The sequence below is a fragment of the Streptomyces similanensis genome (assembly GCF_039543625.1).
GTDB lineage: Bacteria > Actinomycetota > Actinomycetes > Streptomycetales > Streptomycetaceae > Streptomyces > Streptomyces similanensis.
The window spans coordinates 1-110,550 of sequence record NZ_BAABKC010000079.1 but is presented as its reverse complement, the minus strand read 5'-3'; the positions used below and the strand labels follow the sequence as shown (position 1 = coordinate 110,550).

Here is a 110,550-nt window from a genome sequence, read left to right as displayed (position 1 = left end):
CGGCCGGGTCCATCACCACGAACGGGATGGACCGGCTGGTCAGCAGCGCCCGCTGGGACTCGTCGAGACCGGACAGCACCAGGACCACGCCGTGCGGGCGGCGGGCGGCGACCTGGTCGGCCCAGCTGCGGCCGGGGACGAGCCGGCCGGCGCTCTCGGAGAGCACCACGCTCAGGCCCGCGTCCCGCGCCACGTTCTCCACGCCCCGGATGACCTCCATCGCCCAAGCGCTCTCCAGCTCGTGGAAGACGACGTCGATCAGCGGCGATCGGGTCGCCTCGGCGCGGCGGCGCCGGTAGCCGTGGGCGCGCAGCAGCTCCTCGACCCGGCTGCGGGTTCCCGGAGCGACGTCGGCGCGCCCGTTGAGCACCTTCGAAACAGTCGGAGCCGACACCCCCGCCTCGCGGGCGATCTCAGCCAGGGTGGCGGTCCGCGTCGCCGCGGGCTTCGTCGGTTTCATGGGCGCGATCGTATCTCTGCGCGACCCCTTGACGAACCCCCGCGCCCGTCCTACGTTCCCGGAACATTCGATATGGCATCCGAAACATTCGATCCCCCCACGGCTCATTTCGCTTCCCGGGCGACGAGTCCGCCCGGGCCCACCCACCTGAGAGGTGCCGTCACATGGAGTCCTACAGCAGGCGCCGGTTCCTCGGCGCCGGCGCCGCCCTCGTCTCGGCCGCCGGGCTCGCCGCCTGCGGATCGGGCAGCGGTTCCGGCGGCCCGGGCGGCGGCGCCCTCACGGCGATGGTGTACGGCGACGACGCGGTGAAGATCCAGGTCACGTCGGTCGACCGGTTCAACGCCTCGGCCGCGGCGAAGAAGACCGGGGCCGAGGTCAGGCTCCAGAAGATCCCCGGCTCGGAGTACCCGGCCAAGCTGCGCACCGCGATGGGATCGCCCAACGCGCCCGACGTGTTCTTCAACTGGGGCGGCGGCTCGATCAAGGCGTACCGGGACGCGCACCAGCTGGTCGACCTCACCGACACCATCGCCTCCGACCCGGTCCTCAAGGGCGGCTTCCTGCCCTCGGTGCTCGCCGCGGGCGCGCTCGGCGGCCGGAACTACGGCATCCCGATGCGCGGCATGCAGCCGGTGGTCCTCTTCTACAACAAGACCCTCTTCGCCGAGCAGGGCCTCAGGCCGCCCGCCACCTGGGACCAGCTGCTCGACAACAACGCCAGGCTGAAGAAGGCCGGCATCACCCCGTTCGCGCTCGGCGGCTCCGACATCTGGCCCGAACTGATGTGGCTGGAGTACCTGGTCGACCGCATCGGCGGCCCCGAGGTCTTCGACCGGATCAAGAACGGCGACTCCGCGGGCTGGGGCGACCCGGCCGTGCTGAAGGCGGCCGAGACGGTCCGCCGGCTCATTGACGACGGCGCCTTCGGCAAGGGCTACAGCTCGGTGGCGTACACCAACGGCGGCGCGCCCGCGCTGTTCGCCAAGGGCAGGGCGGCGATGCACCTGATGGGCTCGTGGGAGTACTCCACGCAGCTCGGCAAGTTCCCGGACTTCGCCCGGAAGGACCTGGGCTGGTGCGCCTTCCCGGCCTACGACGGCGGCGCGGGCGACATCCGCAACGTGGTGGGCAATCCCACCAACTACTGGTCGGTGAACGCCCGTACGTCCCACAAGGACGCGGCGGTCGCCTTCCTGCGCGACTGCGCCTCCCCGGCGTACACCAAGGACCTGATCGCCAACGGCGACGTCCCGGCCACCGCCGGCGCGGCCACCCTGCTGGACGCCTCCCCCAACCCGGCCTTCGCCCGGTTCCAGTACCGGATGGTCCAGCAGGCCCCGGCGTTCACGCTGAGCTGGGACCAGGCGGTCGACCCGAGCGTCCAGACGCCGATGCTGACCGAGATCAACAAGCTGTTCGTGGGCAAGTCGTCGCCGGAGCGGTTCGTCTCGGCCCTCAAGGGGCTGAAGTGAGCCCGACGGTCACCGGCCGGACGACGGACGGCGACCGAACCGGCGTACAGCCCCAGGACGGCGGCCGGGCGACGGGCCGCGACCGGGCCGGCGTACGGACCGAGGGCGGCGGCCGGGCAGGGGCGCGGGCCGGGCGGCCGCACACCGCCTGGGCGCTGCCCGCCGTGCTGTTCTTCGCCTTCTTCGCCGTCGCCCCGATGGTGCTGGCCTTCTGCCTCTCCTTCACCGAGTGGAACGGCCTCGGCGACCCCCGCCCGGCCGGACTCGCCAACTGGCGCAAGCTCCTGGACGACCCGCGCCTGACCCAGTCCCTGACGGTGACCGTGCTGCTGACCGCCGTCAGCTGGGCCTTCCAGAGTGTCGTCGCGCTGCTGCTCGGCGTCTGGGCGGCCGGCCGCCAGCGCAACCGGGCGATCCTCTCGGCGGTCTTCTTCGTGCCGTTCCTGCTCTCCTCGACGGCGATCTCGCTGCTCTTCTACGCCCTGCTCGACCCGAACTTCGGCATCGTGCGCGGCGACACGCTCGGCACCACCTCCGGCGCCTTCCTGGCGATCGTCTTCGTCGGCGGCTGGCAGTTCATCCCGTTCCACACCCTGATCTACCAGGGCGGCGCCCGGCAGATCCCCGACGTCCTGTACCAGGCCGCCGCGATGGACGGGGCCGGCCGCTGGCGCCGGTTCCGCTCCATCACCCTGCCCCAGCTGCGCAACACGGCGACCACGTCCAGCGTGCTGATGATCGTCGGCTCGCTGACGTACTTCGAGACCGTCCTGATCCTCACCCAGGGCGGCCCCGGCACCGACACCGCGATCCTGCCGTACCTGATGTACGAGGCGGGCTTCAAGAACTACGACTTCGGCTACGCGAGCGCCGTCGCCTCGTTCCTCGTCGTGGCCGCCACCGCGCTCTCGCTCCTGCTGGTCCGGCTGACCGGCTTCGGCGCGATGCGCAGCACCAGGGAAGGGATGTGACCCGGTGTCACACGTCACGCCGCTCCGGCCGCGCCCGGTGAAGGACGCCGGCCCCGCTCCGGCCGCCGGCCCCGCGCGCCGCCGCCGGCACTGGACCCGGCGCCCCGACCCCCTGGCCGGCCTCGGCTCGGTGCTGTGGCTGGCCGTGGTCCTCGTCCCCCTCTACGCGATGATCACCACCTCGCTCACCCGCCAGGACGAGGCGCTCGGCGGCAACGCCCTCAAGCCGCCCGCCCACCCCACGCTGGACAACTACGCCACCGTCCTGCACAACGGCTTCGGCCACTTCCTGCTCAACACGGTGATCGTGGCGGCGGCGGTCGTGGGCATCGTCCTCGTCCTGTGCGTCCCGCTGTCCTACGTCGCCGTCCGCACCCGCGGCTTCTGGTCGGGCGCGGCCTTCCGGCTGTTCCTGCTGGGCGTGGCGATCCCCGCCCAGGCGGTGGTGATCCCGCTGTACCTGATGATCGCCAAGCTGCACCTCTACGACAGCCTGCTCGCCGTCGTCCTGCCCACCGCCGCCTTCGCGATGCCGGTGTCGGTGCTGATCCTCACCGGCACCCTGCGCGACGTCTCCGAGGAGCTGTACGAGGCGATGGCGCTGGACGGCGCCTCGCCCGCCCGCATGCTGTTCCAGCTGGCCGTCCCGATGGCCAAGGGCGGCATCGGCACGGTCGTCGTCTACGCCGCCCTCCAGGCGTGGAACGGCTTCCTCTTCCCGCTGATCTTCACCCAGTCCGACGGACCGCGCGTGCTGACCCTCGGCCTGTTCACCTACGTCAGCCAGTTCGGGGTGGACATCCCGGCCCTGCTCGCCTCGGTCGTCCTCTCCGGCATCCCGGTCTTCGCCGTCTACCTGGTGGCACGGCGCGCCCTCGTCGGCGGCCTGATGGGGGTGGGCGGCAAGTGAACCCGTCCCGCACCGACCCCCGCGACAGGAGTTCCATGACCCCCGCCGGTTCCATGCCCCCCGCCCCCTGGCAGGACCCCGACCGGCCCGCCGTCGCCCGCGTCGCCGACCTGCTGTCCCGGATGACCCTGGAGGAGAAGACCGCCCAGCTGTACGGGGTGTGGGTGGGCGCGTCGACGGACGGCGACGGCGTCGCCCCGCACCAGCAGCACATGAACACCGACCACGACTGGGACGAGCTGATCACCCGCGGCCTCGGCCAGCTCACCCGCTCCTTCGGCACCGCACCCGTCGATCCCGCGCTCGGCGCGCAGGCCCTGGCCCGCGCCCAGCGCCGGATCGCCGCGGCCGGCCGGTTCGGCATCCCGGCCGTCGCCCACGAGGAGTGCCTGGCCGGGTTCACCGCCTGGGGCGCGACCGCCTACCCGGTGCCGCTGGCCTGGGGCGCGTCCTTCGACCCGGCGCTGGTGGAGGCGATGGCCGCCCGCATCGGCCGCGACCTGCGCGCGGTGGGCGTGCACCAGGGCCTGGCGCCCGTCCTGGACGTGGTCCGCGATCCGCGCTGGGGCCGCGTCGAGGAGACCATCGGCGAGGACCCCTACCTGGTCGGCACCGTCGCCGCCGCCTACGTACGGGGCCTTCAGTCGGCCGGGATCGTCGCCACCCTCAAGCACTTCGCCGGGTACGCCTCCTCCGCCGGCGCCCGCAACCTGGCCCCGGTGCGGGCGGGCGCGCGCGAGTTCGCCGACGTCACGCTGGCGCCGTTCGAGATGGCGCTGCGCGAGGGCGGCGCGCGCTCGGTGATGGCCGCCTACAACGAGGTCGACGGCGTCCCGGCCGCCGCCGACCCGCAGCTGCTCACCGCACTCCTGCGCGAGCGGTGGGGGTTCACCGGCACGGTGGTCGCCGACTACTTCGGCGTCGACTTCCTCCACAGCCTGCACCGGGTCGCGGACGACCCCGCCGGGGCGGGCCGGCTGGCCCTCGCCGCCGGAGTCGACGTGGAGCTGCCGACCGTCAAGTGCTACGGCGACGACCTGGTGGCCGCCGTGCGCGCCGGGACGGTCCCGGAGTCCCTGGTGGACCGCGCGGCCCGCCGGGTGCTGCTCCAGAAGTGCGAACTCGGCCTGCTGGACGCCGACTGGGCGCCCGAACCGCCCGCCCACGGCTTCGACCTCGACCCGCCGGAGAACCGGGCCGTGGCCCGCCGGCTGGCCGAGGAGTCGGTGGTGCTGCTGACCGACCCGGACGGCGTCCTGCCGCTGGCCCCCGACCTCCGGATCGCGGTCGTCGGCCCCCGCGCCGCCGACCCGCTCGCCCTGCTCGGCTGCTACTCCTTCCCCGCCCACGTCGGCGCCCAGCACCCCGAAGCGCCCCTGGGCATCGAGATCCCCACCGTCCTGGACGCGCTGCGCGCCGAACTCCCGGACGCCAAGGTGACGTTCGCCGAGGGCTGCCGGGTGAGCGGGACGGACGTCTCCGGGTTCGCCGAGGCGGTGGCGCGCGCCGCCGAGGCCGATGTGGTGGTGGCGGTGCTCGGCGACCGCTCGGGCCTGTTCGGCCGGGGCACCTCGGGCGAGGGCTGCGACGTGGCGGACCTGACCCTGCCCGGCGTGCAGGGCGACCTGCTGGAGGCGCTGGCGGCGACCGGCGTCCCGGTGGTCCTGGTGCTGCTCACCGGCCGCCCCTACGCGCTCGGCCGCTGGGAGGGCCGCCTGGGCGCGGCGGTGCAGGCGTTCTTCCCGGGCGAGGAGGGCGGCCCGGCGGTGGCCGGGGTGCTCTCGGGCCGGGTGAACCCCTCCGGCCGGCTCCCGGTGAGCGTGCCGCGCGGCCCCGGCGGCCAGCCCTGGACCTATCTCCAGCCGCCGCTGGGCCTGGCCGGCGAGGTCAGCAGCCTGGACCCGACGCCGCTGTACCCGTTCGGGCACGGCCGCTCCTACACGCGGTTCGTCTGGGAGTCCTTCGCGGGCGACGAGGTCACCGCGATCGGCACGGACGGCTCCTACGCCCTCTCGCTCACCGTCCGCAACACCGGCGAGCGGGCGGGCGCGGAGGTCGTCCAGCTCTATCTGCACGACCCGGTGGCCTCGGTGACCCGCCCCGACATGCGCCTGATCGGCTACCAGCGGGTGGAGCTGGCGGCCGGCGAGTCGGCGCGGGTGACGTTCGGCTTCCACGCCGACCTGTCCTCGTTCACCGACCGCCCGGGCCGCCGGGTGGTCGAGCCGGGCGCGCTGGAACTGCGCCTGGCCGCCAGCGCGGCGGACGTCCGCCACACCGCCCGGCTGACCCTGACCGGCCCGCTGCGGGAGGTCGGGCACGACCGGCGGCTGCGCTGTACGACCGAGGTGTCGGCGGCCGGCTGAGCCGCCCCGTGATTCCGGGTCCCGGCCGGCCGTCCGCCGGGACCCGGACGCAAGTACGCGGGCTCGCGAGGCGGTGGTGCGGGGGGGCTCCGTACGACGAAAGAACCCGCCTCCGGAAGAACCGGAGGCGGGGTCTGATCGAGCGCCGGGCAGGCCTTGCACCTGCATTTCCCCGCAGGAAGCGGGGCGTCTTTCCTTGGACCACCAACGCACTGGCATTCGGGCTTCGTTGCTGTGTTGCCCGCTTGCTGTGTGATGATCATAGACCATGCGGAAGGCCCCGCGCCACTCAGCGCACGGGGTCCTCCGGCACCGCCTCGAACCGCCAGCGATGCACCGCCCGGGTCACCAAGTCGGCGGCCGGCTCCGGAAGTTCCGGCAGCTCGGCGTCGTAGGGCGCGTCCCACCAGGTGATGACGAGGACCCGGTCCTGCGGCGCGCGCAGCACCTCGCGTCGCGAGGGCCGTTCGGCGAGCCGCTGTCGCCGCACCCAGGCCAGCAACTCCTCGCCCCGGCCGGCGACCGCGCGGGCCTCCCACATCAACGCCACGCTCACGAGTACAGGTTCTCCTCGCCGACCGCGTGCACATGGTCGTGGCCGTGCGCGTGGGCGTGGGTCTGCGCGGTGCCCGGCACGTGCGGGTCGGTGACCGGCAGCGACGAGTCCGCCGACAGGTCCCAGTCGGAGGCCGCGCGGTTGCGCCTGACCATCTCCGCGCCCAGGGCGGCCACCATCGCGCCGTTGTCCGTGCACAGCTTGGGGCGCGGGACGCGCAGCCGGATGCCGGCCGCCTCGCAGCGCTCCTGGGCCAGCGCCCGCAGCCGGGAGTTGGCGGCCACGCCGCCGCCGATCATCAGGTGGTCCACGCCCGCGTCCTTGCAGGCCCGCACCGCTTTGCGGGTGAGCACGTCCACCACCGCCTCCTGGAAGGAGGCCGCCACGTCGCGCACCGGCACCTCCTCGCCGGCCGCCCGCTTCGCCTCGATCCAGCGGGCCACGGACGTCTTCAGGCCGGAGAAGGAGAAGTCGTAGGCGGCGTCGCGCGGGCCGGTCAGACCGCGCGGGAAGGCGATCGCCGCCGGGTCGCCCTCGCGGGCGTAGCGGTCGATGACCGGGCCGCCGGGGAAGCCCAGGTTCAGCACGCGGGCGATCTTGTCGAACGCCTCGCCGGCCGCGTCGTCGATCGTGGCGCCCAGGGGCCGCACGTCGGAGGTGATGTCGGTGGACAGCAGCAGCGAGGAGTGGCCGCCGGAGACCAGCAGCGCCATGGTCGGCTCGGGCAGCGGGCCGTGCTCCAGCTGGTCCACGCAGATGTGCGAGGCGAGGTGGTTGACGCCGTACAGCGGCTTGCCGAGCGCGTAGGCGAACGCCTTGGCCGCCGAGACGCCGACCAGCAGGGCGCCGGCCAGGCCGGGCCCCGCGGTGACCGCGATGCCGTCCAGGTCCCTGGCGCTGACCCCGGCCTCCTTGAGCGCGCGCTCGATGGTCGGCGCCATGGCCTCCAGGTGGGCGCGCGAGGCGACCTCGGGGACGACGCCGCCGAAGCGGGCGTGCTCGTCGACGCTGGAGGCGACCGCGTCGGCCAGCAGGGTGGTGCCGCGCACGACGCCGACGCCGGTCTCGTCGCAGGAGGTCTCGATGCCGAGGACGAGCGGCTCGTCGCGGAGGTCAGCCATGGATCTCGGTTCCTTGTACGGAGGTGGAGGGGTCGGTCAGGCGCATCACCAGGGCGTCCACGTTCCCCGGCTGGTAGTAGCCGCGCCGGAAGCCGATGGGGGCGAAGCCGAAGCGCTCGTAGAGGCGCTGGGCGCGGACGTTGTCCACCCGGCACTCCAGCATCACCTCGGCGCACTCGAAGGCGGTCGCGGCCCGCAGCAGCTCGGTCAGCAGCAGGGAGCCGAGGCCGGTGCCCCACTGGTCGCGGGCGACGGCGATGGTCTGGACGTCGCCCTGGTCGCCGGTGGCGACGAGACCGGCGTAGCCGACGATCCGGCCGTCCTGCTCGGCCACGACGTAGCGCCGGGTGGCCTCGGGGCCGCGGGAGTGCGCCAGCTCGGACCAGAACATCCCCCGCGACCAGGCGTCCTCGGGGAAGAGGCCCTTCTCCAGCTCCAGCACCGGGTCGATGTCCCACCAGCGCATCTCGCGCAGCGCGGGCGCCGGGGCCGCGGTGGTCGTCTCGCCGGTCACTTGGGGGTGACCACCTTGTAGTTCTTGGGCACCTGCGCGTCCGGCCGGCGCAGGTACAGCGGCCGGGGCGCGGGCAGTTCCTCGCCCGCGGCCAGCTTCTCGGCGGCGAGCGAGGCCAGCGCGGCGGCCGACACGTGCTCGGGCTCGTGCGCCTGCGGGAAGGTCTCCGGGTACAGCAGCGCGCCCGCGCCGACCGCGGGCAGGCCCCGGACCTGGCCGGCGATGTCGGCGGGCCGGTCGACGGCCGGGTCGGTGAGGCGGGTGCGGGAGTCGGCGTAGCGCGCCCAGTAGACCTCCTTGCGGCGGGCGTCGGTCGCCACGACGAAGGGGCCGGGCACGTCGGCGGCGTAGGCGAGGCCGTCGAGCGTGCACACGCCGTGCACGGGGACGCCGAGCGCGAGGCCGAAGGTGTCGGCGGTCATCAGCCCGACGCGCAGCCCGGTGTAGGGGCCGGGGCCGGTGCCGGCCACGATGCCCGTAACGGCGTCCAGCGTCAGGCCGGCCTCGGTGAGGACCCGGTCGACGGCCGGCAGCAGCAGCTCTCCGTGCCGGCGCGCGTCCACCTGACTGGCTGAGGCGATGACGGCCGTACCGTCGTGCAGGGCGACGGTGACGGCGGGGGTGGCGGTATCCAGAGCGAGCAAGAGCACGCAAACAGCCTACGGCTCCCGCGAGCCCCGCACGGCCGTCCGGGCCCCGCGCATTCCGGCTGCTACGGTCGCAAGCCGCACACCGACTGGCAGACCTATCCGAAGGCGGACGAACCGTGGCAAGGAGCAGCGCGGGTTGGGTGGCCGGGCTCACCGCGGCGGCGCTCGCCACGGTCGGCTTCCTCGCCTACCAGGCGCAGTCGTCCGTCCCGGAGGAACTGGTCGGCCGGCCCGGTCCGAGCGCGACGCCGGCGGCGAGCGCCGCCAAGGCGCCCCGCGACCGCCGGCACCCCACGGCGCTGCCCGCGCACTCCGGCGCCGGTGAGCGGGTGGTGTACTCGGTGGACGACGACCGGGTGTGGCTGGTGAGCGCGGGCGGCACGGTGGAGAACACCTTCAAGGTCACCCCGGGCAGCGTGGACCCGGCGCCGGGGACCTACGCGGTCACCTCACGGTCGAAGGCGGTCACCGGGACCGACGGCGTCCCCGTGGAGCACGTGGTGCGCTTCGCCGACGTGCAGGGCGTGGTCGTCGGGTTCAGCGCGGCGGTCGACCAGTCCACGCCCGACGAGGACACCGACGGCGCGGACCCCGGGGTGAAGACGGGCGGCGTGCGGGAGTCGCGGGCGGACGGCGAGGCGATGTGGATGTTCGCGACGATCGGCCAGAAGGTCGTCGTCATCCGATGACCGGACGGCCGTCGGCATCCGAGAGGGCGACGGGGCCACCGCGAGAGGGCGACAGGGCCACGCCATCCGAACGGGCTACGCCGCTTCGCGGTGCGTCTGCGCCGTACGGGCGGTGCGGGCGTCCCCACGGGCGGTGCGGGCGTCGCGGTGGGCGCCCGGGCGCGGCGTACGGGAGCGGGGGTCCGGGCCGGCGTCCGCGGGTTCCGGGGCCCGGGGCGGCCGGGAGACGGCCGCGGCGGCGGCGCAGGAGGCCAGCAGGTCGCTCATGCGCACACCGGAGGCCGGGTACGGCCGGGACGGGTTCTCCGGCGGCGGTTCGGCAGCCGACATGGACGCCTCCTGGAGGACGGGGGCGGGCGTGGTTAGGTAACCCTAACCACGAGCTGGATACCATGTGACCACGCCCGACAGGCCCCGCGCAAGGACCCGCCGGGCCCTCAGGCGCCCAGCACGGTCAGGTCCACCGCCGCCCACCGGCCGCCGATCCCGGTCACCGTCAGGTGCCGCACCTCGTCGGCGGTGTCGCCGACCGCCCGGTGGATGCGGACCTGGAGCCGTTCGTCGGTCAGCTCCTCGACCTTGCCCTCGCCCCACTCCACGACGACCACCGAGTCCGGCAGCGAGACGTCGAGGTCCAGGTCCTCCATCTCGTCGAGGCCGCCGCCGAGCCGGTAGGCGTCGACGTGGACGAGCGGCGGGCCGTCACCGAGCGAGGGGTGCACCCGGGCGATCACGAAGGTCGGCGAGGTGACCGCGCCGCGCACCCCGAGCCCCTCGCCGAGCCCGCGGGTCAGCGTGGTCTTGCCCGCGCCCAGCTCCCCGCTGAGCATCACCAGGTCGCCGGCGCGCAGCAGCTTGGCGAGCCGGTGGCCCAGTTCGCGCATCTGCTCGGGCGCGTTGACGGTGAGCTCGACGGAGTGGGGGTCAGCCGGGTTGTGCGGTGCCGCTGGTGCTTCCATAAGTGCCCACGGTAGTGCCTGCCGGGACCGCGCCCACCCGGGTGAGCAGGTCGGCGAGACGGTCCGTGACCACCTCCGGGTGCTCCAGCATCACCAGGTGGCCGGCGTCCGGGACCAGGACGAGTTCCGCCTCGGGCAGCAGGCCGGCGATGGCCTCGCTGTGCTCGCTCGGCGTGACCAGGTCCTGCACCCCGGCCAGGACCAGCACCGGCTGACCCGCGAAGAGGGCGAGCGCCGCGGTCTTGTCGTGGTCGGTGAAGGCCGGGTAGAACTCGGCGACCACGTCGATCGGCGTGGACTCGATCATCCGTTCGGCGAACCGGGCGACGGCCGGGTCTATGTCCCGGCCGGCGAACGAGTAGCGCTTGATGACCCCGGCGAACAGGTCGGCGGTGGCCCGCCGGCCCCGCTCCACCAGTTCGGCGCGCTGCCCGAGCGCCTTCAGCACGCCGGGCAGCACCCGGCGCACCGCGTTGACGCCGGCCACCGGCAGCCCGAAGTTGACCTCGCCGAGCCGGCCGGAGGAGGTGCCGACGAAGGCGGTGGCCACCACCCGCTCCCGGATCAGCTCCGGGTACTGGGCGGCCAGGGCCATCACGGTCATGCCGCCCATGGAGTGCCCGACCAGCACGATCGGCCCCTCGGGCGCGGCCGCGTCCAGCACCGCCTTCAGATCGCGGCCGAGCTGGTCGATGGTCAGCGGCTCGTCGTCCTTGAGCTGCGCCACGCCCCGCCCGGACCGGCCGTGGCTGCGCTGGTCCCAGTACACGGTCCGCACCACGCCGCGCAGCGCCGCGCGCTGGAAGTGCCAGGAGTCCTGGCCGAGGCAGTAGCCGTGGCTGAAGACCACGGTGACCGGGGCCGGGGCCCTGCGGCCGAAGAGCCTGCGGCGGCGCGGACCGAGGGCCGCTGCGCCGGTCGCGTCGTCCGTGGCGTCGGCGTCGGCGGCCTCGTCCACCTCGTAGTACAGCTCGGTGCCGTCGTCGGCGTACGCGGTGCCCGGGGCGCCGCGCAGGGTGCCGTACGGGCCCGCCGCGTCCAGGGCGAGCCGGGCCTTCTTGCGCATGCCCCGGCCCACGGTCATCCGCTCGACGGCCACGGTGGCCGCCGCGCCCGCGGCCACCACGCCGATCGCCGCCCCCGCGATACCGGTCGCCCGGCGCCAGCCGCCCGCCCCTGCGGCGGAGGCCACGGCCGCCGCCGCACTGCTCTCGCTCACGTACCGCTCCTCGTCGTGCCGTCGCTGTGACGTCCTGGTGTTCAAGGCCGCGGCGGCGTCCGGGACCCGGCCGCGCCGCACGGACCACCGCGCTACGCCGTACGGCGCTCCCGGCCTTCTTCCCCGTCTCCCCCGGTCTCCCCCTGTTCCGGGCGTTCCGCGTCGGCCGGGTCCTCCTCGTCCACGAAGACGCGGGGGACGCGGGCGCCGATGCGGGTGACGATCTCGTACGCGATGGTGCCCGCCGCCTGCGCCCAGTCCTCGGCGGTGGGCTCGCCCTCGTCGCCCGGCCCGAACAGCACGGCGCGCGAGCCCGCCTCGGGTTCGTCGCCGCCGAGGTCCACCACGAACTGGTCCATCGCGATCCGGCCCGCGACGGTGCGCCACTTGCCGCCGACCAGGACGGGCCCGGTGCCGGAGGCATGGCGCGGCACGCCGTCGGCGTAGCCGACCGGGACCAGGCCGAGGGTGGTCTCGCCCGGGGTGACGTAGTGGTGGCCGTAGCTGACGCCGTGGCCGCCGGGCACGTGCTTGACCAGGGCGAGCGAGGCGGACAGCGTCATCACGGGCCGCAGCCCGAAGTCGGCCGGGACGCCCAGCTCGGGGGCGGGCGAGATGCCGTAGAGGGCGATGCCGGTGCGCACCAGGTCGAAGTGGCTGTCGGGCACGGTGAGCGCGGCGGGCGAGTTGGCGATGTGCCGCACCTCGGGCCGCACGCCGTGCTCCTCGGCGTGCGCGAGCATCTCGCGGAACCGGTCGAGCTGCGCGGCGATGGAGGGGTGGCCCGGTTCGTCGGCGCAGGCGAAGTGCGACCACAGGCCGGTGATCCGGATCAGCCCGTCGGCCTGGGCGCGCAGCGCCTCGGCGACGAGTTCCGGCCAGTCGGCGGGCTGGCAGCCGTTGCGGCCGAGGCCGGTGTCGGCCTTCAGCTGCACCCGCGCGGGCCGCCCGGCGGCGCGCGCGGCCTCGCGCACCTCCGCCAGCGCCCACAGTCCGCTCACGGACACGTCCACGTCGGCCTCGATCGCCTCGCGCCACGGCCCGCCCGGCGTCCACAGCCAGCACAGGACGCGCACCTGCTCGGGCGCGAGCCCGGCGGCGCGCAGCGCCAGCGCCTCCTCGGGCGTGGCGGTGCCGAGCCAGGTGGCGCCGGCGGCGACGGCCGCGCGGGCGCACCGGACGGCGCCGTGTCCGTACGCGTCGGACTTGACGACGGCCATCAGGGCCGCGCCCGGCGTCCGTTCGCGCAGGGCCCGCACGTTGGCCCGCAGAGCGGCCAGATCGATCTCGGCGCGGGCGCGCAGCGGGGCCGTCCGCGGGTGTGCTGTCTCGTTCATCGCGCCCCCAGTGTCTCAGAGGGCGCGGGGGGCGTTATGGCGCGGCGGGCGTGTGGGGGGTGGTGCGGCACCACAACTCAGCGCTTCCTGGATGACTGTGCCGTGGACGGTTTTCACGTCCGGGCCCTTGAAGGGGGGATCGCGTCGGCCCCTCTCCCGTCGACCGTGCCCGTCCCGGCTCCAAGCACCATCTGATCGTCGACCGCCATGGCACCCCGCTCGTCGTCACGCACACCGGTGGCAACCGCCATGACGTCATCCAGTTCCTGCCACTGCTGGACGCCATCCCAGCGATTAGAGGTCTGCGAGGCCGTCCCCGCAGCAGCCCCCGGCGTCTGTATGCCGATCGGGGCGCGGGCGATGAGTTTGCTCTGACAGCGAGCGGTGTCCTGAATGACGACGGCACAAAGCGGCCTAGGTTTTTCCGTTGGCCAGGTGGTTCCGCATGACCATCTCCCAACGTTGGGAGGTGCTACCCCCGATGACTCTCCGCTGTCGGGGACTTTCTGCATTTCCGGGGCACCTTCGAAAGAAAGGCGGGTATTCGAGCCAGCTGACCCTGGTAGGTGGCCGTCTGGCCAGTGGTCCCAAGGGATTCACCGCTCCTTAGTTTCTCAGGCGACCACGGGCTCCGCGCGGCTCCACAGTTCCTCCGCGTGCTCGGCGAATCGGTCGAACATGCCGCCGTCACTCTGCCGACGCAAGTGCAGAAGCGGGGAATCGTGGCCGACCAGACGCGCGAGGTGTGGCGTTACAAGCGCCTCGCTGTCGAATCGGAAGACCGACAGGCTCACATGGTTGATGGCGTCCAACGGGGCCGAGAACCGCGCTTCCACTCCGTTCAGCGGGCCGAGGCGGTGAAGGTGTTCTAGCGTGATGTTGATGCGCGTTGAGACGGATAGTGCTACGTCTTCGATCTCCTCGCGCTGCCTGGTCACTTCACCGTTAGGGTCGCCGAGCAGGAACCGCACCCGACAACCCGATTCAGCCTTGCGCCGGATTGTTTCCGCGAACGCTGGAACCTGGGTCCAAAGAAAGTAGTTTGTGTACCCAGCGAGAAACAGGTCTTCGCCGGCAGACTCAACCAGTTCAGACCACACCGTCGACGGGCACGCAGAACGGTAGGGGTAGCTGTGCAGTAGCTCTCTGTCATTTCCAGTCTTGACGCGTTCCTGCAAAACTTTTGGCCAAAGCATGCCCTCGTCTACTCCCAGCGCTCGACAGGCGTCCGCTCGGTTCCTTGCGTGTGGTGTGAGTTCGGCGTCGCTCAACCATCGCTCCACTTGCTTAAGGGATACCCCTGCCCGGTATGCAAGCTGGCGCGGCGTTAGGTTGGCGTCATCCATGGCGGATCTAAGAGCAGCGTTCAAGTCAACCCACTAGCGCTGTCCTTTTGGGCCGTCTTCGACCCTAGCCGCTGACGTCCCAAGTGTCCTCGGTTCGGTCGGAGAAACGTCCCTATGGGTGGGCCACGATCGGCGCATGAAGGAGCCGAAGCGACGCCCAAGCGCGCCGGTCGAACTGCCAGCGAAAGCTGGCTCGTTGGGGATGCAGCGTGTTGAAGTGATCCATGGGGCAACGGAGTTGTCAGGCGCGCAGGACGAGTACGCCACGTACCCCCCGGATGACACCGAGTGCGCCACCTGCGGGCGCGCGTTCAAGCCCATGGAAGTGGCCCGGCGCTCGTCGGCAGCGCGGCAGTCCGGCCCGCCCGCTGTCACCTATCGCCATTTCGATGAGGACTGCGCGAGCGAGGTGCAGCCGTGACGGGCCGTCGAAAGCCCACGAACGGTCGCGTGAGCCTCTTACGCGACCCGGAGCTAGTCAGCCTCATAGAGGGGACTGACAGCCGCGCAGACGGCGACGAGGCCCCGTGGTGGGAGGCGTACGGCGGACAGCGCGACCCGGCGTCCGGGCTGATCGCGTTTCCCCCTGCCTCCCAACTCCCTCACTGCCCGTTCGAATGCGAGCTGTGCGACCGACACACGCGGCGCAGGGGGGCGTGATGGCCACCCGTAAGGATGTCGGCAAGCGGGTGACTGGTGGCTCACGAGTCGGCGTGCTCCAGGACGTTGACCGCAAGTGGCTGGACCCGGCGTCATCCCCTTTCGACCGGCGTACCTATCCGCTCGCGTTCGTCCGGCCGGATGCGGGCGGGGTCGAGTGGACGGCAGACCCCAAACAGCTCGTTCTCTCGTGACGTACGTACGCCGCTTTGGGCGGTCCGTGTTTGTCTTCACTGTCGCCCTGCTGGTAACGGCGATTCCCACGCTTGCCGCTACTGGCCACCTCTGAGACTTCCCGCCCGGTTGCAAAGGACGGACAGCGGCAACCGGGCGGGTTGGAAAAAGCACGCAACCTACAAGGAGGGTACAGACGTGAGTACCAGGACCAGCACGCTTCCCGTCGCTGAGATGGTGGCGGAGCGGGCACAGGAGATCCATTCGGCCATTCAGGCCGACAAGGAGTATCCCGCGTTCAAGGCGGCCAGCCTCAAGTACGACAGCGACTGGCAGTGCTTCACCGGCTCCGTCATCGTCGCGGAGTACGACCAGGAGAAGGACAAACACGGCCTGTTCGCGGAGGGGCTTAAGGCCCTGTGCCTCAAATCCGCTGTGTACGAGATGACCGGCGACGAGAGCGCGGCGGAAATTCCCATCGCCGTTCCCGTGGACGAGATGACGCACGCGATGATCGCGCAGCCGCAGCTACTCGCCCGCATCATGGCCCGCGTCGGCGTGGTGATCATCCACCAGACCGACCAGGAGCACACCGACTGGCGACCGGACGACTACACGCACAAGGCGTACCGCGCTGCGTGGGGCGAGCCGGACCGGCGTCTGTGGCTGGACGCGGACACCGTGGCCGCGCGGCTCAAGTGGCTGGACGAGAAGTACGCGGCTATGGGATTCCGCAAGCAGGGACAGGCGCATTCCTTCCGTTTCACGGCGGAAGATCTCGCCACCGTCGCCGCGTAGCTAGCTGAGTGCCTGCCGAAGAACCGTGAGCGGGTCCAGCGTGGGGAAGTCGCGCCGGATCAGTTCATGGGCCTGGGAGATCAGGTCATCGAGCAGGACGGGAGCGGCCCCGTACAGAACGTCATGAAGGTACGGGGCCACGTCGGAAGGGCCGGGCGGCAAATGCAACTCAACGGTCAGCGGGGCGTTCTCGCTCTTGTACGCGCCGACCGGTAGCCCGACCCTTTCCGGGTGGACGCATACCGGGGTGCCGTCTGGAGTGTACCGGAATCCGTCTGCCTTATTGAACGGACATTCCTTCGCCGGTCGTTGCCACACGTCGAATTCTCCGACGGGAAGTCGGCGGGAAGGGCAGACGCCGCAAGCAAGGTGGTGAACGTCATCGTTGATGAAAGGCTCAGCCATGAAGTGAGCCTAGCCCCGGCAGGGGGCCCATAGACGCCCTTTCCGGCCGCCCCCACCCTTGGCAGTTCGAGCGGCAGGAAGGGGCTTGCAGGACCCTCTACGGGGGCGCTGGGCGACTCCCGCAGAGGATGAGGGGGCGAAGCCCGGTGCGCACCGTGTGAGCCCCCGCCCGGCCCCGCCTGTGACGCTTCCCCCCGTGGCGCGCGGGCGGGGCCTTCCTGGAGTTGCGTTGGTTCACGCCCACCAGATCCCGAAGAACACGATCCCGTAGTTGAGGAGCCCTTCGAGGACGTGCCCGTCCGTAAGGGCGTGGTGGAGCGACACTGCGGCGATGCTGACGGCGACGACGAAGACGAGGTCGAAGAACAGTTCGAGGGTGGAGGCGGTGCGGCCTTCCTCGGCGGGGTCGCGCGGCCGCATCGGGACGAGCCGGAATCGGGATTCGATGGTCATGACGGGGACGCCTCCGTGTCCTGGTCACGAGAGGTACGCGACCAGCGATTGGGGTGCCCGGTCCCGGACGTTTGCCGTAGAGGGCGGCGACGACGGGGATGACTTGACCGTTCGCACCGGCAGACCGGACTGGTGATGGCGGGCAGAACAGGCCGTGCGGTCCGTGGCGTCACCCGCCACGGACCGCTGCACGCATCCGGGGCTTCACTCCCCGGGGACCACCTCTAGGGTGTTGCGGCGTACGGGCTCGGTCGACATCGTCACCGAGTACTCGCTGTCGTTGTACTTCTCCAGGTAGGAGGCGTCGACGGCCTGGTTGGTCTCCTCGTCGTCGGAGTCGACGGGCACGAAGCGCACCGGCTTGTCGACCCCGCCGGCCGAGATCCGGCCCCGGCCGGTCTTCAGGGCCGGCCCGTATCGCGTCTGCGGTCATGCTGCCCCGCGTGATCGGTGCGGGGCAGCGACGACTGCCCGGGTCAGAGCTTGTCGGCGAAGAAGGGGCCGAGCTTGCTGACGGCCTCGGCGACCTCCTTCTCGCCGTCGTAGAGCTCCATGTGGTTCGATCCCTCGACGACGTGGAAGGACTTGTCCTTGCTCGCGGCGCGCGCGAACAGGTCATCGCTCATCCACTTCGATCCGGCCTCGCTGCCCGCGACGACCAGCAGCGGCTGCGTGAGGAACGCCTCGGCCTTGTGGAAGGCGTCGTAGGTGATGATCTGGCTCAGGCTGCGCGCGGTCATGAAGCCCGGCGCGTTGGGGTGCTCGCAACGCGGCGTGTGGTAGTACTCCCACGCCTGGCGCAGCTCCTCGTTCGGCGCGTCTTCCTCGCGCATCGGCGCGAGCGGGAAGGGGTTGTCCTTGCCCTGGACATCGGTGGTGCGGGCTTCGGCGCCCATCGCGAGCAGGGGGGCGGCGTCGGCGTCGGCGACGTCGTTCGTCCAGCCGTTGCGGAACATCTGGCCGATGTTGACGAGGCTCACGGTGCCCACGGCCTTGATGCGGGGGTCGTTGATCGCGGCGTTCGCGGTGTAGCCGGCCCCGGCGCAGATGCCCATCGCGCCGATGCGGCCGCTGTCCACGTAGTCGAGCGTGGTCAGGTGGTCGACCACGGCACTGACGTCCTCGGTGCGGATGTGCGGGTTCTCCAGCTGTCGCGGCTCACCGGTGCTCGCGCCCTGGAACGAGGCGTCGTAGGCGACGGTCACGAAGCCGTGCTCGGCGAGCTTGCCCGCGTACAGGCCCGCTGCCTGCTCCTTCACGCCGCCGCCCGGGTGGGAGACGACGATCGCCGGGTAGGTCTTCGACGCGTCGAAGCCTTCCGGGAGGTTGATCACCGCGGCGAGGGTGGTGCCGTAGCCGTTGAGGGTCTTGATGCTGATGTTCTCGCTCATGACTTTCCTCGGGTTGATGTCCGAATGGGTGTTTCTGGGTGGGTCGGGCTCACAGGTGGGTGCCGAAGAATTCCGTCGCGGCTTCGACGGCCTGGCGCGTCGGGTCCGGCCGGTCGTAGAGGTCGTAGTGCGAGGTGTCCTGCACGACGAGGAGCCGCTTGTCCTTCGAGGCGGCGCGGCCGTAGATCTCCTGGCCGTCGCGGTAGGCGCCGAACCCGCCGGGCTTGTCGCCGATCACGACCAGCAGCGGCTGGGTGAGCAGCTGCTCGGCGCCGAAGAACGCGTCCCAGCCGATCGCCGCCGCGCGACGCGACAGCATCACGCTCGTGGCCCCGCCCGCGCTCTGTCCCCGGTCGGTCTTGTAGTAGTCCGTGGCCTCCAGCACGTCGATGTCTGTCAGTCCCGCCTCCCGTCCGGCCTCGACCGAGGCGGGCAGGAGATCGTCGACCCGCGGATCCGCGCCGCGGGCCTCGGCGGTGCGCTGCGCCGCCATCTGCTCCAGAGCGCCGATCGGGTCGTAGCCGCCGAATGACTCGCGACTGAGGCGCCCGAAGTTCACGCCGGTGACGCTGGTGACGGCCTTGATCCGGCGATCGGTCATGGTCGCGTTGATGACGTAGCCGCCACCCCCGCAGACCCCGATCCCGCCGATGCGGTCCGCATCGACGTACGGCAAGGTCACGAGGTGGTCGACCGCGACGCGGACGTCCTCCACACGCTGTGCGGGATCCTCGATCAGGCGCGGTTGCCCGCCGCTCTCACCCTGGTGGCTGGCGTCGAAGACCAGCACCACGTAGCCGGCTTCCGCCAGCGCCTTCGCGTACACGTTGCCGGCGGTCTGTTCCTTGCAGCTGCCGATCGGGTGAACGCTCACGATCGCCGGATAGGAGCCGTTCTCGTCGAAATCAGCAGGGAGGTGCAGGATTCCCGCCAGATCCCAGGCCATCCCCGGAGAACGGAAGCTCACACGCTCGGTCCGTTCAGTCATGATTCCTCCTGGATATCCCGCTCATCGTCGCCCCGGCCGCGGGCCGGCGCCCGTCGGCTCTTACGACATTCACTGTGGTTGCCCCCGATCGAGGGTGGAAGGCTGCGACAGAACCCCCCTCAGAGGGGGGTCCGGCAGAACCTGGCCCCTGGCCCCGATCGCCCATAGCGTGAGGTCATGGCACCGAAGGACGAGCGCGTACGGGACTTCCTGGCCACCCGCCGCGCGAAGATCACCCCCGACTTGGCCGGCATCCCGAAGGGCGGCGGAGCGCGCCGCGTCCCCGGCCTGCGCCGGGAGGAGGTCGCGATGCTCTCCGGCGTCTCGGTCGACTACTACACCCGGATCGAGAAAGGCGACCTGACAGGGGTCTCCGACGAAGTCCTCGACGCCCTTGCCCGTGCCCTGCAGCTGACCGAGGACGAGAGCGCCTACCTCTACGACCTCGCGCGCACCGCGCGCCGCCCCTCGCGGGCGAGGAGACAGCCGAAGGCCGCGGCGGTCGTGCCCCAGCAGGTACAGCTGCTCATCGACGCGATGAGCGCCACCCCCGTCATCGCCCTGAGCAAGAGGCTCGACGTCCTCGCGTCGAACGCTCTGGGCCGGGCCCTGTTCGACATGGCCTTCACCAGCCCCACTCGGCGCTCATCAGCCTCCCCGCCGAACCTGGCCTCCGTCGTCTTCCTCGACCCCGCCGCGGCCAAGTTCTACGACGATCTCGACGACGCGGCAGCCGCGTGCGTGCGCATCCTCCGTGCCCAGGCCGGCGCGACACCGCACGACAAGCAGCTGATACAGCTCGTCGGCGAGCTGTCCACGCGAAGCGACGACTTCAGATCCCGCTGGGCCGCTCACGATGTCGGCGTCCACCGCGCGGGCAGGAAGACCCTCCACCACCACCAGGTCGGAGAGCTCATCCTGGGCTTCGAGGAACTGACCCTCGACTCCTCTCCCTCCATCACCCTGTCCGCGTACATCGCCGAGCCCGCCTCGCCCACCGCCGAGCGCCTGCAACTGCTGGCCACCTGGACAGCGACGACCGCGGCGGCGCACCCGTGAAGCAGGCTGAGCTGCCCGCCGACGCGGGTCGTCTCGATGCCGCCGGTCTCACGCGGCACGGTCTCCAGCATGCCCGAGACCGTGAACCGTTCCTCGGCGCGGAACAGCTCAGTCAGCAGGACGGCGTCCAGGCGTGGCCAGACGCCGGCCCCGGTCCAACCCCGCAGCCGGCTCCAGGCCGTCACGCCGAAACAGCCCACCGTCTCCGCCGGGACGTCCCGTCAGGCGACACCGGCCAGTGCTGTTCGGTCAGGAACAAGCGACTGCCTCAGATACCGGCGGCACCGCTCGGGCAGCGGGCCTCCCGCTGCCACAGACCGACAAGCCGATAAGATCACGCACCGCGGACACCCTGGCGACCAATTCAGCCGTCGCCGGCAGATCATGCTGCGAGCGAGGCCGAGGAAGGCTTCGTGGATGTCATCGACGGGCCGCCGTTTCCCGACAGACTGGGCCTGCCCGTCGTACGCCTTGAAGTCGGCGGCCTCAGTCGTGTACGTCGCGCCAGGCCGACGGGATCGTCTCGGCGATGTCGTGGGCGGCGATCGGGGCGCCGTGGGCGGCGAGGCGGCCGGCCAGGCCGTGCAGGTAGGCGGCGACGCCGCCCGCGTCGCGCGGGGCCAGGCCGGCGGCGAGCAGGGAGCCGGCGAGGCCGGACAGGACGTCGCCGCTGCCGGCCGTGGCGAGCCAGGGCGTGCCGGTCGCGTTGACCCGCACCGGGCCGCCGCCGGGGTCGGCGACGAGGGTGGTCGAGCCCTTCAGCAGGACCGTCGCGCCATAGCGCGCGGCCAGTTCCCGTGCGGCGGACAGCCGGGCCGCCTCCACCTCCTCGCGGGCCACGCCGAGCAGGGCGGCGGCCTCACCGGCGTGCGGGGTCATCAGCGTCGGCGCGCTGCGGGCGCGTACGGCGTCGCGGGCGGCCAGCCGCAGGCCGTCCGCGTCGAGCAGCACGGGTACGTCCGTCGCCAGCACCTCGGCGACGGTACCGGCGTCGTCCCCGGCGCCCGGCCCCACCACCCAGGCCTGCACCCGGCCCGCCTCGTGCGGCCCCCGGTCGGACACCAGCGTCTCGGGGAACCGGGCGAGGACCGCCTCCCCGGCCGGGCCGACGTACCGTACGGCCCCCGCGCCGCCGCGCAGCGCGCCGGAGACGGCGAGCACGGCCGCGCCGGGGTAGCGGGCCGAGCCGGCCGCGATGCCGACGACGCCCCGGCGGTACTTGTCGCTCTCGGCGGCCGGCGCCGGCAGCAGCGCGGCCACGTCCGCGTGCTGCAACGCCTCCAGCTCGGGCTCGGCGGGCAGTTCGGGGCGCAGGCCGATGTCGACCAGGCGGACCGTGCCGGCGTGCTCGCGGGCCGGGTCGATCAGCAGGGCCGGCTTGTGGGCGCCGAAGGTGACGGTGAGGTCGGCGCGGACGGCGTCGCCGCGCACCTCCCCGCTGTCCGCCTCGACCCCGCTGGGCAGGTCCACGGCGACGACGGCGGCGCCGGAGCGCGCGGCGCGCTCGGCCAGCGGCGCGGCGCCGGCGCGCAGGCCGCCCGTGCCGCCGATCCCGACGATGCCGTCCACGACCAGGTCGGCCCGGTCGACGGCCTCTCCTGCGGCATCCGGGTGAACGACGACGCCGCCGGCCCGGCGCAGCGCGGCGAGGCCGCCGCAGTGGACGCGGTCGCCGGCGAGCGGGACCGCCGTGACGCCCGCGCCGCGCCGGGCGAGGCGGGCCCCGGCGTACAGGGCGTCGCCGCCGTTGTCCCCGCTGCCCACCAGCAGCACCACCCGGCGGCCGTAGACGCGCCCGAGCAGATCCGCGCAGGCGGCGGCGAGCCCGGCGGCGGCGCGCTGCATGAGGGCGCCGTCGGGGAGCCGCGCCATCAGCGCGCGCTCTGCTGTCCTGATCGTTTCAACGCTGTACGCGGTACGCATGCGGTCGAGTCTGCCCCGCATCCGCCGGATGCCGCGCGGGAACCCGGCAGGCCCCGCACCATTTATGGAAGGGGAGATTCCACTTCCAGGTGCGGACCCGCCCCGCCGGGGAACCCGGCAGCCGCGGAGGGCGGCGACGACGGGAGGAAACCGGGGAAGCGGGACGGGACGAGAGAAGGGACCCGCACGGACATGAAGGACGAACCGGTCGGGACGGACGAGGTGCGCCCGGCCGAGGCGTCGGGCGCCGTCGGCGCGGGCCCCGGCGGGCAAGACGGCCGCTGGCTCCAGGCACTGGAGCTGCTGCTGACCGAGCAGCGCTTCCGCATCGGCCAGTACGTGGCCGCGCACGCCGTCCCCGTCTGCCCGGTGGAGTCCGCGGAGGAGGAGCGGCGCCGCAGATCGCGCGCCCCCGCCGCGCCCCTGAAGATCCCCGAGCCCCCGGTCTGGCAGTTGCTGGACGCCCTGCCGCTCGCCGCGATGGTGATCCTCCCGGCCCTGGACGAGGCGGGGGGAATCGCCGACTTCTGCTACGTGGGCCACAACGTCACCGCGCGGCGGTACGCGGAGAGCCACTTCCCGCCCGGCGCCCTGCCGCCGCACACCGGGACCGTCCCGCTGTTCGAACGCTTCCCCAACCTGGCCGACACCCCCGTGCCCCGGATGCTCGCCGAGGCGCACCGCACCCGGCGGCCGCAGGGCCCCGAGTCCGCCGAGTGGTCGCTGTCCGGCCCGGACGGACGGGCGGTGCGGCTGAGCAGCGAGGTGCGCGTCGCGCCCTTCGGCGACCTGCTGCTGGTCACCTGGGAACGCGGGGAGAAGGCCCGCGCCCGGATGGCCGAGGCCGCGCAGAACCTGGCCCGGGTGTGCTGGGCCGAGTGGAACCTGGGCGACGGCACCGTGGAGGCCACCGGCCTGGACAAGGTCCTCGGGCTCGCCGCCTCGCAGCCCCTGCCGGACCTGCTCGAACTGGGCCGCATGCTGACCCCGGACAGCCGCGAACCGCTCTACCAGGCGGTGCACGACGTGGTGCTGCGCGAGCGGCGGGTCGTGGACCTGGAACTGCGCCTGGCCACCCCGCACCCGCGCGTCCTGCGGTTCATCGCCGAACCCGTGCGGCCCCAGCTCGGCCCGGTGTGGACGCTGCGCGCCGTGTGCCGGGACGTCACCTCCGACGTGCACAGCCGCACGCTGGCCGAACAGGCGATGCAGGAGGCGCGGGCGCAGCGGGAGCGGGCGGACGCGGTCGCCGACGTGGCCGAACGCCTGCGAGACGCCATCGTGCCCCGGTTCCCGGCCGAACTGGGCGGCCACGACGTGGAGGCGGCCGCCGTCTACCGCCCCGAGGGCCGCACCGCACGGGTGGGCGGCGACTGGTACAAGACCCGGATCCTGCCGACCGGCCAGGTGCTGATCGCGCTGGGCGACGCCCGCGGCCACGGTCTCGACGCGATCACCCTGATGGCGAAGCTGCGTTACGCGCTGGCCGGGCTGGCGTTCACCGGCGAGGCCGTGGAGGAGCTGACGGGCTGGCTGAACCTGGTCGCCTGCGACGACGGCGCGGAGTCCACGGCCACGGCGGTGGTCGCCCGCTACCACCCGGGCCGCGCGCTGCTGCGCTGGACCTGCGCGGGCCATCCGCTGCCGATCCTGATCCGCGACCGGACGGCCCGCCTGCTCGATCCGCCGCCGGGCGGGCCGGGCATGCCGCTGGGCGTCCTGCCGGACGAGACGTACACGGCGGCGGAGACCGCGCTGCGCCCCGGCGACGTGGTGCTGCTGTACTCGGACGGGCTGATCGAGCGCCGCGGCTCGGACCTGGACCGCGACGCGTCCCGCCTGGTGCGGGCCGCGCAGGACGGCGCCCGCGACGGCATCCCGCCGGGCGACGAGGCGCTGGACGCCTACGCCCGCCGTCTGGTCGACCGGCTCACCGACCACCGGATGCAGGACGACGCCACGGTGCTGGCGTTCCGCCTGGTGGGCGGCGAGCCGGCGGGCGGCTGACCCGGGCGGGGCCGCAGGGAGGCGCCGGGGGGCTCCGGCGGGTCAGCCCTCGGCGATGACGACGGCGGAGGCGACGCCCGCGTCGTGACTGAGCGAGAGGTGCCACGACCGCACCCCGAGTTCCGCGGCCCGCGCGGCGACGGACCCCTTCACCCGCAGCCGGGGCCGCCCGTTGTCCTCGACGTACACCTCGGCGTCGGTCCACAGCAGTCCGGGCGGCGCGCCGAGGGCCTTGGCGACGGCCTCCTTGGCGGCGAACCGCGCCGCCAGCGAGGCCATGCCCCGCCGCTCCCCGCTGGGCAGCAGCAGTTCCCGCTCCACGAACAGCCGACGGACCAGATTGGGCGTCCGCTCCAGCGACGCGGCGAACCGATCGATCTCGGCCACATCGATCCCGACCCCGATGATGCTCATGCCGAGCACCTTACGGCCCGTCACCCGCCCGCCGCCGGGCCGACCCGAGCCGACCCGCCCCTCTGCCCGGACTACTCGACCGTCACGGACTTGGCCAGGTTGCGGGGCTGGTCCACCTCGTTGCCGCGTGCCGTGGCCAGCTCGCAGGCGAACACCTGCAACGGCACCGTGGCCACCAGCGGCTGGAGCAGCGTGGGCGTCACCGGGATCCGGATCAGGTGGTCCGCGTACGCCTCCACCGCCTCGTCCCCCTCCTCCGCGATCACGATGGTCCGGGCGCCCCGGGCCCGGATCTCCTGGATGTTGGAGACGATCTTGTCGTGCAGCAGCGACCGCCCGCGCGGCGACGGCACCACCACCACGACCGGCAGGTCCTCCTCGATCAGCGCGATCGGCCCGTGCTTCAGCTCGCCCGCCGCGAACCCCTCGGCGTGCATGTAGGCGAGTTCCTTCAGCTTCAGCGCGCCCTCCAGCGCGACCGGATAGCCCACGTGCCGCCCCAGGAACAGCACCGTGTCCTTGCCGGCCAGCGACCGCGCCAGCGCGCGCACCGGCTCCATGGTCTCCAGCACCCGCTCCACCGCCCCGCCGATCCGCGACAGGTCGCGGATGACGGCCCGGATCTCGTCGCCCCACTTGGTGCCCCGCACCTGCCCCAGGTACAGCGCGACCAGATAGCAGGCCACCAGCTGGGTCAAAAACGCCTTGGTGGAGGCGACCGCCACCTCAGGACCGGCGTGCGTGTACAGCACCGCGTCCGACTCCCGGGGGATCGTCGAGCCGTTGGTGTTGCAGATGGCCAGCACCTTGGCGCCCTGCTCGCGGGCGTGCCGCAGCGCCATCAGCGTGTCCATGGTCTCGCCGGACTGGGAGATGGCGATGACCAGCGTCTGCGCGTCCAGGATCGGGTCCCGGTAGCGGAACTCGCTGGCGAGTTCGACCTCGCACGGGATGCGGGTCCAGTGCTCGATGGCGTACTTGGCGATCAGCCCCGAGTGGAAGGCCGTGCCGCAGGCGACGATGACGACCTTGTCCATCTCGCGCAACTCGGCCGCGGAGATGCGGACCTCGTCCAGCGTCAGGTTCCCGGCCGCGTCGATCCGGCCCAGCAGCGTGTCGGCGACCGCCTTGGGCTGCTCGGCGATCTCCTTCAGCATGAAGTAGTCGTAGCCGCCCTTCTCGGCGGCCTCCGCGTCCCAGTCGACGTTGTAGGGGCGGACCTCGGCCGGCTGCCCGTCGAACCCGGTGACCGTCACCCCGTCCCGGCGCAGCTCCACCACCTGGTCCTGGCCCAGTTCGATCGCGGAGCGGGTGTGGGCGATGAACGCGGCGACGTCCGAGGCGAGGAAGGCCTCGCCCTCGCCGACCCCCACCACCAGCGGGGAGTTGCGGCGCGCGCCCACGACCACGTCGGGCTCGTCGGCGTGCACCGCGACCAGCGTGAACGCGCCCTCCAGCCGGCGGCAGACCAGCCGCATCGCCTCGGCCAGATCGGCGCAGCCGGAGAACTCCTCGGCGAGCAGGTGGGCGACGACCTCGGTGTCGGTGTCGGAGGACAGCTCGTGCCCACGCTCGGCCAGCTCGGCGCGGAGCAGGGCGAAGTTCTCGATGATGCCGTTGTGGACGACGGCGACCCGGCCGGCGTTGTCCAGGTGCGGGTGGGCGTTGGCGTCGGTGGGGCCGCCGTGGGTGGCCCACCGGGTGTGCCCGATGCCGGTGGAGCCGGTCGGCAGCGGCCGGTCGACCAGTTCCTTCTCCAGGTTGACCAGCTTGCCGGCCCGTTTGGCCGCCGCCAGCCCGCCGTCGGCGAGGACGGCGACGCCGGCCGAGTCGTAGCCCCGGTATTCCAGCCGCTTCAGTCCGGCCATCACGACTTCGAGTGCCGACTGCGACCCCACGTATCCCACGATTCCGCACATGGCACCGCAGCCTACGGCCCGTCAGGCCGCGAAACCGGCCGCCGTGTGCCCGAAATCGGAAATTCCCACCGGGGTACGAACGCCCCGGCGGGAATTCCCGGCGACCGCCCCGGTCCGGACGGCCGCCGCGCGCCGAGCGACCGCGCTACGCCACGCGGCCGCCCCGCGCCGTCACTTCAGCTTGGCGAGCTGCGCGTCCACGATCTCGGTGGGGAAGGCCCAGTCCTTGCCGCTGGCGGCCGAGGCCATGTTCACGGCGGGGAAGTAGGCCAGGGTCGCGCCCTTGCGGACGACGACGCTCTTCGCCGGGAACTTGTCGCCCTCGGCGTCCACCGTCGAGGTCAGGGCCAGCGCCTCGTCGGCGCCCTGCGGGGCGGCGGTGACGGCGACCTTGGCGACCTTGGTCGTCTCGCCGTCCGCGGTGAAGGAGAAGCCGCCGGCGCAGTCCGCGGCCGCCTTCGTCAGATCCTTCATCGCCTGCTCGGCGCCGCCGTCCGCGTAGGAGGCCAGGGTGAGCACGACCTTCGCCCGGTCGAGGGCGGCGACCATGCTGTCCTCGGCGCTCGCGCCGGCCTCGGGCTTCTTCGCGTCGCCGGTCCAGGAGCGCTTCACGCTCGCCGCGGGCTTGCCGGCGTAGGAGCCGACCTGGAGCAGGCCGAGCGGCGCGCAGGCCGCCTTGTCCGTCTTGACCTTGTCCTGCGCGATGTCGTCCGTGGCGGGCAGCTTGGTGACGACCTTGCCGCTCTTGACGTCCGTCTGCGCCAGCGCGGCCTTCTCCAGCTCGGCGGCGGACAGCGGCTTCGTGGCGGCCGGCGCGGCGGAGGCGGACTTGTCCGCCTGGGCGGTCCTGCCGTCGGCGCCCTTGTCGCCCTCGTCGGAGGAACCGCCGCAGGCGGTGGCGAACAGGGCGAGGGCGGCGGCGGACGCGGCGAGCGCCGTCCGGCGCACCACGGGGGATCTCACGAGTGGAAGCTCTTTCTCTACCGGCCGCGGACGGCCTCCGCGGTGCTTTGCACGCACTTTACGTGCGGCCGCCCAAAAGATGATCATCATGTCACCACCCGGTACCCGACCGTGACACCCACGTGATCTTCACAGCCGACGCACAGTCCGTCCGCACGGCCCGCCCGCCCCGCGTGACGCACCCCACCTCCCGCCCCGTTCAAAGTCCGTTAACAATGGACTGTGATCTCACCGGTCCCCTCGACGCCCCGGAGCGCCCACCGGTCCAAGCCGGAGGCGACTCCCTACGTCGACCTCACCCGAGCCGAGTGGAGCGCGCTGCGCGACAAGACGCCGCTCCCGCTGACCGCCGAGGAGGTGGAACGGCTGCGCGGCCTGGGCGACGTCATCGACCTCGACGAGGTCCGCGACATCTACCTGCCGCTGTCCCGCCTGCTCAACCTCTACGTCGGCGCCACCGACGAACTGCGCGGCGCGCTGAACACCTTCCTCGGCGAACAGGGCTCCCAGTCGGGCACCCCGTTCGTGATAGGCGTCGCCGGGTCGGTCGCGGTGGGCAAGTCCACCGTCGCCCGGCTGCTCCAGGCGCTGCTGTCCCGCTGGCCCGAACACCCCCGGGTCGAACTGGTCACCACCGACGGGTTCCTGCTGCCCACCCGGGAACTGGAGACCCGCGGGCTGATGTCCCGCAAGGGCTTCCCGGAGTCGTACGACCGCCGGGCGCTGACCCGGTTCGTCGCCGACATCAAGGCCGGCAAGCGGGAGGTCACCGCCCCGGTCTACTCCCACCTGATCTACGACATCGTCCCCGGCGAGAAGCTCACCGTGCGCCGCCCGGACATCCTGATCGTGGAGGGGCTCAACGTCCTCCAGCCCGCCCTGCCCGGCACCGACGGCCGCACCCGGGTCGGCCTCGCCGACTACTTCGACTTCAGCGTGTACGTCGACGCGCGCACCGAGGACATCGAGCGCTGGTACCTGAACCGGTTCCGCAAGCTGCGCGACACCGCCTTCCAGGACCCGTCCTCCTACTTCCGCAAGTACACCCAGGTGTCCGAGGACGAGGCGCTCGACTACGCCCGCACCATGTGGCGGACCGTCAACAAGCCCAATCTGGTGGAGAACATCGCGCCCACCCGGGGCCGCGCCACGCTCGTGGTGCGCAAGGGCCCCGACCACAAGGTGCAGCGGCTCAGCCTGCGCAAGCTCTGACCGGACCGGCCGCGCGGGGGCGTCTACGCTGCCCCCCATGCTGCATCTGCGACTGATCACCCCCGCGGACCGGACCGACGACGTGGTCGCCGTGGTGCGCGAAACGGTCGGCACCGCCCATCTGGTGGTGCTGCCGGGCGCCGCCCGCGACCCGTCGGGGGACGTGGTCATGTGCGACATCGCCCGCGAGGCGGCCGACGAACTACTGGGCGAACTGCGGGCGTTGGGCATCGACCAGGCCGGTTCGATCGCCGTGGAGAGCATCGACCTGTCGCTGTCGAAGCGGGCCGAGGAGGCCGAGCGGGAGGCGCCGGGCGAGGCCGCGGACGCGGTGCTGTGGGAGGAGCTGACGGAGGCCACCCACGAGGAGTCGACGCTGTCGGTCACCTATCTGGCGTTCATCACACTGGCCACCATGATCGCCGCCTGCGGCGTGGTGCTCGACAACGCCGTGCTGATCGTCGGGGCGATGGCGGTGGGCCCGGAGTTCGGGCCGCTGGCCGGGATCAGCACGGCCCTGGTGCGCGGGGCGCCGCGGCTGGCCCTGCGCTCCCTGGTCGCCCTGCTGGCCGGCTTCGCGCTGGCGATGGCGGTGACCGTCGGCTTCAGCCTCGTCATGGACGCGCTCGGCCTGTTCAGCAAGGCCAAGCTGGAGGGAGCGCGGCCCAACACCAACTTCGTCTACGCCCCCGACGCGTTCTCCTTCGTGGTGGCGGTCCTCGCCGGCGCCGCCGGAACGCTCTCCCTGACCTCGGCCAAGTCGGGCGCCCTGGTCGGCGTCGCCATCTCCGTGACCACCGTCCCGGCCGCCGCCAACGCGGCCGTGGCGCTCGCCTACGGCGACACCGCGCAGACCCGGGGCTCCACCACGCAGCTGCTGCTGAACCTGTTCGGCATCGTCCTGGCCGGCGCCCTCACCCTGCTCGTCCAGAAACTCCTCTGGTCCAGACAGCGCGACCGCGCCCCGGCGGGCGTCCGCCGGGGCGCGTCGTGAGGGGCGGCCGGGACGGCCGGGGCCGGTCCGGCGGCGGCCGCTAGCCCAGCGCCGACTTCACCGCGTCGGCCAGCCGGCCGGCCACCGTGCGGGCCTGCTCGATGTCGGCGGCCTCGACCATGACACGGACCAGCGGCTCGGTGCCGGAGGGGCGCAGCAGCACCCGCCCGGTCTCCCCCAGCTCGCGCTCGGCCTCACTCACGGCGGCGGCCAGGTCGGCGGAGGTCTTCACCCGCGACTTGTCCACGTCCGGGACATTGACGAGGACCTGCGGCAGGCGCTCCATCACGGACGCCAGGTCCCGCAGCGTACGGCCGCTCTGGGCGATCCGGGCGGCCAGCAGCAGACCGGTCAGCGTGCCGTCGCCGGTGGTGGCGTGGTCGAGGATGATGACGTGCCCGGACTGCTCGCCGCCGAGGGCGTAGTCCTTCTCCTTCATCTCCTCCAGGACGTAGCGGTCGCCGACGGCGGTCTGCACGAGGTGGATGCCCTCGCGCTCCATGGCCAGCTTGAAGCCCAGGTTCGACATCACGGTCGCGACGACGGCGTCGGAGCGCAGCGCGGAACGCTCCCGCATCGCCAGCGCGAGCACGGCGAGGATCTGGTCGCCGTCGACCTCCTCGCCGGTGTGGTCCACGGCCAGACAGCGGTCGGCGTCGCCGTCGTGCGCGATGCCGAGGTGGGCGCCGTGCTCGACGACGGCGGCCTTCAGCTTGCCCAGGTGGGTGGAGCCGCAGCCGTCGTTGATGTTGAGGCCGTCCGGCTCGGCGCCGATGGTGACGATCTCCGCGCCGGCCCGCTGGAACGCCTCCGGGGAGACCCGCGCGGCGGCGCCGTGCGCCTCGTCCAGCACGATCCTCAGCCCGTCGAGACGGTTCGGCAGGGCGGCCAGGAGGTGGGCGACGTACTGGTCGAAGCCCTCGTCGTAGTCGCGTACGCGGCCGACGCCCGAGCCGGTGGGACGGTCCCAGGGAGCGCCGGTGCGGTGCTCCTCGTAGACCTTCTCGATCCGGTCCTCCAGGTCGTCGGCGAGCTTGTGGCCGCCGCGGGCGAAGAACTTGACGCCGTTGTCGGGCATCGCGTTGTGGCTGGCCGACAGCATCACACCGAGGTCGGCGCCGAGCGCGCCGGTCAGGTACGCCACCGCGGGCGTCGGCAGCACGCCGACGCGCAGCACGTCCACGCCCGCGCTCGCCAGGCCGGCGACCACGGCCGCCTCCAGGAACTCACCGGAGGCGCGCGGGTCGCGGCCGACGACCGCCTTCGGACGGTGCCCCTCGAAGGTGCCCGCCTCGGCCAGTACGTGCGCCGCGGCGACGGAGAGGCCGAGCGCCATCTCGGCGGTCAGGTCCGCGTTGGCGACACCGCGCACGCCGTCCGTGCCGAAGAGTCGTCCCACTTGTCCTCCTGAGAAAGCGTCAGTTCGTGAAGCCGTGCCGGTGTGTCCGGCATTCCGGCATCTCGGCGTCTCGGCGTCTCGGCGTCTCGGCGTCTCGGCATCCGATCACACCAGCGTTTGAGCACCTTGTGCCGTTATACGCCCAAGCCCTGTGATAAACGAACGCCCCGGTGGCACAGTGGCGTGCCGCCGGGGCGTTCGGAGTAGGCCTGTCCGCAGGCAGCCGCTGTTTAGCGCTTGCTGTACTGCGGAGCCTTGCGGGCCTTCTTCAGACCGGCCTTCTTGCGCTCGACCGCACGGTCGTCGCGCTTGAGGAAGCCGGCCTTCTTGAGCGCGCCGCGGTTGTTGTCGACGTCGGCCTCGTTCAGGGCGCGGGCGACACCGAGACGCAGGGCGCCGGCCTGACCGGAGACACCGCCACCGGAGATCCGGGCGATGACGTCGTAACGGCCTTCGAGCTCCAGCACCTTGAAGGGCTCGTTGACTTCCTGCTGGTGCACCTTGTTCGGGAAGTAGTCCTCGAGGGTGCGACCGTTGATCTTCCACTTGCCGGTGCCCGGGACGATCCGGACGCGGGCGATGGCGTTCTTCCGGCGGCCCAGGCCGGCGGCCGGCTGCGGCTCGCCGAAGCGGGAGGCCAGGGACTCCGAGGTGTACTCACCCTCGACGGGGACCTCGGACTCGGTGGTGTAGCTGTCGATGTCAAGCTCTTCGAGCGGCTGCTCGGCAGTGGTCTCGGCCACGATTCTCCTCAGATTCTCTTCAGGCTTAGGGGGTGGCCGGACTTACTGCGCGACCTGGGTGATCTCGAACGGCACCGGCTGCTGGGCGCCGTGCGGGTGCTGGTCACCCTTGTAGACCTTCAGCTTCGAGAGCATCTGACGGCCGAGGGAGTTCTTGGGCAGCATGCCCTTGACGGCCTTCTCGACGGCCTTCTCCGGGTTGTTCGCCAGGAGGTCGTCGTAGCGGACGGACCGCAGACCGCCCGGGTAGCCGGAGTGGCGGTACGCCATCTTCTGGGTCCGCTTGTTGCCGGAGAGGTGCACCTTGTCCGCGTTGATGATGATGACGAAGTCACCAGCGTCGACGTGCGGCGCGTAGATCGGCTTGTGCTTGCCCCGCAGAAGGGTGGCAGCGGTGGTCGCCAGACGGCCGAGGACGACGTCCTGGGCGTCGATGACGTGCCACTGGCGCGTGATGTCGCCGGGCTTGGGGCTGTACGTACGCACGGTTCGTAGCCTTCGCTTCTTCAGTGAATGGTCCTGACAAGGTCACCGAAGACGATCACGACAGCCGTGACCGCACAGCGGTGACGCAAACCGCGTGCTGGTCGCTGGTCATCGGCCCGGTGGACCGGTGTAAGGGCCGGGTCCGTGAGAAGAGCCAAGCCAATACACAACGAACATGCAGAGTACCTGCGCGGCCCTCCAGGGGTCAAAACGGGGTGGCCGGCGCGGTCCCCTGCGTGTTCCAGCCCCAGTGTACGGGGCACCGAGGCGCGAAGCCCCCACCCCATGCCCGCCGCATACCGGCCGCAATCGTGCGCAACGCCCCCGGCCCCCGTTTCCCGGGCCCGCACAGGGCGGGGCGCCCGCCCGACCGGCGTCTAAGATGCGCCCCATGAGTTTTGGGCAGGGGGGCTCGCAGTCCCAGTGGGATCCCTGGAAACCGCACTCGCAGCAGCCGTGGAACGGCGGGGGTGACGACGGGACTCCCGACTGGGCCGCGCTGGCCGAGGCGTCGGAGACCCGCAACAAGCGGCGCCGGCTGCTGTTCGTCGGCGGCGGCGTGCTGGCCACGGTCGCCGTCGGCGCGGCCGTCGCCGTGGCCGTGATGTCCGCCGACGGCGACGACGACGCCCACGGCGGCCCCGCCCAGCCGTCCGCCACCGCCACGCTGCCCAGCGGCTCGGCGGCCCCCTCCTTCGCGCCCACCACCGCGCCGCCCCCGCTGGACCCGAAGGACTTCATAGCCAGCGCCAAGAAGGACACCGCCCCGCTCAGCCCGGACACCCTCTTCCCCGGCGCCCGGCTGACCATGACCGGGAACGTGTACAAGAAGGGCCCCACGGCCGACACCAGGAACTGCGCCTCGGCCGCCCAGGGCACCCTCGCCAAGGTCCTCACCGCCAACGGCTGCACCCGGCTGATCCGCGCCACCTACACCAAGGACGGCGTCACGGCCACGGTCGGCGTCGCGGTCTTCGGCACCGAGGCGCAGGCCACCGCGGCCAAGGGCCAGGCCGACAAGAAGAGCATCGTCAGGCCGCTCACCGGCGGCGGCGTCAAGCCCTTCTGCGCCGGCGCGGTCTGCCGCTCCACCACCAACTCCTACGGCCGCTACGCCTACTTCACCATCAGCGGCTTCCCCGGCGACAAGAACGTGACCACCAAGGACACGAAGGTCTTCCGCACCGGCGACGACCTCGCCGCCTTCGCCTTCGGCCAGATCCGCCGCCGCGGCGAGGCCCAGGCCTCGGCAGCCGCGAACCAGTAACCCGCCCCGCGCCGCATCACCCCCGGCCGAGCACCGGTCGGCACACCCCGGCCAAGCGCACCCGCCACCCCCGCCGCACGTCCCGCCGCCCGGCGATCCGGCCGGACTGCCCCGCCGCAAGTGGCCCCGCAGCCGGAGCGCGGCCGGCGGCACCGGCCGGCGGGGCCGTGCGCCGCGACGAGATCCAGCGGCAGCCGCTCCCCGGCCCCGGCCCACGTGACCGGCCGGCCCCGGCCTACGCGTCCGCCGGGTCCGGAGGCGTCGTCGCGCCGTCCGCCCCGGGCGGGGGCTGCGCCGGACTGCCCAGGGCGCGGAACCACCAGCCGGCCGCCCGCCACCGCCGCGCGTCCAGCGCGCCCCGGCCGTCCACGATCCGCGGTCGCCGCACCAGGGCGGCCGCCCGCCACGGGTCCAGCTCCCGGAACTGCGGCCACTCGGTCAGGTGCAGCACCAGCTCCGCCCCGCGCAGCGCCTCCTCGGCCGACAGCGCGTAGCCGAGCAGCGGGAACGCCTTGCGCGCGTTGTCCATCGCCTCGGGGTCGTAGACCGTCACGTCCGCACCGTCCAGGTCCAGCCGCGCCGCCACGTTCAGCGCGGGCGAGTCGCGGATGTCGTCCGAGTCCGGCTTGAAGGCCGCGCCCAGCACCGCCACGCGCGCCCCGAGGACGCTCCCGCCGCACGCCTCGCGGGCCAGCGCGATCACCCGGTCCCGGCGGCGCATGTTGATCGCGTCGACCTCGCGCAGGAAGCCCAGGTCCACGCCCAGCTCGGCGGCGCGGTGCGCGAAGGCCCGGATGTCCTTGGGCAGACACCCGCCGCCGAACCCCACCCCGGCCCGCAGGAACGCCCGCCCGATCCGCTCGTCGTACCCCAGCGCCTCGGCCAGCCGCCGCACGTCGCCGCCGCTCGCCTCGCACACCTCGGCCATCGCGTTGATGAAGGAGATCTTGGTGGCGAGGAAGGAGTTCGCGGCCGTCTTGACCAGCTCGGCGGTGGCGAAGTCGGTGACGACCAGCGGCGTCCCGGCGGCCAGGACCGTGCCGTAGACCCGGCGCAGCAGCCGCTCGGCGCGCGCGGTGCGCACCCCGAGAACCAGCCGGTCCGGCGCGAGCGTGTCCGCGACGGCGAAGCCCTCCCGCAGGAACTCCGGGTTCCAGGCGATCTCCACCCGGTGCGCGTCGGCGAGCCGTGCCGCGGTGCCGACCGGCACCGTCGACTTGCCGACCAGCAGCGCGCCCTTGCGCGCGTGCCGGGCGATCGCCTCGAAGGCGCTCTCGACGTACGCGAGGTCGGCGCCCTCCGCGTCCCGGCGCTGCGGGGTGCCCACGCACACGAAGTGCACCTGTCCGAAGGCGCCGGCCTCCTCGTAGGAGGCGGTGAAGCGCAGCCGGCCGCTCGCCGTGTGCCGGGCGATCAGTTCGGCCAGCCGCGGCTCGTGGAACGGCGCCCGCCCGGCCCGCAGCGCCGCGAGCCGGCCGGCGTCGGTGTCCAGGCCGACCACCTCGTGTCCCAGCTCCGCCATGCAGGCGGCGTGCGTGGCGCCGAGATACCCGGTGCCGATGACGGTGAGCCGCATGGATCAGCCCCTCTCGCCGTACGTCCCCGCCGAGCCGTACGGCGCCGCGGGTGCACCGGCGAGTTCCCCGGCCCACCGCACCCGTACCGTCACCGGGTGTCAGCGGCGGCTCAGCAGCAGCCGGCGGACGGCAGGGACCGCTTGTTGCGGGCCTCGCGGCTGCGCGCGGCCAGCAGCTCGTCGGCCGGGTAGCCGACCTCCTCCAGGGTCAGCCCGTGCGGCCGCACCACGTGCACGGCCGAGTCCCGCACGCCCGCCGCCAGCACCTTCCCGGGCCAGTCGGGAGCGCGGTGGCCGTCGCCGACGAACAGCAGCGCGCCGATCAGCGAGCGCACCATGTTGTGGCAGAAGGCGTCCGCGCGCACGGTCGCCGTGACGATCCCGTCGGCGCCGCGCTCAAGGCTCAGCTCCTGGAGGGTGCGGATGGTGGTCGCGCCCTCGCGCTTCTTGCAGTACGCGGCGAAGTCGTGCTCGCCCAGCAGATGGCGGGCCGCCTCGTTCATGGCGGCCACGTCGAGCGGCCAGTCGTGCCACAGGACGTGCCCGCGCAGCAGCGGGTCGACGCCGCCGGGGTTGTCGGTGACGCGGTAGGCGTAGCGGCGCCAGACGGCCGAGAAACGGGCGTTGAAGCCGCTGGGGGCGGGCCGCAGGGCCCACACCCGCACATCGCGGGGCAGCCGCCCGGCGAGCCGCTTGAGCAGCTTCTCGTGGTGCTCGCGCCACACCTGCTCGGGCAGGTCCACGTGCGCCACCTGGCCCCGCGCGTGCACCCCCGCGTCGGTCCGCCCGGCGACGGTCAGCTCGTACGTCTCCTGGGACCGCGTGACCGTGCGCAGCGCGTCCTCGATCTCCCCCTGCACGGTCCGCCTGCCGCCGGCCTGCTTGGCCCAGCCGTGGAAGCCGGAACCGTCGTAGGACAGGTCGAGCCGGACACGGACCTGCCCGGGCTGTACTTCGTCACTCACACGGGAATCCTCTCAGGTGCACGAAAAGCGGGCCCGTCCCTGAAAAGGAACGGGCCCGCCAACGCCCTCAAGGGGCGCGGGGAACTGCGCGACCGGCCACGGCGGGGCCGCAGCCGCAGGCCGGCAGTCCCCGGCAGAACGCTTACGCGTCCTTCGACTCTTCGGCAGCGGCCTCCTCGGCCGGAGCCTCGGTGGTCTCCGCGGCCTTGGCCTCGTCGGACTCCTTGACCGCGCGCTTGGTGGCGGCCTCGGCCTCACCCACGGCGTTCTGCTGCACCGTCAGCGCCTCGACCAGCTCGATGACGGCCATGGGCGCGTTGTCGCCACGGCGGTTGCCGATCTTGGTGATGCGGGTGTAGCCACCGGGACGGTTCTCGTACCGCGGGCCGATCTCGGTGAAGAGCGTGTGGACGATGCCCTTGTCCGAGATGACCTGGAGCACCTGGCGGCGGTTGTGAAGGTCGCCCTTCTTCGCCTTGGTGACCAGACGCTCGGCGTACGGGCGCAGGCGGCGGGCCTTCGCCTCGGTGGTGGTGATGCGGCCGTGCTCGAAGAGCGCCTTCGCGAGGTTCGCGAGGAGCAGCTTCTCGTGCGCGGCGCTGCCGCCCAGACGGGCACCCTTGGTGGGCTTCGGCATGGTGTTTCTCCTAGGTGTCTGCCCCGGCCGTGTCAGGTACCGGAGTCAGTATCCGAGCAGGCGGTCGCCTGTCGGAGATCCGGGGCTGTTCAGCCCCGGAATCGGACCGTCGGTCCCGGGCTCAGTACTGCTCGGTCTCGACGAAGCCCGCGTCCGCGTCGTCGTCCGCGCCGAAGGCGTCGGCGGCGGCGGTCGGGTCGAACCCGGGGGGCGAGTCCTTCAGCGCGAGGCCCATACCGGCCAGCTTCGCCTTGACCTCGTCGATCGACTTCGCACCGAAGTTGCGGATGTCGAGCAGGTCGGCCTCGGAGCGGGCGACCAGCTCACCCACGGAGTGGATGCCCTCGCGCTTGAGGCAGTTGTACGACCGAACGGTGAGCTCCAGCTCCTCGATCGGCAGCGCCAGATCGGCGGCGAGCGCGGCGTCCGTCGGGGACGGACCCATGTCGATGCCCTCGGCGTCGATGTTCAGCTCGCGGGCGAGACCGAACAGCTCGACCAGCGTCTTGCCCGCGGAGGCCATGGCGTCACGCGGACGCATCGCCTGCTTGGTCTCGACGTCGACGATCAGCTTGTCGAAGTCGGTGCGCTGCTCGACTCGGGTGGCCTCGACCTTGTACGTGACCTTGAGCACCGGCGAGTAGATGGAGTCGACCGGGATACGGCCGATCTCCTGGCCCGCCTGCTTGTTCTGCACGGCGGAGACGTAGCCGCGACCGCGCTCGACGGTCAGCTCCATCTCCAGCTTGCCCTTGCCGTTGAGCGTGGCGAGGACGAGGTCGGGGTTGTGCACCTCGACACCGGCCGGGGGCGCGATGTCGGCGGCGGTGACCAGACCCGGGCCCTGCTTGCGCAGGTACATCACGACCGGCTCGTCGTGCTCCGAGGAGACGACCAGCTGCTTGATGTTGAGGATCAGGTCGGTGACGTCCTCCTTGACACCCGGCACGGTGGTGAACTCGTGCAGGACGCCGTCGATGCGGATGGACGTGACCGCCGCACCCGGGATCGAGGAGAGGAGCGTACGGCGCAGGGAGTTGCCGAGGGTGTAGCCGAAGCCCGGCTCCAGCGGCTCGATCACGAACCGGGAGCGGAACTCGTCGACGACCTCTTCGGTCAACGAGGGACGCTGAGCGATCAGCATGGAGTGAATCCTTCAGTCAGGGGCGCCCGCTATTTGACGCCCGACTTGTACTGCAAGGGTACGGGCGGCACGGCCCGAAGGAGCCGTACCGCCCGAGAAGCCTTGTGAAGCGAGGTCAGACGCGACGACGCTTCGGCGGGCGGCAGCCGTTGTGCGGGGTCGGGGTGACGTCCTGGATGGAGCCGACCTCGAGACCGGTGGCCTGAAGCGAACGGATCGCGGTCTCACGACCGGAACCCGGACCCTTCACGAACACGTCGACCTTGCGCATGCCGTGCTCCTGGGCGCGGCGGGCGGCCGACTCGGCGGCCATCTGCGCGGCGAACGGCGTGGACTTCCGGGAGCCCTTGAAGCCGACGTGGCCGGCGGAGGCCCAGGAGATCACGTTGCCGCTCGGGTCGGTGATCGAAACGATGGTGTTGTTGAACGTGCTCTTGATGTGCGCGTGGCCGTGAGCGACGTTCTTCTTTTCCTTGCGGCGCACCTTCTTGGCAGCGCCCTGACGTCCCTTGGGGGGCATGTCTTCTCCTACGGGAGGTGGTCGGTCCTACAGCGAAGACCGCTGGACGGCGAGTCCGCTGCGGACTACTTCTTGCCCGGCTTCTTCTTGCCGGCGATGGCGCGACGCGGGCCCTTGCGGGTACGGGCGTTCGTGCTGGTGCGCTGACCGCGGACGGGCAGACCGCGGCGGTGCCGCAGACCCTGGTAGCAGCCGATCTCGACCTTGCGGCGGATGTCGGCCTGGATCTCGCGACGGAGGTCACCCTCGGTCTTGATGTTGCTGTCCACGTACTCGCGGATCGCGACGAGCTGCTCCTCGGAGAGGTCGCGGACGCGGGTGTTGGGGTCGATGCCGGTGGCAGCCAGCGTCGCCTGGGACAGGGTCCGGCCGATGCCGAACACGTAGGTGAGGGCGACCTCCACGCGCTTTTCGCGCGGGATGTCGACACCGGAAACGCGTGCCATTCAATGGCTCCAGTTGATCTTCGGAGGTCTTCCACAGGACCGGTTCCCAGCCGCCGTACGAGGTACGAACTGGGTCCCCGGCCTCCGAACCGGGGGTGTCGAGCGGACAGTCACGCCGCTCGGGACCTGCGTATGAACATATTCAGCTCGCGTCGCGCGAAACTCTGCGATAGAGGTGCAGAGGGTGCGGTCGGTCGTGCGTCAGCCCTGGCGCTGCTTGTGGCGCGGGTTCTCGCAGATGACCATGACCCGGCCGTGACGGCGGATCACCCTGCACTTGTCGCAGATCTTCTTGACGCTCGGCTTGACCTTCATTGGGTGAGGTTCTCCGGGTCAGTTGCCGGCAGCCCCGTGTGGAACACGGAACCTGGGGCAAGATCTACTTGTACCGGTAGACGATCCGGCCACGCGTCAGGTCGTACGGAGACAGCTCCACCACGACCCGGTCGTCAGGGAGGATGCGGATGTAGTGCATACGCATCTTGCCGCTGATGTGTGCCAGGACCTGGTGGCCGTTCTGGAGCTCGACCTTGAACATGGCGTTCGGCAGAGACTCGACGACAGTGCCCTCGATCTCGATGGCACCTTGCTTCTTGGCCACGCTTCGCCCTTCGAATCGACTACCTTGATCGACTCTCCTGCTTCCCTTACGGGCGCATGCGGACATGCGGGTGCACGAGAGCCGACGAGTCAGTCTACGTCAGCGCACCCGGAAACACGAATCGGGGAAGCCTGCCCCACGCCGGAGATCGTTATGCCGGCGGATCGGGCGCGGCCGCGACGCCGGGCCCGGCGAACGCCGGCCGCGGGCGGGGCCGGGCGGTCGTCAGGCGAGCGGGTCCGGCGCGGCCGTGACGCCGTACTCGGCCAGCTTGGCGCGGCCGCCGTCGGGGGCGGTCAGGACCAGGGGGCCCTGCTCGGTCAGGGCGACGGAGTGCTCCCAGTGCGAGGACCAGGTGCCGTCGGTGGTGATGACCGTCCACTCGTCCTCCAGCACCCGCGTCTTCGGGGTGCCGAGGGAGACCATGGGCTCGATGGCCAGGCAGAAGCCGGGGACCAGCTTGGGACCCTTACCGCGCCGGCGCTCGACGTAGTTCAGCAGGTGCGGGTCCATGTGCATCTCGGTGCCGATGCCGTGGCCGCCGTAGTCCTCGATGATGCCGTAGCGGCCGCCGCCCGGCTTGGGCTGGCGGCGGATGTACGTCTCGATCGCGCGGGAGACGTCGACCAGGCGGTTGCCGAGCTTCATGGCCGCGATGCCGGCCCACATCGACTCCTCGGTCACCCGGGACAGCTCGATCAGCTCCGGGGCGTGGCCGGAGCCGACGAAGGCGGTGTACGCCGCGTCGCCGTGCCAGCCGTCCACGATGGCGCCGCAGTCGATGGAGATCACGTCGCCGTCCTTCAGGACGACGTCGTCGGAGGGGATGCCGTGCACCACGACCTCGTTCACCGAGGTGCAGATGGTCGCCGGGAAGCCGCCGTAGCCGAGGAAGTTCGGCTTGGCGCCGTGCTCGGCGAGCACCTTGCGGGCCACCTGGTCCAGGTCCTTGGTGGTCGCCCCGGGCACGGCCGCCTCCCGGGTGGCCGCGTGGATCGCGGCGACGACCAGGCCCGCCGCACGCATCGTGGCGATCTGCTCGGGGGTCTTGATCTGCACCATGGGGACGGGGGCCTTTCTGGACCGGAGACGGGCTCGGCTGCTACAGCGCTCGGCTACTACAACGATACGGGGGCGTCCGGCACGCCGTGGGCGCGTACGTCCCGCCCACAGCTCAGCCGCGGCCCCCGAGCGGGAACCGCGGCTGCGCCCGACGCACTGCGGGCTACTGGGTGGCGTCCTCGCGCTTGAGCGCCTCCAGCGCGCGCCGCGTGATCTCGTCCACCGGGCCGAGCGCCGGGATCGTCACGACCAGGCCCTGCGCCTTGTAGTAGTCGATGATCGGCTCGGTCTGCGAGTGGTAGACCTCCAGCCGCTTGCGCACGGTGTCCTCGTGGTCGTCGTCGCGCTGGTACAGCTCGCCGCCGCAGACGTCGCAGACGCCCTCCCGCTTCGGCTTGCTGTACGTCACGTGGAAGACGTGGCTGGAGTCGTTGCGGCAGATGCGCCGGCCGGCGATCCGCTTGACGACCTCGTCCTCGGAGACCTCCAGGTCGAGCACCGCGTCCAGCGTGATGCTCTCGCCGGTCAGCAGCTCGTCCAGCGCCTCGGCCTGCGAGACGTTGCGCGGGAAGCCGTCCAGCAGGAAGCCGCCCTCGGCGTCCGGCTGCTCCATGCGGTCCTTCGCCATGGCGATCGTGACCTCGTCGGGTACGAGCTCGCCGGCGTCCATGTAGGACTTCGCGAGCTTGCCCAGTTCCGTCTGCCCGCTGATGTTGGCGCGGAACAGGTCACCCGTGGAGATGTGCGGGATCGACAGCTTCTCGGCAAGGCGTACGGCCTGCGTTCCCTTACCGGCGCCCGGCGGCCCGACGAGGACGATTCGCATCAGCGGAGGAACCCTTCGTAATTGCGCTGCTGGAGCTGGCTCTCGATCTGCTTCACCGTCTCCAGGCCGACACCCACGATGATCAGGATGCTCGTGCCGCCGAACGGGAAGTTCTGGCTTGCCCCGAAGCCAACCAACGCCATCGTCGGTACGAGAGCGATCAGACCCAGGTACAGCGAACCCGGCCAGGTGATCCGGTTGAGCACGTACGAGAGGTACTCAGCGGTCGGTCGGCCAGCCCGGATGCCCGGGATGAAGCCACCATACTTCTTCATGTTGTCCGCGACTTCCTCGGGGTTGAAGGAGATCGCCACGTAGAAGAACGCGAAGAACACGATGAGCAAGAAGTACAAAGTGATGTAAAGCGGGTGATCGCCCTTGGTCAGGTTCTGGGTGACCCACGTCTTCCAGCCCGCGTTGCCACCGGCGAACTGCGCGACGAGCGCCGGAATGTAGAGCAGCGACGAGGCGAAAATGACGGGAATCACACCCGCCTGGTTCACCTTGAGCGGGATGTACGTGGACGTACCGCCGTAGGACCGGCGGCCGATCATCCGCTTGGCGTACTGCACCGGGATACGGCGCTGGGCCTGCTCGACGAAGACGACCAGGCCGACCATGACCAGGCCGACCAGGATGACGGTGCCGAACTCGATCCAGCCGTCGGCCAGCTTGCCGGACTTCTTGATGGCCCACAGCGCGGACGGGAAGGTGGCGGCGATCGAGATGAACATCAGGATCGACATGCCGTTGCCGATGCCGCGGTCGGTGACCAGCTCACCGAGCCACATGACCACGCAGGTGCCCGCGGTCATGCAGATCACCATCGTGATGGTGGTGAAGATCGCGCGGTCCGGGACGATGTTGCCGGCGACCGAGCAGCCGTTGAACAGGGCGCCGCTGCGGGCGGTGGCCACCAGGCCGGTGCCCTGCAGGATCGCGAGCGCCACCGTCAGGTACCGGGTGTACTGGGTGATCTTCGCGGTGCCGGCCTGGCCCTCCTTCTTGAGGGCCTCGAGGCGCGGGATCACCACGGTCAGCAGCTGCAGGATGATGCTCGCCGTGATGTACGGCATGATCCCCAGCGCGAAGACGGTGATCTGCAGAAGCGCGCCGCCGCTGAACATGTTGACGAGACCGAAGAGACCCTGGTTGCCGGAGGCCTCGGTCACACACGTCTGGACGGCCTTGTAGTTGACGCCCGGGATCGGGATGTGGGTACCGACGCGGTACACCACGATGATGCCGAGCGTGAAGAGCAGCTTCTTGCGCAGGTCGGGCGTCCTGAACGCCCGGGCGAAGCCGGTGAGCACGGTGCCTCCTGCGACCCCCGCGCAAGTGCGTCAGGGTGACGGGTCTTGAGGTTCGACGAAAAAGAACAGTGCAGGCCACCTTACCGGCGACCATGCCCCCCATGGAACGACCAACCGGGGATACCTCATTGTGAGGCATCCCCGGTCGGGTTCGTCTACGTCATCGAGACGCCTGAGGGAATCAGACGAGCTCGGTGACAGTGCCGCCGGCGGCGGTGATCTTCTCCTTGGCGGAGCCGGAGACGGCGTCGACCGTCACCTGCAGCGCCACGGAGACCTCGCCCTGGCCCAGGACCTTGACCAGGCTGTTCTTGCGAACGGCGCCCTTGGCCACCAGGTCCTCGACCGTGACCTCGCCGCCCTCGGGGTAGAGCGCGGTGAGCTTGTCGAGGTTCACGACCTGGTACTCGGTCTTGAACGGGTTCTTGAAGCCCTTCAGCTTCGGGAGACGCATGTGGAGGGGCATCTGGCCACCCTCGAAGCGCTCCGGAACCTGGTAACGGGCCTTCGTGCCCTTGGTACCACGACCGGCCGTCTTACCCTTCGACGCCTCACCACGACCCACACGGGTCTTGGCGGTCTTGGCGCCCGGGGCGGGACGGAGGTTGTGGATCTTGAGCGGGTTCTGCTCCGCCATGATCAGTCGACCTCCTCGACCGTCACGAGGTGGCGGACGGTGTGCACCATGCCGCGGAACTCGGGACGATCCTCCTTGACGACCACGTCACCCAGGCGCTTGAGGCCCAGGGAACGCAGGGTGTCGCGGTGGTTCTGCTTGCTGCCGATGTAGGACTTCGTCTGCGTGATCTTGAGCTGCGCCATGATTACGCACCAGCCCCGGCACGCGCACGAAGGAGAGCCGCGGGGGCGACGTCCTCGAGCGGCAGACCGCGGCGGGCCGCGACCTCCTCGGGACGCTGAAGGCCCTTGAGGGCCTCCACCGTGGCGTGCACGATGTTGATCGCGTTGTCGGAGCCCAGGGACTTCGACAGGATGTCGTGGATGCCGGCGCACTCGAGCACGGCGCGCACCGGACCACCGGCGATAACGCCGGTACCCGGGGACGCGGGCTTGAGCAGCACGACGCCGGCAGCCTTCTCACCCTGGATCGGGTGCGGGATGGTGCCCTGGATGCGGGGGACCTTGAAGAAGTGCTTCTTGGCCTCCTCAACACCCTTGGCGATGGCGGCCGGCACCTCCTTGGCCTTGCCGTATCCGACACCCACGGTGCCGTCACCGTCGCCCACCACGACCAGCGCGGTGAAGCTGAAGCGACGACCACCCTTCACAACCTTGGCGACGCGGTTGATCGCGACGACGCGCTCAACGTACGCGGTCTTCTCGGCGGCAGCTGCGCCGCCGTCACGGCCCTTCCGGTCCCGCCGCTCGCCGCCACCGGCACCGCCACCGCGGCGCTGGGGTCCAGCCATTGGAATTACCTCTCTCTGTTTCCGCTAGCTCGCAGCAACATCAGTCGCTGCCGCGACGGGCGACTCAGAACTTCAGACCGGCTTCGCGGGCGGCGTCAGCCAGAGCCGCGATCCGACCTGCGTACTGGTTGCCACCACGGTCGAACACGACGGCCTCGACACCGGCGGCCTTGGCGCGCTCGGCGACCAGGGCGCCGACCTGCTTGGCCTGCGAGGACTTGTCGCCCTCGCCGCCGCGGATCGACGTGTCCAGCGTGGACGCCGATGCCACGGTGTGGCCCTTGAGGTCGTCGATCACCTGCGCCACGATGTGGCGGTTCGAGCGGGTCACGACCAGACGGGGGCGCTCCGCCGTACCGGAGATCCGCTTGCGGATCCGGATGTGACGGCGCTTGATCGCGGCGCGCTTGTAGGCGTCGCCCTTGAGGATCTTCTGCCCGTATGCCATGGCTTACTTACCCGCCTTTCCGACCTTGCGGCGGATGACTTCGCCCTCGTACTTGACACCCTTGGCCTTGTACGGGTCGGGCTTGCGCAGCTTGCGGATGTTGGCCGCAACCTCGCCGACCTTCTGCTTGTCGATGCCCTCGACCGAGAAGCGGGTGGGGGCCTCCACCTTGAAGGTGATGCCCTCGGGCGCCTCGACGGTGATCGGGTGGCTGTAGCCCAGAGCGAACTCGAGGTTCGAACCCTTGGCCGTCACGCGGTAACCGACACCGCTGATCTCGAGCTTCTTCACGTAACCCTGGGTCACGCCGGTGATCATGTTCGCCACCAGCGTGCGGGACAGGCCGTGCAGGGCCTTGTTCTGACGCTCGTCGTTCGGGCGGGTGACGTTCAGAACGCCGTCCTCGTCCCGGACGATCTCGATCGGCGAGGCGACGGTGTGGGTCAGCTCGCCCTTGGGGCCCTTGACCTTGACCGTACGGCCGTCGATGGTGACGTCCACGCCGGCGGGAACCGTGATGGGGAGCTTGCCAATACGCGACATAGCTGTTTCCTCCGTTCCCTTCCGCTACCAGACGTAGGCGAGGACTTCCCCACCCACGCCCTTCTTGCCGGCCTGCTTGTCGGTCAGGAGACCGTGCGACGTGGAGATGATCGCCACGCCGAGGCCACCGAGCACCTTGGGCAGGTTGGTGGACTTCGCGTACACCCGGAGACCGGGCTTGGAGATCCGCTTGATGCCCGCGATGGAGCGCTCACGGTTCGGGCCGTACTTCAGCTCGAGGACGAGGTTCTTGCCGACCTCGGCGTCCTCGGTCTTCCAGCCGGTGATGAAGCCCTCCTGCTGGAGGATCTCCGCGATGTGCGACTTGATCTTCGATGCCGGCATCGTCACGGAGTCGTGGTATGCCGAGTTCGCGTTCCGCAGACGCGTAAGCATGTCTGCGATCGGATCAGTCATGGTCATGAATTGGCCTTCGGCCTCTCTCGCCGGGGTTTCCTGGTGCGCCATCCCTCTCCCCGATCCGAGACGGGACGGGTGCGGCGCGGTGGACCTACGGCGTAGTAAGTCGTTTAGGGCGCGGCGGGCGCCCAACCCCACAAGCCTAAGGCATGGGGGATGGGTCGCCTGCCGACCCCGGTTGCTTACCGAGAGTCCTGCTTCAACCCAAGTGGGCTGTTACCAGGAGCTCTTGGTCACGCCCGGCAGCTCGCCACGGTGAGCCATCTCACGAAGGCACACGCGGCACAGGCCGAACTTGCGGTAGACGGAGTGCGGACGGCCGCAGCGCTGGCAGCGCGTGTAGCCACGCACACCGAACTTGGGCTTGCGAGCAGCCTTAGCGATCAGAGCCTTCTTCGCCATCTCGCTCACGCCTCCTTGAACGGGAAGCCGAGGTGACGAAGGAGCGCGCGGCCCTCAGCGTCGTTGGTCGCCGTGGTGACCACGGTGATGTCCATACCCCGGACGCGGTCGATCTTGTCCTGGTCGATCTCGTGGAACATGACCTGCTCCGTGAGACCGAAGGTGTAGTTGCCACGGCCGTCGAACTGCTTGGGGGACAGGCCGCGGAAGTCGCGGATGCGCGGCAGCGCGAGCGACAGGGTGCGGTCCAGGAACTCCCACATGCGGTCGCCACGGAGCGTGACGTGGGCACCGATCGGCTGACCCTCACGCAGCTTGAACTGCGCGATGGACTTCCGGGCCTTGGTGACCGCCGGCTTCTGGCCGGTGATCGTGGTGAGGTCGCGGATGGCGCCCTCGATCAGCTTGGAGTCGCGGGCGGCGTCGCCCACACCCATGTTGACCACGATCTTGACGAGACCGGGGATCTGCATGACGTTCTCGTACTTGAACTCGTCACGCAGCTTGCCGGCGATCTCGTCGCGGTACTTCTGCTTCAGACGCGGGGCAGTGGTGGTAGCCATCAGATGTCCTCACCCGTCCGCTTGGCAACGCGGATCTTGTTGCCGTCCTCGTCGAAGCGGTAACCGACGCGCGTGACGACCTTGTCGCCGTCCTTCTCCACGACCAGCTGGACGTTGGAGACGTGGATCGGGGCCTCGGTGGTCACGATGCCGCCGGCCTGGGAACCGCTGGCGGTCGGGCCGGCCTTGGTGTGCTTCTTGACCCGGTTGACACCCTCGACCAGGACGCGGTCCTCGCGGGGGTAGGCCGCGATGACCTTGCCCTGCTTGCCCTTGTCCTTACCGGTGATGACCTGAACCAGGTCGCCCTTCTTGATCTTCATGCTCACAGCACCTCCGGCGCGAGGGAGATGATCTTCATGAACTTCTTCTCGCGCAGCTCACGGCCCACGGGGCCGAAGATACGGGTGCCGCGAGGGTCGCCGTCGTTCTTCAGAATGACGGCGGCGTTCTCGTCGAAGCGGATGTACGAGCCGTCCGGACGGCGGCGCTCCTTGACGGTGCGAACGATGACCGCCTTGACGACGTCACCCTTCTTCACGTTGCCACCGGGGATCGCGTCCTTGACGGTGGCGACGATGACGTCACCGATACCCGCGTAGCGGCGACCGGAGCCACCGAGCACACGGATGCAAAGGATCTCCTTCGCACCAGTGTTGTCGGCGACACGCAGCCGCGACTCCTGCTGGATCACGTCTATCTCCTGTTTGTCTGCCGGTTCCCCGGGGGCCGCTCACCGAGCGGCCCCCGGAGCCTGGCGGAACTGTCCCGCGGGGGATGCCCCGCAGGAATCCTGCTTGAGCCATCCCCTTGCGGGAATTGCTTACTTGGCCTTCTCGAGGATCTCGACGACACGCCAGTGCTTGCTGGACGACAGCTTCCGGGTCTCCATCAGGAGGACGCGGTCACCGACGCCGGCGGCGTTCTGCTCGTCGTGCGCCTTGAGCTTGTTGGTACGGCGGATGACCTTGCCGTACAGCGCGTGCTTGACGCGGTCCTCGACGGCGACGACGACGGTCTTGTCCATCTTGTCGCTGACGACGTAACCCTCGCGCGTCTTGCGGGCGTTGCGCTCAGTGCTCTGCTCAGTCACGTTGTTCTCGCTCATGCGTTCTCCACCGTCTCGATGCCCAGCTCACGCTCGCGCATCAGGGTGTAGATCCGCGCGATGTCCTTGCGGACCGCCTTCAGACGGCCATGGTTCTCGAGCTGGCCCGTCGCCGCCTGGAAACGGAGGTTGAACAGCTCTTCCTTGGCCTCGCGGAGCTTGCCAAGAAGCTCCTCGTTGCCCAGCTCGCGCAGCTCGGACGCCTTGGTACCGGCCGACATCACGCTTCACCTGCCTCGCGCTTGACGATCCGGCACTTCATCGGCAGCTTGTGGGCCGCACGGGTCAGCGCCTCACGGGCGATCTTCTCGTTCGGGTAGGACAGCTCGAACATCACCCGACCCGGGTGAACGTTCGCGATCCACCACTCCGGAGAACCCTTACCGGAACCCATGCGGGTCTCGGCAGGCTTCTTCGTGAGCGGGCGGTCCGGGTAGATGTTGATCCAGACCTTGCCACCACGCTTGATGTGGCGGGTCATCGCGATACGGGCCGCCTCGATCTGGCGGTTGGTCACGTACGCCGGCGTGAGGGCCTGAATGCCGTACTCGCCGAACGCGACCGTCGTACCGCCCTTGGCCTGACCACGGCGCTTCGGGTGGTGCTGCTTGCGGTGCTTGACCCTACGGGGGATCAGCATGTCGGTCAGGCCTCCGTTCCGGTGCTCTCAGCCGGAGCGGCAGCGGCCGGAGCCTCGGCCTTGGGGGCCTCGGCGGCGGGGGCCGACTGCTGCTGCGGCTTGCGACCGCGCCGCTCGCCACCGCGGCCACCACGGGCCGGGCGGTCGGCACCGCCACGGGCCGGGCGGTTACCCGCACGGGCCGCAGCGTTCTCGGCGCGGACCTCGGCGATGTTCTTGACGTCGCCCTTGTAGATCCAGACCTTCACACCGATGCGGCCGAAGGTCGTCTTGGCCTCGAAGAAGCCGTAGTCCACGTTCGCGCGGAGCGTGTGCAGGGGCACACGGCCCTCGCGGTAGAACTCCGAGCGGGACATCTCGGCGCCGCCGAGGCGGCCGCCGCACTGGATCTTGATGCCCTTGGCGCCCGCCTTCATCGTGCCCTGCATGCTCTTGCGCATGGCACGACGGAAGGAGACACGGGAGGACAGCTGCTCGGCGACGGCCTGGGCCACCAGCTGAGCGTCCGTCTCCGGGCTCTTGACCTCGAGGATGTTCAGCTGCACCTGCTTGCCGGTGAGCTTCTCGAGGTCACCGCGGATGCGGTCGGCCTCGGCGCCACGGCGGCCGATGACGATGCCCGGACGAGCGGTGTGGATGTCCACCCGCACGCGGTCACGGGTGCGCTCGATCTCCACCTTGGAGATGCCGGCGCGCTCCATGCCGGACGTCATCATCCGACGGATGGCGACGTCTTCCTTGACGTAGTCCTTGTACAGCTTGTCGGCGTACCAACGCGACTTGAAGTCGGTGGTGATGCCGAGCCGGAACCCGTGCGGGTTTACCTTCTGGCCCATTACCGGGTTCCTTCCTTGCTGCTGACGACCACGGTGATGTGGCTGGTCCGCTTGCGGATCCGGTAGGCACGGCCCTGGGCGCGCGGACGGAACCGCTTCAGGGTCGGACCCTCGTCGACGTAGGCCTCGGAGATGAAGAGGCTGTCGGCGTCGGTGTGGTCGTAGTTGTGCGCGGCGTTGGCGATGGCGCTGTCCAGCACCTTGCCGACCGGCACGCTCGCGGCCTGCGGGGCGAAACGCAGGACCGCCTGAGCCTCCGTGGCGTCCATGCCACGGATGAGGTCCACCACGCGGCGGGCCTTCATGGGCGTGACGCGGATGTACCGCGCCTGGGCCCTGGCTTCCATGGTTGTCCCTTCAGTGTTTGTCATGATCATTCACACCCCGCTGACTAGCGGCGCTTCGACTTCCGGTCGTCCTTGACGTGACCCCGGAAGGTGCGCGTCGGCGAGAACTCGCCGAGCTTGTGGCCGACCATGGACTCGGTGACAAACACCGGGATGTGGGTCTTGCCGTTGTGCACCGCGATCGTGTGGCCCAGCATCGCCGGGACGATCATCGAGCGGCGGGACCAGGTCTTGATGACGTTCTTGGTGCCGGCTTCGTTCTGGACGTCCACCTTCTTGATGAGGTGGTCGTCGACGAAAGGCCCCTTCTTCAAGCTACGAGGCATCTCAACCCGTCCTTAGCGCTTCTTGTTCGTCTTGCGGCGGCGGACGATGTACTTGTTGCTCGCCTTCTTGGGAGCACGAGTACGACCTTCCTTCTGACCCCAGGGGCTGACCGGGTGGCGACCACCGGAGGTCTTGCCCTCACCACCACCGTGGGGGTGGTCAACCGGGTTCATCGCCACACCGCGAACGGTCGGGCGGACGCCAAGCCAGCGCTTGCGGCCGGCCTTGCCCCAGTTGATGTTGCTCTGCTCGGCGTTGCCGACCTCGCCGACCGTGGCGCGGCAGCGCTGGTCGACCAGGCGGATCTCACCGGACGGCATGCGGAGGTGGGCCATCGTGCCCTCCTTCGCGAGCAGCTGCACGGAGGCGCCGGCGGAGCGGGCGAACTTGGCACCGCCACCGGGACGGAGCTCGATCGCGTGGATCGTGGTACCGACCGGGATGTTGCGGATGGCCAGGTTGTTGCCCGGCTTGATGTCGGCCCCGGGACCGTTCTCCACGCGGTCGCCCTGCTGCAGGTTGCGCGGGGCGAGGATGTAGCGCTTCTCGCCGTCGGCGTAGTGCAGCAGCGCGATGCGCGCGGTGCGGTTGGGGTCGTACTCGATGTGCGCGACCTTCGCCGGCACGCCGTCCTTGTCGTGACGACGGAAGTCGATCACGCGGTAGGCGCGCTTGTGTCCGCCACCCTGGTGGCGAACGGTCACACGACCGGCGTTGTTACGGCCGCCCTTGCTGTGCAGGGGGCGGACCAGCGACTTCTCCGGCGTGGACCGCGTGACCTCGACGAAGTCGGCGACGCTGGAGCCACGACGGCCCGGAGTCGTCGGCTTGTACTTGCGGATACCCATTGTCTCTCAGTCCTCGGAAACTATTCCGAAATCTGGACGCTCCAGACCGCCGTCAGGCGGTCGGACCGCCGAAGATGTCGATACGGTCGCCCTCGGCGAGGGTCACGATCGCGCGCTTGGTGGCGGCGCGCTGGCCGAAGCCGCTCTTGGTGCGCTTGCGCTTGCCCTGGCGGTTGATCGTGTTGACCCCGGTGACCTTGACCTCGAAGACCGCCTGGACGGCCTGCTTGATCTGGGTCTTGTTGGCGTTCGGGTCGACGATGAACGTGTACTTGTTCTCGTCGAGGAGCGCGTAGCTCTTCTCCGAGACGACCGGCTTGAGCAGCACGTCACGGGGGTCCGTGTACGACTTGCTCAGCGGGGTCTCGACGGTGTTCTTGCCCTCGGCGGCGTGACGGCGCGCCTTGGCGACGCGCGCGGCCTTGGCGGCCTTGGCGGCCTTCGAGGCGATGGAGGGGTGACGCGTAGCCATCAGGCCTCGCTCCCTTCGGTGTCGTTGGCCTTGTTCGGGCCGGCGACGAAGGACTCGAAAGCGGCCTTGGTGAAGACCACGTCGTCCGAGACGAGAACGTCGTACGTGTTCAGCTGGCCCGGCTCCAGGATGTGGACCTGGGGCAGGTTGCGGGTGGACAGCCACGCGGCCTCGTCGGCGCGGTCGACGACCAGGAGCAGGTTCTTGCGCTCCGAGATCTTGCCGAACAGCGTCCGGGCGGCCTTCGTGGAGGCGGTCTCGCCCTCGACCACGCCGGAGACGACGTGGATGCGGTCGTGGCGGGCCCGGTCGGTGAGGGCGTGGCGCAGGGCCGCGGCCTTCATCTTCTTCGGGGTCCGCTGCGAGTAGTCGCGCGGCACGGGACCGTGCACGACGCCACCACCGGCGAACTGCGGCGCGCGGGTCGAGCCCTGACGGGCGCGGCCGGTGCCCTTCTGGCGGTACGGCTTCTTGCCACCGCCGCGGACCTCGCCACGGGTCTTGACCTTGTGCGTGCCCTGACGGGCGGCGGCCAGCTGCGCGACGACGACCTGGTGGATCAGCGGAATGCTGATCTTCTCAACGTCGAAGATCTCCGCGGGGAGCTCGACGGTACCGGCCTTCTCGCCCGCCGGCGAAAGGATGTCAACAGTGCTCATCGGTTACCTCAGGCCCCCTTGGCCGCGGTGCGGACCAGGACGAGGCCGCCGTTCGGACCGGGAACCGCGCCCTTGATGAGCAGCAGACCCTTCTCCGCGTCAACGGCGTGGACGGTCAGGTTCTGGGTGGTGACCCGCTCGTTGCCCATACGACCCGCCATGCGGAGGCCCTTGAACACGCGGCCCGGGGTGGCGCAGCCACCGATGGAACCGGGCGAGCGGTGCTTGCGCTGGGTGCCGTGTCCGGCGCCGAGGCCCTTGAAGTTGTGACGCTTCATGACACCGGCGAAGCCCTTGCCCTTGCTCTTGCCGGTCACGTCCACCTTGACGCCCGCCTCGAAGACCTCTGCGGAGATCTCCTGGCCCAGCGTGTACTCGGAGGCGTCCGCGGTGCGGATCTCGACGAGGTGGCGGCGGGGGGTGACGTCGGCCTTGGCGAAGTGGCCCTTGAGGGGCTTGTTCACCTTGCGCGGGTCGATCTCGCCGAACGCGATCTGGACGGACTCGTAGCCGTCGACGTCGTTCGTGCGGACCTGGGTGACGACGTTGGGGCCGGCCTTGACGACGGTGACCGGAACAACGCGGTTGTTCTCGTCCCACACCTGCGTCATGCCGAGCTTCTCGCCCAGGATGCCCTTGATCTGCTTAGCCATTCTCAGATCACCAGCCCTCAGAGCTTGATCTCGATGTCGACACCGGCCGGGAGGTCGAGTCGCATCAGAGAGTCAACGGTCTTGGGGGTCGGGTCGAGGATGTCGATCAGGCGCTTGTGCGTGCGCATCTCGAAGTGCTCGCGCGAGTCCTTGTACTTGTGCGGCGACTTGATGACGCAGTACACGTTCTTCTCAGTGGGCAGCGGCACCGGGCCCGCGACCGACGCACCAGTGCGGGTCACCGTCTCGACGATCTTCTTCGCCGAGGAGTCGATGACCTCGTGGTCGTAGGCCTTGAGCCGGATGCGGATCTTCTGTCCCGCCATGGCTACTTCGTAGTCCTGTCTCTTCTTACGCTCTGGAACCCGGTGCGCTTTCCGCGGTTTCCCTTGGTGCTCCGTGCTGCTCTCCGACCCACGCGGTCGGGTGTGTCGCGCTCCCGCCGACACAGATGCCCCTTGTTCGAACATCCCTGCGGGATTGCACACGGCCCTACCGGATCCGCGAGCCGGGGATCATCGAAGACCCACCGGGCGCCTGGCCGATGTCGCGCTCACACTTCCCGGAAGATTCCCGTACGTCCGCCCCAGCGCTGCCGTGAGGCAGTTAGGGCGACGAGTACTGTGGGACTCGCTTCCGGTCCCCCCGGCGGGAGGCGCGCAGCATCAACACTCGACCGAGCAACTCGGACAGTCTGCCATACGCCAGGGCGGCCTGGCCAATCGAGCGGAAGAGATTACCCCGAGAGTGACGTAGGTCAAACCGAAGGGCCCACATCGGCGCGGCCGCGCCGCGCCGGGCGGGTGCGGGGGACGCGGGGGCGCGCGACGGACGCGGGCGCGGCTAGTGACCGGGCGGGGGCGGCGTTCCCGGGGCGGAGTTGTACGGCGGCGGCGTTCCCGGGGCTGGGTTGTAGGGCGGCGGGCCGCCCCACTGCGGCTGGCCGCCCCACGGCGGAGGACCGCCCCACTGCGGGGGCCCGGCCGACGCGGCGGCGAGCCGGCGGCGGTGGCGGCCGCGCCGGACGGCGGTGACGACCACGATGGTCACCGTCGCGGCGAGCGCGGCGACGAAGCAGCCGACCCCCGCGGCGATGCCGCCGATGGTGGCCCCCACCTCGGGCGTGTCCCCGAGCGCGAACTCGGCGGGCCGCTGCGCGGTGCAGGTGAGCGCGTAGTCGCCGGTGCCGCCGGGGTTCACCTCGAAGACGCGTTCCCAGGTCCGGCCGCCCGCGGTGATGCGGAACGTGCTGTCCGGCCGGGTCATCGCCCCGGACCGCATGCCGGGGATCCGGCACTCCACGTGCCCCCGCCCGGTCTGGGAGACGTAGACCGCCTTGGTCTCCCCCTGGACGAACCGGTACGTCGCCGACTCGCCGCCGGCGAAGCTGTGGGCCGCGTCGACCGAGTCGATCGCGTCCTTCGCCGCCGTCACGAGGAGGACGCCGCCGACGCCGGCCAGGACGACTCCCAGCAGCGCGGCCACCACGTACCACAGGCGCCGGGGCCGCAGGTCCTTCGCCGGGATGCTCGGCGGCGGGGGCGGCGGAGCGCCGTAGGGCCCCCACGGGGGCGGGTTCTGTATCGCCACGGTGACGCATCGTACGGGAGGCGGGGAGCGGGGTGGCGCCGGTCAGCCGCCGGTCAGCCGCCGTCGGCCAGGGTTCCGGCTCCGGCGGGGTCGCCGGGTGCGGGGTGGGCGCAGGGAGCGGTGTGCGGGAGGGCGGTGCGGCGGGTCTCCGTCTGGGCCAGGTGCAGGGTGAGGAGGGCCTCGGTCAGGGCGGCGGCGGAGGACTCGTCCAGGGGGGCGAGGAAGTCGCGCTCCACCCGTTCGCGGGCCTGCTCGGCCTCCTCCAGGCACGCCTGGCCCGCCGGGGTGAGCGTCACCACGTTGCGGCGCCGGTCGCGGTCGCTGCGGTGCCGCTCCACGTACCCCTTGTGCTCCAGCGAGTCGATGACGGCGACCATCGTCGTGCGGTCGACGCCGAGCCGGGCGGCGATCTCCAGCTGGGACGACTGCTCCGGCGAGGCGTCGATCAGCGCCATGACGCCCAGTTCGCGCGGCGACAGGCGGAAGGGCGCGAGCACCGCCTCCATCTCGGCCGCCATCGCCATGAAGGCGTGCTTCAGGAGATAGCCCAGCCGACCGGAAAGTACATCAGGGGGACCCTCATCCTTCATGCGAGCAGCGTACACTTCACTGACCATCAGCCATACTGACGATCGGCTCCAATGACCGATCATTGGTCCGTTCGGGTCACCCGAGAACGGGACACCCGGTAGCACCGAGGTCCGCGGAACCCCTGCGGACCGGCCGGCCCCCAGGGGCGGGCGCCCCACCGCTGCGGCGCCCCACCGGCGCGGCGCCCCACCGCCGCCCGCACCCCCGTACGCACACCGCGGACCACGCACGCCACCATCACGAGCAAGGAAGTGACGTTCTCGTCATGAACGACTCTCCCCCGGCCGAGGCCATATCCACGGCTCCGGCCTCCACCGCGCACGGCACCGCCGACGCCCCCGACCCCCGCCGCTGGTGGGGTCTGGTGATCATCGCGCTGGCGCAGTTGATGGTGGTCCTCGACGCGACCATCGTGAACATCGCGCTGCCGTCCGCGCAGAAGGCCCTCGGCATGTCCGACGGCAACCGCCAGTGGGTCATCACCGCCTACACCCTCGCCTTCGGCGGCCTGCTGCTGCTCGGCGGCCGCATCGCCGACCTGGTCGGCCGCAAGCGCACCTTCATCATCGGCCTCATCGGCTTCGCGGTCGCCTCCGCGATCGGCGGCGCGGCCGACAGCCCCGCCATGCTCTTCGGCGCCCGCGCCCTGCAGGGCGTGTTCGGCGCCGTCCTCGCGCCCTCCGCGCTCTCCCTGATGACGACCACGTTCACCGACCCGCGCGAGCGCGGCAAGGCGTTCGGCATCTACGGCGCCATCGCCGGCGCCGGCGCGGCGATCGGCCTGCTGCTGGGCGGCATCCTGACCTCGTACGCGAACTGGCGCTGGTGCCTGTACGTGAACATCCCGATCGCGGCCGTCGCGGTGATCGGCGCCCTCATGCTGCTGCACGACCGCCCGGGCCACCGCGAGGCCAAGCTGGACATCCCCGGAGTGATCCTGGGCTGCGGCGGTCTGGTCGCCGTGGTCTACGGCTTCTCCGAGGCCGAGCCGCGCGGCTGGAGCGACAGCCTGGTCCTCACCCTGCTGATCGGCGGCGTGGTCCTGCTGGCGGCGTTCGTGTTCTGGCAGAGCAAGGCCAAGCACCCGCTGCTGCCGCTGCGCATCCTCGCCGACCGCAACCGCGCGGGCTGCTTCCTGACCATGGGGCTCGCCACGATCGGCATGTTCGGCCTGTTCCTGTTCATGACCTACTACTTCCAGGGCATCCTCGGATACACCCCGGTCAGGAGCGGTCTGGCGTTCCTGCCGATGTCCGCGATGATCATCCTTGGCTCCACCCAGATCTCCGCCCGGCTGCTGCCCCGCACGCCCCCGCGCCTGCTCATGGTGCCCGGCATGCTGCTCGCCGCGGCGGGTCTCGCGATCCTCACCCAGCTCGGCGTGGACTCCGCGTACGCCACCCACGTGCTGCCCGCCGAGCTGCTGCTCGGCCTCGGCATGGGCCTGACCTTCATGCCGGTCTTCTCCACCGCGACCCACGGGGTGCGGCCGCAGGACGCCGGTGTGACCTCCGCGATGGTCAACACCTCGCAGCAGGTCGGCGGTTCGCTCGGCACGGCGCTGCTGAACACCATCGCCACCTCGGCGACGAGCACGTACGTCGGCCAGCACCTGACCAACCCCGCGCAGAAGGCGCAGGTGCTGCGCGAGGGCATCGTGCACGGCTACACGCAGGCCATCTGGTGGGGTGTGGCCGCGATGCTGCTCGCCGCGGTGGCCTCCGGCGTGCTGGTCATCGCCCGGCCGTCCGGCCGCGGCGCCCCGGCGGGAGCCGCGGCCGCGCACTGAGCCCGACCGCCCCTCGGCGCACGTGTCCGCGCCCCGCCCCGGTGACTCGCCGGGACGGGGCGCGGACGTGTGTACGGGGCTACGCGGGTGTGGGTGTTGATGTGGATGTGGATGTTGATGTGGGTGTGGGTGTCAGATGACGCCCTGGGCGAGCATCGCGTCGGCGACCCGTTCGAAGCCGGCGATGTTGGCGCCGGTCACGTAGTCGCCGGAGGCGCCGTAGCGCTCGGCGGTCTCGTGGCAGGTGGTGTGGATGTCGCCCATGATGTGGGCGAGTTCCTCCTCCACCCGGGCCGGCGACCACGCGGTGCGCGCGTGGTTCTGCGCCATCTCCAGCGCACTCACCGCGACGCCGCCCGCGTTGGCCGCCTTGCCGGGGCCGAAGGCGACGCCCGCGCGCTGGAACAGGTGCACGGCCTCCGGCGTGGTGGGCATGTTCGCGCCCTCCGCCACCGCCTTCACGCCGTTGCGGACGAGGGTGGCCGCGTCGTTCTCGTCCAGCTCGTTCTGGGTGGCGGAGGGCAGCGCGACGTCGCCCGGCACGTCCCAGACCCGTCCGCCGGGCACGAACCGGGCCGAGGCCCCGCGCCGCTCGGCGTAGTCGCTGATCCGCCCGCGCTCGACCTCCTTGACCTGCTTGAGCAGGTCGACGTCGATGCCCTTGTCGTCGACGACGTACCCGCTGGAGTCGGAGCAGGTCAGCGGGTTGGCGCCGAGGGCGAGCAGCTTCTCGACGGTGTAGATGGCGACGTTGCCCGAGCCGGAGACGACCGCCGTCTGCCCCTCCAGGTCCTCGCCGCGCTCGCGCAGCATCGCCGCGGCGAACAGCACGCTGCCGTAGCCCGTCGCCTCCGGCCGGATCGCCGAGCCGCCCCAGCCGGCGCCCTTGCCGGTGAGGACGCCGGCCTCCCAGCGGTTGGTGATCCGCCGGTACTGCCCGAACAGGTAGCCGATCTCGCGCCCGCCGACGCCGATGTCACCGGCCGGCACGTCGGTGTGCTCGCCGATGTGCCGGTACAGCTCCGTCATGAACGACTGGCAGAACCGCATGATCTCCGCGTCGCTGCGCCCGTGCGGGTCGAAGTCGCTGCCGCCCTTGCCGCCGCCGATGCCGAGCCCGGTCAGCGCGTTCTTGAAGATCTGCTCGAAACCGAGGAACTTGATGATCCCGAGGTTGACGGACGGGTGGAAGCGCAGGCCGCCCTTGTACGGGCCGAGCGCGCTGTTGAACTCCACCCGGAAGCCCCGGTTGACGTGCACGTGCCCCTTGTCGTCCTGCCACGGCACCCGGAAGATGACCTGCCGCTCCGGCTCGCACAGCCGCTCGATGAGCCCCGGCTCGGCGTACTCCGGGCGCGCCGCGAGCACCGGCGCCAGCGTGTCCAGCACCTCGTGCACGGCCTGGTGGAACTCGGGCTGGGCGGGGTTGCGCCGCTCGATCTCGACGCGCAGGGCGTCGAGCCGGGTCTTGGTGGTCTTCGTGTCGTCTCGGGTCGTCACGGGGTCCCTTTCTGGCACGGCTGCTACCGGTACGTGACCGGTGGTGGGCGCTCGGCGCCGTTGCCGCGCGCAGGACGGAGCCGCTCCCGGGCCACTCGTCGGCGCGACGCGCTGAACCACCCGGGAAACGGCCGACCCCTCAGTGTTACCCCTGTGTAAACCCTGAGGCCAGCATGCAAGCACCGTTTGTCCGGACTCTGAGACTCCGGGGGGCGGGGGCGGGGGGCTGGGGTGGGCTGGGGCGCTGCTGCGGAGCCGAGTGCTGGGAGTACCGGGAGTAACGGGAGTACCGGCCTCTCGGCCCGGTGGCCGGACCTGAGTAGGCGCACCGCCGACAATGAGTAGTTCGTCGCTGCCGGCGACCACCGCCGGACGGCTTTGATCGACCTCATGCCCGCTACGACGACCTCCGCGCCCACGACCGCCCCGGCGCCCCGCCGCCCCTTCCTGTACGGCTACCGCGCCATGACGCTGATCAGCGCGAGCCTCGTCGGGCTCCTCGCCTGGGGCGCGGCGGCCTGCCAGTCGATGGAGGGCGGACCGGTCAGCTCGGCCGCCGAGTACGCCGAGCGCGCCGCGGAGACCAGGCGCGCGGGCGACCAGACGCTGAACGGCCTCGCCCCGGCCCCGGTCCAGAAGGGCATCGCCGAGAAGCAGGCCAGCACGTCCTGCGTCGATGACTTCGGCTTCGACGACGCGGGAGTGACCCGTGACGAGGCGGCCTACGAGTGGCGCATGGACTTCGCGAGCGGGGGTGACTACCGCTCGGCCGTCGACCGCCTCCGCGCGACCTGGACCGACCGCGGCCTCAAGGTGACGGACGTGGCCGCTCAGCAGCCCACCGGTCATTCCGGCGCCGGCCTGCCCGGCATCACCACCACCGACGAACACGGCGTCGAACTGTCCCTGGTACCCGACTACTACTCGGGCGAGCCGGTGGTGCGGGCGGACGGAGGATGCGTACGGCACGAGTACGACCCCGCGTACGAGGAGGAGGGCGGGTACTAGGACGACCGCGGCCACCTGGACGATCGTGACGAGCTCGGGGATGGGCTCGGGGCTCGTCCGCCGGCGTCCGCCGGTCAGAGCCTGAGCACTCCCCGCCAGGTCCAGCCCGCGCCGAGGACCGCTCGCTGCAAGGGGTCACGCATGTCCCGCGAGTCGAAGCGGAACTCCTCGACCCGTTGGCGGCGGCCGTCGGGCCCCTGCTTGTAGTGCCCCTTCCAGGAGACCATCCGCAGCTTCGGCCCGCGCCCCCACTCGCGGGCCACGATCCGCCCGGGCGGCCCCCCGGCCCGCGTGACCTCCTTCAGTTCGTCGCAGACCCGCACCTCACGGCGTGCCGGGTCCAGACGCATCCGGGTCTTGAGAGTCCGTTCGACCTGCCTACGGGCCGGGCCGGTTCCCCAGGCGGGCTCCAGAACGTGCCACTCCGCAACCACATCGGCCTTCTCCGCGGGCAAAGCGTTGCGCACGCGGTACGGCTTGTCCGATCCGTTGACCGCGAACAGCGCGGCCCGCAACTCCGCGAGGGACGACGGGGCCACCCCGCTGTCGGGGTACCTGGTACCGGTCAGCCAGTCGAACATCCCCACCGCGACGACCTCTTCCCGTCTTCTCAGCTGCTCTGCACCGAGGGCTGGACGCCGGCCGCACACATCTCCATGTACTGCGCGGTGGGGAGGTGGGCGGGCGGGAAGTGCGGCGTGGCGCCGGAGTGCGGTACGACGATGACGTAGGCGGAGGAGGCGTTCGTCGGGGTGGTGGTCTGCGGGTACGGGGCGAAGTCGAACTGGAACGTCCAGCCGTAGGCGTACGGGGTTCCCGTGGCGGGGAGGGCGGTGACGGTGCCGGCGCGGTCGGGGTAGGCGACCGTGTTCAGATACGCCGTCGCCGCCGTCGCGGCCTGCTCTCTGCTCAGCCTGCCCGCGGAACGCTGCCGCCTGACCAGCACGAAAGCCACTGCCGCGCCGCCCAGGACCACGACCGCTCCGGCGCCCAGGGCGGTCCAGAGCTTGCCGCTGCCGCCGTCGCCGTCGTCCTTCGCGGCGGAGGGGGCGGGCGTGTTCTTGTCCGGCACCGAGCCGCTGCCACCCTTGGGGTCGGAACTCTTCGGGGAGGGAGACGGGGACGCGGCGGCCGCCAGGTCCGGGAGCGGATAGACGTCGGCCGGACCCGGGTCGCCCGGGTCCTTCAGCGCGATGCGCGGACGGACGATGCCGTAGCCGATGGAGTCGTTGCGCTTGGCGCCGTCGGTGGGGCCGCCAATGGTGTTCAGCATGACCCGCAGCACCTGGTTGTTGGTCCAGGTCGGATGCTTGGACCAGATCAGAGCGGCACTGGCGGAGGCCAGGGCGGTGGAGTCACTGGTGCCGTGACCCTTGCAGAGACCCGTCCGGCCGCCGCACGCATGGACCATCTCGTCTCCGGGTGCGGCCATGTCCACCTGCTGGCCGAACTCGGACTCGCTGGTCCTCCGCAGGTTCTTACCGACCGCTGCCACCCCGACCACTCCCGGAGTCGCTGCCGGATACTCGACCGGATTTCCCTTGGCGCCGTCATTCCCCACACCGGCGAAGATGAGCGAGCCGTGGGACAGGGCGTACTTCACCGCGTCAGCGAGTTCCGGGGAGTTGAGCCGCTCCGTCATGGAGATGTTGATGACTTGTGCGCCGGAATCCGCCGCGTAGCGGATGGCTTTGCTCAAGTACGACGGTCCCGCGAATCCATTGATGTCGCTCGGTGCAGGCATACGGACAGGGAGGATCTTCACGCCTGGCGCGAGCCCGAATGCTCCCTTCCCGCCGCCGTACGCACCCGTGCCGGCGATCAGTCCGGCCATCCCCGTGCCATGACCGTTGTAGTCCGTGTGCTCGTCACCGGGGCGTTCCGCGGGGGCGAGATCCTTTCCGTCGAGTATCCGCCCTTTCAGGTCCGGATTGGCCGGATCGACTCCGGTATCGATCACCGCCACCGTGATGCCCTGACCAGTGCTCGTCCGCCACATCTCCTCTGCGTGCATGGCGTCCAGATGCCACTGCTGTGAACGCGTCGAGTCGGCGTGAGCCTGCGGTGCCATTCCTCCCACCAGCAGCAGACCGACGGCCGTTGAGGCCGCGGCACGGGCCCCTCTCGGCCACGAGTTGGCCGCAGGCATGCGCATGGCGTTGTGTCCCCTGATCGTCATTCGTTGGCCGGTGGTTCGTCTCGGCGGTCTTTCCTCTGCTTGTCCTTGCGCTGCCGCGCGCCGCCGCTCGAACCACTCGACGCGCCGCGACCGCCCCTCGTGCGGGTCTCACTCGGCACACCACCCGAGATGCCTCCGCGCGTCGGGGCGGAGGGTACCGGTGCACCGGGCCGCGCAGGAGCGCGCCCGGTCTGCTGAGGCGTACCGCCGACGATCCCGGCACGCGGTGTGGCGGCCGAACGCCCGGCACCGGGGCCCGTGCCCCGAGTGGCCGGCTGCCCTGTCGCTCCAGCGTTCGACGCTCGTCCGGCCGCTCCGCGACCGGTTGTGTGCTCGCCGCCGAACGAGGCGCTGGGCCCGCGCCCCATGGACTTGCCAGTACCAGGAGGTGTCGATGGGCGCCCGCCGGTGATTCCCGAGTTGGAAGTGCTTCCCCGACCGGAAACCGGTCCCTGTCGTCCGGCAACCGGCCCCTGTCCACCTGGCACGGCGCGGCCCATCGGCCCATCGGAAGCGGGCAGGCTTTTAGCAGGAACAGCGCTGCCCCCTGTTACACCGCGGCTCAGGGATCGTCCGAGAGGTCCTTCCCCAGGCTGGCTCGGCACGCGTCCCCGACCGATCGGCGCCTCGGATCCGCCGGGAGCCGAAGGCAGCCGTGCCGACCGCTGGGGCATCGGTGGAACCGGACCGGTCATCGGCAGCAGGGGTCCCGTTTCCGGTCGAGTGGTCATGGGCGGTCCCCCTGCGGACCCCGTGGAACGCTGATGCACTCCTGGCGGCGTGGAAACGGTGTCGACGTTGACGTGTGCATCAGGCTCGACGCCGACGTGCGTGTCGGGCCTGATCGTCGGTGGACTCGAGTGAGGAGGCGTGGACCCAACCTTGACAGGCGCATCCGCGTGAACGTGCGGCCCGGAGGCCACGACATCCTTGTGCTCAACTCTCTTGCTTCCAGTAACCCCAGCCGGGCCAGAACCGGAGCTTCCGCCGCCAGTGCCTTGGGAAGCAGACCCACCTGGCCGGGCCAGATCCTCACTTGCCTCGACAGGCGCCGGAGGGGCGATGGCAGCTGGGGGCGGAGGGAACTGCGGGCGTTCCAGGCCGTTCATCTGGGTGGTGGATGCCTGGTAGGACTGGGCCAGTTTGCGCATCTGGTCCGCTGCCTCCTGGCGGACCTTCTCCCGGTCCGCCTTCAACGCGGCCAGCTCACTCGCGGACTTCGCACGGATCGCCGCCGAGTCCGGATCATTGTGCGCCGCCGTCGCCGCGTCCAGATTCGCCTGCGCACCCTTGGTATCCCGAGGAATCGACGCCTGCGCCGTGGCGATCGCATCCGACGCATGCCCCAACTGCACCCCCGCCGCTTTGCTGAAATCAGCCAGCCGAAGCGAGGAATTCGCCAGCTCATTGGCCCAGGAACGGAACGCGTCCGCCCCCTCGCCCTTCCACTCCACCACCTGCGGACGCAACTTCAACTGCTCCGCGATCCTCTGGATCTCCGTCGCAGCCGTCGCCAGACGCCCCGCAGCCGCCTGCACCTCACCCGAACTCGCCTGATCCAGCCACGCCAGCATCTGCTCGTGACTCATACCCTCGAAAGACGTACCCCCGCCACTCCCCTTGCCCGCCATCAAACCGCCCCCGTCGCCTCGAAAATCATCAGATCGTGCCGCCCGTGTCGCCCGTCGTCGGCTGCGTGGGCTCCTCCGGCTTCGTCCCGCCGCCGTGGCCGTGCGCGTCGCCGCTCTTGTGCTGCTCGGGGTCGTAGGCGCCGCCGTAGTGCTTGGTGGTCTCCGCGCTGATCGCCGCCATCCGGTTGCGGACGTCCACGTCGATGTTCCGGTAGCCCTTGTGCGAGGCCAGGACGGCGATGCCCATGCCCTCCATGGAGTCGGACAGCAGCTTCGACAGCGTCTCCAGCTCGGTGATGACCGTCTCGTACGCCGAGTACAGGCCGGCCGCCTCGGACCACGCGCCGCCGCCACCGCCGAACTGGTGGCGGGTGAGCTGGTCCCGGCCGACCTTGCCCGGCCCCGCCTGCGACCCCTTCAGGTCGCGGATCAGGTCGTCCACTTTCTTCTGGAACTCCGTGAACGACGACAGCTCCGTGTACAGGTTCACCGCGGCCCCGCCGGCGGCGCCCGCCACACCCGGCAGGCCGGCCAGGCCGGTCAGCAACGGCGCCAGCGGCGACAGCGGCGCGTCGGCTCCAGCATCGCTCGTCAACTCAACACCCTCCCCCGTGTGTTCGTCGGCGCAAGCCTTGGTGACAACTGTAGCTATGGGCCGTCACGGTGTGTCCTCCGGCAGCCACCGGAGTCCTCCGCCTCGGTCGTCGGATGCCATTCAAGCGGGTGTGCCGTGGGCGCACATGAGTGTCTGTACTCATACGGCGTTCCCCCTCACCGTTCCTGGCCGGGGCGAGGAGAGGCAGGAGGCGCCGTCCGGCAGCCGAGGGTCTTGAGCGTGGCCGGAAAGTAGGCCCGCATGAACTTCTCGATGTCCCCGCGGTGGCTTCGGTCCGTGCGTGCGATGCGGGGCAACTGGAGGGTGAGGGTGAAGTAGTCGCCGCCTTTCGTTCCACAGGGCGCCGTGGAGATCGCTCCGTCGGTTCCGATGAGGGTGGTGTACGGGGAGGTGATGTGACGGGGGTCCGCGATCCCGGAGACCGTTCCGGTGTTCTTGGCCAGGTACATGAGGTCTGTTGCGTTCTCGTCCCAGGAGAATCGGAGACGGACCACCACGCCACGGTCAGACAGAACCAGGCAGGGAGCTGTAAGGGCTTCCGCTCGATCGACGCGGTCCCATTCATGCCAGTCGGTGCCGGATCCAAAGAGTGGACGCGCGACATCGGGGTCGACACGTGTGCCGCACATGACCTTCGGGATCTGTGGACTGCCAGAGCTGTCACATGCGGCGCAGAGGGCCAGGACCAGCCATCCGATCACGCTCGAAGATCGCAGGTGGCGCATCATCGTCACTTCGGCCGCTCTCCGGAGACTCCGGCCGCATGGGCCATCCCGTCCTGCGCCGATCGGCCGATCTCGGTTTTGGCGTCGAATCGCGAAACTCCACCTTCGCGATGCGTCTTCGCCCACTCCTCTGCCAGGCCCATCAGCTGACCGTTCCGTGTGTCGTAAGCCTTGAAATTCTCCTCCTCCGCCCTCTCATCCAACCTCTCCTGCTCGTCCTCCAACCACTTCTCCGTGACGAAGTCGAAGCCGTCCTGGATCTCGTCGCCGGCCACCGGCAGGTAGCCGATCGCGCGGTCGAAGAGGGGCTTCGTCTCGAAGGTGGCCGTTCGGGGGGCGCCCTGGGACTGGATGCGGGCCTCCTCCAGGAAGCCGACCGTGCGGCCGGCCCGGATCAGAGGTTCCGTGGACTTCGCGTGGCCGTCGTGGAGCGAGGTCACCATCGCCTGGTTGAGGCCGCCGTTCAGGGTGCCGTAGGCGTCCTTGTCCTTGGAGATCTGCTTGGCCACCTCGAACAGCCGGTCCTGTTCCAGCGGGGAGTGCGCGAGGTCGACCTCGCTCATGGCGGCGTGGACCGTCGCTCCGTGGTTGACCAGGATCGCGGCCATCGGGGCGCGCAGGGACGGCGGGAAGTCGTCGCCGCGGTCGGACAGGTGGTGCAGGGCCGACGCGAGCACCGCCTCGTTCTGCGCGGTGTGCGGGACGTAGTGCGCGTTCCGGTCGGCCGGGTCGATGCCCGTCGCCGCCGCCTGGAGGGCCGCGCCGAAGCCCGCGCGGTCGTCGGCGTCCGGGGCCGGCGTGTAGCCGGCCCATTTGTCGGTGCCCCGGTCGCGGAGCGTGACGTTCCAGTCCCGTTCCCCGACCAGGTACTTCATCCGGGCGTCGGAGCCCAGGTAGTGCGCCGCCGCAGCCGGGTCGTGGCTCATCAGGCCGAGCATGCCGTCCACGGGATCGTTGGCGAACCAGCCGTCGCCGCGCCCGGCGTACGGGCCCTTCTGGCGCCAGATGCCGGGCCGCTGCCGTTCCGCCGCGATCATGTCGTCGGTGAGGTCCTCCAGTATGCCGGGCGCGTAGCCGTGGCCCTCGCGCAGCAGGGTGACCAGCGACTGGTAGCCCACCGCCTTGTCGAGGCGGGCGCCCTGCGCGTCGGTCGCGTACCGTGCGACGCCCGCCTGCCGCATCCCGGCGCGCCACTCCCGGTACCAGGCCGACTTCGTGTCCCTGGTCGCCGTGGCGAGGGCGTCGGCCAGTCCCGTCTCCAGCGCCGCGTACGTGCCCGCGCGGGGGCCGCCCTGGACGTGGATCAGGTCGTTCAGTTCGTTCGTCAGGCGGAGGGCGCCCGTCGCGCCCAGGCCGTCCAGCAGGGTGCGGGTGAAGGGCTCGTCGTCGCCGTTGTCCCTGAACGAGCGCTCCAGCTCGACCAGTTCGGCGTCCGACAGGCGTCCTCCTCGGCTGAGCCGCTCCAGGAGGCGATCGGCCGCCTCCGCCTCGTACTTCTCGATGTCGCCCTGCGCCGTGCCGTTGAAGCCCCGCCCGCCGGACGCCGCGTCCGGGGCGAGCACCGCCGCCGAAAGCGCGGTGCGGACGCCCGTGTCGGCGTCCGTCACGTCCCGGACCGCCTTGTCGATACGGTCCTGCCAGGCGCCCACGGACGCTTCGGCGGCGTCCCGCCGCTGCCGTGCGTCGCCGCCGTCCGCCTCCGGGCACGCGTGCGGGTCGACGCTCACCTCGCCGCGGTCCGAGACCCGCATTCCGGCCGCCACCGCCTCCCGGTGCGCGGCCGTCAGCCGGTCCCGCAACTCGGTGAACTGCGCGTGCGCGTCCCGCAGCAGCGACGCGACCGCCTTCGCCTCCGTCGCCGCGTGCCGGAACTCCCGCAGCGTCGCGGCGAACCGGGCGTCCGCCGCGTGAGCGCTCAGGCCACGCCACGAGTCGCCCATCGTGATGCCGTGCACATGGCCCCGGTAGGCCCGCTCCTGGTTCCCGAACTCCCCCGCCATGCCGTCCCACCGGTCGGCCGCCGTGGTCAGCGCGGCGAGGTCGGTGGTCATGATCTCGTGGTACGTCGGCATCGTCGCTCCCTTCTGCTCCTGTTCGCCCGCCCGTGAACTCCGTGCCCCCTGCCGGTAGGAGCCGGTGCGGTCAGTACTCGTCCAGCGCGGACGCGGGTCGCGGCGCCGCCGGGACGGGCGGCACGGGTGGCACGGGCGGCACGGACGGCCCCGCCTGCCCACCCGACGCCGAAGCCGCCGCCGAAGCCGAAGCCGCCGCCGGCACCGACCCCGACCCCGACCGCCCCAGCGCCCCCGATTCCCGCAGCGCCGAGCCGACCGCCAGGTCCGCGCTGGTCAGCACCCGGTGACCGGCGCCCAGCGCGTCCTTCTCCGAGCCGAGGCGGTTCATCAGGTTCCGGACCTGGTCCGCCCAGGTGCGGTGGGCCCCGCGCAGGGCGGACGAGGTGAGCCAGCCGTCTCCGTCCCGGGCGCCGAAGGCCCGCACCGCCGCCCGGGTCTCCTCGTCCGCCCACCGGCCCGCCCTGACGGTGCCGGGCTCGATGTCCTTCGCGATGGCGTGCGCCGCGGCCCGCTTCTCGGCGGGCGAGGAGACCAGGTCCTCCGGTCCGGAGCCGACTGTCACCGTTCCACCGTCCCTCGCCGCGCTGGCCGCACCGACACTTTCCAGCACCTCAACCGAACGACGCCGTACTTCGTCACGGTTCCGGCCCCGGGGCCCGCCCGGCACCGCCCCGGCACCGCCCCGGCCCCGCCCCGGCCCCGGACCGCCGCCGCGCCAGAGACCGCCCGGAGCGCGCCGCCGTGCCTCCAGTGGTCCGGACCAACCCCTTGCCCCCCTGCCGTACGCGTCGCAAGCTCCCTGCATGGAGCTTGAGTTGCGGCACCTCAAGACGGTCCGGACGATCGCCGAGGCGGGCAGTCTCACCCGGGCGGCGACGGCCCTGGGCCTCGCGCAACCCGCACTGAGCGCCCAGCTCAGACGCATCGAACGCACCCTGGGCGGCGAGCTGTTCGAACGCGGACGGCACGGAGTGCGCGCCACCGCGCTGGGCGAACTGGTACTGGAGCGGGCCCGGCTCGTCCTGCCCGCGGTGAGCGAACTCCAGCAGGAGGCCGTCCGGTTCGCCCGCGCCCGCGCCGGACGCAAGGCGCAGCGGCTGCGCCTGGGCAGCACGCACGGACCGCTGCTGGGCGCCCTGGTGGACCTGCTGGCCGCCGCCGCGCCCGACGCCCAGGTGACCACGCACGCCTCCTGGTCGGAACGCGAGCTCGCCGCGCTGCTCGCCGAGGGCCGCCTCGACTTCGCCGTCGCCGGAGCCTGCGGCAACGCCACGCCGCCGGACGCGGAACACCTGGTCTGGCAGGAGTTCGCCGTCGACCCGGTCTTCGTCATGCTCCCCGAGGCACACCCGCTGGCCCGCGCGCCCGAGGTGGAGCTGGCCGAGCTGGCGGACGAGGAGTGGGCGTGCGTGCCCGGCGACGGCTGCTTCGCCGACTGCTTCACCGCCGCGTGCGCCCGGGCCGGCTTCTCCCCCGGCCGGATGTACGAGACGGACATCGCCTCCTGCGCGCACCTGGTCCAGGTGGGCCGGGCGGTGGGGCTGTGCCGGGCCACCTTCCCCACCACGCCCGGCATCGCCACCCGGCCGCTGGCCGGCACCCCGCTGCGCTGGCGGCACCTGCTGGGCTGGCACCCGGCGACCCAGCGCGCGGAGACGGCGGCGACCGTCCTCGCCCAGGCGCGCAGCGCGCACACGGACGCGGCGGCCCGCAGCGAGAGCTACGCCGACTGGCTCGCGGGCGGCGGCCACCGCACGACCGGCCCGGGCCTCCCCCTTTGACCCCCTCGCCCTCCCCTCCACCGCCCCACACGGCCGGCCCCGACGTGGCCCCTTGCCTCCTCTCCCACCCCTCCGCCGCCCCACACACCCGCCCCCTCCCATAACACCGGCCAAGGGGGTCAACCGGAGGCTTACGTCGCCCGGTCGGGCCTTCCTACGGTTTCCGCACCTCCCCACCGAAACCGAGGAGACCCCCATGCTCCAGCTACCCACCAGAGCCGCCCTGGCCGCCGCCGCGGTGACCGGCGCCCTGGTCCTGACGGGGCTGAACGGCACGGCGAGCGCCGGAACGGTCCCCGGCGCCGCGCCCGCCGCGCAGCCGCGGGCGTCGGCGCCGACGGCCGCCGAGACCCTGCGCACCGCCGACACCTCCGCCGCCGTCCTGCACGCCATGCAGCGCGACCTGGGCATCGACCGGCGGCAGGCCGAGCGGCGGCTGTCGAACGAGGCGGCGGCCGGCGCCACCGCCGGACGGCTGCGGGCCGCCCTGGGCGCCGACTTCGCGGGCGCCTGGGTGCACGGCGCCGACTCGGGCACGCTGACCGTGGCGACCACCGACGCCGCCGACGCCGCGGCGATCCGCGCGCGGGGCGCCGAACCGGCGGTCGTACGGCACTCGCTGACCGCGCTGGACTCGGCGAAGGCCCGCCTGGACCGGGCGGCCGCGCACCGGGACACCGCCGACACCGCCGACACCCCGGCCTGGTACGTCGACGTGCGCACCAACACGCTGGTGGTCGAGGCGGTACGGCCGGCCGCCGCGCGTTCCCTGCTGGCGGCGGCCGGGGTGGACGCCTCCCTCGCCAGGGTCGTGACGTCGGCCGGGCGTCCCCGCCCGCTGTACGACCTGCGGGGCGGCGACGCGTACTACATCAACGGCAACACCCGCTGTTCGATCGGCTTCCCGATCACCCGCGGCACCCAGCAGGGCTTCGCCACGGCCGGCCACTGCGGCCGCGCCGGCTACCCCACCACCGGTGCCAACCAGGTCTCCCAGGGCACCTTCCAGGCCTCGGTCTTCCCCGGCAACGACATGGCCTGGGTGGCGGCCAACTCCAGCTGGACCGCGACCCCCTACGTCAACCAGAGCGGCCAGAACCTCCAGGTGACCGGGTCCACGGTGGCGACCGTGGGGGCGTCGGTGTGCCGTTCCGGCTCGACCACCGGGTGGCACTGCGGCACCGTCCAGCAGCTCAACACCAGCGTCACCTACCAGGAGGGCACCGTCTCCGGGGTGACCCGTACCTCGGTGTGCGCGGAGCCCGGCGACTCGGGCGGCTCCTTCATCTCCGGCAGCCAGGCGCAGGGCGTCACCTCGGGCGGCTCCGGCGACTGCACGAGCGGCGGGACGACGTACTTCCAGCCCGTCAACCCGATCCTGTCCGCCTACGGGCTGACCCTGAAGACCACCACGAGCGGCCCCGGCGACCCCGGCGACCCGGGCCCCGGCAACCCGGGCGGCACCTGGGCGGCCGGCACCGTCTACCAGGCGGGCGACACGGTCACCTACGGCGGCGCCGCCTACCGCTGCCTCCAGGCCCACCAGGCCCAGCCGGGCTGGGAGCCGCCGAACGTGCCCGCGCTGTGGCAGCGCGCCTGAACCACCGACCGGAACACTGACCGGCTCACTGACCAGCCCCCTGGACGTGCCTCCGCGGACGGCCCCCGCTCAGGTGCGGGTGACCTCCCCGCACTCGTCCGGCTTCCGGTCCCCCAGGGCCCGGCTGCGGTCGTACGGGTCGACGGTGGGGCCGGTGGCCGGGGAGGCGGTCGGGCCGGCGCCGGGGAAGACGGGGTGCGCGTAGCCGTCGTGGACACCGCACTCGTTGTTGTAGGTGTACGCGCTGTACCGCTCGATCGACAGCTTGCCCGGGGTGGCCTTCCACCGGGCCGGGTCGACCAGGTTCATGGTCAGCGCGCGGCGGACGACGGTACGGGCCACCGTGCCGTCGTCCGCGCCCGCCCGCACCAGCGGGTAGACGAAGGTGTAGTCGGCGCGCACCTTCACCTGGCCGGCCCGTCCGGCGCTGAAGGACAGGTGGCCGCGCACCTTCACCGTGTCGCCGGCCGGCCGTACCTCGGCCGGGTCGAACCGGGTGACGAGGTCGACCGGATCGTGCGCGCGGTCGGGGGCGCTCAGCGAGCGCCGCAGTCCGGACAGCGTCCCCGGCTGCCGCGGGTCCAGCAGCGCCATCGCCTTCGCCGGCTGCCCGCCGCGCAGGACGGCCGGGTCCAGGTTCGTGGCGATCAGGAACTCCTTGGTGCGGCGCAGCGCGAGCGCCACGTCGTCCTCGCCCAGTCCGGCCACGGCCTCGGCCCGCGGCAGTTCGATGGCGTCGGCGCCGTCGGCCCAGTCCTGTGCGGGCGAGCCGCGGAACGGGTGGGCGAGCGTGGGCGTACCGGGGCCGGCCGCGCCGGGGGCGCTGCTCGGCAGGGCCGTCTCGGCGGGCAGCGGCGACGGTGCGGCGTGGCCGTCGTCGGCCGCCGTCCGGTGTCCGGGAAGCCGGTCCAGGAGCAGTGCGGGCCGTACGGCGACCAGGGCGACAGCCACCGCGAGCACCACGCCGAGCACCGGCCACAGGCCGCGCCGGCCGCGTCCGCGTCCGTCGGCCGTCCGCCGGGCGGCCCCGGTGGGCGGGTCGGCCGGAGTCCAGGCGCGGGGGCCGCGCGGCTGGGGAGCCGCCGGACGGCGACGCCACCGGCTCCGGCGGCCGCCGCCGTCGTCGCGCCGCGCCGCCTCGGCCTCCTCCTCGCGCAGCCGCCGGGCCACCATCCGCGCCCGGGCGGAGGGCTCCTTGGGCGGCGGAGCGCCGCCGCCCTCCACCGACTCGCGCAGGAACGCCTCCCACTGCTCGTCGGATATGGCCGGCTGGTCGCCGGACGGCTCGTCGGGCTGCTCGGACGGCGGAACGGTACTCACTGGCCCACTCTCTTCGGACGGCCCGGCCACTCCTCCGCGGTCCGCGCGGGCCGGACGGAACGGAAGGGCGCGGGAGACGTGATCCAACCGGTAGGGGTACATGATCACTCACGCACGGACGGCCTCGGCCGTTCCCACCGCGCACCGGGAAACCAGACGGCGGCCGTCCCGGAGGACTCCCGGGCATGCGAAAGGGCCCGTACGACCGAAGTCGTACGGGCCCTCCCCGGTGCTCAGCTCACGCTGCGGCTACCGGGCCGAGATCACTTGTTGATCTTGGTGACCTGGCCGGCGCCCACGGTGCGACCACCCTCGCGGATGGCGAACTTCAGGCCCTCTTCCATGGCGATGGGCTGGATGAGCTCCACCTTCATCTCGGTGTTGTCACCCGGCATGACCATCTCGGTGCCCTCGGGGAGGGTCACCACGCCGGTCACGTCCGTCGTACGGAAGTAGAACTGCGGGCGGTAGTTGTTGAAGAACGGCGTGTGGCGGCCGCCCTCGTCCTTGGACAGGATGTAGGCCTGCGCCTCGAACTCGGTGTGCGGGGTGACCGAGCCCGGCTTGATGATGACCTGGCCGCGCTCGACGTCCTCGCGCTTGATGCCGCGGAGCAGCAGACCGACGTTCTCACCGGCCTGGCCCTCGTCGAGCAGCTTGCGGAACATCTCGATGCCGGTGACCGTGGTGGTGGTCTTCTCGGTCTTGATGCCGATGATGTCGACGGTCTCGTTGACCTTGAGGACACCACGCTCGATACGGCCGGTGACGACCGTACCGCGACCGGTGATGGTGAAGACGTCCTCGATCGGCATGAGGAACGGCTTGTCGACGTCGCGCTCCGGCTCCGGGATCGCGCTGTCCACGGCGTCCATGAGCTCGAGGACCGACTGGCCCCACTTCTCGTCGCCCTCGAGGGCCTTGAGCGCGGAGACCTTGACGACCGGAACCTCGTCGCCCGGGAACTCGTACTCGGAGAGGAGCTCACGCACCTCGAGCTCGACGAGCTCCAGGATCTCCTCGTCGTCCACCATGTCGGCCTTGTTCAGGGCGACGACGATGTACGGGACGCCGACCTGGCGGGCCAGGAGCACGTGCTCCTTGGTCTGCGGCATCGGGCCGTCGGTGGCGGCGACCACGAGGATCGCGCCGTCCATCTGCGCGGCACCGGTGATCATGTTCTTGATGTAGTCCGCGTGACCCGGGCAGTCGACGTGGGCGTAGTGACGCGCCTCCGTCTGGTACTCGACGTGCGCGATCGAGATGGTGATACCGCGCTGACGCTCCTCAGGAGCCTTGTCGATCTGGTCGAAGGCCGAGGCCTCGTTCAGGTCCGGGTACTTGTCGTGCAGCACCTTGGTAATGGCGGCCGTGAGGGTCGTCTTACCGTGGTCGATGTGACCGATGGTGCCGATGTTGACGTGCGGCTTAGTCCGCTCGAACTTCGCCTTCGCCACTGGGGTCCTCCTGTGGAGTGGTTCTGTACGCCTTACTCATCGGCGCCAGGTGATCTTTGCTGGATGGCCCGGATCCCGGGGGCATTCCCGCCGCGTTTGCGGTGGAATGCCCCGCGAGGCTCCGGAGTCAAGCCTAAGGGCTGGAACTCGGCTGAGTTACTCGCCCTTGGCCTTCGCGATGATCTCCTCGGCGACGTTCCGGGGAACCTCGGCGTAGGAGTCGAACTGCATCGAGTAGCTGGCGCGACCCGACGTCTTGCTGCGGAGGTCTCCGACGTAGCCGAACATCTCCGAAAGGGGCACGAGGCCCTTCACGACACGGGCACCCGCCCGCTCCTCCATGGCCTGGATCTGGCCACGGCGGGAGTTGATGTCGCCGATGACGTCACCCATGTAGTCCTCGGGCGTGGTGACCTCGACGGCCATCATCGGCTCGAGCAGCACGGGCGACGCCTTGCGCGCGGCCTCCTTGAAGGCCTGCGAACCGGCGATCTTGAAGGCGAGCTCGGAGGAGTCGACCTCGTGGTAGCCACCGTCGAGAAGCGTGACGCGGACGCCCGTCATCTCGTAGCCGGCGAGGATGCCGAACTGCATGGCCTCCTGCGCACCGGCGTCCACCGAAGGGATGTACTCCTTCGGGATGCGGCCACCGGTCACCTTGTTCACGAACTCGTACGAGGCGTCGCCGCCCTCGATGGGCTCGATCGCGATCTGCACCTTGGCGAACTGACCGGTACCACCGGTCTGCTTCTTGTGGGTGTAGTCCACGCGCTCGACGGCCTTGCGGATCGTCTCACGGTAGGCGACCTGCGGCTTGCCGACGTTGGCCTCGACCTTGAACTCACGGCGCATGCGGTCGACCAGCACCTCGAGGTGCAGTTCGCCCATGCCGCCGATGATGGTCTGGCCGGTCTCCTCGTTGGTGTGCACCTGGAAGGAGGGGTCCTCCTCCGCGAGACGCTGGATGGCGACACCCAGCTTCTCCTGGTCACCCTTGGACTTGGGCTCGATGGCGACCTGGATGACCGGCGCCGGGAAGTCCATGGACTCCAGGATGACCGGGTTCTTGTCGTCCGACAGCGTCTCACCGGTGGTGGTCTGCTTCAGGCCCATGACGGCGACGATGTCGCCGGCGCCCACCGCGTCGATCTCCTCACGCTTGTTGGCGTGCATGCGGTAGATCTTGCCGATGCGCTCCTTCTTGCCCTTGACGGAGTTCAGCACGGCGGTGCCGGACTCCAGGCGGCCCGAGTAGACCCGGACGAAGGTGAGCTTGCCCAGGTGCGGGTCGCTCATGATCTTGAACGCGAGGGCGGAGAGCGGCTCGTCCTCCGACGGCTTGCGCTTGATGACGACCTCGGGGTCCTTGACGTCGTGGCCCTCGATGGCCTCGACGTCGAGCGGGGTCGGCAGGTAGCGCACGACCGCGTCGAGCAGGGGCTGGACGCCCTTGTTCTTGAACGCGGTGCCGCAGAACACGGGGGTGACCGTCGTCTCGTTGGACTTGCCGGAGGCGATGGTGATGCGGCGGATGGCCGCGTACAGCTGCTCCTCGGTGGGCTCCTGGCCCTCCAGGAACAGCTCCATCATCTCCTCGTCGTTCTCGGCGACGGCCTCGACGAGCTTGCCGCGCCATTCCTCGGCGGCCTCGGTGTGCGTGGCCGGGATGTCGACGACGTCGTACATCTCGCCCTTCGCCGCCTCGGCGGACCACACGAGCGCCTTCATGCGGACCAGGTCCACGACGCCCTTGAAGTCGGCCTCGGCACCGATCGGCAGCTGCATGACCAGCGGCTGCGCGCCCAAGCGGTCCGAGATCATGTCCACACAGCGGTGGAACTCGGCACCGGTGCGGTCGAGCTTGTTGACGAAGCAGATGCGCGGGACGCCGTAGCGGTCCGCCTGACGCCACACCGTCTCGGACTGCGGCTCGACGCCGGCGACGCCGTCGAACACCGTCACGGCACCGTCGAGCACGCGCAGCGAACGCTCCACCTCGACGGTGAAGTCGACGTGGCCCGGCGTGTCGATGATGTTGATGGTGTGGTCGACGTCGTCCAGCGGCCAGTGACAGGTGGTGGCAGCAGAGGTGATCGTGATGCCACGCTCCTGCTCCTGCTCCATCCAGTCCATCGTGGCAGCGCCGTCGTGGACCTCACCGATCTTGTACGAGACGCCGGTGTAGAACAGGATCCGCTCGGTGGTGGTCGTCTTGCCCGCGTCGATGTGGGCCATGATCCCGATGTTGCGGACCTTGGCCAGGTCAAGTGAAGTGGTAGCCATAAGGCTTCAGTCTTCTCTCGGTCTCGATGTGGGTAGCGACTACCAGCGGTAGTGCGCGAAGGCCTTGTTGGACTCGGCCATCTTGTGCGTGTCCTCGCGCTTCTTCACAGCGGCGCCCAGGCCGTTGGAGGCGTCGAGGAGCTCGTTGAGCAGGCGCTCGGTCATGGTCTTCTCGCGACGGGCGCGGGAGTAACCGACCAGCCAGCGCAGCGCGAGGGTGTTGGCGCGACCGGGCTTGACCTCGATCGGCACCTGGTAGGTGGCGCCACCGACACGGCGGGACTTGACCTCGAGGGTCGGCTTGATGTTCTCCAGCGCGCGCTTCAGCGTGATGACCGGGTCGTTGCCCGTCTTCTCACGCAGACCCTCCATGGCGCCGTAGACGATGCGCTCGGCGGTGGAGCGCTTGCCGTTCAGCAGCACCTTGTTGATGAGGGAGGTCACCAGAGGAGAACCGTAGACCGGGTCGATGATGACCGGGCGCTTCGGGGCGGGGCCCTTACGAGGCATTCTTACTTCTCCTTCTTGGCGCCGTAACGGCTGCGAGCCTGCTTGCGGTTCTTGACACCCTGGGTGTCGAGCGAGCCGCGGATGATCTTGTAGCGAACACCCGGCAGGTCCTTCACACGGCCGCCGCGCACGAGCACGATGGAGTGCTCCTGCAGGTTGTGTCCCTCACCCGGAATGTAAGCAGTGACCTCGATACCGCTGGTCAGACGCACACGCGCGACCTTACGCAGGGCCGAGTTCGGCTTCTTCGGGGTGGTCGTGAACACACGCGTGCAGACGCCACGACGCTGGGGCGAACCCTCGAGTGCGGGCGTCTTGTTCTTCTCGACCTTGTCCTGCCGGCCCTTACGGACCAGCTGCTGGATCGTAGGCACTACTTCTCCGGTTTCTGTGTGCCGATAGGTACAGCTAACCTGGAACATCGCCGACCCACGCGGTCGGGTGTGTCGAATCCCGCGGACTCCCGCCGCACGAGCAGAAAGAGGCGCAGATTGCGGTGGCCGATAGCGGCCCCCGACGCGGTCTGAAGGCACGCACGAGAGCCAGGGCACACCCCAGGCACAAGGTCTGAGCGTACCTATCGCATTCGCTGCGGTCAAAACAAATGGGCTCGGGGCTCCCCGGGCCGTCGGCCGTGTCAAGCCCGCACCCCTGGACGATCCTCGATCGTGTCTCCGCTCACGGCCTCCGACCGGCCACGGCGGCCGGTTGTCGCCCGTGCCACACCCGCGCCCTTCGCATTACGTTGACTCGTCGCCACGTCACAGACGCGGACGGGGCTCGGACCGGGGGGCGCGATGATCGGGGGGCGCACACGCGCGTGGGACGACGACGGCTTCGACGACGCCGTGCCCTTCCTCGCGCGGCTGGAGCGGGAGGACCGGGCCGCCCTGCTCGCCATCGGCCGCCCGCTGCGGTATCCCGCGCGCAGCGTGCTGATGCACCAGGACGAGCCCTCCGGCCACGTGGTGCTCCTGCTGCGCGGCTGGACCAAGGTCACGGCCATCGCCGCCAACGGCTACGAGGCGTTGCTGGCCCTGCGCGGCCCCGGCGACATCCTCGGGGAGGGCGCGGCACTGAGCGGCCGCCACCGTTCCGCGACCGTGACGGCGCTGGACTCGGTGGAGGGCGTCGTCATCGACCGGAGCCGCTTCACCGCCTTCCTCGCGGGCAACTCCCGGGTGGCCCTGCACCTGCTGGGCCTGGCCACCGACCGGCAGCGCTCCACCGACCGCCGCCGCCTGGAGTGGGCCGCACTCACCGTGCGCGAACGGCTGGCCGTCCTGCTCCTCGAACTGGTCCGCACGCACGGCAACCGCACCGAGGAGGGCATCGAACTGGCCATCGGCCTGAGCCAGCACGAGTTCGCCGGCTCGGTCGGCTCCTCCCGCGAGGCGGTGGCCAGGCTGCTCGGTGAACTGCGCACCCGGCAGGTCGTCGCCACCCGGCGGCGCCGCATCGTGGTGCTCCGCCCCGATGTGCTGCGCCGCATCGTCGGCGAGGGCTCCGCCTGACGGACACGTCGCCGTCCGGCTGTCTGTGCACACGGTCACAGTTCGTCCGCGTCATCGTGCCTCCGGCGCGCGGCCCGGCCACGCCATCGTGCTCCCGACGAACCCGGCGAGCACGAGAGGCAGACATGACCGACCCCATGTACCGCACCATCCTCCTGGTCGACATCGAACAGTTCGGCTCGCGGGACGACGTGGAGCAGGCGTTCCTGCGCCGGGTGCTCTACGACGTCGTGGACGCCACGCTGGTGCACGCCGCCGTGGACGAGACGGCCTGCCTGCGCGCCGACCGCGGCGACTCCGTCATGGCGCTCATCGACACCCAGGTGTCCGTGCCCGCCCTGGCCAAGACCCTGCTGACCGAGACCCCGGCACTGCTGCACAGCAAGAACCGGCTGCTCGCCACGACCGCCCGGATGCGCCTGCGCATCGTGCTCTCCTCCGGTTACGTCGCCGTCGACGAGCTCGACGGCTGGGTCGGCTCGGACCTCAACCACGCCGTCCGGCTGCTGGACTCCGACGTCCTGCGCGCCGCCCTGAAGCAGAGCGACGGCGACTGCGTCCTGTGCGTGTCCGACGACGTCTACCGGGGCGTGGTCCGGCACGGCCCGCTCGGCGTGCGCCCGGACGACTTCCACCGCGCCACCGTCGCGACGAAGGAGGGGCCGACGGTCGCCTGGCTGCACGGCGCACCGGGCCGGGCGGACTCGCCCGGCCCCGGGGCGGACCCCGCCGCGCCGGCCGGCCCCGGTGCGCCCGCGGGCGCGGCCTGGACCGGGACCAGCGTCGGCCGGGACCAGTACGGCGTCAGCGGCGGCACCGTGCACGGCGGCGTCCACTTCGGCCCGCCCGCCGCGGGTGAGCGGCGGTGAGCCGGGAGGAGGCAGCGCCCGGCGCGCCGGCCGAGGAGCGGGCGCACGGCGGCGAACAGCAGGAGGACGCGGCACAGGCGCAGGAACGGCCGCGCCAGGAGGCCTGGGCGGCCCGCCAGGCGCTCATCCAGCACGGTCCGTCCTTCGTCCTGCCCCTGGCCCGCTCCGCCGCCGCCACCGCCGTGGCCCGGGACCAGTTCGGCGTCAGCGGCGGGACCATCCACGGGAACGTGAACGTCTTCGGCACCCGGCCCGAACCCGCCGAACAGCTCTCGGGCGTGGTCCGGCAGGAGGAGATCGCACAGCTGGCGGACGTCTTCTGTGGATGCCCGAGCTTCGACGAGGCGCTCGCCCGGCTGCGCGAGGACCGCGTCGTCGTCGTGTCCGGCGGCCGCGACACCGGCCGCGGTTCCGCCGCGCTGATGCTGCTGCGCCGCCTCACCGACGGCACGGTGCGCAGCCTCACCCCGCCGGCCTCGCTGACCGCGCTGCTCGGACAGCTGGACGGTGCGGACGGGTACGTACTGCTGAACTTCCCCGCCGGCCGCGGCGCTCCCCTGCGCGCGGCCCACCTGCTCGGCCTGCGCGAGCGCCTGGAGCGCTCCGGCGGCCATCTGGTGATCACGGTCGAGCCCTCGGCCGCCCTGGACGACGTGCCGTTCGTGCGGTGGGAGCCGCCCGCCACCGAGGACATGCTGCACGCCCATGTCACGCCCCGGGTCGGAACGGAGGCGTGGGCCGGACTGTGCGAGCGCGACCTGGTGCGGGAGTTCCTCGACCGCCGGCATCAGCCGGCGGCCGTCGCGGAGTTCGCGCGGCAGCTCGTGGCCCTGCACCGCGGCGAGACCGACGAGGAGGCGCTCGCCGCCCACCGGGCGGAGGCCGTGGAGGCGCAGGTCTCCCGCTGGCTCACCGACGACCGGCGGGACCTGCGCGACAAGGCGTTCCTCATCGCCCTCGCCGTCTTCGACAAGGCGCCGTACGCGGTGGCCGCCGAACTCGCCGACGTCCTGTACGCCCGGCTCCAGCACACGGCCGATCCCCGCCAGGCACCGGTCGTGCGGATCTTCGGCGGCTCCCGTGAGGACCGCCTCGGGCTGGTCCACGCCGACGGCTACCGCGACGCGGAGGTGACGGAGTGGGGGCCGGTCGACCAGTTCTTCGCCGGTTTCCGCGAGGAACGCGTGGTCGGGGCGCTGGTGGAGGCGGTGTGGAACCTCCATCCCTCCGCCCGGCCCGCCCTCGTGGCGTGGATCGACCGGCTCGCGAAGGACGGCCGCCCGCTGGTGCGGACCCGGGCCGCCTCGGCGGCCGCCCTGCTCGCCGGGGCGGACTTCTCCTCGGCCATGGCCCACCTGATCGAGCCGTGGGCGGACGACCACCACAGCGGCTCCTGGCTGAACGCGGCCAACGCGCTCACCATGGCCCACCTCCTCGGCGTCGCCCCGGTCCCGCGGGTCCTGCGCGACTGGTGCACCGGGGACGTGGAGAGCCGCCGCTGGACCGCCGTGCGCGCCTACGGCCTGCTCGGCCCGGTCAACCACGAGGAGACCCTGGACACCCTCCTGGAGGCCATCCGCCGCCCCTCCCCCGGACACGGCGGACCGGCCGAGCCGGAGGAACCGGGAGAACCGCGGGAGGACGACGAGCCGACCGAGGAGGCCCGGCAGTTCACCGACGCGCTGGAGCTGCTGCTGCTCGCCGTGCGCGAGCCCGTCCTGAGCGTCCTCGCCGGGCGGCTCGACGGCGACCGGACCGTCCGGGCCCGCGCCCTGGCCGCCTTCCGCCAGGCGTGCCGGCAGACGGAGGCGCCCGAGGACCGGCCACTGGTCCTCAACTGGTACGCGCAGGCCGTCGCCGCCGACGACGCGGAGACCGCCCGGCAGCTGGCCAGGTTCTGGCAGACGCTGCTCGCGGACCGCGCGCACGGCACGCGGGCCCTGCACATCCTGCGCGGCTGGGTGTTCGCGGCCGACGCCGATCCGCGGACCGAGTCGGCCCTGGCCCCGCTCCTGTCGGCGATCACCACGACGCCCGCCAACGACCACCGTGTGGACCACCTGCTGCGCACCGTGCGCTTCTCCGACGGCTCCGCCCCCGCCGTGGCCGGACGGCTGCGCGCACACGTCTCCCACCCGTGAGCCGCTCCCCGAGCGGCACGTCAGAAGGACCCGATCATGACGAAAAGGGAAGAGGAAGGACCTCTCCGGCCCGAACCACCCGGCTCCGCCGAACCGCCCGGACAGGCCGAGCCACCCGGCCACGCCGAACCGCCGGAAGGGGCCGGCCAGCTCGACTGGTTCCGCCAGCGGCCCCAGCGCCCGCACCCGGCCCCCGCCGACGCGGACCCGGTCCGCACGGTCTGGCACCTGCCGCGCTTCCGCCTCGGCACCCGCCGCTTCACCGGACGCATCGACCACGCCCTGGTCTGCGTCACCAGGGAAGGCACGTACGAGACCTTCCCCTCGCCCCGCCGGCCCCCGAGCGTGCGGCGCTACGTCGCCCTGTACGAGGTGGACACGGACCCGCACGCCTTTCAGCTGAACGTGCCGCTGCCGAGCCTGGTGGACAGCTTCGAGTTCGAGGCCACGGCCGAGGTGAGCTGGCGCGTCACCGACCCGGGGCTCTTCGTCGCCGGCCAGGAGCGGGACGTGCCCGGCCTGATCGCGCGGCGCCTCCTGCCGGTGCTGCGGGCCGCCGCACGCCGGCACCGCATCGACGAGAGCGCGGCGGCCGAACGCGCCGTCCAGCGCGAGGCCGACGCCGCGCACACGATCGGCGAGGAGCAGGGCCTGCGCGTCTCCTTCGCCGTACGGCTGCGGCGCGACGCGGCGGAGCGGTCCCACCAGGCCCGGCTGCGCACCGCCCGGCACGAGCTGGACGCGGCAGGCCCCGAGTACGCGGCAGCCCGGCTCCGCGACGAGCTGGCGGCCCGGCGCAGGACCGAGACGCTCACGTTCTACGAGGACCACCTCGCCAGGGGCGGCGTCGCGGCGCTCGCCCTGCACCTCACGCACCACCCCGACGACACCGCGCTGGTCCTCGCCCACCTCAGCTCCGAGCAGGCGGCGCTGGTGAAGAACCAGCTGCACCTGATCGACCAGGCCGTGCAGGGCGATCAGCTGGAGGGCTACGAACTGGAGGAGCCCCACAACCTCATGGTCGAGCGCATGACGGCCATTCTGCGGACCGCCTCCCCGGTCGACCGGACGCCCGCACCGGAGCGGTCCGAGACGCCGGCGCGACTCCCGGCCGAGAAACACGGGAAACAGCTCGGGACCAGCCCATGAGCGCCGACTGCCCGGCTGGCCCCGGCCTGCGAGCGGGCTTCCGGCTGCTGACGGACCTGCGGGCCGAGATCACCCGCGCGGACGCCAAGGCCACAGTGCTCGCCGGAGTGCTCGGCCTGACCGTGGGCCCCGCCGCGCTGCCGGCCGGCCGCCACCGCGCCCCCGGGACGCTGCCGCTGCCCGCCGCTCTCCTGTGGTGGGCCGGGGTCGCCGCGCTGCTCACCGCGGTCCTCGCGCTGCTGCTCGCGGTGGTCCCCCGCTACCGGCGAAGCCGCTGGGAGCCCGGCCGGCCGCTCACCTACTTCGGAGACGTCCGGCGCGCGGCGCGGGCCGGCGACCTGGCCGCCGCGCTGGAGGAGACCGGCGGCGATCCGCTCGGGGCGCTGCTCCTGGCCCTGGGCGAGGCCAGCCGCATCGCCGCCCGCAAGCACCTGTGGGTCCGCGTCGGCCTGACCGCCTTCGCCGGTGCGGCCGTCCTGGTCCCCGCCGCGCTGCTCGCCGCCTGAACCGTCCCGCCGACGCGTCCCTCACCCCCGGAAGGAAGCACCATGTCCACTCCACCCGAATCCGCCGCACACCAGGCCGCCGCGTCGAGCGTCCCGGGACCCGGACCGGACGACGAGCTGCCCTCCCGTACCGGCCGGGTGCACGTGGCCGCCCGGCAGCGCGGCCTCGACATCACCGCCCTGAGCCGCCTGCTGCTCCACCTCCCCCAGCTCCTCGCCGGCGTGGCCGTCGTGCTGGCGGCGTCGTACGTCCTCGACGTGCTGGCGGGGCCGCCCTGGTGGATACCGCTCGGCTGCTGGGTGCTCAGCGGTCTGCTCGCCTTCCACCGCCCCTGTGAGCGGCTCATGGCCCGGTGGCTGTTCGGGCTGCGCCACCCGCTGCCGGAGGAAGCCGAGGTGCTCCACTCCGTCTGGCGTGAGGTGACGGCCCGGGCCGGAGTGGACGGCAGCGCCTACCAGCTGTGGGTGGAGGACAGTTCCGAGGTCAACGCCATGGCGGCGGCCGGTCATGTCGTCGGGGTGACCAGCCACTCCCTGCGGACGCTGTCACCCGCCCGGCTCGCCGCCGTGCTCGCCCACGAGCTGGGCCACCACACCCGGGGCCACGCCTGGGTGTCCCTGCTCGTCTTCTGGTACGCGCTCCCCGGGCGGCTGACCTGGCGTGCGCTGCGCCGGGTGGCCGCGGGGTCCGAGCGGCTGTCCACGGGCGCCGCCGTGCTGCCGGCCTGTCTGCTCGGCGGCATGCTCCTCGTCCTGGCCATCGCCTCCTACGGCCTGGTGCTGCTCCCCCTGGTGACCCCGTACGCGGCGGCCGCCATGGCCCGGCGGTCCGAGCTGCGGGCCGACGAGCACGCGGCCGGCCTCGGCTTCGCGCCCCAGCTGATCGCGGTGCTGTCCGAGGAGTGCGACCGCGACAAGGACGCGCGCGCCGACCGCCTGGACCCGGCCGCCCCGTCCGACGGGCAGGGCATCGCCGCACGGCTCCTCGCCTCCCATCCGGACGTCCACACCAGGCTGCACCGGTTGCAGGCTCACCTGGAGGCCCGGCGCTGAGACGCCGAAGGGCGGCCACCCCCGCGGGAGTGGCCGCCCTTCAGTGCGTCAGGCAGGTGTCCTACTGGTTGTACGGACCGTAGTCGTAGTCCTCCAGCGGGACGGCCTGGCCGGAGCCGGAGCCGAACGGCGAGTAGTCGATGTCGTCGTAGCCGACGGCCGAGTACATCGCGGCCTTGGCCTCCTCGGTCGGCTCCACCCGGATGTTGCGGTAGCGGGACAGACCCGTACCGGCCGGGATGAGCTTACCGATGATGACGTTCTCCTTGAGGCCGATGAGGCTGTCGGACTTGGCGTTGATCGCCGCGTCCGTCAGGACTCGGGTCGTCTCCTGGAAGGAGGCGGCCGACAGCCAGGATTCCGTCGCCAGCGAGGCCTTGGTGATACCCATCAGCTGCGGACGACCGGAGGCCGGGTGACCGCCCTCCTGGACCACACGACGGTTCTCCTGCTCGAACTTCGAGCGCTCGACCAGCTCGCCGGGCAGCAGCTCGGCGTCGCCGGACTCGATGATCGTCACACGGCGCAGCATCTGCCGGATGATGATCTCGATGTGCTTGTCGTGGATCGACACACCCTGCGAGTTGTACACCCGCTGGACCTCGCCGACCAGGTGGACCTGGACGGCGCGCTGGCCGAGGATGCGCAGCACGTCGTGCGGGTTGGTGGCGCCCACGGTGAGCTTCTGGCCCACCTCGACGTGGTCGCCCTCGCCGACCAGCAGACGGGCGCGCTTCGAGATCGGGTACGCCGTCTCGTCGCTGCCGTCGTCCGGCGTGATGACGATCTTCTTGGTCTTCTCGGTCTCCTCGATGCGGACGCGACCGGCCGCCTCGGAGATCGGGGCGACACCCTTCGGGGTACGGGCCTCGAAGAGCTCGACGACACGCGGCAGACCCTGGGTGATGTCGTCACCGGCCACACCACCGGTGTGGAAGGTACGCATCGTCAGCTGGGTGCCGGGCTCACCGATGGACTGGGCGGCGATGATGCCGACCGCCTCACCGATGTCGACCAGCTTGCCGGTGGCCAGCGAACGGCCGTAGCACATGGCGCAGGTGCCCACGGCGGACTCGCAGGTCAGGACCGAGCGGGTCTTGACCTCCTCGACGCCGCGGCCGACCAGCTCGTCCATGAGCACGTCACCGAGGTCCGTGCCGGCCGGGGCCAGCACCTGACCGTCGACGACGATGTCCTCGGCGAGGCAGCGCGCGTACACGGACGTCTCGACGTCCTCCGCCTTGCGCAGCACGCCGTCGGCGCCGCGCTCCGCGATCCGCAGCTTGAGGCCGCGCTCGGTGCCGCAGTCCTCCTCGCGGATGATGACGTCCTGCGAGACGTCCACCAGACGACGGGTGAGGTAACCCGAGTCGGCGGTACGCAGGGCGGTGTCCGCCAGACCCTTACGGGCGCCGTGCGTGGAGATGAAGTACTCCAGCACGGACAGGCCCTCACGGAAGGACGCCTTGATCGGACGCGGGATGGTCTCGTTCTTCGCGTTCGACACCAGACCGCGCATACCCGCGATCTGCCGCATCTGCATCATGTTTCCTCGGGCGCCCGAGTCGACCATCATGAAGATGGGGTTGGTCTTGGGGAAGTTCTCGTTCATCGCCTCGGCGACCTCGTTGGTCGCCTTGGTCCAGATCGCGATGAGCTCCTGCGTGCGCTCTTCCTTGGTGATCAGACCGCGCTCGTACTGCTTCTGGACCTTCTCGTCCTGCGCCTCGTAGCCGCGGACGATCTCCTTCTTCGCCTCGGGAACGACGACGTCGGAGATGGCCACGGTGACACCGGAACGGGTCGCCCAGTAGAAGCCGGACGCCTTCAGGTTGTCGAGCGTCGCCGCCACGATGACCTTGGGGTAGCGCTCGGCCAGGTCGTTGACGATCTCGGAGAGCTGCTTCTTGCCCACCGAGTAGTCGACGAACGGGTAGTCCTCGGGCAGCAGCTCGTTGAAGAGCGCGCGGCCCAGGGTGGTGCGCAGGCGGAACGAGTCACCCTGCTGCCACTCGGGCTCGCCCTCCTCGCGCGCCGGCGGCTCCCAGCCACGCGGCGGGATGGTGCCCACCGGGAAGCGGATGTCGATCTGCGACTGGAGCGCCAGCTCGCCGGCGTCGAACGCCATGATCGCCTCGGCCGTGGAGCCGAACGCGCGGCCCTCGCCCTTGGTGTCCCGCAGCTCGCCGTCGGTGGTGAGGAAGAACAGACCGAGGACCATGTCCTGGGTCGGCATCGTCACCGGGCGGCCGTCGGCCGGCTTGAGGATGTTGTTCGAGGACAGCATCAAGATGCGGGCCTCGGCCTGCGCCTCCGCGGACAGCGGCAGGTGCACGGCCATCTGGTCACCGTCGAAGTCCGCGTTGAACGCGGTGCACACGAGCGGGTGGATCTGGATGGCCTTGCCCTCGACCAGCTGCGGCTCGAAGGCCTGGATGCCGAGGCGGTGCAGCGTGGGCGCGCGGTTCAGCAGAACCGGGTGCTCCGCGATGACCTCTTCCAGCACGTCGTACACGACCGTGCGGCCGCGCTCGACCATGCGCTTGGCGCTCTTGATGTTCTGCGCGTGGTTCAGGTCCACCAGGCGCTTCATCACGAACGGCTTGAACAGCTCCAGCGCCATCGCCTTGGGCAGACCGCACTGGTGCAGCTTGAGCTGCGGGCCGACGACGATGACGGAACGCGCCGAGTAGTCGACTCGCTTGCCGAGCAGGTTCTGACGGAAGCGGCCCTGCTTGCCCTTGAGCATGTCGGACAGCGACTTCAGCGGACGGTTGCCGGGGCCCGTGACCGGGCGGCCGCGGCGGCCGTTGTCGAAGAGCGCGTCGACGGCCTCCTGGAGCATGCGCTTCTCGTTGTTCACGATGATCTCGGGCGCGCCGAGGTCGAGAAGCCGCTTCAGGCGGTTGTTGCGGTTGATGACGCGGCGGTACAGGTCGTTCAGGTCGGAGGTCGCGAAGCGGCCACCGTCCAGCTGCACCATCGGACGCAGGTCCGGCGGGATGACCGGGACGCAGTCCAGGACCATGCCCTTGGGGCTGTTGGAGGTCTGCAGGAACGCGGAGACGACCTTCAGCCGCTTGAGGGCGCGGGTCTTCTTCTGGCCCTTGCCGGTGCGGATGATCTCGCGGAGGCGCTCCGCCTCCTCCTCCAGGTCGAAGGACTCCAGGCGCTTCTGCAGCGCCGCGGCGCCCATCGAACCGTCGAAGTACGTGCCGAAGCGGTCACGCAGCTCGCGGTAGAGCAGCTCGTCGCCCTCCAGGTCCTGGACCTTGAGGTTCTTGAACCGGGTCCAGACCTCGTCGAGGCGGTCGATCTCGCGCTGCGCGCGGTCGCGCAGCTGCTTCATCTCGCGCTCGGCGCCCTCGCGCACCTTGCGGCGCACGTCGGCCTTGGCGCCCTCGGCCTCCAGCTCGGCCAGGTCGGTCTCGAGCTTCTTGGCCCGGGCCTCCAGGTCGGCGTCGCGACGCTGCTCGATCTGCTGGCGCTCGACGGAGACGTGCGCCTCCAGCGAGGGCAGGTCGCGGGTGCGGCGCTCCTCGTCGACGTACGTGATCATGTACGCCGCGAAGTAGATGACCTTCTCCAGGTCCTTCGGGGCGAGGTCCAGCAGGTAGCCCAGCCGGCTCGGGACGCCCTTGAAGTACCAGATGTGCGTGACGGGGGCGGCAAGCTCGATGTGGCCCATCCGCTCACGGCGCACCTTGGCGCGCGTGACCTCGACGCCACAGCGCTCGCAGATGATGCCCTTGAAGCGGACGCGCTTGTACTTGCCGCAGTAGCACTCCCAGTCCCGGGTGGGGCCGAAGATCTTCTCGCAGAAGAGCCCGTCCTTTTCCGGCTTGAGGGTGCGGTAGTTGATCGTCTCGGGCTTCTTGACCTCGCCGTGGCTCCACTGACGGATGTCGTCAGCGGTGGCCAGGCCGATCCGGAGCTCGTCGAAGAAGTTGACGTCGAGCACTATGCGTCAATCCCTCTCAGGGTTGTAAGTCTGTGGTCTGAAACGGGGGCCTGGGGGTCGGCGGGGGCCTCACTCATCGGTGAGGCCCCTGCCGGACTCCCGTCAGACCTCTTCGACGCTGCTCGGCTCGCGCCGGGACAGGTCGATGCCGAGCTCCTCCGCAGCGCGGAAGACATCCTCGTCGGTGTCGCGCATCTCGATGGACATACCGTCGCTGGACAGCACCTCCACGTTCAGGCAGAGAGACTGCATCTCCTTGATGAGCACCTTGAAGGACTCGGGGATGCCGGGCTCGGGGATGTTCTCGCCCTTGACGATGGCCTCGTAGACCTTCACGCGGCCGGTGACGTCGTCGGACTTGATGGTCAGCAGCTCCTGGAGGGCGTAGGCGGCGCCGTACGCCTCAAGTGCCCACACCTCCATCTCGCCGAACCGCTGGCCGCCGAACTGCGCCTTACCACCCAGCGGCTGCTGGGTGATCATGGAGTACGGACCGGTCGAACGGGCGTGCAGCTTGTCGTCGACCAGGTGGTGCAGCTTCAGGATGTACATGTAGCCGACCGAGATCGGGTCCGGGAACGGCTCACCGCTGCGGCCGTCGAACAGCCGCGCCTTGCCGGTCGGGAGCACCATGCGCTCGCCGTCCCGGTTCGGGATGGTGTGCTGGAGCAGACCCGCCAGCTCGTCCTCGCGCGCACCGTCGAAGACCGGGGTGGCGACGTTGGTGCCGGGCTGGACGCTGTCGGCGCCGATGACCTGGAGGCGCTGGGCCCACTCCTCCGCGAGGCCGGAGACGTCCCAGCCGCGGCTGGCGAGCCAGCCGAGGTGGATCTCCAGGACCTGTCCCGGGTTCATTCGGGACGGGACGCCGAGCGGGTTCAGGATGATGTCGACCGGGGTGCCGTCCTCCAGGAACGGCATGTCCTCGATCGGCAGGATCTTGGAGATGACACCCTTGTTGCCGTGCCGGCCGGCGAGCTTGTCACCGTCGGTGATCTTGCGCTTCTGCGCGACGTAGACGCGCACCAGCTGGTTCACACCGGGGGGAAGCTCGTCGCCCTCTTCGCGGTCGAAGAGGCGCACGCCGATGACCTTGCCGATCTCGCCGTGCGGGACCTTCAGCGAGGTGTCGCGGACCTCACGGGCCTTCTCGCCGAAGATCGCGCGCAGCAGGCGCTCCTCCGGGGTCAGCTCGGTCTCGCCCTTGGGCGTGACCTTGCCGACCAGGATGTCGCCGGCGACGACATCGGCGCCGATGCGGATGATGCCGCGCTCGTCGAGGTCGGCGAGGACCTCCTCGGAGACGTTCGGGATGTCCCGGGTGATCTCCTCGGGGCCGAGCTTGGTGTCACGGGCGTCGACCTCGTGCTCCTCGATGTGGATCGAGGAGAGGACGTCGTCCTGCACGAGGCGCTGCGACAGGATGATCGCGTCCTCGTAGTTGTGACCCTCCCACGGCATGAACGCCACGAGCAGGTTCTTGCCGAGGGCCATCTCGCCGTTCTCGGTGGCGGGACCGTCGGCGAGGACCTGGCCGGCGATGACGTGGTCGCCCTCGTTGACGATGACCTTCTGGTTGACCGAGGTGCCCTGGTTGGAGCGGGCGAACTTGGCCAGCCGGTAGGTGATGTAGGTGCCGTCGTCGTTGGCGGTGGTGATGTAGTCCGCGGAGACCTCCTGGACCACACCGGCCTTCTCGGCCTTGACGACGTCGCCGGCGTCGACGGCGGAGCGGTACTCCATGCCGGTGCCGACGAGCGGGGCCTCGCTCTTGATGAGCGGGACGGCCTGGCGCATCATGTTCGCGCCCATGAGGGCGCGGTTGGCGTCGTCGTGCTCCAGGAACGGGATCATGGCGGTCGCGACCGACACCATCTGGCGCGGCGAGACGTCCATGTAGTCGACGTCGTCACCGGCGACGTAGTCGACCTCGCCGCCGCGGCGGCGCACCAGGACGCGGTTCTCGGAGAAGCGCATGTCGTCGTTGAGGCCGGCGTTGGCCTGCGCGATGACGAAGCGGTCCTCCTCGTCGGCGGTCAGGTAGTCGACCTCGTCGGTGACCTGGCCCTCGACGACCTTGCGGTACGGGGTCTCGACGAAACCGAACGCGTTGACCCGGCCGTAGGAGGCGAGCGAGCCGATCAGACCGATGTTCGGGCCTTCGGGCGTCTCGATCGGGCACATGCGGCCGTAGTGCGAGGGGTGCACGTCACGGACCTCGAAGCCGGCCCGCTCACGGGAGAGACCACCCGGGCCAAGGGCCGACAGGCGGCGCTTGTGGGTGAGACCCGACAGCGGGTTGTTCTGGTCCATGAACTGCGACAGCTGGCTGGTGCCGAAGAACTCCTTGATGGAGGCGACGACCGGCCGGATGTTGATCAGGGTCTGCGGCGTGATCGCCTCGACGTCCTGCGTGGTCATCCGCTCGCGGACGACGCGCTCCATACGGGCCAGGCCGGTGCGGACCTGGTTCTGGATGAGCTCGCCCACGCTGCGCAGACGGCGGTTGCCGAAGTGGTCGATGTCGTCGGTCTCGACGACGATCGTGCCGCCGTTGTCACCGGCGGTCTCGGTCTCGCCCGCGTGCAGCTTCACCAGGTACTTGATCGTCGAGATGATGTCCTCGACGGTCAGGATGCCGGCGTCCAGCGGCGCGTCCGCGCCCAGCTTCTTGTTGACCTTGTAGCGGCCGACCTTGGCGAGGTCGTAGCGCTTGGGGTTGAAGTACAGGTTGTCCAGCAGCGTCTGCGCGGCCTCACGCGTGGGGGGCTCGCCCGGACGCAGCTTGCGGTAGATGTCGAGCAGCGCGTCGTCCTGGCCCTGGGTGTGGTCCTTCTCCAGGGTGGCGCGCATCGACTCGTACTCGCCGAACTCCTCGAGGATCTGCTCGTTGGTCCAGCCGAGCGCCTTGAGAAGAACGGTGACGGACTGCTTGCGCTTGCGGTCGATGCGGACACCGACCATGTCGCGCTTGTCGATCTCCATCTCCAGCCAGGCGCCCCGGGACGGGATGATCTTGGCGGAGAAGATGTCCTTGTCGGACGTCTTGTCGATGGAGGAGTCGAAGTACACGCCCGGCGAACGGACCAGCTGCGACACGACGACACGCTCGGTGCCGTTGATGACGAAGGTGCCCTTGTTGGTCATGAGCGGGAAGTCGCCCATGAAGACCGTCTGGGACTTGATCTCGCCGGTCTCGTTGTTGGTGAACTCGGCCGTGACGAAGAGCGGGGCGGCGAACGTGAAGTCGCGCTCCTTGCACTCGTCGATGCTGTTCTTCGGCGGCTCGAAGCGGTGGTCGCGGAACGTCAGCGACATCGACCCGGAGAAGTCCTCGATCGGGGAGATCTCCTCGAAGATCTCCTCCAGACCGGACTTGGTGGGGACGTCCTGACCGGACTCCAGAGCCGCCTCGACGCGAGCCTTCCACGCGTCGTTGCCGAGCAGCCAGTCGAAGCTCTCGGTTTGCAGCGCGAGAAGGTTCGGAACCTCGAGGGGCTCCTTGATCTTTGCAAAGGAAATGCGCAGCGGGGCGGTGCTGGCGGCGTTGTTCGTATTCGCGGTCGAGGCGTTGCGCGAGGCGGCCAAGAGGGGGTCCTTCCGAGGGCTCGGACTCACTACGCGCGTACCGGCCCCTCTTCCGGCCATCGGGACAGACAGTGCCCGACGTGGCTGGGTGGGCCAGGTCAGGTGCGGTCCGGTCTTCGATGCTCGGGTGAGGGCATGCCCCTGGTGACGGGCAGGGGACAGCTAACAGGCAGCGCAAAGGGTCAGTGTAGCCACTTGGCCCACTGATGTCCAGTGCCGGTGTGCCGGTCTGCCATAACCCTCGTCGTCGTCACCGCCCTATGGCCTGCTGCCCTCAACGCCAGGTTGATACTGCCCTCTTCGCCGTCGATCCATGCCTCGGATTCGGATCCTCGTGACGACGCGTCCTGAGAATTGCGCGCTGCGTGCGGTTCGTCAAGGCCTCCCCGGCCCGAACCGGATGCCGCGATCGTCACGTGCGGCCCGCCGCCGGTGGTCTCCTGAGGCACGACGAAGATCACCTTACCCCTCCCGGTGTGGGGTGCAAGGCCGCCACAGCCACCCCCCGGGAACGCGAAAAGCGACCACCCGGATGGATGATCGCTCTTCGGTGCGTTCGCGTTACAGCCCGGTGCGGACCGTCCTGAGGAACGTTCCGCGGGCCGCCGGCGGCACGCAGGAGTCCGTGCGGACCCGAGGAGGTGTTACTTGACCTCGACGGAGGCGCCGGCGCCCTCGAGGGACTCCTTGGCCTTGTCCGCGGCCTCCTTGTTGACCTTCTCCAGGACGGGCTTCGGCGCACCGTCGACCAGGTCCTTGGCCTCCTTCAGGCCGAGGGAGGTCAGCTCGCGCACGACCTTGATGACCTGGATCTTCTTGTCGCCGGCGCCGGTGAGGACGACGTCGAACTCGTCCTTCTCCTCGACGGCCTCGGCGGCGCCACCAGCGGCACCACCGGCGACGACGACCGGGGCGGCCGCGGCGGCGGTGACGTCGAACTTCTCCTCGAAGGCCTTCACGAACTCGGAGAGCTCGATGAGGGTCATCTCCTCGAACTGGGCGAGGAGGTCGTCCTGGGTGAGCTTCGCCATGATGGGCGATCCTTCCACTGATCGGCAGGTGCCGGATGTACTGGGTGAGGCGGGCGTGTGCCTTACGGCATTGCTGCGTAGACGTCGGGCCCGCTGCGACCCGTGCCGCTCAGGCGGCCAGGGTCAGAAAGCGAGCCGAGTTACTCGGCACCGCCCTGCTCGTCGCGCTTGGCGCGAAGCGCGTCCACGGTGCGGACGAGCTTCGAGGGGAGCGCCTGGAAGAGCGAAGCAGCCTGGGACTGCTTGCCCTTGAAGGCACCCGCCAGCTTGGAGAGCAGAACCTCGCGGGACTCGAGGTCCGCAAGCTTCTTGATCTCGTCGGCGGACAGCGCCTTGCCGTCAAGGACACCGCCCTTGATGACGAGATTGGGGTTGTCCTTGGCGAAGTCACGGAGACCCTTCGCCGACTCCACCGGGTCACCGGTGATGAAGGCGACAGCCGTCGGACCATTGAACTGGTCGTCCAGCGTCGTGATCCCGGCCTCGTTGGCCGCAATCTTGGTCAGCGTGTTCTTCACCACGGCGTACTGGGCGTTCTCACCGAGCGAACGGCGCAGCGTCTTGAGCTGCGCCACGGTGAGACCGCGGTACTCGGTCAGCACGGCGGCGTTCGAGTTGCGGAACTTGTCCGTCAGCTCGGCCACCGCGGCAGCCTTGTCGGGCCTCGCCATAGAGCCTCGGCCTCCTTCCGGGTGATTCGGACCGCGCGGACCCGAAGGAGGACTGAGAAAACGAAACGCCCCGGCGCAGGGCACGGGGCGGACTCGACCGGTCGGACACACGCCATGAGCGTGCGCACACCGGGAGTTCTTCCACAGTCACCTGCGCGGGTCGTCCGCATATACAGCGGATCCTTCGGCCACCGCACCCTCGTACGAGTGCACGGCAACGACCAGCGGTCTTTGGCTTCCTGAGGAGCGTACGCGAACGGGACGCCGCCAGGCAAATCCGCGCGACGCGGCCCGCCGGGCGGGTGACGCCGGCCCGGCGGGCACCGGGCCGTACGGCTCGTGCGGCGGCGTCCCGTGCGGTCAGGAGCCGGCCGGGGCGGTGGCGCTGCCGGAGGCGGAGTCGGCCCCGGCGCCCTGCTGCTTGAGCAGCTCCGCGAAGTCCGCGGTGTCGCCCGCCGGCGGCGCGGTGACCGAGACCTTCACGCCGTAGTCGCGGTAGACCGCGGTGGTGGCCATGGCGCCGTTCGTGGTGTCGGCCTTCTCGGTCTTCTTCACCAGCAGGTTCTGGTCGTTGATCCAGATGTCCACGGTCTCGGTGCTGATGCCGGCCTGGCCGAGCTGCTTCTTCAGCGAGGCGAGCTGGCCGGCCGAGAGGTTGTGGTTGGTCTTGTCGGCGAAGTCGGCGACGTTCACCGTGCCCGCGTAGTGCGTGGCCCGCTGTCCGGCGACCTGGTCCTCACCGACCTTCTTCACGTCGCCGGAGGCCAGCAGGAGGCGCACGCCCTGGTTCGGCGTGCTGTTCTGCATCTGGTCCGTGAGGTACGCGCCGGAGCCGCCGGCCGCCTTGGCGAGGTCGGCGTAGGCGTACTTGAGCCAGTGCTTGCCGCCCAGCGCGCCGGCGTACTGGTCGCTCATCTTCGTGTAGTAGCCCTCGGGCAGGTAGCGCGCCTCGGTCTTCGTGTTGCCGAGCTTGCGCAGCGTCTCGGCCGCGGTGCCGCCGGTGTACGTGATCGTCATCGTGCCGGTGAGGCCGTGGCCCCAGGCGAGCGAGCCGTCCGCCTTCATGGACATCAGGGTGCCCATGCTGGTGGTCGACTCGACCCGGGCCGAGTCGGCCTTCGCGGTGGACGTCTCGGCCGCCCTCAGGGCCGCCACGGGGCTCATCGGGAGCGATCCCCTGCCGCCCTGGCCGCCGCCGGAACCGGATCCGGATCCGCAGGCCGCCACCCCCGTCAGCGCGGCCACCGCCGCGATCGAGAGCGTCGTCCGGCGTACGGTCCTGTTCGTCATTTCGCCCCACCCCTATGCGTTCGCTGTGTCCCGCACGCTAGCGCGGACCACTGACAACCGTACGGAAGAGCCGTACAGACGTCTCACAGAAAGTCCCACCGGAATCCGAGGGGAATCCATTGGACTCCAGCGGACTCCAGTGGACTCCAGGAAAAGGGACGAGCCCCGCAACCGTTCGGTTGCGGGGCTCGTCGTCGACCGATGTGAGCCGGAGGCTCAGACCGCGGCCGGGTCCTCCTCGACGAGGAGGTTGCGGGTGCGGTTCGGGTCGATCTGGATGCCGGGGCCCATCGTGGTGCTGATGGCGGCCTTCTTGATGTAGCGACCCTTGGCGGCGGACGGCTTCAGACGGAGGATCTCCTCCAGCGCGGCGCCGTAGTTCTCCACCAGCTTGTCGTCGTCGAACGACGTCTTGCCGATGATGAAGTGCAGGTTCGAGTGCTTGTCGACGCGGAACTCGATCTTGCCGCCCTTGATGTCGGTGACGGCCTTGGCCACGTCGGGGGTGACGGTGCCGGTCTTCGGGTTCGGCATCAGACCACGCGGGCCGAGGACGCGGCCGAGGCGGCCGACCTTGCCCATGAGGTCCGGGGTGGCGACGACGGCGTCGAAGTCCAGACGACCCTTCGCCACCTCGTCGATCAGTTCGTCGGAGCCGACGATGTCGGCGCCCGCGGCCTCCGCGGCCGCAGCACGGTCACCGGTCGCGAAGACCAGGACCCGGGCGGTCTTGCCGGTGCCGTGCGGAAGGTTCACGGTGCCACGGACCATCTGGTCGGCCTTGCGCGGGTCGACACCCAGGCGGAAGGCGACCTCGACGGTGCCGTCGAACTTGGTCGTGGAGGTCTCCTTGGCGAGACGGACGGCCTCGAGCGGGGCGTACTGCTTCTCCCGGTCGATCTTGGCGTCCGCAGCGCGGAGAGCCTTGCTGCGCTTGCTCACAACTGCTCCTGTGGTGTGGAAAGGAGTCGTGGTACGGGCCGAGCAGGCCCTGCCACGTGCGGCGTTTCACGGCCGCATGACTACGAAGGTGGGGTTCAGCCCTCGACCGTGATGCCCATGGAACGCGCGGTGCCGGCGATGATCTTCGCGGCGGCGTCCAGGTCATTGGCGTTGAGGTCGGGCAGCTTGGTCTGCGCGATCTCGCGGACCTGCGCGTCGGTGATCTTCGCGACCTTGGTCTTGTGGGGCTCGCCGGAGCCCTTCTCGACACCAGCGGCCTTGAGGATCATCTTCGCGGCCGGCGGGGTCTTGGTCACGAAGGTGAAGGAACGGTCCTCGTAGACCGTGATCTCCACCGGGATGACCCAGCCACGCTGCGACTCGGTCGCGGCGTTGTAGGCCTTGCAGAACTCCATGATGTTCACGCCGTGCTGACCGAGCGCCGGACCGACCGGCGGCGCCGGGTTCGCCGCACCGGCGTTGATCTGGAGCTTGATGAGCCCCGTGACCTTCTTCTTCTTGGGAGGCATGGCTCTCCGGGTCCTTTCGATTCGGGTCCTGCCCGCCTCCGGGAAACCACCCGGACGCAGGCATACCGCACAACGATAACGGGTATAGCTGTGCGGCTGAAAACCGCGCAGGTCAGACCGGCTGCGAGCAGCCCGCCTGACCTGCGCGGAAGCGGTTCGTCCAGAAAGAACTAGTTCTTCTGGATCTGGTCGAAGCTCAGCTCGACCGGGGTCTCGCGGCCGAAGATCTCGACGAGGCCCTTGACCTTCTTCGAGTCGGCGTTGATCTCGTTGATGGTCGCCTGGAGCGTGGCGAACGGGCCGTCGGTGACGGTGACCGAGTCGCCGACCTCGAAGTCCAGCACCTGGACCTCGACCTTGCGCTGCGGCGCCGGCTTGCCCTCGGCCTCGGCGGCCTCGCGGGCGGCCTTCTCCTCCGCCTCCGGGGCGAGCATCTTCACGATCTCGTCCAGGGACAGCGGGTAGGGGTCGTAGGCGTTGCCGACGAAGCCGGTGACGCCCGGGGTGTTGCGGACGACGCCCCAGGACTCGTTCGTCAGATCCATGCGGACGAGGACGTAACCGGGCAGCTTGTTCTGCCGGACGGTCTTGCGCTCGCCGTTCTTGATCTGGACGATCTCTTCCTCGGGCACCTCGGCCTGGTAGATGAAGTCCTCGACGTTCAGCGAGACGGCGCGCTGCTCCAGGTTGGCCTTCACGCGCTTCTCGTAGCCGGCGTAGGTGTGGATCACGTACCACTCGCCGGGCAGCGTGCGCAGCTCCTCGCGGAGCTTGGTGACCGGGTCCACCTCGGGCTCGGGCTCCTGAGCGACGGCCTCTTCGCCGGCCTCGGCGTCGTCGGTCTCAGCGTCCTCCGCCTCGTCCTCGACGGCCTCTTCGTCGGCGGCCTCGTCCTCGACGTGCAGCGCGGCCTCCTCGGCCGGCTCGCCCGCGGCGGCCTCGACAGCCTCGGCCTCGTCGACCTCGTCGGCGCCTTCGACGATGTCGAGCTCGTCATCCACGGACTCGGTCGGCTCGACGGCGTCGTTCAGGTTCGGGTCAGACACGGTGGCTGCTTCTTCCTGGATACATAGGGGTGGAACATGCGAAAAGGGGCGCCGGTAACCACGGCGCCCTTCGCTCTTGGCTCAGCCGAAGACGTACTTGGCCGCGTGGTTGAGCCCATAGTCAATCACGGTCACCAGGGCGATCATGATGGCGACGAAGAAGATCACCACGGTGGTGTACGACGACAGCTGGCCACGCGTCGGCCAGACGACCTTGCGGAGCTCCGCGACGATCTGCCGGTAGAAGAGCGCAAGACGCTTCAGCGGGCCCTTCTTGGCGCGCTTGCCGCCCTTGCGGGGCTTCTTCTTGGACTCCGCCACCTCGTCCTGGGCATCAGGCGTGTCGATGGAGCCCACGGCGTCCGTCATGCGTCCTCACCTGATTCCGGGTCGTGGCCGTGCCGCGCCCGGTCGAGCCGCACGGCGGTGCATTTCTGTACGTACATGCGCGCACACATCCCTGGCGAAGGTGTGTGTAGCAGGGCCGGAGGGACTTGAACCCCCAACCGCTGGTTTTGGAGACCAGTGCTCTACCAATTGAGCTACGACCCTTTGTGTGTCCCCCAACGTACCGCATCCGACCGGATGCCCGGTGCGCACCGGGTGCGGCGGCTGCTGAAGGCCAACGAGGTGAGAGTGTACGTGGTCCGCGGCCCAGCGTCGAACAGAAAGTGTTCTTGGATGTCCCGCGCGCGACGCCCGGCGGCGGCCCGGGACGAAGATCGCCTGGCCGGAGCACGGATCCGGATGGGTGTTCACGTCGTAGACCGGTCCTGCCCAGTGGGTGAAACCCGTGTGCCCGCGGCGTTCGCGGTCTGGAACGATGGGCGGTATGAGCGCTGCAACCCCTCCCACCGAGCGCCGGGTCTCCGCCCGAGTCGGCGCGATCTCCGAGTCCGCCACCCTCGCCGTGGACGCCAAGGCCAAGGCCCTGAAGGCCGCCGGGCGTCCGGTGATCGGCTTCGGCGCGGGTGAGCCCGACTTCCCGACTCCGGACTACATCGTCGAGGCCGCGATCGAGGCCTGCAAGAACCCCAAGTTCCACCGCTACACGCCGGCCGGCGGTCTGCCCGAGCTGAAGGCCGCGATCGCCGCGAAGACGCTGCGCGACTCGGGCTGGGAGCCGGACGTCTCCCAGATCCTGGTCACCAACGGCGGCAAGCAGGCCATCTACGAGGCCTTCGCCGCGATCCTCGACCCGGGCGACGAGGTCATCGTGCCGGCGCCGTACTGGACGACGTACCCGGAGTCGATCCGCCTGGCCGGCGGCGTCCCGGTCGAGGTCGTCGCCGACGAGACCACCGGCTACCGGGTCTCGGTCGAGCAGCTGGAGGCCGCCCGCACCGAGAAGACCAAGGTCGTCCTCTTCGTCTCGCCCTCCAACCCGACCGGCGCGGTGTACTCCGAGGCCGAGACCGAGGCGATCGGCCGCTGGGCGCTGGAGCACGGCCTGTGGGTGCTGACCGACGAGATCTACGAGCACCTGGTGTACGGCGACGCGGTCTCCGTGTCCCTGCCGGCGCTCCTGCCCGAGCTGCGCGACAAGTGCGTCGTCGTCAACGGCGTGGCCAAGACGTACGCCATGACCGGCTGGCGGGTGGGCTGGGTCATCGGCCCCAAGGACGTGGTCAAGGCGGCGACCAACCTCCAGTCGCACGCCACCTCCAACGTCTCCAACGTCGCCCAGGCCGCCGCCCTCGCCGCCGTCTCCGGCGACCTGGCGGCGGTCGCGACGATGCGCGAGGCCTTCGACCGCCGCCGTAAGACCATCGTGCGGATGCTCAACGAGATCGACGGCGTGCTCTGCCCGGAGCCCGAGGGCGCGTTCTACGCCTACCCGTCGGTGAAGGCGCTGCTCGGCAAGGAGATCCGCGGCAAGCGCCCGCAGGACTCCGTGGAGCTGGCCGCCCTGATCCTGGAGGAGGCCGAGGTCGCGGTCGTCCCGGGCGAGGCCTTCGGCACGCCGGGCTACCTGCGCCTGTCCTACGCCCTCGGTGACGAGGACCTGGTGGAGGGCGTGAGCCGGATCCAGAAGCTGCTGGCGGAGGCGCGGGACTGACGCGCCCGCCTGCTTCGCGGGGCGTTACGGGCCGGTTCAACCTACTCACGTGAGTCGGTTGGACCGGCCCCCTCGTTTGTGCGTGCGAGCAAGCTCACGAACGGGGAAACGGCTACCGGTGGGGCCCCGGCGTGCGGCAGGATCTGGGAATGGAGCGTGTACGTGATGTCTCTGACCTGCCGAAGGCCCATCTGCACCTGCACTTCACCGGGTCGATGCGGCCCACCACCCTGCTGGAACTGGCCGACAAGTACGGCGTGCGCCTGCCCGAGGCGCTGACGGACGCCCTGTTCAGCGGTGAGCCGCCGAAACTGCGGGCGACCGACGAACGGGGCTGGTTCCGCTTCCAGCGGCTGTACGACGCGGCGCGTTCCTGCCTGCGCGAGCCCGAGGACATCCAGCGGCTGGTGCGCGAGGCCGCCGAGGAGGACATCAGGGACGGCTCGGGCTGGCTGGAGATCCAGGTCGACCCGACGTCGTACGCGCCCCGGCTCGGCGGGCTGATCCCGGCGCTGGAGGTCATCCTGGACGCGGTCGAGGCGGCGTCGCGCGACACCGGTCTCGGGATGCGGGTCCTGGTGGCGGCCAACCGGATGAAGCATCCGCTGGACGCCCGCACGCTGGCCCGGCTGGCCGTGCGCTACCGCGACCGCGGCGTGGTCGGCTTCGGGCTGTCCAACGACGAGCGCCGGGGCATGGCCCGCGACTTCGACCGGGCGTTCGCGATCGCCCGCGAGGGCGGCCTATTCGCGGCCCCGCACGGCGGCGAGCTGACCGGCCCGGCCTCGGTCCGCGACTGCCTGGACGACCTGGAAGCGCGGCGGATCGGCCACGGGGTGCGCGCGGCGGAGGACCCGCGCCTGCTGAGCCGGCTCGCCGACCGGGGCGTGACCTGCGAGGTGTGCCCGGCCTCCAACGTGGCCCTCGGCGTCTACGAGAAGCCCGAGGACGTTCCGCTGCGCACGCTCTTCGAGGCCGGCGTGCCGATGGCGCTCGGCGCCGACGACCCGCTGCTGTTCGGCTCGCGCCTGGCGGCCCAGTACGACATCGCCCGCCGCCACCACTTCTTCACGGACGCCGAGCTGGCCGAGCTGGCCCGCCAGTCGATCCGCGCCTCGGCGGCCCCGGAGGACCTGCGCGAGAAGCTGCTGTCGGGCGTGGACGACTGGCTGACGGCCTGAGGCTGATGGCGTGGGTCCGATCGCGGGGCCGGGTGGCGGACGCCGGGCGGCGGCTCGGTCAGTCCTCGGCCATCGTCCGGATCACCGTGGGCAGCATGCCCGCGTCGAAGAGGCCGCCCGCCAGCCAGTCGTCGACGATCCTGCCGTTGACCTTCATGGTGGGCGTGCCGGTCGCGCCCGAGGTGTCGAAGGCGCGTTCGGAGGCGGTCACGAAGCCGCGGTACTTCATGCCCTTGACCGCGGCGTCGAACTCCTTGCCGCGCAGGCCCTTCACCTGGCCGGCCAGCTTCAGCAGGTACGCGTCGGTGTAGCCGTCGACGCTCTCCTCGGGCTGGTGGGCGTAGAGCACGTCGTGGTACTCGGCGAACCTGCCCGCGTCCAGGGCGGCGCGCAGGGCGTTGGCGGCCCTCTCGGAGCCGTGGCCGCCGAGCCGGGCGTCCAGGAAGGAGGCGAGCGTGTATTCCACCCGCACCTCGCCGGAGCGGACCATCCCGCGCAGGGCGCCGGCCCCGCCCTGGGTCTCGAACTCCTCGCAGACCGGGCAGCGCAGGTCCTCGTAGACCGTGACGACGGTCTTCGCGGCCGGGGAGCCGACGCGGACGGTGGTGCCGTCGGGGGCGAGCGACTCGACGATCCGCACGGGGCCCTTGGGAGTCGGCGGTGCGGTCGGCGTCCCGCGGCCGGCGTCGTCGCCGCCCGGCGTGGCCGAGGGCCCGCAGCCCGTGGCGAGCACACCGGCCAGCACGGCCGCCGCCACGACGGCGCCCCCTCTTCGTCCGCCCCGCATGGTTGTTCCCCTCCCTGTCGAACGGGAACCGACCCTATGCGATGCCTGTGACAGCCCCTGACGCCGGCCCGGGCGGCTCGGCCGCCTTCGCCGCCCGCGACGGCTCAGACGCTGACGCCGACCGTCACCGGCTCGTTGACCAGGGTGACCCCGAAGGCGTCCCGGACGCCGGCCACGACCTCGCGGGCCAGGGCGAGCAGGTCCTCGGTGGTGGCGCCGCCGCGGTTGGTGAGGGCGAGCGTGTGCTTGGTGGAGATGCGGGCCGGTCCGCTGCCGTAGCCCTTGGTGAAGCCGGCCTTGTCGATCAGCCAGGCCGCCGAGGTCTTGGTACGGCCCTGGCCGGCCGGGTAGGCGGGTGGTTCGACGCCCTCGCCCAGCCGTTCGCGCGCCTGGGCGCGGAAGGCGGCGAAGGCGGTGTCGGTGAGGATCGGGTTGGTGAAGAAGGACCCGGCCGACCAGGTGTCGTGGTCCTCGGGGTCGAGCACCATGCCCTTGCCGGCGCGCAGCTTGAGCACCGTGTCGCGGGCGGTGGCGAGGGCGACCCGGTCGCCCGCCTCGACGCCCAGCACGCGGGCCGTCTCGGCGTACTTGACGGGGGCGGACAGGCCGCCGGCGTCCTCCAGCCGGAAGCGGACGCGCAGGACGACGTACCGCTCGGGCTGGTCCTTGAAGCGGCTGTGCCGGTAGGAGAACGCGCACTCGGCGTTGGTCAGGGTCACCGTCTCGCCGGCCGTGCGGTCGTAGGCGACGACCTCGGTGATCGTGGCGGAGACCTCCTGGCCGTACGCCCCGACGTTCTGGATCGGGGTGGCGCCGGCGGAGCCGGGGATGCCGGAGAGGCATTCGACGCCGGCGAGTCCGGCCTCGACGGTGCGGGCGACGGCGTCGCTCCACACCTCGCCCGCGGCCAGCTCCAGCGTCGTGCCGCTGAGCGCGAAGCCGCGGGTGGCGATGCGCAGGGCGGTGCCGTCGAAGCCCTTGTCGCCGATGACCAGGTTGGAGCCGCCGCCGATGACGAGCAGCGGGGTGCCGGCGGCGTCGGCCTCGCGCACGGCGTCGATCACCTCGGCGTCGGTGGTCGCGGTGATCAGCCGGGTCGCGGGGCCTCCCAGCCGGAAGGTGGTCAGCGGGGCGAGGGGCGCGTCGTGGAGTACCTGCACGGGCCCAGACTACGAGACCGCGGGCCGCCGGCCCGTGCGCGGGCCGGTCGCTGGGAGCCCGTCGTCCGGCGGCGCGCCGCCCGCGGGCCGGGTGGGCCGGGGGCGGCGTGCCGCAGGTGGGCCGGGTGGGCCGGGGGCGGCGTGCCGCAGGTGGGCGTCAGGGCGCTCCAGGCGCTCCAGGGGCCGTCAGGCCAGGCGTACGACCGCCCGGGACATGCCGAGGACCTTCTGGCCGGCGCTGGTGACGGTCAGGTCGATCCGCACCGTGTTGTCGTCGAGCTTGGCCCCGACCTTGCCGGCGACCTCGATCAGGGCGCCCTTGTCGTCGTCGGGGACGACGACCGGCTTGGTGAAGCGGACGCCGTACTCGACGACGGAGCCCGGGTCGCCGGTCCAGTCGGTGACGACGCGGATCGCCTCGGCCATGGTGAACATGCCGTGCGCGATCACGTCCGGCAGCCCGACCTCCTTGGCGAACCGCTCGTTCCAGTGGATCGGGTTGAAGTCCCCGGAGGCGCCCGCGTACTGGACGAGGGCGGCGCGGGTCACGGGGAAGGACTGGGCCGGCAGTTCGGTGCCGACCTCGACGTCGTCGTAGGCGATCTTCGCCGTCATCGCTTCCTCACGCCCCCTCGGCCGCGCGGGCCACCAGCTTGATCCAGGCGGTCACGACGTGCTCGCCGGCCTCGTCGCGCACCTCGCCGCGGACGTCCAGGATGTCGTTCCCGGCCATGGACTTGATCGCCTCGATGGTGGTGGTGACGGTCAGCCGGTCACCGGCGCGCACGGGGCGGGCGTAGGCGAACTTCTGGTCGCCGTGCACCACACGGCTGTAGTCGAGGCCGAGCTGCGGGTCGTGGATGACCTGGCCCGCGGCCTTGAAGGTGATCGCGAAGACGAAGGTCGGCGGGGCGATCACATCCGGGTGGCCCAGCGCCTTGGCGGCCTCCGGGTCCGTGTACGCCGGATTGGCGTCCCCCACCGACTCCGCGAACTCCCGGATCTTCTCCCGGCCCACCTCGTAGGGGTCGGTGGGCGGGTAGGACCGCCCCACGAAGGACTGGTCGAGCGCCATGGCCCGGCACCTCCTGGTGTCAGCTGTGTGAAACACCATGAGGCCGCCCCCTGGTGTGGGGACGGCCTCATGGATGAGCCTGTTTTATCGCGTTTCGCGGTGCGCGGTGTGCGCATTGCAACGCGGGCAGTGCTTCTTCATCTCCAGACGATCCGGGTTGTTACGCCGGTTCTTCTTGGTGATGTAGTTCCGCTCCTTGCACTCCACGCAGGCCAGCGTGATCTTCGGGCGGACGTCGGTGGCAGCCACGTGAGTGCTCCTAAGACGAACGGATGGACTGTTTAACGCAGGAAAGAGTAGCCGATCGAAGGACCGACCCCGCAATCGGCTACTGTCAGTAGCGGTGACCGGACTTGAACCGGTGACACAGCGATTATGAGCCGCTTGCTCTACCGACTGAGCTACACCGCTTTGATGAGATCAGTTCCCGCCTTGCGACGGGAACCTCTCACACCAGAGCCCCAATACGGAATCGAACCGTAGACCTTCTCCTTACCATGGAGACGCTCTGCCGACTGAGCTATTGGGGCGAGCGATGAAGACATTACACGGTCCCCGGCCGTTCGCCCAAATCCGTTCCCGCGCCCCCGCCGCCGACGTCTCCGCACCCCGCTGACCTCGTGCCACACCGGTACGACTATTGCGCTCCTCCCCCGTCCGCGCGGGCGGCGACCCTAGGCTCGACTCACTCTGCGTGATCTTGCGCCGGCCCCTCGGCTGTCGTCCCGTGCCGTTCCCGCAGCAGTCCCTCGCCGTTCCCCGTAGCTGTCGTCCCCCGTAGCTGGAGTGCGATGCCCCCCGGTCAGCCGCAGCCGCCCCACCCGCCGTCCTCGCCGGAACCGCCCGAGCCGCCGGAACCGTCGGGGTCACCGGGTCCGGACGGTCTGCTGCTGTGCGGGGCCCGGCTGACCGACGGCCGGGCCGTGGACGTACGGCTGGCCGGCGGGCGCATCGAGGCGGTCGGCACGGCCGGCAGCCTGGACGCGACCCGCGGGCCCCGGGTGGACCTGACCGGCTACCTGCTGCTGCCGGCCCCCGCCGAACCGCACGCCCACGCCGACACGGCCCTGACCGCCGACGCCGGCGGACCGGTGTCGTACGACGCGGAGGACGTCCAGCGCCGGGCGACCGAGGCCGCGCTGCTGCAACTCGGCCACGGGGCGACCGCCCAGCGCGCGCACGTGCGCGTCGGCGACGTCCAGGGGCTGGGCGCCCTGACGGCGGTCCTGCGGGCGCGGCGGGCGCTGCACGGGCTCGCCGAGCTGACTGCGGTGGCGGTGCCGCGGGTGCTGACCGGGGCGGCCGGCGCGGACGGGCTGGCGATGCTGCGGGACGCGGTGAAGATGGGCGCGGGGGTGGTGGGCGGCTGTCCGGACGTGGACCCGGATCCCACCGGCTACGTGGAGGCCGTGCTGGAGGTCGCCTCCGAGCACGGCTGCGCGGTCGACCTGCACACCGACGGCGCCGATCCGGCCCGGCTGGCGCGGATCGCGGCGCTGGCGGGCGGCCTGCGGCCCGGGGTGACCCTGGGGCCGTGCGGCGGCCTGGCCCGGCTGCCCGCCGAGGCGGCCGCGCGCGCCGCCGACCAGCTGGCCGCGGCCGGGGTGACGGTGGTCTGCCTGCCGCAGGGCGGCTGCGCGGGCGCGGAGGAGCCCGGGACCGCTCCGGTACGGCTGCTGCGGGCGGCCGGGGTGCGGGTGGCCGCGGGCAGCGGTGCGCTGCGCGACCTGTCGAACCCGGTGGGGCGCGGGGACCCGCTGGAGGCCGCCTACCTGCTGGCCTCGCGCTACGGGCTGCGCCCCGAGGACGCCTACGACGCGGTGAGCGCGTCGGCCCGCTCGGTGCTCGGTCTGCCCGCGGTGCGCGTGGAGGCCGGTTTCCCGGCCGAACTCCTCGCGGTGCGCGGCGAGGGGCTCGCGTCGGCGCTGTCCCTCGCGTACAGCCGGATCGTGGTGCACCGGGGGCGCGTGGTGGCGCGGATCAGCGCGGTACGGGAGTTCTGCGACTCCGCGGCGGCGGTGGAACTGGGGCTGCCGCGGCAGGGGCGGGGGGAGTTGTCCTGAGGGGGCGGGGGCAGCGCGAGGTGTACGGCGTGCGTGGGGTGCGGCGTGCGCGGGGGTGCGGCGTGAGGTGGTGTGCGCGCCCCGGCGCGTAGGAGCGCGGTGGGGCGTGTGCCTAGGGTGTGGCCGGGGTTGTGCGGCGGATGGGGCTGTCCGGGCGTACGGTCGGAAACATGCGCATTGTCATCGCTGGGGGTCATGGTCAGATCGCGCTGCGGCTGGAGCGGTTGCTCGCCGCGCGCGGGGACGAGGCGGCGGGGATCGTCCGCCGCGCCGAACAGTCCGACGATCTCCGCGCGGCCGGCGCCGAACCGATCGTGCTGGACCTGGAGTCGGCCTCGGTCGAGGAGGTCGCGGAACGGCTGCGGGACGCGGACGCGGCGGTGTTCGCGGCGGGCGCCGGACCGGGCAGCGGCGCGGGCCGCAAGGACACGGTGGACAAGGGCGCGGCGGTGCTGTTCGCCGACGCGGCCGTCCGGGCGGGGGTGCGGCGCCATGTGGTGGTGTCGGCGATGGGCGCCGACGCGGGTCACGCGGGCGACGAGGTGTTCGACGTGTACCTGCGGGCCAAGGGCGAGGCGGACGACCACGTACGCGCCCAGGAGGCGCTGGACTGGACGATCCTGCGCCCCGGTTCGCTGACGGACGAGCCCGGCACGGGCCAGGTGCGGCTGGAGGCCAGCACGGGCCGGGGTTCGGTGACCCGCGACGACGTGGCCACGGTCCTCGCCGAGTTGGTGGACACGCCGGCGACGGCCGGGCTGACCCTGGAACTCGTGGCGGGCTCGACGCCGGTGTCGGTGGCGGTGAAGTCGGTGGCGGGCAACTGAACTTGGGGACCGGCCCGGGCGGCGGGCCCGCCGGAACGGCGAGTCGGCCCGAACCGCGAGTCCGGCCAGAGGCGCGGGCCGGCTAGAACAGCGTGAGCTGCCCGGGGAACTCGGGGACGACGTACCCGTCCAGCGACGGCTGCGCGGCCCCGAGTTGGGCGGTGCTGCGGGAGCCGGGACAGGACGTCAGCTCACCGCTCTCGCGTGCGCCGGGCGGATCGTGCCGCGCGTACCGGCCGGCGACGACGGCGATCTCACGACGGCACACGGGACAGACTCTGCGACGCGAGGACATGGGCTAAGTGTGCACCGGGGCACTGACACTCGTGCCCGGCTCCCCCGGAGGCTCCGCTCGCGCCGGCGCCCGTGGCCGACGCCCTCACAGCTTGCCGAAGACCACGCCGCGCCAGGTCCAGCCGGAGCCGAGGACGGTGTCGCGCAGCGGCTCGCGCAGCTGGGCGCTGTCGAAACGGAAGGTCTCCGTCGCCTCGATGTGCCCGTCGGTCCCGCGCCCGATGGTCCACCGGCGGCTGACGGTCCGGCTCGGCCCGCGCGTGTACTCCGAGGTGACCTGGAGCCCCGTCGGGCTGTCGGTCCGGCTCAGCTCCCACTGCTCCTCAAGGGCGCGGACCTCGTTCTCCCGGTGATCCAGCCGCATCCGGATCCGGACGGCGTGACTGATCTGGGACTGGACGAAGACGTGTCGCCACGCCGGCTCCCGCAACCGCCACTCCGCCAGCAGATCGCACTGCTCACCGCCGCCGTAGCGAACGACGTAGGGAACCTCGGGCCGGCTGAGCCCGAGCAGCGCCTCGCGCAACGCCTCCCGCGCAACGGGCGACACCCCCTCTGGCGGGCGCTGAGTGCCGGTCAGCTTGTCGAAGAGTCCCATGGGGCCAACCTATGGAAGACGGGGTTGACGGCACAAGGCTCGTCCGCTCGCGTACCGCCGCTACGACGTCGTACTCCCACCCGGGCGTACGGAGCGCACCACGTCCTGAAAGTCGTCCAGCAGGGCGGAATGCTGCGACGCCGAAGAGGTGAAAGCCAAGCGGATCACGGCCCGTCGGTGCGGATCGTCGACATCGAGCATGGCCAGATACACCTGCGACTGGACGAGGTCGTGACTGCGTCCGCCGACGACGACCGAGAACGCCAGGGTCTGGGTGAGGCCGGGCGCATCCGCGGAGCCGGTCTCACGACGGTCGGTGACCAGGACCGAGGCGACGGACCGGTTCATGTGACGCACCGATTCCTCGGCGATCTCCGGCAGCGACGCCGAATCGGGGCGGTACTCGCCGTCGACAGTGATGTTCGCGGTGAAGCCGGCGTCCGACGGCGGATGAACCGCGACGAACGCCGCGCCGGGTGCGCCGACCTCCTCCGGAGACGCGGCTCGCCAGCCGGGCGGCACATCGAACCGGATCGGGATCGGCAGGGTCGTCGACATCGTGGGGTTTCCTTCCTCCGGCGGCGCACCCACGGGGATGCGCCGTGTGAGCACCGGTTCGCGGCACGTCGGTGATGGCTTCAGAACACGCTGGTGACCGCATGCCCGAACGAACTCGCACCATGGCCCACGGCGTCGGCCAGATCACCCGCGGTATCGACGACCTTGCCCGGGTCTACACTGAAGTCGAAGCCCACTTCACCGCCGAGGGCGGGGGAGAGACCGACTTCGGTCTTGAATTCCCACGCGCCCTGCTCGTTCTTGCCGAAGTCCAGGCCCGCCTCCGCACCGGGTCCGGCCCAGCCCTCGGCCGAGAAGCCCGCCGAGACGCCTCCGACGTCGGCGCCGATCTCGCCGCCGCCCTTGGCGCCCGCGAAGGCACCGGCACCCGCGTGCACACCGTCCTTGCCGGCGCCCACGTCGGCGTGCGCCTCACCGCCGACCATGCCCTCGGCCTTCGCGGAGACGCCGACCGGGCCCACACCGGCGTTGCCCTCGACCGAGCCCTCACCTCCCGCGAAGGCGCTCAGGTCTCCTTCTACGCCATCCTTGGAGAAGCCACCGGCGGCGGAGCCCTTGATGCCGGCGTAGGCCTCGGCCTTCCCGTCGAGTTTCCAGGGTCCTCTCGTGAGTGAGCCCTCGGCGCTCGCGCTCCCCAGGTCGGCGTGCGCCTCCGCTTCGCCCAATTTGCCGGCCCCGTAGTCCGGCCCCTCTGCGCTCGCGCCGACGTCGGGCCCGGACGTCTCGGTCTTGCCCTCGGATTTCCATCCGTCGGGTTTGGTTCGGGCGGCCTCGCGCTTGGCCTCGTCCTCGTACGTCTTGATGTCACCGTGGGCATGGCCGTTGAAGCCGGCGAGTGTGCCGTCACCGATGTCGGAATCGATCACGACCCGGGTGAGGGCGTTCACCACCTCGGTGTCGGCGTCACCCACGTCCTTCACTAGCCGATCGATCTCCGCCTGCCAGGAGGCGACAGCCTTGCGCACGGACTGCTGGTAGTCAGGGTCGTGATGCAGGGCCATGCGTTCGCCGTCGCCCAGCTTCGAGGTGTCGTAGGAGACCACGCCTCCCTCGGAGACCGCCATGCCCGCCTTGACGGCGTCCGCCCGGGCCGACTCGACCTTCTTGCGGAGATTCGTGAGGTCCGTGTGCCCCTCACGCAGCAACGAGGCCACAGCCTTGGCCTCGACCTGGGCGGCCTGGAACTGTTTGAGCGTGCGATCGAAGCGCCCGCTCGCGGCGTCGGCGCTCAACCCGGACCACCCGGGGCCCAGGGTGATGCCGCAGACGTCCTGCCGGTAGGCGGTCTCCTGCTTGTGGAACTCCTTGGCCATCCCGCCCCACTGCTCCGCGGCTGTGGCGAGCGCAGACAGATCGGTCGTCATGATCTCGTGATACGTCGGCATGGGTCCCCGTTGTCATTGCCATGTCGTCTGCGAGAGGGGCCGTGCCCCGTGACTGAGGTGCGTGGCACCGCCGGATCAGTACCCGTGAAACACCGACGTCGGCACCGGCACCGAGTTCGAGTGCGCTCCGACCTGGTAGTCCGTGGTCTGCAAGGTGGTGTCGGCATGGCGCAGCGCCGCCTTGTCCGCGGCGAGCATGGCCATCAAATTCTTCACCTGCTCCCCCCAAGCCGTATGCGCCTTCTGCAACGCTCCCGAGGTGCGCCATCCCACCTGCAAAGCGTTGACCGCCGTGGTGGTCTCCTTGTCCGCGTGGTCTCCGGCCTTGCGGGTGTCGGGCTCGATGCTCTGCTCAATGGCACGGGCCGCGGCCTGCTTCTGGGCCGGCGTGGAGGCAAGTTTGTCCTGACCGCCCAACAGTCCCGGCGGAGGCGGGGAGCCACCGGCATCACCTGGTATCTGGTTCAGCCTCATCCCGACGGAATGCTCCGCCGCGCCGCTTCCCGGAACCGCCTCTGCCATCAGTCTTGTCTCCCGTGTCTGCCGCTGACCGGCGTGCCGACGTGACGGGCACCCCCGTCGCACCGATCCGCTCGTACCGTAGCGCCTTCGCGTCTGCGGCCGTGCAAGGGGATGAGGACGAACTCCGGCCTGGGCACAGGGTCGTTGCAAGAGTGTGAACGTAGTGACCCGTTCGGGCTTCAGGTTGCGGCGGCCGGATGGGGGCGGCTGACAAGCAGTCGCGGCCTCGAACAGCAGCTCCTGACAAGTGCCATGTCCGCCTCGGCACGCGACACGGTGTCAGTTCGTGGCTGGAGAAGCCTTCTTGTCGGCCTGGTAGTCGTAATGGATCTGGTCTCCGTCGACGGAGGTGACCTTGACCGTCACACCCAAGGTGCTCCCGTCGTCTGCCGTGAGCGTGCAACGGGTGGTGGTGCCGACCTTGCCGACGAGGTCCTCGGGGCAGGAGACATGCGGCTCAGGCTGCCCTGTGGCGGCGGCGAGCTTCGCGGAGAGAGTGCTGGAGAGCTTGGCAGCGGACAGCTTCGGCGGCGTGGACTTCTTGGTTTCGACGGAGGCGGAGCAGCCCAGGAGCAACGTACCGGCCGCGACGGCGGCGAGGATCGACACACCTGTGGTCATCCGAGCTTTGAACATCGTGCACTCCTGGTCGGCCGGTCCGGGCGGAAAGACCCGAAGAGCATACTGGCGAGACATCGCGCAGTGCCGGGATGAGCGCCCGTGTGAGCGGGCACGACCGAGGAAGCCGGTGAGCCCAGGCACCCACGAGGTTCCGGACGCACCATCGCTCAGGCGAGCAGGGACCCGGTGGTCGAGAACGAAGAGACCCCCTCCGACTGCGTTTCCAAGACGAAGGGGGTTTTCCCAGTGTGGCGGCGCCAGGACTCGGACCTGTAAAGGCGCACAGCGGGGCTCTGTTCACCGCCTACGACCTGCGGCCTACCGTGTGACGCCCTTTGCCGGGGAAAGCCTGGAGGGCTACAGCCCGGTCAGGGGGCCTGCCCATCAATCTTTCGCTTGTCAGGAAGGTTGGGCGCTGGGACGGGCTCAGGATCCAACAGCTCCGCCCCACGCGCACGCGCCCAGAACTGGCCGTCCAGTGAGAACTTCGGTCGCGCATCGTCGGATGAGACAGGAACGAGGCGGGTGGAGATCCACTCACCTTTTATGGGTACCGGCAATTCGAGCTGACGGGCGACGTGTGGGTGTGACCCTTGGTGGCCCAGCACGACTATGCCCTCCGGGCGCAAATCTAGCCGTGCGTCGCGGGCGCGCTTCGGCGCGTCGTCCTGCTGGCCGACGGTCAACACGGTCTGTCGGCCGATGAGCCGGTCCTGCACCTCGCGGAACAGCTGGCTCACCCGCTGCTGGCCCGACGAGGCCCGGCCCGGCAGTGACGCAGTGAGAATCCGCACGCGTGCTTCGCGATCCAGCTGGAGCAGCAGGTTCGCCGGCAGATCTGTCTGGAGCCCACCCCAGAGCCAGAACACCTCAGACTTGGCTCCGTCGGAGAGCTTGCGCTTGTTGTCTCGGTTGTATGCGCGGACGCGGTCGCCGTTCGCCCCCCGCCCCCTCTTCCAGCGCAGGCGCTGATCGGTGATCCGCACTATGCCGGCGGCCCATTGGCTCGTGTCGTCGTTCATCCAGGTCACGACTGCCGCATGGTCGGCATGACCACCCCGCTCGCCGTGGTCGGCGCACAGATACATCTCCATCGGGATCTCCCAACCACCGAGGTCCTTGGAGAACTTGCAGTCGATGTCGAGGCCGGCTATGGACCAGTCGAGGTCTACGCCGTTGTCGATCGCGAACTCTTTGGTGAGGTTCACCTCGACGGCCGTGCCAAGATACGTCTTCTCGGTCTTCGTCAGGTGCTGGTACGCCCAGCGACCCGTCCGCTGACCGTCGAGCAATTCATCGAGGGAGTCGCGGAGCGCCCATCGGAAGCGCTCCCGCGCCTCCGGCTGGTTGTGGAACCACTCCACGAACGGGGCAAGGTCATCGGGGATGTGCTGCGTAAGGCCGGACTGGATCCGCCACTCGCGCGGCATCCTTCCCATGGCCTCGCACGGGGGATCCCAGGTGTGGAACGAATTGCGGCGCGAGTGCTTCGCCGCCAACGCTCGCGACTCCTGCATGCCAGGCTGAGCGGCATCCTGCGGAAACGGCAGACCCTCTTGTATCGTCACGCGCTGAAGTCTGGCAGCAGGCACTCAGCCGGGTGCGACGGGCTCCCTCGCGACGGGCGTGGTCGTCGATCGACGGAAGACGCGTCCTCCACCGGCTTCATGGAGGACGCACAAGCGCTAGGTGCTCTGTCTCGGGAGGTTGTGGACGGGGTGAGCCAGGTTTCGGCTGAGGGGGGCTTGAACGGGTGAGGGCCTTCCGGTTTGAGGTTCCCCCGTTGTGCGGGAGTGGGTGACTAGCCGGTCAGGGCGGGTTGACGTGGTTTCAGGTTCA

The 110,550-nt window shown here is 70.8% G+C and carries 117 protein-coding genes, 3 tRNA genes and 1 pseudogene (1 of these 121 only partly in view); 29 read left to right on the top strand and 92 right to left on the bottom strand.

Annotated elements, in window-relative coordinates; translation table 11 throughout:
* Positions 1-460 carry the beginning of a LacI family DNA-binding transcriptional regulator gene (locus ABEB07_RS25900; RefSeq protein ID WP_345670506.1) on the bottom strand. The gene continues 569 nt to the left of window position 1, outside the view, so 460 of the gene's 1,029 nt are visible here — the first part of the coding sequence; the start codon lies at positions 458-460; the stop codon falls past the left edge of the window.
* Between the two features lie 164 nt (positions 461-624).
* Between ABEB07_RS25900 and ABEB07_RS25895 the strand changes: the two genes are divergently transcribed.
* From ABEB07_RS25895 to ABEB07_RS25880, 4 genes are read left to right on the top strand one after another with little or no spacing between them, the layout of a single operon-like run.
* Positions 625-1,935, top strand: a complete 1,311-nt coding sequence (locus ABEB07_RS25895) for an ABC transporter substrate-binding protein (protein ID WP_345670505.1) — start codon at positions 625-627, stop codon at positions 1,933-1,935.
* A complete protein-coding gene (locus tag ABEB07_RS25890) occupies positions 1,932-2,906 on the top strand; it encodes a carbohydrate ABC transporter permease (protein WP_425589075.1) in 975 nt (324 codons plus the stop codon). Before ABEB07_RS25895 ends, ABEB07_RS25890 begins: the two co-directional genes overlap by 4 nt.
* A gap of 37 nt (positions 2,907-2,943) precedes the next feature.
* On the top strand, positions 2,944-3,816 hold the full coding sequence (locus tag ABEB07_RS25885; protein WP_345670518.1) for a carbohydrate ABC transporter permease: 873 nt from the start codon (positions 2,944-2,946) through the stop codon (positions 3,814-3,816).
* Positions 3,817-3,869: 53 nt separating this feature from the next.
* On the top strand, positions 3,870-6,182 hold the full coding sequence (locus ABEB07_RS25880) for a beta-xylosidase/alpha-l-arabinosidase (RefSeq protein WP_345670517.1): 2,313 nt from the start codon (positions 3,870-3,872) through the stop codon (positions 6,180-6,182).
* Between the two features lie 289 nt (positions 6,183-6,471).
* On the opposite strand, the gene ABEB07_RS25875 is transcribed toward ABEB07_RS25880, so the two are convergent.
* Genes ABEB07_RS25875 through tsaB form a run of 4 tightly spaced genes read right to left on the bottom strand, consistent with a single transcriptional unit; the run spans position 6,472 to position 9,023 of the window.
* Positions 6,472-6,738, bottom strand: coding sequence for a hypothetical protein (locus ABEB07_RS25875; protein ID WP_345670504.1), 267 nt, complete (start codon positions 6,736-6,738; stop codon positions 6,472-6,474).
* Positions 6,735-7,859: a tRNA (adenosine(37)-N6)-threonylcarbamoyltransferase complex transferase subunit TsaD gene (tsaD, locus tag ABEB07_RS25870; protein ID WP_345670503.1), complete on the bottom strand. Its 1,125-nt coding sequence runs from the start codon at positions 7,857-7,859 to the stop codon at positions 6,735-6,737. The genes ABEB07_RS25875 and tsaD overlap by 4 nt, the downstream gene beginning before the upstream one ends.
* Complete coding sequence (gene rimI, locus ABEB07_RS25865) at positions 7,852-8,325, bottom strand: ribosomal protein S18-alanine N-acetyltransferase (protein ID WP_164584147.1); 474 nt, start codon at positions 8,323-8,325, stop codon at positions 7,852-7,854. Before rimI ends, tsaD begins: the two co-directional genes overlap by 8 nt.
* Positions 8,326-8,369: 44 nt before the next feature.
* A complete protein-coding gene (gene tsaB, locus ABEB07_RS25860) occupies positions 8,370-9,023 on the bottom strand; it encodes a tRNA (adenosine(37)-N6)-threonylcarbamoyltransferase complex dimerization subunit type 1 TsaB (protein ID WP_345670502.1) in 654 nt (217 codons plus the stop codon).
* Between the two features lie 116 nt (positions 9,024-9,139).
* Here tsaB and ABEB07_RS25855 point away from each other — a divergent pair, with 116 nt between their 5' ends.
* The gene (locus ABEB07_RS25855) at positions 9,140-9,712 is read left to right on the top strand and encodes a hypothetical protein (protein ID WP_345670501.1); all 573 of its coding nucleotides are present in this window, start codon (positions 9,140-9,142) and stop codon (positions 9,710-9,712) included.
* A gap of 75 nt (positions 9,713-9,787) precedes the next feature.
* Here the strand turns inward: ABEB07_RS25855 and ABEB07_RS25850 are convergent, their stop codons facing one another.
* The 4 genes from ABEB07_RS25850 to alr all read right to left on the bottom strand — a co-directional run bounded on the left by ABEB07_RS25850 (position 9,788) and on the right by alr (position 13,227).
* On the bottom strand, positions 9,788-10,042 hold the full coding sequence (locus tag ABEB07_RS25850) for a hypothetical protein (RefSeq protein WP_345670500.1): 255 nt from the start codon (positions 10,040-10,042) through the stop codon (positions 9,788-9,790).
* Positions 10,043-10,149: 107 nt separating this feature from the next.
* Positions 10,150-10,671, bottom strand: a complete 522-nt coding sequence (tsaE, locus tag ABEB07_RS25845; RefSeq protein WP_176150163.1) for a tRNA (adenosine(37)-N6)-threonylcarbamoyltransferase complex ATPase subunit type 1 TsaE — start codon at positions 10,669-10,671, stop codon at positions 10,150-10,152.
* A complete protein-coding gene (locus tag ABEB07_RS25840) occupies positions 10,637-11,890 on the bottom strand; it encodes an alpha/beta fold hydrolase (RefSeq protein WP_345670498.1) in 1,254 nt (417 codons plus the stop codon). Before ABEB07_RS25840 ends, tsaE begins: the two co-directional genes overlap by 35 nt.
* Before the next feature lie 92 nt (positions 11,891-11,982).
* The gene (gene alr / locus ABEB07_RS25835) at positions 11,983-13,227 is read right to left on the bottom strand and encodes an alanine racemase (RefSeq protein ID WP_345670497.1); all 1,245 of its coding nucleotides are present in this window, start codon (positions 13,225-13,227) and stop codon (positions 11,983-11,985) included.
* Positions 13,228-13,314: 87 nt separating this feature from the next.
* Between alr and ABEB07_RS25830 the strand changes: the two are divergent.
* Positions 13,315-13,580: pseudogene (locus ABEB07_RS25830) on the top strand (transposase); the annotation flags it as partial.
* Between the two features lie 261 nt (positions 13,581-13,841).
* Here the strand turns inward: ABEB07_RS25830 and ABEB07_RS25825 are convergent.
* On the bottom strand, positions 13,842-14,423 hold the full coding sequence (locus tag ABEB07_RS25825) for a DUF5919 domain-containing protein (protein ID WP_345670516.1): 582 nt from the start codon (positions 14,421-14,423) through the stop codon (positions 13,842-13,844).
* Positions 14,424-14,709: 286 nt separating this feature from the next.
* Here ABEB07_RS25825 and ABEB07_RS25820 point away from each other — a divergent pair, with 286 nt between their 5' ends.
* The 3 genes from ABEB07_RS25820 to ABEB07_RS25810 all read left to right on the top strand — a co-directional run bounded on the left by ABEB07_RS25820 (position 14,710) and on the right by ABEB07_RS25810 (position 16,205).
* A complete protein-coding gene (locus ABEB07_RS25820) occupies positions 14,710-14,994 on the top strand; it encodes a hypothetical protein (protein ID WP_345670496.1) in 285 nt (94 codons plus the stop codon).
* 238 nt (positions 14,995-15,232) lie between these two features.
* A complete protein-coding gene (locus ABEB07_RS25815; protein WP_345670495.1) occupies positions 15,233-15,427 on the top strand; it encodes a hypothetical protein in 195 nt (64 codons plus the stop codon).
* Positions 15,428-15,605: 178 nt separating this feature from the next.
* Positions 15,606-16,205, top strand: coding sequence for a hypothetical protein (locus ABEB07_RS25810; protein ID WP_345670494.1), 600 nt, complete (start codon positions 15,606-15,608; stop codon positions 16,203-16,205).
* On the opposite strand, the gene ABEB07_RS25805 is transcribed toward ABEB07_RS25810, so the two are convergent.
* From ABEB07_RS25805 to ABEB07_RS25785, 5 genes are all read right to left on the bottom strand, one after another.
* Positions 16,206-16,610 (bottom strand): hypothetical protein, encoded by a 405-nt coding sequence (locus tag ABEB07_RS25805; protein ID WP_345670493.1) that lies wholly within the window; start codon positions 16,608-16,610, stop codon positions 16,206-16,208.
* A 234-nt stretch (positions 16,611-16,844) separates the two neighbouring features.
* The gene (locus tag ABEB07_RS25800; protein ID WP_425589074.1) at positions 16,845-17,063 is read right to left on the bottom strand and encodes a low temperature requirement protein A; all 219 of its coding nucleotides are present in this window, start codon (positions 17,061-17,063) and stop codon (positions 16,845-16,847) included.
* A gap of 204 nt (positions 17,064-17,267) precedes the next feature.
* Complete coding sequence (locus ABEB07_RS25795; RefSeq protein WP_345670515.1) at positions 17,268-17,468, bottom strand: DUF2255 family protein; 201 nt, start codon at positions 17,466-17,468, stop codon at positions 17,268-17,270.
* A gap of 71 nt (positions 17,469-17,539) precedes the next feature.
* Positions 17,540-18,472, bottom strand: a complete 933-nt coding sequence (locus tag ABEB07_RS25790) for an alpha/beta hydrolase (protein WP_459115381.1) — start codon at positions 18,470-18,472, stop codon at positions 17,540-17,542.
* Positions 18,473-18,503: 31 nt separating this feature from the next.
* Positions 18,504-19,442: an alpha/beta hydrolase gene (locus tag ABEB07_RS25785; protein WP_345670491.1), complete on the bottom strand. Its 939-nt coding sequence runs from the start codon at positions 19,440-19,442 to the stop codon at positions 18,504-18,506.
* Between the two features lie 177 nt (positions 19,443-19,619).
* Between ABEB07_RS25785 and ABEB07_RS25780 the strand changes: the two genes are divergently transcribed.
* Entirely contained in the window at positions 19,620-20,501 is an 882-nt protein-coding gene (locus ABEB07_RS25780) for a helix-turn-helix domain-containing protein (RefSeq protein ID WP_345670489.1), read from the top strand.
* A gap of 486 nt (positions 20,502-20,987) precedes the next feature.
* Here the strand turns inward: ABEB07_RS25780 and ABEB07_RS25770 are convergent, their stop codons facing one another.
* The gene (locus tag ABEB07_RS25770) at positions 20,988-22,424 is read right to left on the bottom strand and encodes an NAD(P)H-hydrate dehydratase (protein ID WP_345670488.1); all 1,437 of its coding nucleotides are present in this window, start codon (positions 22,422-22,424) and stop codon (positions 20,988-20,990) included.
* 192 nt (positions 22,425-22,616) lie between these two features.
* Here ABEB07_RS25770 and ABEB07_RS25765 point away from each other — a divergent pair, with 192 nt between their 5' ends.
* Positions 22,617-24,431 carry a PP2C family protein-serine/threonine phosphatase gene (locus ABEB07_RS25765; RefSeq protein ID WP_345670487.1) on the top strand — a complete coding sequence of 605 codons (1,815 nt, stop codon included), beginning with the start codon at positions 22,617-22,619 and terminating at the stop codon, positions 24,429-24,431.
* Between the two features lie 42 nt (positions 24,432-24,473).
* On the opposite strand, the gene ABEB07_RS25760 is transcribed toward ABEB07_RS25765, so the two are convergent.
* The 3 genes from ABEB07_RS25760 to ABEB07_RS25750 all read right to left on the bottom strand — a co-directional run bounded on the left by ABEB07_RS25760 (position 24,474) and on the right by ABEB07_RS25750 (position 27,727).
* Positions 24,474-24,845 carry a holo-ACP synthase gene (locus ABEB07_RS25760; RefSeq protein WP_164587898.1) on the bottom strand — a complete coding sequence of 124 codons (372 nt, stop codon included), beginning with the start codon at positions 24,843-24,845 and terminating at the stop codon, positions 24,474-24,476.
* A 71-nt stretch (positions 24,846-24,916) separates the two neighbouring features.
* Entirely contained in the window at positions 24,917-26,764 is a 1,848-nt protein-coding gene (gene glmS / locus ABEB07_RS25755) for a glutamine--fructose-6-phosphate transaminase (isomerizing) (RefSeq protein ID WP_345670486.1), read from the bottom strand.
* Between the two features lie 171 nt (positions 26,765-26,935).
* Complete coding sequence (locus ABEB07_RS25750) at positions 26,936-27,727, bottom strand: hypothetical protein (RefSeq protein ID WP_345670485.1); 792 nt, start codon at positions 27,725-27,727, stop codon at positions 26,936-26,938.
* A gap of 222 nt (positions 27,728-27,949) precedes the next feature.
* Here ABEB07_RS25750 and coaA point away from each other — a divergent pair, with 222 nt between their 5' ends.
* Both coaA and ABEB07_RS25740 read left to right on the top strand, forming a co-directional pair.
* A complete protein-coding gene (gene coaA, locus ABEB07_RS25745) occupies positions 27,950-28,939 on the top strand; it encodes a type I pantothenate kinase (protein WP_164587901.1) in 990 nt (329 codons plus the stop codon).
* Positions 28,940-28,976: 37 nt separating this feature from the next.
* A complete protein-coding gene (locus ABEB07_RS25740; RefSeq protein WP_345670484.1) occupies positions 28,977-29,933 on the top strand; it encodes a DUF389 domain-containing protein in 957 nt (318 codons plus the stop codon).
* A gap of 40 nt (positions 29,934-29,973) precedes the next feature.
* Here ABEB07_RS25740 and glmM read toward each other — a convergent pair whose 3' ends face one another.
* The 3 genes from glmM to rplM all read right to left on the bottom strand — a co-directional run bounded on the left by glmM (position 29,974) and on the right by rplM (position 32,561).
* Positions 29,974-31,332 carry a phosphoglucosamine mutase gene (gene glmM / locus ABEB07_RS25735; RefSeq protein WP_176150151.1) on the bottom strand — a complete coding sequence of 453 codons (1,359 nt, stop codon included), beginning with the start codon at positions 31,330-31,332 and terminating at the stop codon, positions 29,974-29,976.
* A 230-nt stretch (positions 31,333-31,562) separates the two neighbouring features.
* On the bottom strand, positions 31,563-32,075 hold the full coding sequence (gene rpsI / locus ABEB07_RS25730; RefSeq protein WP_164587904.1) for a 30S ribosomal protein S9: 513 nt from the start codon (positions 32,073-32,075) through the stop codon (positions 31,563-31,565).
* Between the two features lie 42 nt (positions 32,076-32,117).
* A complete protein-coding gene (gene rplM / locus ABEB07_RS25725) occupies positions 32,118-32,561 on the bottom strand; it encodes a 50S ribosomal protein L13 (protein ID WP_037858438.1) in 444 nt (147 codons plus the stop codon).
* A 391-nt stretch (positions 32,562-32,952) separates the two neighbouring features.
* On the opposite strand from rplM, the gene ABEB07_RS25720 reads away from it, so the two are divergent.
* Positions 32,953-33,828, top strand: a complete 876-nt coding sequence (locus ABEB07_RS25720) for a hypothetical protein (protein ID WP_345670483.1) — start codon at positions 32,953-32,955, stop codon at positions 33,826-33,828.
* A 235-nt stretch (positions 33,829-34,063) separates the two neighbouring features.
* On the opposite strand, the gene ABEB07_RS25715 is transcribed toward ABEB07_RS25720, so the two are convergent.
* The 34 genes from ABEB07_RS25715 to ABEB07_RS25550 all read right to left on the bottom strand — a co-directional run bounded on the left by ABEB07_RS25715 (position 34,064) and on the right by ABEB07_RS25550 (position 54,794).
* Positions 34,064-35,404, bottom strand: a complete 1,341-nt coding sequence (locus ABEB07_RS25715; protein WP_345670482.1) for a UDP-glucose dehydrogenase family protein — start codon at positions 35,402-35,404, stop codon at positions 34,064-34,066.
* Between the two features lie 110 nt (positions 35,405-35,514).
* Positions 35,515-36,369: a tRNA pseudouridine(38-40) synthase TruA gene (gene truA / locus ABEB07_RS25710; protein WP_345670481.1), complete on the bottom strand. Its 855-nt coding sequence runs from the start codon at positions 36,367-36,369 to the stop codon at positions 35,515-35,517.
* Positions 36,370-36,511: 142 nt separating this feature from the next.
* Positions 36,512-37,006 carry a 50S ribosomal protein L17 gene (gene rplQ, locus ABEB07_RS25705; RefSeq protein WP_164587876.1) on the bottom strand — a complete coding sequence of 165 codons (495 nt, stop codon included), beginning with the start codon at positions 37,004-37,006 and terminating at the stop codon, positions 36,512-36,514.
* A 121-nt stretch (positions 37,007-37,127) separates the two neighbouring features.
* Positions 37,128-38,150 carry a DNA-directed RNA polymerase subunit alpha gene (locus tag ABEB07_RS25700; RefSeq protein WP_024755423.1) on the bottom strand — a complete coding sequence of 341 codons (1,023 nt, stop codon included), beginning with the start codon at positions 38,148-38,150 and terminating at the stop codon, positions 37,128-37,130.
* Positions 38,151-38,265: 115 nt separating this feature from the next.
* Positions 38,266-38,670 carry a 30S ribosomal protein S11 gene (rpsK, locus tag ABEB07_RS25695; RefSeq protein ID WP_003956432.1) on the bottom strand — a complete coding sequence of 135 codons (405 nt, stop codon included), beginning with the start codon at positions 38,668-38,670 and terminating at the stop codon, positions 38,266-38,268.
* A gap of 65 nt (positions 38,671-38,735) precedes the next feature.
* Positions 38,736-39,116, bottom strand: a complete 381-nt coding sequence (rpsM, locus tag ABEB07_RS25690; protein WP_164587875.1) for a 30S ribosomal protein S13 — start codon at positions 39,114-39,116, stop codon at positions 38,736-38,738.
* Between the two features lie 201 nt (positions 39,117-39,317).
* Positions 39,318-39,431: a 50S ribosomal protein L36 gene (gene rpmJ / locus ABEB07_RS25685; RefSeq protein WP_003998809.1), complete on the bottom strand. Its 114-nt coding sequence runs from the start codon at positions 39,429-39,431 to the stop codon at positions 39,318-39,320.
* Positions 39,432-39,495: 64 nt separating this feature from the next.
* The gene (infA, locus tag ABEB07_RS25680) at positions 39,496-39,717 is read right to left on the bottom strand and encodes a translation initiation factor IF-1 (RefSeq protein WP_003948620.1); all 222 of its coding nucleotides are present in this window, start codon (positions 39,715-39,717) and stop codon (positions 39,496-39,498) included.
* A gap of 225 nt (positions 39,718-39,942) precedes the next feature.
* Positions 39,943-40,779, bottom strand: a complete 837-nt coding sequence (map, locus tag ABEB07_RS25675; RefSeq protein ID WP_176150147.1) for a type I methionyl aminopeptidase — start codon at positions 40,777-40,779, stop codon at positions 39,943-39,945.
* 163 nt (positions 40,780-40,942) lie between these two features.
* On the bottom strand, positions 40,943-41,605 hold the full coding sequence (locus ABEB07_RS25670) for an adenylate kinase (protein ID WP_176150146.1): 663 nt from the start codon (positions 41,603-41,605) through the stop codon (positions 40,943-40,945).
* Positions 41,605-42,918, bottom strand: coding sequence for a preprotein translocase subunit SecY (secY, locus tag ABEB07_RS25665; RefSeq protein ID WP_164587872.1), 1,314 nt, complete (start codon positions 42,916-42,918; stop codon positions 41,605-41,607). Before secY ends, ABEB07_RS25670 begins: the two co-directional genes overlap by 1 nt.
* Positions 42,919-43,099: 181 nt before the next feature.
* Positions 43,100-43,555 (bottom strand): 50S ribosomal protein L15, encoded by a 456-nt coding sequence (rplO, locus tag ABEB07_RS25660; RefSeq protein ID WP_009190146.1) that lies wholly within the window; start codon positions 43,553-43,555, stop codon positions 43,100-43,102.
* Between the two features lie 2 nt (positions 43,556-43,557).
* Positions 43,558-43,740 carry a 50S ribosomal protein L30 gene (gene rpmD / locus ABEB07_RS25655; protein WP_009190145.1) on the bottom strand — a complete coding sequence of 61 codons (183 nt, stop codon included), beginning with the start codon at positions 43,738-43,740 and terminating at the stop codon, positions 43,558-43,560.
* A gap of 2 nt (positions 43,741-43,742) precedes the next feature.
* Positions 43,743-44,348, bottom strand: coding sequence for a 30S ribosomal protein S5 (gene rpsE / locus ABEB07_RS25650; protein WP_015658456.1), 606 nt, complete (start codon positions 44,346-44,348; stop codon positions 43,743-43,745).
* Positions 44,349-44,412: 64 nt separating this feature from the next.
* Positions 44,413-44,796 (bottom strand): 50S ribosomal protein L18, encoded by a 384-nt coding sequence (gene rplR / locus ABEB07_RS25645; RefSeq protein ID WP_345670478.1) that lies wholly within the window; start codon positions 44,794-44,796, stop codon positions 44,413-44,415.
* A gap of 3 nt (positions 44,797-44,799) precedes the next feature.
* Positions 44,800-45,339, bottom strand: coding sequence for a 50S ribosomal protein L6 (rplF, locus tag ABEB07_RS25640; RefSeq protein ID WP_164587870.1), 540 nt, complete (start codon positions 45,337-45,339; stop codon positions 44,800-44,802).
* A gap of 24 nt (positions 45,340-45,363) precedes the next feature.
* Entirely contained in the window at positions 45,364-45,762 is a 399-nt protein-coding gene (gene rpsH, locus ABEB07_RS25635; protein WP_026252022.1) for a 30S ribosomal protein S8, read from the bottom strand.
* A 213-nt stretch (positions 45,763-45,975) separates the two neighbouring features.
* Positions 45,976-46,161: a type Z 30S ribosomal protein S14 gene (locus tag ABEB07_RS25630; protein WP_003948630.1), complete on the bottom strand. Its 186-nt coding sequence runs from the start codon at positions 46,159-46,161 to the stop codon at positions 45,976-45,978.
* A 5-nt stretch (positions 46,162-46,166) separates the two neighbouring features.
* Entirely contained in the window at positions 46,167-46,724 is a 558-nt protein-coding gene (gene rplE, locus ABEB07_RS25625) for a 50S ribosomal protein L5 (RefSeq protein WP_164587869.1), read from the bottom strand.
* A complete protein-coding gene (gene rplX, locus ABEB07_RS25620) occupies positions 46,724-47,047 on the bottom strand; it encodes a 50S ribosomal protein L24 (protein ID WP_164587868.1) in 324 nt (107 codons plus the stop codon). The genes rplE and rplX overlap by 1 nt, the downstream gene beginning before the upstream one ends.
* A 2-nt stretch (positions 47,048-47,049) precedes the next feature.
* Positions 47,050-47,418 carry a 50S ribosomal protein L14 gene (rplN, locus tag ABEB07_RS25615; RefSeq protein ID WP_003998823.1) on the bottom strand — a complete coding sequence of 123 codons (369 nt, stop codon included), beginning with the start codon at positions 47,416-47,418 and terminating at the stop codon, positions 47,050-47,052.
* A 129-nt stretch (positions 47,419-47,547) separates the two neighbouring features.
* The gene (gene rpsQ, locus ABEB07_RS25610) at positions 47,548-47,832 is read right to left on the bottom strand and encodes a 30S ribosomal protein S17 (protein ID WP_164587867.1); all 285 of its coding nucleotides are present in this window, start codon (positions 47,830-47,832) and stop codon (positions 47,548-47,550) included.
* Positions 47,829-48,053: a 50S ribosomal protein L29 gene (gene rpmC, locus ABEB07_RS25605; protein ID WP_018564811.1), complete on the bottom strand. Its 225-nt coding sequence runs from the start codon at positions 48,051-48,053 to the stop codon at positions 47,829-47,831. The genes rpsQ and rpmC overlap by 4 nt, the downstream gene beginning before the upstream one ends.
* A complete protein-coding gene (gene rplP / locus ABEB07_RS25600; protein ID WP_004927269.1) occupies positions 48,053-48,472 on the bottom strand; it encodes a 50S ribosomal protein L16 in 420 nt (139 codons plus the stop codon). The genes rpmC and rplP overlap by 1 nt, the downstream gene beginning before the upstream one ends.
* A 5-nt stretch (positions 48,473-48,477) precedes the next feature.
* A complete protein-coding gene (rpsC, locus tag ABEB07_RS25595) occupies positions 48,478-49,308 on the bottom strand; it encodes a 30S ribosomal protein S3 (RefSeq protein WP_164587866.1) in 831 nt (276 codons plus the stop codon).
* A complete protein-coding gene (gene rplV, locus ABEB07_RS25590; RefSeq protein ID WP_003974262.1) occupies positions 49,308-49,655 on the bottom strand; it encodes a 50S ribosomal protein L22 in 348 nt (115 codons plus the stop codon). The genes rpsC and rplV overlap by 1 nt, the downstream gene beginning before the upstream one ends.
* A gap of 44 nt (positions 49,656-49,699) precedes the next feature.
* Positions 49,700-49,981 (bottom strand): 30S ribosomal protein S19, encoded by a 282-nt coding sequence (rpsS, locus tag ABEB07_RS25585; protein ID WP_003948639.1) that lies wholly within the window; start codon positions 49,979-49,981, stop codon positions 49,700-49,702.
* Between the two features lie 12 nt (positions 49,982-49,993).
* Positions 49,994-50,830 (bottom strand): 50S ribosomal protein L2, encoded by an 837-nt coding sequence (gene rplB, locus ABEB07_RS25580; RefSeq protein WP_164587865.1) that lies wholly within the window; start codon positions 50,828-50,830, stop codon positions 49,994-49,996.
* Positions 50,831-50,882: 52 nt separating this feature from the next.
* Complete coding sequence (gene rplW, locus ABEB07_RS25575; protein WP_164587864.1) at positions 50,883-51,302, bottom strand: 50S ribosomal protein L23; 420 nt, start codon at positions 51,300-51,302, stop codon at positions 50,883-50,885.
* On the bottom strand, positions 51,302-51,961 hold the full coding sequence (gene rplD / locus ABEB07_RS25570; protein WP_345670477.1) for a 50S ribosomal protein L4: 660 nt from the start codon (positions 51,959-51,961) through the stop codon (positions 51,302-51,304). Before rplD ends, rplW begins: the two co-directional genes overlap by 1 nt.
* Positions 51,962-51,969: 8 nt before the next feature.
* The gene (gene rplC, locus ABEB07_RS25565; protein ID WP_005481233.1) at positions 51,970-52,614 is read right to left on the bottom strand and encodes a 50S ribosomal protein L3; all 645 of its coding nucleotides are present in this window, start codon (positions 52,612-52,614) and stop codon (positions 51,970-51,972) included.
* Between the two features lie 17 nt (positions 52,615-52,631).
* A complete protein-coding gene (rpsJ, locus tag ABEB07_RS25560; RefSeq protein ID WP_003948644.1) occupies positions 52,632-52,940 on the bottom strand; it encodes a 30S ribosomal protein S10 in 309 nt (102 codons plus the stop codon).
* Positions 52,941-53,457: 517 nt separating this feature from the next.
* Entirely contained in the window at positions 53,458-54,204 is a 747-nt protein-coding gene (locus ABEB07_RS25555) for a serine/arginine repetitive matrix protein 2 (RefSeq protein WP_345670476.1), read from the bottom strand.
* A 53-nt stretch (positions 54,205-54,257) separates the two neighbouring features.
* Positions 54,258-54,794, bottom strand: coding sequence for a MarR family winged helix-turn-helix transcriptional regulator (locus ABEB07_RS25550; protein WP_345670475.1), 537 nt, complete (start codon positions 54,792-54,794; stop codon positions 54,258-54,260).
* A gap of 266 nt (positions 54,795-55,060) precedes the next feature.
* Between ABEB07_RS25550 and ABEB07_RS25545 the strand changes: the two genes are divergently transcribed.
* Entirely contained in the window at positions 55,061-56,584 is a 1,524-nt protein-coding gene (locus ABEB07_RS25545; protein WP_345670474.1) for an MFS transporter, read from the top strand.
* 132 nt (positions 56,585-56,716) lie between these two features.
* Here ABEB07_RS25545 and gdhA read toward each other — a convergent pair whose 3' ends face one another.
* Positions 56,717-58,084, bottom strand: a complete 1,368-nt coding sequence (gene gdhA / locus ABEB07_RS25540) for an NADP-specific glutamate dehydrogenase (protein WP_345670473.1) — start codon at positions 58,082-58,084, stop codon at positions 56,717-56,719.
* Positions 58,085-58,474: 390 nt separating this feature from the next.
* Between gdhA and ABEB07_RS25535 the strand changes: the two genes are divergently transcribed.
* Complete coding sequence (locus tag ABEB07_RS25535) at positions 58,475-59,092, top strand: hypothetical protein (protein ID WP_345670472.1); 618 nt, start codon at positions 58,475-58,477, stop codon at positions 59,090-59,092.
* 74 nt (positions 59,093-59,166) lie between these two features.
* Here the strand turns inward: ABEB07_RS25535 and ABEB07_RS25530 are convergent, their stop codons facing one another.
* Positions 59,167-59,673 carry a hypothetical protein gene (locus ABEB07_RS25530; protein ID WP_345670514.1) on the bottom strand — a complete coding sequence of 169 codons (507 nt, stop codon included), beginning with the start codon at positions 59,671-59,673 and terminating at the stop codon, positions 59,167-59,169.
* A gap of 29 nt (positions 59,674-59,702) precedes the next feature.
* A complete protein-coding gene (mycP, locus tag ABEB07_RS25525; RefSeq protein WP_345670513.1) occupies positions 59,703-61,091 on the bottom strand; it encodes a type VII secretion-associated serine protease mycosin in 1,389 nt (462 codons plus the stop codon).
* A gap of 1,587 nt (positions 61,092-62,678) precedes the next feature.
* Between mycP and ABEB07_RS25520 the strand changes: the two genes are divergently transcribed.
* On the top strand, positions 62,679-62,828 hold the full coding sequence (locus ABEB07_RS25520) for a hypothetical protein (RefSeq protein ID WP_345670471.1): 150 nt from the start codon (positions 62,679-62,681) through the stop codon (positions 62,826-62,828).
* A gap of 102 nt (positions 62,829-62,930) precedes the next feature.
* Here ABEB07_RS25520 and ABEB07_RS25515 read toward each other — a convergent pair whose 3' ends face one another.
* The 4 genes from ABEB07_RS25515 to ABEB07_RS25500 all read right to left on the bottom strand — a co-directional run bounded on the left by ABEB07_RS25515 (position 62,931) and on the right by ABEB07_RS25500 (position 66,880).
* On the bottom strand, positions 62,931-63,497 hold the full coding sequence (locus ABEB07_RS25515) for a hypothetical protein (protein ID WP_345670470.1): 567 nt from the start codon (positions 63,495-63,497) through the stop codon (positions 62,931-62,933).
* Positions 63,498-63,673: 176 nt separating this feature from the next.
* Positions 63,674-64,012 (bottom strand): hypothetical protein, encoded by a 339-nt coding sequence (locus tag ABEB07_RS25510; RefSeq protein WP_345670469.1) that lies wholly within the window; start codon positions 64,010-64,012, stop codon positions 63,674-63,676.
* Positions 64,013-64,248: 236 nt separating this feature from the next.
* Complete coding sequence (locus tag ABEB07_RS25505) at positions 64,249-66,315, bottom strand: hypothetical protein (RefSeq protein WP_345670468.1); 2,067 nt, start codon at positions 66,313-66,315, stop codon at positions 64,249-64,251.
* Between the two features lie 70 nt (positions 66,316-66,385).
* Positions 66,386-66,880, bottom strand: coding sequence for a hypothetical protein (locus tag ABEB07_RS25500; RefSeq protein ID WP_345670467.1), 495 nt, complete (start codon positions 66,878-66,880; stop codon positions 66,386-66,388).
* A 241-nt stretch (positions 66,881-67,121) separates the two neighbouring features.
* Between ABEB07_RS25500 and ABEB07_RS25495 the strand changes: the two genes are divergently transcribed.
* Together ABEB07_RS25495 and ABEB07_RS25490 are read left to right on the top strand one after the other, a co-directional pair.
* Positions 67,122-68,099 (top strand): LysR family transcriptional regulator, encoded by a 978-nt coding sequence (locus ABEB07_RS25495; protein WP_345670466.1) that lies wholly within the window; start codon positions 67,122-67,124, stop codon positions 68,097-68,099.
* A gap of 196 nt (positions 68,100-68,295) precedes the next feature.
* Positions 68,296-69,699 carry a carbohydrate-binding protein gene (locus ABEB07_RS25490; protein ID WP_345670465.1) on the top strand — a complete coding sequence of 468 codons (1,404 nt, stop codon included), beginning with the start codon at positions 68,296-68,298 and terminating at the stop codon, positions 69,697-69,699.
* A gap of 69 nt (positions 69,700-69,768) precedes the next feature.
* Here ABEB07_RS25490 and ABEB07_RS25485 read toward each other — a convergent pair whose 3' ends face one another.
* The 5 genes from ABEB07_RS25485 to rpsL all read right to left on the bottom strand — a co-directional run bounded on the left by ABEB07_RS25485 (position 69,769) and on the right by rpsL (position 75,643).
* Entirely contained in the window at positions 69,769-71,019 is a 1,251-nt protein-coding gene (locus ABEB07_RS25485; protein ID WP_345670464.1) for a hypothetical protein, read from the bottom strand.
* A 263-nt stretch (positions 71,020-71,282) separates the two neighbouring features.
* The gene (gene tuf / locus ABEB07_RS25480) at positions 71,283-72,476 is read right to left on the bottom strand and encodes an elongation factor Tu (protein WP_164581809.1); all 1,194 of its coding nucleotides are present in this window, start codon (positions 72,474-72,476) and stop codon (positions 71,283-71,285) included.
* Between the two features lie 156 nt (positions 72,477-72,632).
* The gene (gene fusA / locus ABEB07_RS25475; RefSeq protein WP_164581812.1) at positions 72,633-74,759 is read right to left on the bottom strand and encodes an elongation factor G; all 2,127 of its coding nucleotides are present in this window, start codon (positions 74,757-74,759) and stop codon (positions 72,633-72,635) included.
* 39 nt (positions 74,760-74,798) lie between these two features.
* The gene (gene rpsG, locus ABEB07_RS25470; protein ID WP_003974303.1) at positions 74,799-75,269 is read right to left on the bottom strand and encodes a 30S ribosomal protein S7; all 471 of its coding nucleotides are present in this window, start codon (positions 75,267-75,269) and stop codon (positions 74,799-74,801) included.
* Between the two features lie 2 nt (positions 75,270-75,271).
* Positions 75,272-75,643, bottom strand: coding sequence for a 30S ribosomal protein S12 (gene rpsL, locus ABEB07_RS25465; protein ID WP_003948652.1), 372 nt, complete (start codon positions 75,641-75,643; stop codon positions 75,272-75,274).
* A 423-nt stretch (positions 75,644-76,066) separates the two neighbouring features.
* Between rpsL and ABEB07_RS25460 the strand changes: the two genes are divergently transcribed.
* From ABEB07_RS25460 to ABEB07_RS25435, 6 genes are all read left to right on the top strand, one after another.
* Positions 76,067-76,783, top strand: a complete 717-nt coding sequence (locus ABEB07_RS25460; protein WP_345670462.1) for a Crp/Fnr family transcriptional regulator — start codon at positions 76,067-76,069, stop codon at positions 76,781-76,783.
* Between the two features lie 125 nt (positions 76,784-76,908).
* Positions 76,909-77,652 carry a hypothetical protein gene (locus tag ABEB07_RS25455; RefSeq protein ID WP_345670461.1) on the top strand — a complete coding sequence of 248 codons (744 nt, stop codon included), beginning with the start codon at positions 76,909-76,911 and terminating at the stop codon, positions 77,650-77,652.
* Positions 77,649-79,793, top strand: coding sequence for a hypothetical protein (locus ABEB07_RS25450; RefSeq protein ID WP_345670460.1), 2,145 nt, complete (start codon positions 77,649-77,651; stop codon positions 79,791-79,793). Before ABEB07_RS25455 ends, ABEB07_RS25450 begins: the two co-directional genes overlap by 4 nt.
* 36 nt (positions 79,794-79,829) lie before the next feature.
* Entirely contained in the window at positions 79,830-80,942 is a 1,113-nt protein-coding gene (locus ABEB07_RS25445) for a hypothetical protein (protein WP_345670459.1), read from the top strand.
* Positions 80,939-81,448, top strand: a complete 510-nt coding sequence (locus tag ABEB07_RS25440) for a Pycsar system effector family protein (protein WP_345670458.1) — start codon at positions 80,939-80,941, stop codon at positions 81,446-81,448. Before ABEB07_RS25445 ends, ABEB07_RS25440 begins: the two co-directional genes overlap by 4 nt.
* A 42-nt stretch (positions 81,449-81,490) precedes the next feature.
* Positions 81,491-82,501, top strand: a complete 1,011-nt coding sequence (locus tag ABEB07_RS25435; RefSeq protein WP_345670456.1) for a M48 family metalloprotease — start codon at positions 81,491-81,493, stop codon at positions 82,499-82,501.
* A gap of 61 nt (positions 82,502-82,562) precedes the next feature.
* Here the strand turns inward: ABEB07_RS25435 and ABEB07_RS25430 are convergent, their stop codons facing one another.
* From ABEB07_RS25430 to ABEB07_RS25385, 10 genes are all read right to left on the bottom strand, one after another.
* The gene (locus tag ABEB07_RS25430; protein WP_164581814.1) at positions 82,563-86,462 is read right to left on the bottom strand and encodes a DNA-directed RNA polymerase subunit beta'; all 3,900 of its coding nucleotides are present in this window, start codon (positions 86,460-86,462) and stop codon (positions 82,563-82,565) included.
* Positions 86,463-86,564: 102 nt separating this feature from the next.
* Positions 86,565-90,050, bottom strand: coding sequence for a DNA-directed RNA polymerase subunit beta (gene rpoB, locus ABEB07_RS25425; protein ID WP_164581817.1), 3,486 nt, complete (start codon positions 90,048-90,050; stop codon positions 86,565-86,567).
* Between the two features lie 644 nt (positions 90,051-90,694).
* Positions 90,695-91,081, bottom strand: coding sequence for a 50S ribosomal protein L7/L12 (gene rplL / locus ABEB07_RS25420; RefSeq protein ID WP_345670455.1), 387 nt, complete (start codon positions 91,079-91,081; stop codon positions 90,695-90,697).
* A gap of 140 nt (positions 91,082-91,221) precedes the next feature.
* On the bottom strand, positions 91,222-91,752 hold the full coding sequence (gene rplJ, locus ABEB07_RS25415; protein ID WP_164581823.1) for a 50S ribosomal protein L10: 531 nt from the start codon (positions 91,750-91,752) through the stop codon (positions 91,222-91,224).
* Positions 91,753-92,112: 360 nt separating this feature from the next.
* Positions 92,113-93,042: a hypothetical protein gene (locus ABEB07_RS25410; RefSeq protein ID WP_345670454.1), complete on the bottom strand. Its 930-nt coding sequence runs from the start codon at positions 93,040-93,042 to the stop codon at positions 92,113-92,115.
* Positions 93,043-93,258: 216 nt separating this feature from the next.
* Positions 93,259-93,984, bottom strand: a complete 726-nt coding sequence (rplA, locus tag ABEB07_RS25405; protein ID WP_164581829.1) for a 50S ribosomal protein L1 — start codon at positions 93,982-93,984, stop codon at positions 93,259-93,261.
* A gap of 95 nt (positions 93,985-94,079) precedes the next feature.
* Positions 94,080-94,514 carry a 50S ribosomal protein L11 gene (gene rplK / locus ABEB07_RS25400; RefSeq protein ID WP_164581833.1) on the bottom strand — a complete coding sequence of 145 codons (435 nt, stop codon included), beginning with the start codon at positions 94,512-94,514 and terminating at the stop codon, positions 94,080-94,082.
* A gap of 170 nt (positions 94,515-94,684) precedes the next feature.
* Positions 94,685-95,560 carry a transcription termination/antitermination protein NusG gene (gene nusG, locus ABEB07_RS25395; protein ID WP_164581836.1) on the bottom strand — a complete coding sequence of 292 codons (876 nt, stop codon included), beginning with the start codon at positions 95,558-95,560 and terminating at the stop codon, positions 94,685-94,687.
* A gap of 81 nt (positions 95,561-95,641) precedes the next feature.
* Positions 95,642-95,929 (bottom strand): preprotein translocase subunit SecE, encoded by a 288-nt coding sequence (gene secE / locus ABEB07_RS25390; protein WP_164581840.1) that lies wholly within the window; start codon positions 95,927-95,929, stop codon positions 95,642-95,644.
* 110 nt (positions 95,930-96,039) lie between these two features.
* Positions 96,040-96,112: transfer RNA gene (locus ABEB07_RS25385), tRNA-Trp, on the bottom strand.
* Between the two features lie 280 nt (positions 96,113-96,392).
* On the opposite strand from ABEB07_RS25385, the gene ABEB07_RS25380 reads away from it, so the two are divergent.
* Complete coding sequence (locus ABEB07_RS25380) at positions 96,393-97,619, top strand: pyridoxal phosphate-dependent aminotransferase (protein ID WP_345670453.1); 1,227 nt, start codon at positions 96,393-96,395, stop codon at positions 97,617-97,619.
* 149 nt (positions 97,620-97,768) lie between these two features.
* Positions 97,769-98,800, top strand: coding sequence for an adenosine deaminase (locus tag ABEB07_RS25375; RefSeq protein WP_345670452.1), 1,032 nt, complete (start codon positions 97,769-97,771; stop codon positions 98,798-98,800).
* A 58-nt stretch (positions 98,801-98,858) separates the two neighbouring features.
* Here ABEB07_RS25375 and ABEB07_RS25370 read toward each other — a convergent pair whose 3' ends face one another.
* The 7 genes from ABEB07_RS25370 to ABEB07_RS25340 form a co-directional block, all read right to left on the bottom strand.
* Positions 98,859-99,587: a DsbA family protein gene (locus ABEB07_RS25370; RefSeq protein WP_345670451.1), complete on the bottom strand. Its 729-nt coding sequence runs from the start codon at positions 99,585-99,587 to the stop codon at positions 98,859-98,861.
* Between the two features lie 104 nt (positions 99,588-99,691).
* A complete protein-coding gene (locus tag ABEB07_RS25365; protein ID WP_345670450.1) occupies positions 99,692-100,747 on the bottom strand; it encodes a UDP-N-acetylmuramate dehydrogenase in 1,056 nt (351 codons plus the stop codon).
* A gap of 186 nt (positions 100,748-100,933) precedes the next feature.
* Positions 100,934-101,362 carry a MaoC family dehydratase gene (locus tag ABEB07_RS25360; RefSeq protein WP_176150121.1) on the bottom strand — a complete coding sequence of 143 codons (429 nt, stop codon included), beginning with the start codon at positions 101,360-101,362 and terminating at the stop codon, positions 100,934-100,936.
* 7 nt (positions 101,363-101,369) lie between these two features.
* Entirely contained in the window at positions 101,370-101,822 is a 453-nt protein-coding gene (locus ABEB07_RS25355) for a MaoC family dehydratase N-terminal domain-containing protein (protein WP_345670446.1), read from the bottom strand.
* A gap of 84 nt (positions 101,823-101,906) precedes the next feature.
* Positions 101,907-102,071 carry a 50S ribosomal protein L33 gene (gene rpmG, locus ABEB07_RS25350; protein WP_003948671.1) on the bottom strand — a complete coding sequence of 55 codons (165 nt, stop codon included), beginning with the start codon at positions 102,069-102,071 and terminating at the stop codon, positions 101,907-101,909.
* Between the two features lie 89 nt (positions 102,072-102,160).
* Positions 102,161-102,233: transfer RNA gene (locus ABEB07_RS25345), tRNA-Met, on the bottom strand.
* Between the two features lie 46 nt (positions 102,234-102,279).
* Positions 102,280-102,352: transfer RNA gene (locus ABEB07_RS25340), tRNA-Thr, on the bottom strand.
* 261 nt (positions 102,353-102,613) lie between these two features.
* Here ABEB07_RS25340 and ABEB07_RS25335 point away from each other — a divergent pair.
* Positions 102,614-103,885: an amidohydrolase family protein gene (locus ABEB07_RS25335; protein WP_345670445.1), complete on the top strand. Its 1,272-nt coding sequence runs from the start codon at positions 102,614-102,616 to the stop codon at positions 103,883-103,885.
* A gap of 170 nt (positions 103,886-104,055) precedes the next feature.
* Positions 104,056-104,712 (top strand): SDR family oxidoreductase, encoded by a 657-nt coding sequence (locus tag ABEB07_RS25330; RefSeq protein WP_345670444.1) that lies wholly within the window; start codon positions 104,056-104,058, stop codon positions 104,710-104,712.
* An 82-nt stretch (positions 104,713-104,794) separates the two neighbouring features.
* Here ABEB07_RS25330 and ABEB07_RS25325 read toward each other — a convergent pair whose 3' ends face one another.
* From ABEB07_RS25325 to ABEB07_RS25295, 7 genes are all read right to left on the bottom strand, one after another.
* Positions 104,795-105,007: a hypothetical protein gene (locus ABEB07_RS25325; protein ID WP_164582945.1), complete on the bottom strand. Its 213-nt coding sequence runs from the start codon at positions 105,005-105,007 to the stop codon at positions 104,795-104,797.
* Between the two features lie 84 nt (positions 105,008-105,091).
* Positions 105,092-105,604 (bottom strand): hypothetical protein, encoded by a 513-nt coding sequence (locus ABEB07_RS25320; protein WP_345670442.1) that lies wholly within the window; start codon positions 105,602-105,604, stop codon positions 105,092-105,094.
* A 60-nt stretch (positions 105,605-105,664) separates the two neighbouring features.
* Entirely contained in the window at positions 105,665-106,162 is a 498-nt protein-coding gene (locus ABEB07_RS25315) for a hypothetical protein (protein ID WP_345670441.1), read from the bottom strand.
* A gap of 80 nt (positions 106,163-106,242) precedes the next feature.
* A complete protein-coding gene (locus ABEB07_RS25310; RefSeq protein ID WP_345670440.1) occupies positions 106,243-107,547 on the bottom strand; it encodes a putative sodium/potassium/calcium exchanger in 1,305 nt (434 codons plus the stop codon).
* 96 nt (positions 107,548-107,643) lie between these two features.
* A complete protein-coding gene (locus ABEB07_RS25305) occupies positions 107,644-108,090 on the bottom strand; it encodes a hypothetical protein (protein ID WP_345670439.1) in 447 nt (148 codons plus the stop codon).
* Positions 108,091-108,369: 279 nt separating this feature from the next.
* Complete coding sequence (locus ABEB07_RS25300; protein WP_239146222.1) at positions 108,370-108,711, bottom strand: DUF4333 domain-containing protein; 342 nt, start codon at positions 108,709-108,711, stop codon at positions 108,370-108,372.
* Positions 108,712-109,079: 368 nt separating this feature from the next.
* On the bottom strand, positions 109,080-110,279 hold the full coding sequence (locus ABEB07_RS25295; RefSeq protein ID WP_345670438.1) for a NaeI family type II restriction endonuclease: 1,200 nt from the start codon (positions 110,277-110,279) through the stop codon (positions 109,080-109,082).
* Positions 110,280-110,550: the final 271 nt, after the last annotated feature.

What these genes read in the sequence shown, in the direction of transcription:
- ABEB07_RS25800 (WP_425589074.1), bottom strand. Translation starts at nt 17,063, where the DNA reads ATGACCATCGAATCCCGATTCCGGCTCGTCCCGATGCGGCCGCGCGAC.
- rplO (WP_009190146.1), bottom strand. Translation starts at nt 43,555, where the DNA reads ATGGCGGAGCAGAACCCGCTCAAGATCCACAACCTCCGTCCCGCCCCG.
- ABEB07_RS25460 (WP_345670462.1), top strand. Translation starts at nt 76,067, where the DNA reads ATGATCGGGGGGCGCACACGCGCGTGGGACGACGACGGCTTCGACGAC.
- ABEB07_RS25330 (WP_345670444.1), top strand. Translation starts at nt 104,056, where the DNA reads ATGCGCATTGTCATCGCTGGGGGTCATGGTCAGATCGCGCTGCGGCTG.
- ABEB07_RS25720 (WP_345670483.1), top strand. Translation starts at nt 32,953, where the DNA reads ATGAGTTTTGGGCAGGGGGGCTCGCAGTCCCAGTGGGATCCCTGGAAA.
- ABEB07_RS25505 (WP_345670468.1), bottom strand. Translation starts at nt 66,315, where the DNA reads ATGCCGACGTACCACGAGATCATGACCACCGACCTCGCCGCGCTGACC.
- rpsH (WP_026252022.1), bottom strand. Translation starts at nt 45,762, where the DNA reads ATGACCATGACTGATCCGATCGCAGACATGCTTACGCGTCTGCGGAAC.
- ABEB07_RS25325 (WP_164582945.1), bottom strand. Translation starts at nt 105,007, where the DNA reads ATGTCCTCGCGTCGCAGAGTCTGTCCCGTGTGCCGTCGTGAGATCGCC.
- rpmC (WP_018564811.1), bottom strand. Translation starts at nt 48,053, where the DNA reads ATGTCGGCCGGTACCAAGGCGTCCGAGCTGCGCGAGCTGGGCAACGAG.
- ABEB07_RS25670 (WP_176150146.1), bottom strand. Translation starts at nt 41,605, where the DNA reads ATGCGAATCGTCCTCGTCGGGCCGCCGGGCGCCGGTAAGGGAACGCAG.
- rpmJ (WP_003998809.1), bottom strand. Translation starts at nt 39,431, where the DNA reads ATGAAGGTCAAGCCGAGCGTCAAGAAGATCTGCGACAAGTGCAGGGTG.
- ABEB07_RS25305 (WP_345670439.1), bottom strand. Translation starts at nt 108,090, where the DNA reads ATGGCAGAGGCGGTTCCGGGAAGCGGCGCGGCGGAGCATTCCGTCGGG.
- ABEB07_RS25545 (WP_345670474.1), top strand. Translation starts at nt 55,061, where the DNA reads ATGAACGACTCTCCCCCGGCCGAGGCCATATCCACGGCTCCGGCCTCC.
- rplR (WP_345670478.1), bottom strand. Translation starts at nt 44,796, where the DNA reads ATGGCATACGGGCAGAAGATCCTCAAGGGCGACGCCTACAAGCGCGCC.
- ABEB07_RS25410 (WP_345670454.1), bottom strand. Translation starts at nt 93,042, where the DNA reads ATGACGAACAGGACCGTACGCCGGACGACGCTCTCGATCGCGGCGGTG.
- rplF (WP_164587870.1), bottom strand. Translation starts at nt 45,339, where the DNA reads ATGTCGCGTATTGGCAAGCTCCCCATCACGGTTCCCGCCGGCGTGGAC.
- rplE (WP_164587869.1), bottom strand. Translation starts at nt 46,724, where the DNA reads ATGGCTACCACCACTGCCCCGCGTCTGAAGCAGAAGTACCGCGACGAG.
- ABEB07_RS25760 (WP_164587898.1), bottom strand. Translation starts at nt 24,845, where the DNA reads ATGAGCATCATCGGGGTCGGGATCGATGTGGCCGAGATCGATCGGTTC.
- ABEB07_RS25535 (WP_345670472.1), top strand. Translation starts at nt 58,475, where the DNA reads ATGCCCGCTACGACGACCTCCGCGCCCACGACCGCCCCGGCGCCCCGC.
- rplJ (WP_164581823.1), bottom strand. Translation starts at nt 91,752, where the DNA reads ATGGCGAGGCCCGACAAGGCTGCCGCGGTGGCCGAGCTGACGGACAAG.
- ABEB07_RS25700 (WP_024755423.1), bottom strand. Translation starts at nt 38,150, where the DNA reads ATGCTGATCGCTCAGCGTCCCTCGTTGACCGAAGAGGTCGTCGACGAG.
- ABEB07_RS25495 (WP_345670466.1), top strand. Translation starts at nt 67,122, where the DNA reads ATGGAGCTTGAGTTGCGGCACCTCAAGACGGTCCGGACGATCGCCGAG.
- ABEB07_RS25815 (WP_345670495.1), top strand. Translation starts at nt 15,233, where the DNA reads ATGGCCACCCGTAAGGATGTCGGCAAGCGGGTGACTGGTGGCTCACGA.
- rplC (WP_005481233.1), bottom strand. Translation starts at nt 52,614, where the DNA reads ATGGCTAAGCAGATCAAGGGCATCCTGGGCGAGAAGCTCGGCATGACG.
- secE (WP_164581840.1), bottom strand. Translation starts at nt 95,929, where the DNA reads ATGACGGACGCCGTGGGCTCCATCGACACGCCTGATGCCCAGGACGAG.
- ABEB07_RS25440 (WP_345670458.1), top strand. Translation starts at nt 80,939, where the DNA reads ATGAGCGCCGACTGCCCGGCTGGCCCCGGCCTGCGAGCGGGCTTCCGG.
- rpsQ (WP_164587867.1), bottom strand. Translation starts at nt 47,832, where the DNA reads ATGAGCGAGAACAACGTGACTGAGCAGAGCACTGAGCGCAACGCCCGC.
- rpsJ (WP_003948644.1), bottom strand. Translation starts at nt 52,940, where the DNA reads ATGGCGGGACAGAAGATCCGCATCCGGCTCAAGGCCTACGACCACGAG.
- ABEB07_RS25820 (WP_345670496.1), top strand. Translation starts at nt 14,710, where the DNA reads ATGAAGGAGCCGAAGCGACGCCCAAGCGCGCCGGTCGAACTGCCAGCG.
- rpsS (WP_003948639.1), bottom strand. Translation starts at nt 49,981, where the DNA reads ATGCCTCGTAGCTTGAAGAAGGGGCCTTTCGTCGACGACCACCTCATC.
- ABEB07_RS25300 (WP_239146222.1), bottom strand. Translation starts at nt 108,711, where the DNA reads ATGACCACAGGTGTGTCGATCCTCGCCGCCGTCGCGGCCGGTACGTTG.
- rpsE (WP_015658456.1), bottom strand. Translation starts at nt 44,348, where the DNA reads ATGGCTGGACCCCAGCGCCGCGGTGGCGGTGCCGGTGGCGGCGAGCGG.
- rplW (WP_164587864.1), bottom strand. Translation starts at nt 51,302, where the DNA reads ATGGCTACGCGTCACCCCTCCATCGCCTCGAAGGCCGCCAAGGCCGCC.
- ABEB07_RS25530 (WP_345670514.1), bottom strand. Translation starts at nt 59,673, where the DNA reads ATGTTCGACTGGCTGACCGGTACCAGGTACCCCGACAGCGGGGTGGCC.
- tsaD (WP_345670503.1), bottom strand. Translation starts at nt 7,859, where the DNA reads ATGGCTGACCTCCGCGACGAGCCGCTCGTCCTCGGCATCGAGACCTCC.
- ABEB07_RS25880 (WP_345670517.1), top strand. Translation starts at nt 3,870, where the DNA reads ATGCCCCCCGCCCCCTGGCAGGACCCCGACCGGCCCGCCGTCGCCCGC.
- rpsC (WP_164587866.1), bottom strand. Translation starts at nt 49,308, where the DNA reads ATGGGCCAGAAGGTAAACCCGCACGGGTTCCGGCTCGGCATCACCACC.
- fusA (WP_164581812.1), bottom strand. Translation starts at nt 74,759, where the DNA reads ATGGCTACCACTTCACTTGACCTGGCCAAGGTCCGCAACATCGGGATC.
- ABEB07_RS25805 (WP_345670493.1), bottom strand. Translation starts at nt 16,610, where the DNA reads ATGGCTGAGCCTTTCATCAACGATGACGTTCACCACCTTGCTTGCGGC.
- ABEB07_RS25360 (WP_176150121.1), bottom strand. Translation starts at nt 101,362, where the DNA reads ATGACGGCGAAGATCGCCTACGACGACGTCGAGGTCGGCACCGAACTG.
- rplD (WP_345670477.1), bottom strand. Translation starts at nt 51,961, where the DNA reads ATGAGCACTGTTGACATCCTTTCGCCGGCGGGCGAGAAGGCCGGTACC.
- ABEB07_RS25375 (WP_345670452.1), top strand. Translation starts at nt 97,769, where the DNA reads ATGGAGCGTGTACGTGATGTCTCTGACCTGCCGAAGGCCCATCTGCAC.
- rplK (WP_164581833.1), bottom strand. Translation starts at nt 94,514, where the DNA reads ATGCCTCCCAAGAAGAAGAAGGTCACGGGGCTCATCAAGCTCCAGATC.
- ABEB07_RS25630 (WP_003948630.1), bottom strand. Translation starts at nt 46,161, where the DNA reads ATGGCGAAGAAGGCTCTGATCGCTAAGGCTGCTCGCAAGCCCAAGTTC.
- ABEB07_RS25850 (WP_345670500.1), bottom strand. Translation starts at nt 10,042, where the DNA reads ATGTCGGCTGCCGAACCGCCGCCGGAGAACCCGTCCCGGCCGTACCCG.
- rplV (WP_003974262.1), bottom strand. Translation starts at nt 49,655, where the DNA reads ATGGAAGCCAGGGCCCAGGCGCGGTACATCCGCGTCACGCCCATGAAG.
- ABEB07_RS25715 (WP_345670482.1), bottom strand. Translation starts at nt 35,404, where the DNA reads ATGCGGCTCACCGTCATCGGCACCGGGTATCTCGGCGCCACGCACGCC.
- ABEB07_RS25335 (WP_345670445.1), top strand. Translation starts at nt 102,614, where the DNA reads ATGCCCCCCGGTCAGCCGCAGCCGCCCCACCCGCCGTCCTCGCCGGAA.
- ABEB07_RS25825 (WP_345670516.1), bottom strand. Translation starts at nt 14,423, where the DNA reads ATGCTTTGGCCAAAAGTTTTGCAGGAACGCGTCAAGACTGGAAATGAC.
- tsaE (WP_176150163.1), bottom strand. Translation starts at nt 10,671, where the DNA reads ATGGAAGCACCAGCGGCACCGCACAACCCGGCTGACCCCCACTCCGTC.
- rplX (WP_164587868.1), bottom strand. Translation starts at nt 47,047, where the DNA reads ATGAAGATCAAGAAGGGCGACCTGGTTCAGGTCATCACCGGTAAGGAC.
- ABEB07_RS25380 (WP_345670453.1), top strand. Translation starts at nt 96,393, where the DNA reads ATGAGCGCTGCAACCCCTCCCACCGAGCGCCGGGTCTCCGCCCGAGTC.
- ABEB07_RS25435 (WP_345670456.1), top strand. Translation starts at nt 81,491, where the DNA reads ATGTCCACTCCACCCGAATCCGCCGCACACCAGGCCGCCGCGTCGAGC.
- mycP (WP_345670513.1), bottom strand. Translation starts at nt 61,091, where the DNA reads ATGTGGCGGACGAGCACTGGTCAGGGCATCACGGTGGCGGTGATCGAT.
- ABEB07_RS25740 (WP_345670484.1), top strand. Translation starts at nt 28,977, where the DNA reads ATGCTGCATCTGCGACTGATCACCCCCGCGGACCGGACCGACGACGTG.
- ABEB07_RS25770 (WP_345670488.1), bottom strand. Translation starts at nt 22,424, where the DNA reads ATGCGTACCGCGTACAGCGTTGAAACGATCAGGACAGCAGAGCGCGCG.
- ABEB07_RS25785 (WP_345670491.1), bottom strand. Translation starts at nt 19,442, where the DNA reads ATGACTGAACGGACCGAGCGTGTGAGCTTCCGTTCTCCGGGGATGGCC.
- rpsG (WP_003974303.1), bottom strand. Translation starts at nt 75,269, where the DNA reads ATGCCTCGTAAGGGCCCCGCCCCGAAGCGCCCGGTCATCATCGACCCG.
- ABEB07_RS25370 (WP_345670451.1), bottom strand. Translation starts at nt 99,587, where the DNA reads ATGCGGGGCGGACGAAGAGGGGGCGCCGTCGTGGCGGCGGCCGTGCTG.
- rpsK (WP_003956432.1), bottom strand. Translation starts at nt 38,670, where the DNA reads ATGCCCCCCAAGGGACGTCAGGGCGCTGCCAAGAAGGTGCGCCGCAAG.
- rplB (WP_164587865.1), bottom strand. Translation starts at nt 50,830, where the DNA reads ATGGGTATCCGCAAGTACAAGCCGACGACTCCGGGCCGTCGTGGCTCC.
- rplL (WP_345670455.1), bottom strand. Translation starts at nt 91,081, where the DNA reads ATGGCGAAGCTCACCCAGGACGACCTCCTCGCCCAGTTCGAGGAGATG.
- ABEB07_RS25550 (WP_345670475.1), bottom strand. Translation starts at nt 54,794, where the DNA reads ATGAAGGATGAGGGTCCCCCTGATGTACTTTCCGGTCGGCTGGGCTAT.
- ABEB07_RS25490 (WP_345670465.1), top strand. Translation starts at nt 68,296, where the DNA reads ATGCTCCAGCTACCCACCAGAGCCGCCCTGGCCGCCGCCGCGGTGACC.
- ABEB07_RS25320 (WP_345670442.1), bottom strand. Translation starts at nt 105,604, where the DNA reads ATGGGACTCTTCGACAAGCTGACCGGCACTCAGCGCCCGCCAGAGGGG.
- glmS (WP_345670486.1), bottom strand. Translation starts at nt 26,764, where the DNA reads ATGTGCGGAATCGTGGGATACGTGGGGTCGCAGTCGGCACTCGAAGTC.
- ABEB07_RS25310 (WP_345670440.1), bottom strand. Translation starts at nt 107,547, where the DNA reads ATGACGACCGATCTGTCTGCGCTCGCCACAGCCGCGGAGCAGTGGGGC.
- rplP (WP_004927269.1), bottom strand. Translation starts at nt 48,472, where the DNA reads ATGCTGATCCCCCGTAGGGTCAAGCACCGCAAGCAGCACCACCCGAAG.
- rpmD (WP_009190145.1), bottom strand. Translation starts at nt 43,740, where the DNA reads ATGGCGCAGCTCAAGATCACGCAGACGAAGTCCTACATCGGCAGCAAG.
- ABEB07_RS25780 (WP_345670489.1), top strand. Translation starts at nt 19,620, where the DNA reads ATGGCACCGAAGGACGAGCGCGTACGGGACTTCCTGGCCACCCGCCGC.
- map (WP_176150147.1), bottom strand. Translation starts at nt 40,779, where the DNA reads ATGGTGCAGATCAAGACCCCCGAGCAGATCGCCACGATGCGTGCGGCG.
- ABEB07_RS25455 (WP_345670461.1), top strand. Translation starts at nt 76,909, where the DNA reads ATGACCGACCCCATGTACCGCACCATCCTCCTGGTCGACATCGAACAG.
- ABEB07_RS25315 (WP_345670441.1), bottom strand. Translation starts at nt 106,162, where the DNA reads ATGTCGACGACCCTGCCGATCCCGATCCGGTTCGATGTGCCGCCCGGC.
- rplQ (WP_164587876.1), bottom strand. Translation starts at nt 37,006, where the DNA reads ATGCCGAAGCCCACCAAGGGTGCCCGTCTGGGCGGCAGCGCCGCGCAC.
- ABEB07_RS25355 (WP_345670446.1), bottom strand. Translation starts at nt 101,822, where the DNA reads ATGGCGCTCGACCAGTCCTTCGTGGGGCGGTCCTACCCGCCCACCGAC.
- alr (WP_345670497.1), bottom strand. Translation starts at nt 13,227, where the DNA reads ATGAACGAGACAGCACACCCGCGGACGGCCCCGCTGCGCGCCCGCGCC.
- ABEB07_RS25445 (WP_345670459.1), top strand. Translation starts at nt 79,830, where the DNA reads ATGACGAAAAGGGAAGAGGAAGGACCTCTCCGGCCCGAACCACCCGGC.
- ABEB07_RS25895 (WP_345670505.1), top strand. Translation starts at nt 625, where the DNA reads ATGGAGTCCTACAGCAGGCGCCGGTTCCTCGGCGCCGGCGCCGCCCTC.
- rpsM (WP_164587875.1), bottom strand. Translation starts at nt 39,116, where the DNA reads ATGGCACGCGTTTCCGGTGTCGACATCCCGCGCGAAAAGCGCGTGGAG.
- ABEB07_RS25765 (WP_345670487.1), top strand. Translation starts at nt 22,617, where the DNA reads ATGAAGGACGAACCGGTCGGGACGGACGAGGTGCGCCCGGCCGAGGCG.
- rimI (WP_164584147.1), bottom strand. Translation starts at nt 8,325, where the DNA reads ATGCGCTGGTGGGACATCGACCCGGTGCTGGAGCTGGAGAAGGGCCTC.